Annotated in this window: 69 protein-coding genes and 4 pseudogenes; 47 read left to right on the top strand and 26 right to left on the bottom strand. The window is 69.6% G+C overall.

All coding sequences use genetic code 11. The features are described from left to right. Positions 1–94 precede the first annotated feature (94 nt). Positions 95–556: pseudogene (locus tag ACIRPX_RS36060) on the top strand (hypothetical protein); the annotation flags it as partial. 117 nt (positions 557–673) lie between these two features. Here the strand turns inward: ACIRPX_RS36060 and ACIRPX_RS36055 are convergent. Both ACIRPX_RS36055 and ACIRPX_RS36050 read right to left on the bottom strand, forming a co-directional pair. Beyond that, positions 674–1,312: a DUF6879 family protein gene (locus ACIRPX_RS36055; protein WP_404203233.1), complete on the bottom strand. Its 639-nt coding sequence runs from the start codon at positions 1,310–1,312 to the stop codon at positions 674–676. Next, positions 1,305–1,574: a hypothetical protein gene (locus tag ACIRPX_RS36050; protein WP_404203231.1), complete on the bottom strand. Its 270-nt coding sequence runs from the start codon at positions 1,572–1,574 to the stop codon at positions 1,305–1,307. The genes ACIRPX_RS36055 and ACIRPX_RS36050 overlap by 8 nt, the downstream gene beginning before the upstream one ends. A gap of 228 nt (positions 1,575–1,802) precedes the next feature. Here ACIRPX_RS36050 and ACIRPX_RS36045 point away from each other — a divergent pair, with 228 nt between their 5' ends. The 4 genes from ACIRPX_RS36045 to pglZ all read left to right on the top strand — a co-directional run bounded on the left by ACIRPX_RS36045 (position 1,803) and on the right by pglZ (position 11,513). Further along, positions 1,803–2,213, top strand: a complete 411-nt coding sequence (locus ACIRPX_RS36045) for a hypothetical protein (protein WP_404203229.1) — start codon at positions 1,803–1,805, stop codon at positions 2,211–2,213. After that, positions 2,210–4,345, top strand: a complete 2,136-nt coding sequence (locus ACIRPX_RS36040) for a tetratricopeptide repeat protein (protein ID WP_404203227.1) — start codon at positions 2,210–2,212, stop codon at positions 4,343–4,345. The genes ACIRPX_RS36045 and ACIRPX_RS36040 overlap by 4 nt, the downstream gene beginning before the upstream one ends. Before the next feature lie 377 nt (positions 4,346–4,722). Then, positions 4,723–8,610: a phage resistance protein gene (locus tag ACIRPX_RS36035; protein WP_404203225.1), complete on the top strand. Its 3,888-nt coding sequence runs from the start codon at positions 4,723–4,725 to the stop codon at positions 8,608–8,610. Further along, positions 8,607–11,513 carry a BREX-2 system phosphatase PglZ gene (gene pglZ / locus ACIRPX_RS36030; protein ID WP_404203223.1) on the top strand — a complete coding sequence of 969 codons (2,907 nt, stop codon included), beginning with the start codon at positions 8,607–8,609 and terminating at the stop codon, positions 11,511–11,513. Before ACIRPX_RS36035 ends, pglZ begins: the two co-directional genes overlap by 4 nt. Positions 11,514–11,545: 32 nt before the next feature. On the opposite strand, the gene ACIRPX_RS36025 is transcribed toward pglZ, so the two are convergent. After that, positions 11,546–12,592, bottom strand: a complete 1,047-nt coding sequence (locus tag ACIRPX_RS36025) for a CBS domain-containing protein (RefSeq protein WP_404203221.1) — start codon at positions 12,590–12,592, stop codon at positions 11,546–11,548. Continuing rightward, entirely contained in the window at positions 12,589–14,406 is a 1,818-nt protein-coding gene (locus ACIRPX_RS36020) for a DUF262 domain-containing protein (protein ID WP_404203219.1), read from the bottom strand. Before ACIRPX_RS36020 ends, ACIRPX_RS36025 begins: the two co-directional genes overlap by 4 nt. 172 nt (positions 14,407–14,578) lie before the next feature. Between ACIRPX_RS36020 and brxD the strand changes: the two genes are divergently transcribed. Both brxD and ACIRPX_RS36010 read left to right on the top strand, forming a co-directional pair. Next, positions 14,579–15,928: a BREX system ATP-binding protein BrxD gene (gene brxD / locus ACIRPX_RS36015; RefSeq protein ID WP_404203217.1), complete on the top strand. Its 1,350-nt coding sequence runs from the start codon at positions 14,579–14,581 to the stop codon at positions 15,926–15,928. Beyond that, on the top strand, positions 15,928–18,126 hold the full coding sequence (locus ACIRPX_RS36010) for a DEAD/DEAH box helicase (protein WP_404203215.1): 2,199 nt from the start codon (positions 15,928–15,930) through the stop codon (positions 18,124–18,126). Before brxD ends, ACIRPX_RS36010 begins: the two co-directional genes overlap by 1 nt. A 199-nt stretch (positions 18,127–18,325) precedes the next feature. Here the strand turns inward: ACIRPX_RS36010 and ACIRPX_RS36005 are convergent, their stop codons facing one another. After that, a complete protein-coding gene (locus ACIRPX_RS36005; RefSeq protein WP_404203213.1) occupies positions 18,326–18,577 on the bottom strand; it encodes a GntR family transcriptional regulator in 252 nt (83 codons plus the stop codon). A gap of 370 nt (positions 18,578–18,947) precedes the next feature. Between ACIRPX_RS36005 and ACIRPX_RS36000 the strand changes: the two genes are divergently transcribed. The 4 genes from ACIRPX_RS36000 (at position 18,948) to ACIRPX_RS35985 (ending at position 23,181) form a co-directional block, all read left to right on the top strand. Then, the gene (locus tag ACIRPX_RS36000) at positions 18,948–19,205 is read left to right on the top strand and encodes a hypothetical protein (RefSeq protein WP_404203211.1); all 258 of its coding nucleotides are present in this window, start codon (positions 18,948–18,950) and stop codon (positions 19,203–19,205) included. Positions 19,206–19,817: 612 nt separating this feature from the next. Then, on the top strand, positions 19,818–20,261 hold the full coding sequence (locus ACIRPX_RS35995) for an NUDIX domain-containing protein (protein ID WP_404203209.1): 444 nt from the start codon (positions 19,818–19,820) through the stop codon (positions 20,259–20,261). After that, positions 20,258–21,142, top strand: coding sequence for a phosphotransferase (locus ACIRPX_RS35990; protein WP_404203237.1), 885 nt, complete (start codon positions 20,258–20,260; stop codon positions 21,140–21,142). Before ACIRPX_RS35995 ends, ACIRPX_RS35990 begins: the two co-directional genes overlap by 4 nt. After that, positions 21,139–23,181 (top strand): ABC transporter ATP-binding protein, encoded by a 2,043-nt coding sequence (locus tag ACIRPX_RS35985; RefSeq protein ID WP_404203207.1) that lies wholly within the window; start codon positions 21,139–21,141, stop codon positions 23,179–23,181. The genes ACIRPX_RS35990 and ACIRPX_RS35985 overlap by 4 nt, the downstream gene beginning before the upstream one ends. Before the next feature lie 526 nt (positions 23,182–23,707). Here the strand turns inward: ACIRPX_RS35985 and ACIRPX_RS35980 are convergent. Together ACIRPX_RS35980 and ACIRPX_RS35975 are read right to left on the bottom strand one after the other, a co-directional pair. Then, positions 23,708–24,607 carry a replication-relaxation family protein gene (locus ACIRPX_RS35980; RefSeq protein ID WP_404203205.1) on the bottom strand — a complete coding sequence of 300 codons (900 nt, stop codon included), beginning with the start codon at positions 24,605–24,607 and terminating at the stop codon, positions 23,708–23,710. Positions 24,608–24,966: 359 nt separating this feature from the next. Beyond that, a complete protein-coding gene (locus ACIRPX_RS35975) occupies positions 24,967–25,089 on the bottom strand; it encodes a hypothetical protein (protein ID WP_404203203.1) in 123 nt (40 codons plus the stop codon). A gap of 571 nt (positions 25,090–25,660) precedes the next feature. On the opposite strand from ACIRPX_RS35975, the gene ACIRPX_RS35970 reads away from it, so the two are divergent. Beyond that, a complete protein-coding gene (locus ACIRPX_RS35970) occupies positions 25,661–26,332 on the top strand; it encodes an SMI1/KNR4 family protein (RefSeq protein ID WP_404203235.1) in 672 nt (223 codons plus the stop codon). 60 nt (positions 26,333–26,392) lie between these two features. On the opposite strand, the gene ACIRPX_RS35965 is transcribed toward ACIRPX_RS35970, so the two are convergent. From ACIRPX_RS35965 to ACIRPX_RS35895, 15 genes and pseudogenes are all read right to left on the bottom strand, one after another. Continuing rightward, positions 26,393–28,345, bottom strand: a complete 1,953-nt coding sequence (locus tag ACIRPX_RS35965) for a hypothetical protein (RefSeq protein WP_404203201.1) — start codon at positions 28,343–28,345, stop codon at positions 26,393–26,395. A 990-nt stretch (positions 28,346–29,335) separates the two neighbouring features. Next, on the bottom strand, positions 29,336–30,736 hold the full coding sequence (locus ACIRPX_RS35960) for a DUF6177 family protein (protein ID WP_404203199.1): 1,401 nt from the start codon (positions 30,734–30,736) through the stop codon (positions 29,336–29,338). Continuing rightward, positions 30,733–34,716, bottom strand: coding sequence for a type VII secretion protein EccCa (eccCa, locus tag ACIRPX_RS35955; RefSeq protein WP_404203197.1), 3,984 nt, complete (start codon positions 34,714–34,716; stop codon positions 30,733–30,735). Before eccCa ends, ACIRPX_RS35960 begins: the two co-directional genes overlap by 4 nt. Then, positions 34,713–35,849: a CpaE family protein gene (locus tag ACIRPX_RS35950; protein ID WP_404203195.1), complete on the bottom strand. Its 1,137-nt coding sequence runs from the start codon at positions 35,847–35,849 to the stop codon at positions 34,713–34,715. The genes eccCa and ACIRPX_RS35950 overlap by 4 nt, the downstream gene beginning before the upstream one ends. A gap of 31 nt (positions 35,850–35,880) precedes the next feature. After that, positions 35,881–37,245, bottom strand: coding sequence for a type VII secretion integral membrane protein EccD (eccD, locus tag ACIRPX_RS35945; RefSeq protein ID WP_404203193.1), 1,365 nt, complete (start codon positions 37,243–37,245; stop codon positions 35,881–35,883). A 31-nt stretch (positions 37,246–37,276) separates the two neighbouring features. Further along, positions 37,277–37,573: a hypothetical protein gene (locus tag ACIRPX_RS35940; protein WP_393869484.1), complete on the bottom strand. Its 297-nt coding sequence runs from the start codon at positions 37,571–37,573 to the stop codon at positions 37,277–37,279. Positions 37,574–37,828: 255 nt separating this feature from the next. Then, positions 37,829–38,845 carry a hypothetical protein gene (locus ACIRPX_RS35935; RefSeq protein ID WP_404203191.1) on the bottom strand — a complete coding sequence of 339 codons (1,017 nt, stop codon included), beginning with the start codon at positions 38,843–38,845 and terminating at the stop codon, positions 37,829–37,831. After that, positions 38,842–41,166: a hypothetical protein gene (locus tag ACIRPX_RS35930; protein ID WP_404203189.1), complete on the bottom strand. Its 2,325-nt coding sequence runs from the start codon at positions 41,164–41,166 to the stop codon at positions 38,842–38,844. The genes ACIRPX_RS35935 and ACIRPX_RS35930 overlap by 4 nt, the downstream gene beginning before the upstream one ends. Continuing rightward, positions 41,163–41,567, bottom strand: a complete 405-nt coding sequence (locus ACIRPX_RS35925) for a DUF6507 family protein (protein WP_404203187.1) — start codon at positions 41,565–41,567, stop codon at positions 41,163–41,165. The genes ACIRPX_RS35930 and ACIRPX_RS35925 overlap by 4 nt, the downstream gene beginning before the upstream one ends. A 58-nt stretch (positions 41,568–41,625) precedes the next feature. After that, positions 41,626–41,937: a pore-forming ESAT-6 family protein gene (locus tag ACIRPX_RS35920; RefSeq protein ID WP_384249008.1), complete on the bottom strand. Its 312-nt coding sequence runs from the start codon at positions 41,935–41,937 to the stop codon at positions 41,626–41,628. Positions 41,938–42,010: 73 nt separating this feature from the next. Further along, the gene (locus tag ACIRPX_RS35915; RefSeq protein WP_384249005.1) at positions 42,011–42,343 is read right to left on the bottom strand and encodes a hypothetical protein; all 333 of its coding nucleotides are present in this window, start codon (positions 42,341–42,343) and stop codon (positions 42,011–42,013) included. A 265-nt stretch (positions 42,344–42,608) separates the two neighbouring features. After that, complete coding sequence (locus ACIRPX_RS35910; protein WP_404203184.1) at positions 42,609–43,781, bottom strand: serine hydrolase domain-containing protein; 1,173 nt, start codon at positions 43,779–43,781, stop codon at positions 42,609–42,611. Between the two features lie 562 nt (positions 43,782–44,343). Next, positions 44,344–44,844 carry an NUDIX domain-containing protein gene (locus tag ACIRPX_RS35905; RefSeq protein WP_404203182.1) on the bottom strand — a complete coding sequence of 167 codons (501 nt, stop codon included), beginning with the start codon at positions 44,842–44,844 and terminating at the stop codon, positions 44,344–44,346. Between the two features lie 317 nt (positions 44,845–45,161). Further along, a pseudogene (locus ACIRPX_RS35900) lies at positions 45,162–45,410 on the bottom strand (hypothetical protein); the annotation flags it as partial. 113 nt (positions 45,411–45,523) lie between these two features. Next, positions 45,524–46,180 carry a TlpA family protein disulfide reductase gene (locus ACIRPX_RS35895; RefSeq protein ID WP_404203180.1) on the bottom strand — a complete coding sequence of 219 codons (657 nt, stop codon included), beginning with the start codon at positions 46,178–46,180 and terminating at the stop codon, positions 45,524–45,526. A gap of 111 nt (positions 46,181–46,291) precedes the next feature. Between ACIRPX_RS35895 and ACIRPX_RS35890 the strand changes: the two genes are divergently transcribed. Continuing rightward, positions 46,292–47,449 (top strand): hypothetical protein, encoded by a 1,158-nt coding sequence (locus ACIRPX_RS35890; protein ID WP_404203178.1) that lies wholly within the window; start codon positions 46,292–46,294, stop codon positions 47,447–47,449. A 111-nt stretch (positions 47,450–47,560) separates the two neighbouring features. After that, complete coding sequence (locus ACIRPX_RS35885) at positions 47,561–48,025, top strand: hypothetical protein (protein ID WP_404203176.1); 465 nt, start codon at positions 47,561–47,563, stop codon at positions 48,023–48,025. 82 nt (positions 48,026–48,107) lie between these two features. Here ACIRPX_RS35885 and ACIRPX_RS35880 read toward each other — a convergent pair whose 3' ends face one another. Next, positions 48,108–48,632, bottom strand: coding sequence for an RICIN domain-containing protein (locus ACIRPX_RS35880; RefSeq protein WP_404203174.1), 525 nt, complete (start codon positions 48,630–48,632; stop codon positions 48,108–48,110). 90 nt (positions 48,633–48,722) lie between these two features. On the opposite strand from ACIRPX_RS35880, the gene ACIRPX_RS35875 reads away from it, so the two are divergent. Continuing rightward, positions 48,723–49,205, top strand: coding sequence for a DUF3515 family protein (locus ACIRPX_RS35875; protein WP_404203172.1), 483 nt, complete (start codon positions 48,723–48,725; stop codon positions 49,203–49,205). Between the two features lies 1 nt (position 49,206). On the opposite strand, the gene ACIRPX_RS35870 is transcribed toward ACIRPX_RS35875, so the two are convergent. Further along, positions 49,207–49,632 (bottom strand): hypothetical protein, encoded by a 426-nt coding sequence (locus tag ACIRPX_RS35870; RefSeq protein ID WP_404203170.1) that lies wholly within the window; start codon positions 49,630–49,632, stop codon positions 49,207–49,209. Positions 49,633–49,822: 190 nt separating this feature from the next. Next, complete coding sequence (locus ACIRPX_RS35865) at positions 49,823–50,170, bottom strand: LuxR C-terminal-related transcriptional regulator (RefSeq protein ID WP_404203168.1); 348 nt, start codon at positions 50,168–50,170, stop codon at positions 49,823–49,825. 249 nt (positions 50,171–50,419) lie between these two features. Between ACIRPX_RS35865 and ACIRPX_RS35860 the strand changes: the two are divergent. The 29 genes and pseudogenes from ACIRPX_RS35860 to ACIRPX_RS35720 all read left to right on the top strand — a co-directional run. Then, a pseudogene (locus tag ACIRPX_RS35860) lies at positions 50,420–50,637 on the top strand (hypothetical protein); the annotation flags it as partial. 619 nt (positions 50,638–51,256) lie between these two features. Further along, a complete protein-coding gene (locus ACIRPX_RS35855; protein ID WP_404203166.1) occupies positions 51,257–52,576 on the top strand; it encodes a ParB N-terminal domain-containing protein in 1,320 nt (439 codons plus the stop codon). Positions 52,577–52,943: 367 nt separating this feature from the next. Continuing rightward, positions 52,944–54,215, top strand: coding sequence for a TrpB-like pyridoxal phosphate-dependent enzyme (locus ACIRPX_RS35850; protein ID WP_404203164.1), 1,272 nt, complete (start codon positions 52,944–52,946; stop codon positions 54,213–54,215). 59 nt (positions 54,216–54,274) lie between these two features. Next, a complete protein-coding gene (locus ACIRPX_RS35845; protein WP_404203162.1) occupies positions 54,275–55,324 on the top strand; it encodes a BtrH N-terminal domain-containing protein in 1,050 nt (349 codons plus the stop codon). Next, positions 55,321–57,393, top strand: a complete 2,073-nt coding sequence (locus tag ACIRPX_RS35840; RefSeq protein WP_404203160.1) for a molybdopterin-dependent oxidoreductase — start codon at positions 55,321–55,323, stop codon at positions 57,391–57,393. The genes ACIRPX_RS35845 and ACIRPX_RS35840 overlap by 4 nt, the downstream gene beginning before the upstream one ends. Next, positions 57,386–58,075: a class I SAM-dependent methyltransferase gene (locus tag ACIRPX_RS35835; protein WP_404203158.1), complete on the top strand. Its 690-nt coding sequence runs from the start codon at positions 57,386–57,388 to the stop codon at positions 58,073–58,075. Before ACIRPX_RS35840 ends, ACIRPX_RS35835 begins: the two co-directional genes overlap by 8 nt. Beyond that, positions 58,072–58,749 (top strand): hypothetical protein, encoded by a 678-nt coding sequence (locus ACIRPX_RS35830; protein ID WP_404203156.1) that lies wholly within the window; start codon positions 58,072–58,074, stop codon positions 58,747–58,749. Before ACIRPX_RS35835 ends, ACIRPX_RS35830 begins: the two co-directional genes overlap by 4 nt. Beyond that, positions 58,736–59,722, top strand: coding sequence for a BtrH N-terminal domain-containing protein (locus ACIRPX_RS35825; protein WP_404203154.1), 987 nt, complete (start codon positions 58,736–58,738; stop codon positions 59,720–59,722). The genes ACIRPX_RS35830 and ACIRPX_RS35825 overlap by 14 nt, the downstream gene beginning before the upstream one ends. Next, positions 59,719–61,089 carry a phenylacetate--CoA ligase family protein gene (locus ACIRPX_RS35820; RefSeq protein ID WP_404203152.1) on the top strand — a complete coding sequence of 457 codons (1,371 nt, stop codon included), beginning with the start codon at positions 59,719–59,721 and terminating at the stop codon, positions 61,087–61,089. Before ACIRPX_RS35825 ends, ACIRPX_RS35820 begins: the two co-directional genes overlap by 4 nt. Next, positions 61,086–61,334: a ferredoxin gene (locus ACIRPX_RS35815; protein ID WP_404203150.1), complete on the top strand. Its 249-nt coding sequence runs from the start codon at positions 61,086–61,088 to the stop codon at positions 61,332–61,334. Before ACIRPX_RS35820 ends, ACIRPX_RS35815 begins: the two co-directional genes overlap by 4 nt. Before the next feature lie 7 nt (positions 61,335–61,341). Further along, a complete protein-coding gene (locus ACIRPX_RS35810; RefSeq protein WP_404203148.1) occupies positions 61,342–62,808 on the top strand; it encodes a hypothetical protein in 1,467 nt (488 codons plus the stop codon). An 11-nt stretch (positions 62,809–62,819) separates the two neighbouring features. Continuing rightward, positions 62,820–64,319, top strand: a complete 1,500-nt coding sequence (locus ACIRPX_RS35805; protein ID WP_404203146.1) for a 4-hydroxyphenylacetate 3-hydroxylase family protein — start codon at positions 62,820–62,822, stop codon at positions 64,317–64,319. Further along, positions 64,316–67,399 (top strand): flavin reductase, encoded by a 3,084-nt coding sequence (locus tag ACIRPX_RS35800; RefSeq protein WP_404203144.1) that lies wholly within the window; start codon positions 64,316–64,318, stop codon positions 67,397–67,399. Before ACIRPX_RS35805 ends, ACIRPX_RS35800 begins: the two co-directional genes overlap by 4 nt. After that, positions 67,396–68,430, top strand: a complete 1,035-nt coding sequence (locus ACIRPX_RS35795) for an AMP-binding protein (RefSeq protein WP_404203142.1) — start codon at positions 67,396–67,398, stop codon at positions 68,428–68,430. The genes ACIRPX_RS35800 and ACIRPX_RS35795 overlap by 4 nt, the downstream gene beginning before the upstream one ends. A gap of 76 nt (positions 68,431–68,506) precedes the next feature. Beyond that, on the top strand, positions 68,507–69,445 hold the full coding sequence (locus ACIRPX_RS35790) for a carbon-nitrogen hydrolase family protein (protein WP_404203140.1): 939 nt from the start codon (positions 68,507–68,509) through the stop codon (positions 69,443–69,445). Continuing rightward, positions 69,442–70,242 (top strand): carbon-nitrogen hydrolase family protein, encoded by an 801-nt coding sequence (locus ACIRPX_RS35785; RefSeq protein WP_404203138.1) that lies wholly within the window; start codon positions 69,442–69,444, stop codon positions 70,240–70,242. The genes ACIRPX_RS35790 and ACIRPX_RS35785 overlap by 4 nt, the downstream gene beginning before the upstream one ends. A gap of 1 nt (position 70,243) precedes the next feature. Beyond that, entirely contained in the window at positions 70,244–71,425 is a 1,182-nt protein-coding gene (gene mfnA, locus ACIRPX_RS35780) for a tyrosine decarboxylase MfnA (RefSeq protein ID WP_404203136.1), read from the top strand. After that, a complete protein-coding gene (locus ACIRPX_RS35775) occupies positions 71,422–72,276 on the top strand; it encodes a carbon-nitrogen hydrolase family protein (RefSeq protein WP_404203134.1) in 855 nt (284 codons plus the stop codon). Before mfnA ends, ACIRPX_RS35775 begins: the two co-directional genes overlap by 4 nt. After that, complete coding sequence (locus ACIRPX_RS35770) at positions 72,273–73,052, top strand: ABC transporter permease (protein ID WP_404203133.1); 780 nt, start codon at positions 72,273–72,275, stop codon at positions 73,050–73,052. Before ACIRPX_RS35775 ends, ACIRPX_RS35770 begins: the two co-directional genes overlap by 4 nt. Next, positions 73,045–74,019 (top strand): ABC transporter ATP-binding protein, encoded by a 975-nt coding sequence (locus ACIRPX_RS35765; RefSeq protein WP_404203131.1) that lies wholly within the window; start codon positions 73,045–73,047, stop codon positions 74,017–74,019. The genes ACIRPX_RS35770 and ACIRPX_RS35765 overlap by 8 nt, the downstream gene beginning before the upstream one ends. Next, positions 74,016–75,395 (top strand): coproporphyrinogen-III oxidase family protein, encoded by a 1,380-nt coding sequence (locus ACIRPX_RS35760; RefSeq protein ID WP_404203129.1) that lies wholly within the window; start codon positions 74,016–74,018, stop codon positions 75,393–75,395. The genes ACIRPX_RS35765 and ACIRPX_RS35760 overlap by 4 nt, the downstream gene beginning before the upstream one ends. Further along, on the top strand, positions 75,385–76,089 hold the full coding sequence (locus tag ACIRPX_RS35755; protein WP_404203127.1) for a class I SAM-dependent methyltransferase: 705 nt from the start codon (positions 75,385–75,387) through the stop codon (positions 76,087–76,089). Before ACIRPX_RS35760 ends, ACIRPX_RS35755 begins: the two co-directional genes overlap by 11 nt. After that, positions 76,089–76,928 (top strand): carbon-nitrogen hydrolase family protein, encoded by an 840-nt coding sequence (locus ACIRPX_RS35750; protein WP_404203125.1) that lies wholly within the window; start codon positions 76,089–76,091, stop codon positions 76,926–76,928. Before ACIRPX_RS35755 ends, ACIRPX_RS35750 begins: the two co-directional genes overlap by 1 nt. Before the next feature lie 6 nt (positions 76,929–76,934). After that, entirely contained in the window at positions 76,935–78,431 is a 1,497-nt protein-coding gene (locus ACIRPX_RS35745; RefSeq protein ID WP_404203123.1) for a B12-binding domain-containing radical SAM protein, read from the top strand. Beyond that, entirely contained in the window at positions 78,428–79,189 is a 762-nt protein-coding gene (locus ACIRPX_RS35740) for a DNA alkylation repair protein (protein WP_404203121.1), read from the top strand. The genes ACIRPX_RS35745 and ACIRPX_RS35740 overlap by 4 nt, the downstream gene beginning before the upstream one ends. Next, entirely contained in the window at positions 79,186–80,226 is a 1,041-nt protein-coding gene (locus tag ACIRPX_RS35735) for a DUF4872 domain-containing protein (protein ID WP_404203119.1), read from the top strand. Before ACIRPX_RS35740 ends, ACIRPX_RS35735 begins: the two co-directional genes overlap by 4 nt. Before the next feature lie 14 nt (positions 80,227–80,240). Further along, on the top strand, positions 80,241–80,654 hold the full coding sequence (locus ACIRPX_RS35730) for a pentapeptide repeat-containing protein (RefSeq protein ID WP_404203117.1): 414 nt from the start codon (positions 80,241–80,243) through the stop codon (positions 80,652–80,654). Next, the gene (locus ACIRPX_RS35725) at positions 80,651–82,438 is read left to right on the top strand and encodes a carbamoyltransferase (protein WP_404203115.1); all 1,788 of its coding nucleotides are present in this window, start codon (positions 80,651–80,653) and stop codon (positions 82,436–82,438) included. Before ACIRPX_RS35730 ends, ACIRPX_RS35725 begins: the two co-directional genes overlap by 4 nt. Positions 82,439–82,518: 80 nt before the next feature. Next, positions 82,519–83,505 (top strand): BtrH N-terminal domain-containing protein, encoded by a 987-nt coding sequence (locus tag ACIRPX_RS35720; protein ID WP_404203113.1) that lies wholly within the window; start codon positions 82,519–82,521, stop codon positions 83,503–83,505. 55 nt (positions 83,506–83,560) lie between these two features. On the opposite strand, the gene ACIRPX_RS35715 is transcribed toward ACIRPX_RS35720, so the two are convergent. Further along, positions 83,561–83,695, bottom strand: a complete 135-nt coding sequence (locus tag ACIRPX_RS35715; protein WP_404203111.1) for a hypothetical protein — start codon at positions 83,693–83,695, stop codon at positions 83,561–83,563. A 118-nt stretch (positions 83,696–83,813) separates the two neighbouring features. On the opposite strand from ACIRPX_RS35715, the gene ACIRPX_RS35710 reads away from it, so the two are divergent. From ACIRPX_RS35710 to ACIRPX_RS35700, 3 genes and pseudogenes are all read left to right on the top strand, one after another. Next, positions 83,814–84,635, top strand: coding sequence for a hypothetical protein (locus ACIRPX_RS35710; protein WP_404203108.1), 822 nt, complete (start codon positions 83,814–83,816; stop codon positions 84,633–84,635). Positions 84,636–84,951: 316 nt separating this feature from the next. Beyond that, a complete protein-coding gene (locus ACIRPX_RS35705; protein ID WP_404203106.1) occupies positions 84,952–85,614 on the top strand; it encodes an SCO family protein in 663 nt (220 codons plus the stop codon). After that, positions 85,611–85,894: pseudogene (locus ACIRPX_RS35700) on the top strand (hypothetical protein); the annotation flags it as partial. The gene ACIRPX_RS35705 and the pseudogene ACIRPX_RS35700, both read left to right, overlap by 4 nt.

The raw sequence follows: 85,894 nt of genomic DNA, 5'->3' as shown, positions 1-85,894 counted from the left end.
AGGGCCGGTCCGACTCCGTCGGACCGGCCCTTCCCGTCGCTCACCAACACCAAAACGACTGACGCCGTCATCGTCACAACGAATGTCGCTCAACACCATGGGCGTGCTCACACTGTTCTTCGGCGTGATGTTCGGAACCCAGTCGGCGAACGCCGCCGTGGGGAAGGTCGCCGGGATGATGTCGAAGCAGGTCGCCAAGAAGTTGCCCCAGAAGGCACTCACCCAGGGTGTCATCTACCCGATGGTGAAAAAGGTCGCGGCTTACCTCGGCGTCCAGATGACGAAGCAGTCCTTCGCGAAGGCCGTCTCGAAGGCCATCCCTCTCGTCGGCGCCGTCGTCTCCGGCGGGCTCACCCTTGCGACCTACCTTCCGATGGCCAAGAGGCTCAAGAAGCACCTCTCCAGCCTGCCGCTGGCAGAGCCGTCGCACCGAGTGATGGAGGGGGAAGTCGTGGACGGCGAAGTCGTGGAAGACGACGAGCCTTTCGCCACAGCACACGCCGACCAGCACGGCGCAGACGACGCTGCCATCAAGCTGGAGGAACCCCAGCCTTGACAGCGCGAGCGCACTCCTCAGCCCTCGAAGGGGCGGCTGATGCCGCGAGCGTTCTCGTCATCTCCGGGCGCGATGATCTGTTGGCATGAGAGCTCGCTCGTCATCCCGCCCAACTGATCACCGCGAACCGCGCACACCCGTCGGAGCACCGGACACCCGGGGCGGGGCCAGGGTGACGATCTCCCGGTCGAAGAAATCGCGGAATTCCTCACCGCGCTCATAAAGAGCATCGAATCCGGCGTTCGTCTCCCGGATCAGTGAGCGGTCGGTGTAACGGTTGGCTCCGGCCGCATTTCCATCCTCGTCGTAAACGACCTCGTACATGACTACATCGCCGAGAATCACTACCTCTGGAACCGGGCGAGTCCGCTCGATGTGCGAAATATCGCGAGCGTCGAGGACCTTGATGTCGTCGCCCACATCCACGCGTACGCGCAGGACGAACAACTCCCATTGCACATACGGCGTGATCGGGAATTCCACGACGCGGAGGCGGCGTTGCCTGACGCCCAGTCGCGACGCCTGGCGGAGCTCCTGGGCGTACTCCTCGCGCCTCTCGTCGGCCAGGGACAGGGCCCTCTCCCAGTCGCCGTCGGCGAAGGCCTCCCAGCTCGGGAAGCCGCGCTCCTGGAAGTGCTGGCCTCGCTCGAGCTTGTTGAGGAAGCCGATCCCGCTGGAGTAGACCCGGCCTAAGTCCGCGTGGTAGGCGGGGCGGTCCAGGCGTTCGGAGGTGCCGGCGCGGAAGGAGTCAAACATTTGGGATGTCCGGCTTCGCCGCGATGAGCATGTTCCGGGGGATGACCACGAGGCGCTCGTCCGACCCGATCGAGACCCCGTCGGGGAGGTGCCTGCCAAGAGACTGGGTCAGGTCTCGGCCGATGACAGCGATGTCACCGTTGGTGAGTTCCCAGATGTCCGGGCAGTCAGGAGTGCCGGTTGTGTTTCCGAGCTCCTGGGGAGATTTTCCCAGGCGCTGTTTGAAACCTGTGTCCGGATCTGCTTCCCATGGCCTGGCCATTCCCATCGCCCCCTCGATCGATCGGGATGTCTCACTGTAGCGTGCAACTTACCCGTCTGACCATGTGTTAGAACCCGTCCGAAGGGGTAATGGCGAGGATTGATTCCTCCTTGTCTCGTGTCGCTCGGGGCTGGAATGATAATGATCGGAAAGAAAATCACGGCAATGCCTGACAGGTGACACTTCCCATCTGTGCTGTCGGACAATCGGGTGAACGGAGGGGCGGCTGTGGACCCAGAAGTGACCGTGCTCGCACAGAGCGCGGGGGCCACCTTGGTCACGTTGATGGCGACCGATGCCTGGCACCGCGTGCGTGACGGGATCACACAGCTCTGGCGCCGAACGCAACCCGAGCGTGCCGAGACCGTCGCCGCCGAGTTGGACGCCGGCCGTGAGGACGTGCTGGCTGCCCTGGCGGCGGACGACCAGGAGACCCTGGACGAACTGCGCCTGCAGTGGCAGGGGTTGGTGCGACGGCTGCTCGTCGCTCGGCCCGCCGCCGTCGAGGAACTGCGCGCACTGCTGGACCAACTCGACCCCGATGGCTCGGCCGCACGACAGATCACCCAGCACGCCACCGCGTCCGGTCAGGCCCGGGTCTACCAAGCGGGACGTGACCAGCACATCGCAGAGCGATGACGGGCGGGACGGACGGCCACGCCGAGGACCACGGACGTGTCTACCAGTCGCGGGGCGACCAGCACATCAGCGAACACCACCACTACGGCGGTGACGGGCCGGAGCACGGCGGACCGGACTCGGTGCGGCGCCCGGCGGTCGGCCGGCCCCCCGTCGCGCTCCGCGACCGCAGCGAGGTGATGGAACGCCTGCGGGCGAGCGTCGAGGCGGAGTGCGGCGGCCAGGTCTACGTGCTGTACGGCATGGGCGGCTCGGGCAAGACCGCGGTCGCCTGCGCCCTGTTCCAGGAGGTCACCGGAGCACAGGGCCGGGTGGGCCTGTGGGTCAACGCCTCCGACCGTGCGAGCCTGCGCGCCGGCATGCTCGCCGTCGCCGCCGACCGAGGAGCGGGCGACGGCGAACTGCTCGCCGCACGCAACGGCCTCAGACCCGCCGCCGATCTCGTCTGGACGTATCTCGACCGTTCCGCCGAACCCTGGTTACTGGTCCTGGACAACACCGACGAGCCCGAGATCCTGCGGGACGGCAACTGGCTGCGCACCAGCCCGCGCGGCACCGTCCTGGTGACCACACGGCGCGCGGCGGCCCGGTGGTGGCCGGGCGCCGAGCTGCAGTACATCGGCGTACTGCCCCGCGAGGACGCCGCGCTCGTGCTGCGCGATCTCGCCCCGCACAGCGGTACGACGGAGCAGGCGGCGCGGGTCGCGGACCGGCTCGGGCGGCTGCCCCTCGCCCTCACTCTGGCGGGCGGCTTCCTCTCCCACCAGGTCATCGACCCCTGGACGATGGACGCCTACAGGGGCCAGCTCGACGGAGACGAACGGGTCCGGCTGATCGACCGGGGAGCCGACGCACTGTCCGAAGCGGACCCCCGGCATCTGGTCGGCCTGACCTGGCAGCTGACCCTCGACGCGTTCGAGGCGCGCGGACTGCCCGAAGCGGCGGCCCTGCTCAGACTGCTCGCCCGGTTCGCCGCCGAGCCGCTGCCGCTGACTCTGCTCAACCACGCCGGCATCGGCGCTGTACTGCCTCGTGCCCGGACCGAGACAGCCCTCAGAGCCCTCCTCGACCAGTCCCTGTCCGAACTGGTCGACGCCGCCGGCACGCGCTGCGTACAGAGTCACGGGATCCTGCTCGACAGCGTCTCGGCAGCCACCCCCGCGGACCTGGTGCCCGCCCTCGACACGACAGCCGTCCGGCTGCTCGACGCGGCCGTGCCCGGCGTACCCGACGCGGGTCCGCACGATTCGCGGCTGCGCCTGCTGGTACCTCACGCGCTGGCCCTGCTGCGGCACATCGGCGGGCCGTCCGCCGTCGACGCCCTGGCCGTCGCGACGCGGCTGTCGGTCGCCCTGCACCGGACCGGTGACTACCTCTCCGCCTGGGAGACCGCCCGAAGCGCGGCGGACCTGGCAGAGCCACTCCTCGGCGCGGAGCACCGTACCGTCCTCGCCGCCCGTTCCAGGGCAGGGCGAGCACTGTTCCGGCTGGGCAGGTACGCCGAAGCCGAAGCGGCGCTTCGCGCGGTCCGGGACACCCAGGAGCGCCTGTTCGGCGCCGACGACCCCGACACCACGGACAGCGGCTACGGCCTCCAGCTCGTACTGGCGAACCTCGGCAGACGCGAGGAATCCGTCGCCCTGCTCCGGGAAAGCGTCGCCGGGCGGCGCTCGGCGCTGGGCCCCACGCATCCGCTGACCCTTCGGGCCCGCGCCAGCCTGCTGGAGACGCTTCCCGCCGCCGAAGTGGTCACCGAGGAAGGCGGCACGCTGCTCGCGCTGCCGTCGGAATGCGACCGGTCCCTCGGCCCCGACCACACCGTGACACTGGGCGCCCGACACAACCACGCGTGGGCGCTGTACCTCCTGGGCCGCTTCGACGAGGCCGACCGGGAGATCCGGCGGGTCGCCGAGACGTATGTGCGGCGCTTCGGGCCCGAGTACCCGATCGTGCTCGCCGCCCGGCAACTCCTCTCCCGGACCCGAGCCGCGCTCGGACAGGTGGACGAGGGGATCGCGCTGATGAGCGACGTCGTCGAACGGCGGGAACGCGGCCTGGGCCCCGAACACCCCTTCACGGTCGCGAGCCGGCGACTGCTGGACGCCTACCGGTCGGGGCGATGGCGGCCGTAGAGCTTACGGCGGGACGGGAGCGGTCCGCACGGACGGTGCGTGAGGGTATACGGCACGGGGTCGATGGGGGTACGGATGTAGGGTGCAATGCGCAGGCCGTATGGGTGACGTTCAGTACGAGGGGGACGAAAAGTGCAGACGCCGTCAACCCGTCTACCTTGACCCGGCCAACGCCGTGAGCGTCCTTCCCGTCCGGTCACCGCATCGCCGGTTCCGTCCTCGCCACCGGCCAGGACAGCCGGCCCGCCGCACCGGCCATCCGTACCCCTGAGCCCCGCCCCACCGCCCGAGCCGGCCTCGGGCCTCGGCGGCGGACCCCGCACGACACCGAGCACGAACAGCAGCACCGAACACCGTCAGGGAGAGCGAGACCCGCAATGGCGCAGCAGCCCCTCCTCCGCGATGTCATCGACATCAAGGAGTCCATCTCCACCTCGGACTTCGTGCTGTCCCTCGCCGAGGCGACGACACCCGAGGGCGCCGAGCACGCGCTCAAGGACTACGTGGTCACCGAGCGGCTGCTGGAGAACTTCGACGAGGCGCTGAAGCTCATCAAGTCCTCGCTCGACGGGCACCGCTCCAAGGCCGCCTACCTGCACGGCTCGTTCGGTTCCGGTAAGTCGCACTTCATGGCCGTGCTGTACGCGCTGCTCAGCGGCGACCCGGCCGCCCGCGCCCGTACCGAGTTCGACCCGGTGCTGACCAAGCACGAGTGGCTGACGACGGACGGCAAGAAGTTCCTGCTCGTGCCGTACCACATGCTCGGCGCGAAGGCCCTCGAACAGCGCGTGCTCGGCGGATACGTCACGCATGTCAAGAAGCTGCGCCCGGACGCCCCGACCCCGCAGGTGTACCGGACCGACTCCCTTTTCGCCGACATCCGCGCCATGCGCGCCAACATGGGCGACGAGGCCGTCATCCGCGGACTGGGAACCAGCGACGTGGACGACGGCGAAGAGGACGAGTGGGGCGAGGGCTTCGCCTGGACCCCGCAGCTCCTGGACACCGCGCTCGCCGCCGAGGAGAACCACGAGGCCGGCACGCCGCTCGACCTCCGCAACCCTTCCACCCCGGCCGAGCTGCGCGCCAAGCTCGTCAACGACGCCAGCACCAACCTCCTGCCCGGCTTCGCCAAGAACGCCGTCGAGGACGAGCACGGCTTCATCTCGCTCGACGCCGGTCTGTCCGTCATCGCCGAGCACGCCAAGTCGCTCGGTTACGACGGCCTGATCCTGTTCATGGACGAGCTGATCCTCTGGCTCGCCACCCTCATCCACGACCAGAAGTTCGTGGCCCGCGAGGCCAGCAAGATCACGAACTTCGTGGAGGGCGGCGACGCCCGCCGCGCTATTCCCGTCGTGTCGTTCATCGCCCGCCAGCGCGACCTGCGCGAACTCGTCGGTGAGGAAGTCTCCGGTGCCGCGGAGTCGTCCATCCAGGACACCCTGAACCTCGCCTCCGGCCGCTTCGACAAGATCACTCTGGAGGACCGCAACCTCCCGCAGATCGCCCACGCCCGCCTCCTCAAGCCCAAGGACGCCGAGGCGGAACGGCTCGTCGACGCGGCCTTCGAGCAGACCAAGCGGGTCGGCACCCAGGTCTGGGACACCCTCCTCGGCTCGGAGAAGGGCACGACCGGCGCGGACGCGGAGTCCTTCCGGCTGACGTACCCGTTCTCGCCGGCCTTCATGGACACCCTCGTCCACATCTCGTCCGCGCTGCAGCGCTCCCGTACCGGTCTGAAGCTGATGGGCCAGCTCCTCGCCGATCACCGCAACGAGATCCGACTCGGGCAGCTCATCCCGGTCGGTGACCTCTACCCGGTGATCGCCGAGGGCGGCGACAAGCCGTTCACCGACAGCCTGAAGGTCGTCTTCGAGGCCGCCGACAAGCTGTACAAGACCAAGCTGCGGCCGTACCTGCTCAGTTCGTACGACATCACCGAGGACGACGTCGAGCAGTACGTCAACCGGCCCGAGGCCATCACCGACCCGCAGCGCGCCAACCGCTGCCGCATGTTCGTCGGCGACAACCAGCTCGTGTGCACCCTGCTGCTGTCCGCCCTCGCACCCAGCGTGCCCGCCTTGGCCGAGCTGACCATCCGGCGGCTCGGCGCGCTCAACCACGGCTCGGTCCTCGCGCCCATTCCGGGCGCCGAGGTCGGCATCATCAAGAACAAGGTCGCGGAGTGGGCGGCCCGGTTCCCTGAGATCAAGGAGACCGGTACCGACGCCAACCCGGGCGTACGGCTCGAACTCTCCGGCGTCGACGTGGACTCCGTCATCGCCAACGCCCAGGTCAACGACAACCCCGGCAACCGGGCCGCGCTCGCCCGCCGCCTGCTGTCCGAGGAACTGGGCGTTGAACACGGCCAGTTGAGCGACCAGCTCAGCTTCACCTGGCGCGGCACCGCCCGCACCGCCGAGATCGTCTTCGGCAACGTAGCCGACGAGGACGAACTGCCCGACCACGACCTCATGCCGCAGGAAGACGGCCACTGGCGTATCGCCATAGACCTCCCCTTCGACGAGGGGGAGTGGGGTCCCGTCGAGGACGTCAACCGGATCCGGCGGCTGCGTGAGCGCCAGCAGGGCGAGCGGTCCCGTACCGTCGCCTGGCTGCCCGCCCACCTGTCCGCGCAGCGCTTCGCCGACTTCCGGCGCCTCGTCGTCATCGACAAGGCCCTGGCCGACGAGCACCGCTTCGACACCCAGTACGCCGGCCACCTCAACGCAGACAACCGCAGCCGCGCCAAGGGTCTCCTCGAAACCCAGCGCGAGGCCCTGCTCAAGCAGGTCAAGGGCGCCTTCAAGCAGGCCTACGGTCTCGCCCAGAAGCAGGCCGCCGACGTCGTACCCGATTTCGACGACCACCTCGTCGCGCTGCCCGACGTGGACAGCCTCACCCTGTCCTTCGGGCAGAGCCTGCACGACGGCATCCGCCATGTCGCGGGCAAGCTGCTCGCCCACCAGTACCCGGCGCACCCCGACCTCGACCCCGAGGCCACCGGTATCGCCGTCAAGCCGATCGACACGAAGAAGGTCTTCACTCATGTCCGGGCCGCTGCCGAAGCCCGGGACGGGCGGGTGGAGGTCCCGGCCGCCGACCGCAAACTCATGCAGCGGATCGCCGGGCCCCTGCGGCTTGGGCAGCAGAAGGAGGCGTACTTCGAGCTGTCCCGCTACTGGGCCGACCACTTCCGCCAGCTCGCCAGCGCCCAGGGCGTCACCGGGGACCTGTCCCTGATCACCCTGACCGACTGGACGGACAGGCCCGACCCGCGCGGCCTGCCCGACTTCCTCGCCCGGCTCGTCGTCGCCGCCTTCGCCGAGATGGACGACCGGGTGTGGGTGCGCGGCGGCACCGTACTCGACCCCGCGCCCGAACTGTCCGCGATCAGGGACCACGACGCGCTGCGCAGCCAGCCGCTGCCCGCCGAAACCGACTGGGACACGGCACGCCAACGCTTCGAGACGATCTTCGGGCAGAAGGCGCCCGCCCTGCGGCGCGGCCGGATGGTCAACCAGTTCGCCCGCCAGATCATCGAGGCCGCCCGCACCCACCGGGACCACGCGGCCGATCTCGTGCACCAGTTGGAGGCCCACGCCTCCTTCCTCGGCCTCGACCAGACCGCCGACACCGGACGACTCGCCCTCGCCCGCCGCTCCCTGCAACTGCTGGACGCCCTCACGGCGGAGGCCGGCAAGGGCGCGGCCGGCGCGAAGAAGACCGTGGAGGCCCTCGCCTCCTTCGACCTGGGCGAGACCAGCGCCGACCGGTACGGGACCTCCATCAAGCAGGCCCGCGGCGTCGCGGAGGCCGTCGCCTCCGCGCCCTGGAGCACCCTGGAACTCGCCGCCGGACTCGGCCCCGAGGGCGCGGCTCTACTCGACTCGCTGCGCAACGTCGCCCGCGACGACCAGCGCACCGCGGACCTGCGCGACGCTCTGACCCGTACCCAGCGCGAGGTCGTCGCCCTGATCAAGCGCACCCAGGCCGCCGCCACCCCGCCGCCCCCTCCCGCTGCGCCCCAGCCAACGGCCGACGACCTGTCCCTCAACACGCCGACCAGCGACCCGCGCATCCCCTACACCTCCCAGGGGACACCCGCACCGGCTCCCGCAGGCAGCGGCACCGCGCGGACGTCCGGCGGCCGCCGGACGACCGTGGCGCGGGCTGCCTCCGACCTCCAGGCGGAACTGTCCGAGCTGGCCGCCCGCCACCCGGACGCGACCATCGAGATCACCTGGAAGGTCGTCGAATGACGGACACCGTCGCTGCCGCCCCCGGCGCCGTCCGGCTGAACACCGCGACCGTCACCCAGCACCTGTCCTCGCAGTCCTCCCTCGCCGCCTTCCTGACCGGAGACGGCGGGGGCCGGCGCCGGGTTGTGCTCCTTCGGTCCGCGCCCCAGTGGGACGGTCCCGCCGAACCCACCTGGGGTGAGGGCCGGACGGCAGGCGTCGCAGTGGCGCCCTCGCCGCTCGCCGTCCATGAACTCGTCCTCGACCACCTGGCGGGCCGCCGCCCCGGCCCCGCCGTCCTGGTCGTCCTCACGGACCGCGAGCAGAACGAACTCGACCCGGCGATCATCGCCCGCGTCCACAAACAGCGCATCGACACGGTCGACAGCTGGGACGTCGTGCGGGAGGCGTTCGGCGCGCGGCAGATCGACCCGCGTCTCAAGGACGTCAACTGGGCCGCCGAAGCCCTGCTCGACGCCACCCCGCCCGGTGGCTGGCAGCCGGTGCCCGGTGGCTGGCTGTCCCGGCAGTACGCCCTCACCGCGCTCGCCCAGCGCCGCCTGCGCCTCGGCCGCTACGACACCGAGGGCGGCGCACGGCGTCCTGGCGACGACCGGCTCGACGCGCAGACTCTGCTGCACTGGTCGACCCGGCCCGGCGCCCCCGAGCGCCTGCTGGGTCTGCGCGGCCCCGAGCGCGCCGGACTGGCCGACTTCCTCGGAGAGGAAGACCAGGCGGGCCTCGCCGGACGTGCCCTGCTCGCTCTCGTCGGCGCCGAGCGCGGCGCGGACGCCGCCGCCTTCGGCCTCGTGTGCGCGGCGCTGTGGCAGCACGCCGAGCCCGCCCCCGAGACGTACCAGGCCCGAGGCCGTGCCGAGCGCTACTTCGGCGATCAGCCCCCGGCGGTGGGCGAACAGCTCGACTCCCTGATCACCGTCTTCGGCCGGTCCGCCGAGGAATACCTGGTCACGCTGCTGTCATCCGGACACCGCAACGGCGGGAGCGACGCCGAGCAGGCCCGTGAGGCACGCCGCACCACCGGAACCGTGCTCGAGCGGGCGCCTGTGCTGGCCCGTCAGTTCGGCGCGGAGGCGGCCGTCGCGGCGAGCCCCGTCCTGCGCGGTGGACTCGACGCCCGGTTCACCTCTGTCGGGCAGGCCCTCGCGACGGGCGACACGGCAGCGGTGGCGAAGGCCGTACTGCGCCTGGCAGACCACCGGCTCGCCGGGGATCCGGAGGAGTTCGCCCGTGTCGAGCGTGCGCGAATGGGGCAGCGTCTAGCCCGCTGGCTGGCCACCGATCCGGTCACCGACACCCGCACCGTCGCCGATGCCATACAGCGGCACATCGCCGAGACCGGCTGGGCCGACCTCGCCCTGGAGCACATCGAGGCCGGCGGCGACCCCGACCCTGTGCTCAAGGCCGCCTATGACACCTTGGGCAGTCGCGTCAGGGCCCGGCGGCGGCAGATCGACGCGTCGTTCGCGCGCTCGCTTGGCGGCTGGACCGAGGACGGTACCCGGCCCGGCAGCATGCTCACCGTCGAGACCTTCCTCGACCGGGTGGTCGGACCTGTCGTCCGGCGAGGGGAGGAGCGGCGGGTGCTGCTGCTCGTTCTCGACGGCGTGAGCGCGGCCATAGCGAACGAACTGGGCGAGGAACTACGCCGTTCCTGGGCGGAGTTCGACCCGCTGGCCGGGGACACCCCGCGTAGGCGGGCGATGGCCGCCGCCCTGCCCACCGTGACGGCCGTGTCCCGGACCTCGCTCTTCGCGGGCACCCTGATGAAAGGCACCCAGGCCGACGAGAAGCGGCTCTTTCCCGCGCTGAAGCTGTGGAGCGGGGCCCCGGCCGCCGTCTTCCACAAGGACGACCTGCGCGCCGAGACCGCGGGCGACACCTTCGGCCCGGCGCTCACGGAAGCGCTGACCGACGGCAGGACGCACGTCGCCGTCGTCCTCAACGCCATCGACGACCGCCTCGCCAAGGAACAGAAGCTAGGCGACGGAGCCTGGCGGGTCGACGACGTACCCGGACTGCGCGAACTGCTCCGGGTGGCGGCGGCCCAGGGCATGGCCGTCATTGTCACCAGCGACCACGGCCATGTCATCGACCGGCACGGCAGAAAGGCCGACGCTGCCACCGAGCCTTCGTCCGCGCGCCACCGCCTCCCCGGCCGCGGTCCGCTCGGCGAACGGGAGATCGCCCTCTCCGGGCCTCGCGTGGTGTGGCCCGAGCCTGGCGCGTCCATCGTGGCCCTCTGGGACGCCGACTCCCGCTACACCGCACTGAAGGCCGGCTACCACGGCGGGGCCTCACTCGCCGAGTTCACCATTCCGGTGCTCGCTTTCCTCCCGTTCGGGGCGGAACCGCCCAAGGACTGGCGGGAGTTGGGAGACCAGCGGCCGAGCTGGTGGGCTTCAGAGGAGGCTGGGAGGCCGGTCCGGGACGAGGGCGCGGCTCAGGTGGCCGGCACGGCAGCGAAGAGGGCCACCGCGAAGCCCCGGAAGAAGCAACCCGTCCCCGTGACGCTACCGGACGCGCTCTTCGACGTGGCGCTGACGGAGGGCGGAGACGAGTCCCTTCTCACCCCGACCGTCGTCTCGCGGACCGAGGCACTCGTCACGGCTCTGCTCGAGTCGGAGACGTACCAGGCACAGCTCGATGGTCTGGCCCGCAAGCCGCAGCAGGAACAGATCAAGAAGGCTCTCACCGCCTTGCTGGAAGCAGGCGGCACCCTGCCGGTGACCGCGCTCGCCCAGCGCGCGGGCATGCCCACCACCCGAGCCGACGGATTCGCCGCAATCGTGCGGCAGCTCCTCAACTACGACGGCGTACAGGTGTTGGAGACGCTGCCTGACGGGCGCACGCTACGGCTCCATGAGGCCTTGCTGCGAGAGCAGTTCGGCCTCCGGGCGGCCTGACGGCGTTCGGTTGACTCTGCCGCCACACCGCCTCAGGTCACGAATGCCCGTAGCAGCTTCGCGAACGTCGTCAATTCGTCGAGCATGTCGTGTGGAAGCGGCTTCTCGTCGAAGTGGGCGATTCGGTTGCGGATGTCCTTCACTCGCTTCAGCCGGCCGATGAACTGTTCCCTGGGCATATTGGGCCACTTCAGGGCTTCCCAGTTGGCGTCGGCGGCCTCGGCCAACGACGTCTTAGTCTGGTCCCCGTCCAGGAGCCTCAGGTAGTCGCCGAACATGAGGTCGGAGACCTGGCCGGTCCGGTGCTCGGGCTTCTTGTTCGTCTGGACGGCCTTGATGGTCTCCTTATCCAGGGCCGCGCCCAGGCAGCGGCGCAGCAGGGACTCGATCTCCCCGACGATGAAAAAGGGCCGTGCCGCGCCCTCGAAGCGGTCCGTGACGTCCGAGGCACTGACGATGCCAGAGAGGCAGCCGTCGTCGCCCCGGACCAGGAGGTAGCCGTGTTCGCGGATGACGGGCAGGGCGGAGAAGAACTCCTGGCGGGTGTCGGCGACCGGAAGGGAGTCCTTCTCCATCGCGTTGTCCAGCGTGGGCTGCTTGCCCGCCTCGTACATCTTGGCGACGGACCCCCAGGTGACCACCCCATGGATCTGCGCCATGCCGGTGGTCACCGGGACCTGCGCGACGTTCTTCGTACGCATCAGGAACGTGGTCTGCGCCAGTGGTGTGCCGGGACCCACGGACACCAGGCCACGCCTCGCCGACGGAATGTCCCCGAGTAGAAGACGCTGCGGAAGGGCGGCCGAGGGCAGCGCCTCCTCCGTCTCGTCCTCCTCCGCGTCGGCGGGGGCGGCCTGTGCGGGAACGGACGCGAGCGGCACCACGTCGACGTTGCTACGCAGACCGCAGACGGCGAAGTCGGGCAGAGTGGTCAGCCCGGCGTCCGTGAGGGCCTGCGAGATGCGGTGCACCGTCCGGTGATCGCGGACCCTGACCCGGAACAGGTCGAGGATGTCCTGTACGGGCACGGTCTTGCCCTTGAGCCTGGCGAGATCCGACCCGCTCGGTGCGGTCGTCATCGAGCGTCGCCCTCCGTAAGGTCCCGGAGCATCGTCCTCTTGCCCATGGCAGCGTGCACGAGATCCTGCAACTGCTTGGAACGGTCGTTGTAGAACCGCTCGTAGTCGTTGTCGCGGAGAGCGTCCGGGTCGATGAGGTGAGTGGCGAGTACATCGTCGAACCACTCGGGGCGCATGTCGGAAGCGGCGACCATCGTGGACACGTAGGACGCCGGCGCCCCGGTCATGTCCATCGCCGCACGGTAGGACAGCGGGGTCTTGTTCACGATGGAGTTCGTGGGCAGACCCTGGCTGTTGCCCCGACGGAACCAGGTCTTGGGGAAGATCTGCCGGACGTCCACGCTGTACTCGTCGAGTCTGCCGGGGCTGAGCGGGCTGCCCGTGTAGTGCCAGTCCACCGCGCCCTGCTTGATCAGCAGGGCGTAGATGCCCTTGTACGCGGCGCTGTTGCGCGTGGTGAGGCTGTCGAGGCGATCGGCGAAGAAGAACGCGTCCGTGACGGTGTCGGGCGCCCGGTCGTCCTGCGCGATCCAGGGCACGAGCTGCTCGACGTCACGGGTGAAGCGGGTCTCTGTGGAGCCGCCGTACATCTCGCCGAGGACGCCGCACCAGTACCACTGCTCGGTCTTCTCCTCCGCGCCCAGGCTGTCCAACGCCGTGTCCAGGATGGCGCGGACGGCTGCGAGCGGGACGAGTTGGGTCTTGTACGGCAGGTCGCTCGGGCGGACGATGCACTGCCGCTCCAGGAAGTCGCCCACCCAGGCGAAGGCGTCGGCGAGTTTCGGCGCCAGCCGGACGAAGTCCGCCAACGGGAGGTCCAGCAGGTCCCGGCGCTTGCACGAGACCGTCGCCCCGGTGCCCGCCCGCTTCCGTTCCCAGGTACGCACCAGGGCGATGGCCTGGAGGAAGTCGATACTGCTCAGTCCGTTCTCGATGCCGCTGTCCAGACGGCCGAAGACCGGGTACTTGCTCGCCAACCCATGCTTGATCTCCCGCCACACTTCAGGGAGTTGGTAGTAGTCGCCGGTCTCTTCCACGTGCTCACGGTCCCCGGCGTAGGTCGCGGTCAGCAGTTCGAAGACGTTCAGGGGCACACCGCCCGTGTTGACCCGCTCGAACACCGCGCACACGGCGTCCATGGAGGTGGAGGCAGCCAACCGGATCATCGGCACTTGAAAGGCACGGACCTGCTGGAGAACCGACTCGTCGAACTGGCCCCAGAGGTCCCAGTTACGGTCTTCGTCCGCCTTGATGTAGGACTTCTTCCACTGGTTCACACGCTGTGCGTCGAAGATGAGATGCAGAGGGAAGAGACCGGCCGCGCATTCGTCCTCCGCGGTGCTCAGGTCCAGCACCACCGTGCGGTTGAAGTCGGCGCGGAGCACCTTGTCCGCCGGGACGGACAGGATGGCCTCGTCACGGTCCGCTGATGGGCCAACGGCCTTTGCGATGTCGACGTAGTACCAACGCTCGATGGGCTTGCCGCGGGCATCCGCCGTCTCCACCGGGGCATCCAGCCACAGGGCCTGAAAGAGGGAGGTGAGACGCTGCTGTCCGTCCAGCAGGAGGAGGTCCGCGGCCGGGTCTCCGTCCGGGCGTGCTCCGGTAAGCCTTCGGGAGCGGAATCGGGTGGCGCCACCGGTCTGCAGTGTCATCACCACGCCGAGCGGATAGTCCAGCGTGACCGTCGCGATGATCGCACGGATCCGGTCGTCGTCCCACTTCCAGTTCCGCTGGAAGTCGGGCAACTGTAAGGAGCCCGACGCCACGTCCGCGAGTACGTCCTTCAGCTTCACATTGTCCAGTGCCGCCACTTTCGTCCCACTCCCCACCCTGGCATATGTACGGAGAGTGATTTCATCAGCGTCTTCAGGTGACCGTCAACCGATTCAACCAAGCAGGCGGCTCTCGGCTGTGCGGCGGGTTGGCCAGCGGCCGCCTCGGTCCCCGTACGGCGGTACCCGTAGAAATGGAAGACTGGTTCCTGTGAGCACCGCCGGATCCCATCGCCCTGCACAGGTGAGCGCCGCCCGCCGCCGTACCGTCATCGACGCGCTGCGGCGCGGTGCCGTGCCCGACAGCGGACTTGACCTGCTGGCCACCGGACTCGACACGTTCGAAGCGGCCCTGGACGCGGAACTGGACGCCGTGGCGTCGGGCGGCTCGGTGTTCAAGGCCGTCCGGGGCGAGTACGGGTCCGGCAAGACCTTCTTCACCCGCTGGCTGGGGGAGCGGGCCAAGCGCCGCAACTTCGCCGTCGCCGAGATCCAGATCTCCGAGAACGAGACTCCACTGCACCGGCTGGAAACGGTCTACCGGCGACTCACCGAACGGCTCGCCACCTCCAGCTTTCCGCCCAGCGCCCTGCGGCCGGTGGTCGACGCCTGGTTCTACGCCTTGGAGGAGGACGCCCTCGCGGCCGGTGCGAGCGAGTACGAGCTTCGGGGCGAGGTGGAAAGACTGCTCGTCGCGCGGCTTGCCGAGGTCTCCCGGCACGCCCCGGCCTTCGCCACAGCTCTGCGCGGCTACCGTGCTGCCCTTGCGGACGGCGACGAGGCGACAGCCGCGGCTGTCCTCGCGTGGCTAGGTGGTCAGCCCCACGTCGCGGCCTCCGCTCGCCGAAGCGTGGGGGTACGCGGTGACCTCGACCATTTCGGTGCTCTGGGATTCCTGCAAGGGCTCCTCACTGTGCTGCGCGACTCCGGGCACACCGGGCTGTTCGTCGTCCTCGACGAGGTCGAGACCCTGCAGCGGGTGCGCTCGGACGCCCGCGACAAGGCACTCAACGCGCTACGGCAACTCATCGACGAAGTGCACTCCGGCCGATTCCCCGGTCTCTACCTGGTCATCACAGGTACTCCGGCCTTCTACGACGGTCAGCAAGGCGTACAGCGCCTGGCCCCGCTGGCTCAGCGCCTGGCCACCGACTTCACCACCGAGCCGCGCTTCGACAACCCCCGAGCGGTGCAGATCAGGCTGCCCGGTTTCGACCAGGAGTCGCTGGCCGGACTCGGCGTCACCATCCGCGACTTGTACGCCGATGCCGCAGAGACGTCAGAGCGTGTGCGGAAGGTCGTCGACGACGCGTATGTCGCGGACCTCGCGCTGGCCGTCGGTGGAGCGCTGGGCGGCAAGGTGGGGGTAGCTCCCCGGCTCTTCCTGAAGAAGCTCGTCGGGGATGTGCTCGACCGCGTCGACCAGTTCGACGACTTCGACCCCCGGCGGCACTACCGGCTCACCGTCGTCGGCAGCGAACTCACCGACGTCGAACGCAACTTGGCCGCAACCGTCTCCGGACACTCTGCGTCGGCCGACGACATCGACCTGGAGCTGTGATGGCGGGCGCGCACCTGCCGGCGGGCAAAGACCCGAGTGACGAGGGCGCCGACGTACTCGACCTGCTCGACCCGGTCGTCCTGCACCACATCGTGAACACCCTCGGGTGGCCCGATCTGCGACCGCTGCAGAGAGCGTCGATCACCCCGCTCATGCTGGGACAGGACGCCGTACTGCTGGCTCCGACAGCAGGGGGCAAGACTGAGGCAGCCTGCTTCCCCCTGCTGTCAGCGATGACCGAGCAGAACTGGACCGGCACGTCCGTGCTGTACCTGTGCCCGCTCAAGGCGCTCCTCAACAACCTGGTCGGCCGCGTCGATGCGTACGCCCAGTGGCTGGGGCGGCGGGCCGCGCTCTGGCACGGCGACACCAAAGAATCGCAACGGCAGCGCATCCGGAGCGAGGCACCGGACATCCTGCTGACCACGCCCGAATCCCTCGAAGCGATGCTGATCGGGGTCAAGACCGACCATGCCCGCCTGTTGGGAAGAGTACGGGCTGTCGTCGTTGACGAAGTGCACGCCTTCGCAGGAGACGACCGGGGATGGCACCTGCTCGCCGTGCTCGAACGGCTGGAGCGAGTCACCGGACGGCGCATCCAGCGCGTCGGACTCTCGGCGACCGTCGGCAATCCCACCGAGTTGCTGCACTGGCTGCAAGGCGCAGGTGCCGACAGCCGTACTGGTCATGTAGTCGCCCCGGGAGTGCACCTGCCAGCCACCGATCACGGAGAACGGGACATCCAGGCAGTTGCCGAACCGTCTCGCAGGCCGGCAGGCGAATTGGAGCTCGACTACGTCGGCTCCCTGGACAACGCGGCCAAACTCATCGCCGCGCTGCACAGGGGAGAGAAGCGGCTCGTCTTCTGCGATTCGCGCCGCCAGGTCGAGGAGTTGGGTGCCGCGCTACGTGCGCGGGAGGTGACCGTCTTTCTCTCCCACGCCTCGCTCTCCGTCGACGAGCGCACCCGTTCTGAGCAGGCATTCGCCGAGGCACGCGACTGCGTCATCGTCTCCACGTCCACCCTCGAACTCGGCATCGACGTCGGTGACCTCGACCGCGTCATCCAGATCGACTCGCCGGCCACCGTCGCCTCATTCCTACAACGTATCGGCCGCACCGGGCGCCGGTCCGGCACGGTGCGCAACTGCCTGTTCCTGACCACCCGCAAAGAGACGCTGCTCCAAGCCGCAGGATTGCTACTGATGTGGTCACGCGGCTGGGTGGAACCCGTCGTTCCCCCGCCCGAACCACGCCACCTGGTGGCCCAGCAACTGCTCGCCGTCACTCTCCAACAGCACAAACTCGGCGACCAACTGTGGGACCGGCAATGGAACGGCCTTGCCCCCTTCGACAAGTCGGCAGCCCCCATTCTGCGCTTCCTCACGGAGGAGGGTTTCCTCGACAGCGACGGCGGCATGCTGTTCGTCGGCCCCGAGGCAGAACACCGCTTCGGCAAGCGGCACTTCATCGAACTGACTGCATCCTTCACCGCACCACCGCAGTTCACCGTCCTGTCCGGACGCGCAGAGATCGGCCGTACCGACCCGAGCGTGCTTACGGAGGAACGCCCCGGCCCCAGGCGGCTACTGCTCGGTGGACGCAGTTGGCAGGTCACGTACATCGACTGGTTGCGCAAACGCGTCTTTGTCGAGCCCGCCGATGGCGGCGGCATCGCCAAGTGGATGAATGGTGGCGTTGTCGGACTGTCGTACGCCCTGACGCGTGCCATGCGTGAAGTACTGCTGGGCGCGGATCCACCGGTCGCCCTCACCCGGCGTGCGGAAACGTGCTTGGCGGAACAACGCGAGATGGACGCACCCGACACTGTGCACCCAGGCGGCACAATTGTGACGCGCGTTGGCAAGGACGTGCGCTGGTGGACGTGGGCTGGTTATCGCGCCAATGCCACGCTGGCGGCCACCCTGCAGTCGGCCACCGATCCGCTGCAGCGACCTACCGACAGTTGGCTGCGCCTGCGTGAAGACCTCTTGCTGTCCGGCTGGCGCGCGGCCCGTGAGAACATCGGCGAGAACCTGGTCCTGCCCGATGTAGACCAACGCGCCGTGCGAGGCTTGAAGTTCTCCGCCGCACTCCCGGAACGTCTCGCCGTCGCGACGGTAGCGGCACGCCTGGCCGACCTCGAGGGCGCCCGCGCGGTGCTGGGTGAAGCCGTGCGCTTTCAGTCTGTCAGCTGAATCGAATCGAAGGGTTGACGCGCCGGTCGCGCAACCGCGTCAGGGGTCTGGTGGGTACGGCATGTCCTGGATGGGGCGCGGCATTACGCCGTCGCTCTGCGCTGCGGTTGTTTCGCTGACACGGAGCATGCCTCGCCTGCCGTCATGAGCCGACCTGAGCCCGTGACGGGGATGTGAGAGCGGCTTCGGCTGGTTGAGGTTAGGGGGTGTCAGGGGCGGTGGGCGGGGGGTCGGCTACGAAGGTCCCCAGTCCGACCTCGCCCCGCGTCCAGCCCTCTTCCCGTACGTGCCGCATGGCTTTAGCCGCAGTCGCGTTCACCACGCCGAACTCCTGGGCGATCTCCAGAGTGGAGGGCACGCGGGTGCCCGGCGGATACGTGCCGGCCTGGATGCGCCGGATGATCTCCGCTGCGATCTGCCGCCATAGCGGACGCGTGCGATCAAGCTCCATGACTGCAGCGTGGGTGACCACGGCAATCTGTGCATCCGTGGTTATCTACGGTTATCCACGGTATCTTGAGCTACAGACGTGGAACGGCCCCGACGGGAAGCGGGCTACTTCCTCACCGAGGCCTGAGACGACTGAGTAGGAGTGGACTCATGCGCAACCTGTTAGCCGCAATCCCGAGCTTCTTCCCGCCCCCTCGCCGAATGGGCCGCGTCGCCGAGACGGCACCGTTCCGCGCTGTCGCTCCACCCATCCCGGTTCCTGGAGGCACCCCTGCTCATCGGACACGGCCCTACCGGACGGGCGCCTTTGTTGTCGACGATCTGCCACTCGTTTGGGCACACGTTGCCGTGTGCCTTTTGGAGGTCGCCGCATGAGCATGAGTCGTCTGCGCAGCGTGGGCGTCGATCCCCTCACCGGCAAGGTGGCGTTCGTCGTCGCTCAGCCCGGGGGATTCTTCGAGGGACTGGCTGACGCCCGTACCCTCGAGGCCGCCACCGCCCTGGTGGCGGTCGTCGGCGCCGTGCTGGAGGGCGGCAAGTCCTCGGACGCCGAACTCGCCGCCCTCGTACCGACGTTGCACGCGGCGCTGGAGGAGTGCGTTGACATCATGGCGGCGGATCGGGAGTGACTGCGTCACGGCAATTCGCACGTAGTGCAGCGTTGCCAGAGGGCGCTGGCGGCGCTTGGGTCGGCCAGCTCGCCCCACATTGCTTGCGTGATCCAGCGCCTACACGCTCGGCGAACGCTGGCGTTCGTCAGTCATCAGCGCGACGCACCTTGCATCTGTCCGTCGGTGACACCGCTGTGGCTCTGGCCCACCTTGCCGTCAGCCACTTGCGGCGAGACCCCCTGCTTCCTGCTGCAGCTACGAACTGGGCTACTCCATCAAGTGCTCGCCACTTCCGTGGCTGCGCAACGGTGACCGCCTGCGCGGATCGCCTCGACCCCGCTCCGCACGCGAACGTAGTCCGTCCGGAGAGCCGCATGGAAGCACGCCCGCGGTTGGTAAGGGTCACGTGTCCCGCACCTGTGATGGCCTCCCGAACGCCTGGCAATCACCAGATCGGGTGCCGAATTCCACCCGGGTGATTCGAACTACGCATCACGGCAGCCAAAGCCAGTCCTGACAGGCCACGCCTCGAAAGGTCGAACTTTCGATCGACGCTTCGTCCGTGACGTGCCGCTGATCAGCAACGTTGTACAGGCGCCTGTCCCAGTCGTCGTCAGCGGAGGAGCCCTTATGCGCCCAGTTCTCAACGTCATCGGCGTTCACCTGTTGTTCGAGCGGGCGGGCAAGGTACTTCTGGGCCTGCGATCGTCCACCTCGGCCTACGCCGCGGACACCTGGCACCTGCCGGCGGGGCATCTTGAGGACGAGTCGGCCACCGCGTGTGCCGTGCGCGAGGCCCGGGAGGAGCTCGGTGTGACCGTGCACGAACAGGACTTGCGCCTCGTGCATGTCGTGCACCTTCGCGACGCCGAGGACCACAGGGCTCGTATTCAGATGTTGTTCCGCGTACTGGACTACGAAGGGACTCCCGTGATCTGCGAAGCCGACCGGTGCGCCGATCTGCGGTGGTGGCCCTATGGTGCGCTGCCTGCGCCGCTGGTGGACTACACGGCCGTCGCGCTGACCGGGATCGCGGCCGGGCGCACGTACACGGAGATGGGGTGGCCGGCATGACGGGCAGCAAGGCCCTGCCGGAGACACTGCGGACGTGGGCGGCATCCGTGGTGGGGCCGGTCACGGCAGTCAGGGATGCGGCATGGCCGCGAGTTGCCTCGCGGGTGTGGGAGCTTACCTGCGACGGCGGTGACCGGTTCTTCCTGAAGGTCGCGTCGACGCCGAAATTCTTCACCTACGAGAGCCGGGCCTACCGGTCGGCCGTCTCCTCTCTTGGTGCGGGGCATGCTCCGCGCTTGCTGGGCACGTTGCCGGAGCAGCTCGCATTGCTGCTGACCGCAGCGCCGGGCACCTCGGTGCCCGCACTGGAACTCTCCGACGGGGAGCGGCGGTTGGTGCACCACCACGCCGGTGCTCTGCTGCGACGGCTGCACGGGGGTGGTCATTTGGATGCCGAGGCGCGAGCCGAGGTCGTCTCCCAGGTCATCCGGCTGACCGAGCAGGCGGACAAGCACCTGGACCGCGCCGGGGATCTCCTCACCGGCCGGGACCGCGCCATCGTCGAGCACGCCGTCCAACAGCTCCCGGACATGCGGCTGCTGCCGGCCGCCTACGCGCACGGCGACTTCCAGGAACGCAACTGGCTCTGGTCTCACGGAAGCCTCGCACTGGTCGACTTCGAACGGGCGCGGCATACCTGGGCGGTGTGGGACATGGTGCGGTTGGCCTGCGGACCGTGGGGGGACCGCCCGGATTTTCAGGAGGCGTTCCTCGACGGCTACGGCCGCGACCTCACCGACATCGAGCGATACGCGCTCGGCTGCCTGGCCGCGTTCGACGCGGTCAGCGCCGTCACGTGGGGGACGGACAACGACCCGCCCGTCGCCGAGCGCGGCCGGCACACACTCGATCGACTGGCCAAGGGGGAAGGACTCGTATGAGGATCCGCGCACAACGCACTCGGGCGAACGGAACTTCCGCGAAAGAGACCGCGGGCGCCCAGGAGGTCTCGGAGTCGGAGCGGCTGCTGTTCGGCGGGCCGCTCCGCTACGACATGGGGTGGAACCAACACCACGGCTCCTTCCTGGAGTTGGACCTACGCGCCATGGTCGCGCGGATGCCCCGGCTGATCGGCGCGACGATCCGGATGGCCCACCGCGCCGACCCCGGCGCGCTACGTCAGGTCGCCGCGGCGGAGATCGGCGGCGGCATCGCCCGCGCGGTGAGCCTGGTCGCGGTCAACCGGGTGCTCGTGCAGCTGCTGGCCCACGGCGAGACCGTCGAACGCCTGACGGCCGCGGCCCCCGCCCTGATCGCCGTGGCCGTCACCGCCGTCCTCGGCGCCGTGCTGAAGTCCATCTCCACCGCCGGCACCGGCCGGTTGGAGCCGAAGGTGTTCCGCGTGGCGAGTGAGGAGTACCTGGAGCGAGTTGCGCGGGTGGAGTTGGCCGCGGTGGAGGACGAGGAGTTCCACAAGCTGCTCGACTCCGCGCAGTGGGGTGCGGAATCCGCCCGACGCATGATCAAGTTCTGTGCGTCCGTGATCACCGCGGCCATTGCACTGATCGCCGCGGCCGGCGTGCTCACCGTCCTGCACCCGGCTCTGCTGCCGCTGCTCGCGGTGATGACGCTGCCCAGCGCGTGGAGCGCGCTGACCATCGCACGCCGCCGCTACATCTCCTTCCACACCTGGGTCCAACACGCCCGCGCCGGCCAGCTGCTGGGCCGGCTGCTCATCGACACCCAGGCCGCGCCCGAGGTACGCGTCCACAACATCGGACCGTTCCTGCTCCGGCACTTCCACACCATGGCGGAGACGGCGGAGCAGGAGCAGACCCGCCTCGCCTCCCTGGCTGCCCGCACCGGCCTGATCGCCTCCGCCTGGACGGGGCTCGCGATCGTGGCCACCTACGGCGTACTCGGCCTGCTGCTGTGGACCGGCACCATGGACCTGGCCGTCGCCGGTACCGCCGTCATCGCCATCCGCACCGGCTCCGCCAACCTCGAAGCCCTCGTCGTCCAGCTCAACTACCTCTACGAGGAAAGCCTGTTCGTCGCCGACCTCGACCGCCTGTGCCAGGAGGCCGACCGCCGCCTCATCCCCGACACCGGCCGCCCACTGCCCGAGCAGGTCGGCGCCATCCGCTTCGAAAACGTCACCTTCACCTACCCCGGCACCACCGACACCCGCCCCGTCCTCGACGGCGTCACCGTCACCATCCCCACCGGGAAGATCATCGCCCTCGTCGGCAACAACGGCAGCGGCAAGAGCACCCTGGCCAAACTCCTCTGCGGGCTCTACGCCCCAGACACCGGCCGCATCCTCTGGGACGACGTCGACGCCACCGACGCCGAGCGCGCCGACCTCTTCGACCGCGTCGCCGTCGTCGCCCAGGACTTCTACCGCTGGCCCTTCACCGCCCGCATCAACGTCGCCATCGGCCGCGCCGACGCCCCACACGACGACCAACTCCTGCACACCGCCGCCGAATACGCCGGCGCCGACGAAACCATCGCCAGCCTGCCCCGCGGCTGGGACACCCTGCTGGCCCGCGGCTACCGAGGCGGCCACCAGATCTCCGGCGGACAATGGCAGCGCCTCGGCATCGCCCGCGCCCGCCACCGCGAAGGACAGATCTTCGTCGTCGACGAACCCACCAGCGCCCTGGACGCCGAAGCCGAACAACGCGTCTTCGACCAGATCCGCAACCTCGCCGCCGAAGGCCAGACGATCATTCTGATCACCCACCGCCTCCACAGCGTCCGCCACGCCGACGACATCTACGTCCTCGACCACGGCCGCATCGCCGAACACGGAACCTTCGACCACCTCATGCGCACCGACAGCGACGGCCCCGGCCTCTTCCGCCGCATGTATCTGGTGCAGTCCGAGCAGTACCGCCTCGACGACCACAACCTCCCCCGGCAGAACGGAGCTCCCACGAAAAACCACGCAACCGAACCGACCGGGGAACGCTGAACCCGACTCTGCGCAATGCCACGGCGGGCCTCAGCAGTTCCCTTGCGCAGGCCCGCCCAATGCTGCGCAGGCAACGTATGGGCGTCCGATTGCGCAGAGCCCTGGCCGGCCGCGTAGTCATTGCGCATCGCCCGCCCAAGAATGAGCAATGACCACCCACGTGCTCACGGTCCAGATGGGCACCGACGGCGCGGGCCCCTTGGTGGGGGTGGGCGACCACGAACCCGACCACGCCTGATAGGCGGGCTGCAGCGCAGCCCCACCCGAACGCCGCGTACCTCCCGCCCGCCCGGTGCACAGCTCCTTGCGCAGCGCCGTGGTCGGGACTTTGGTCGGGCTCATGGTCGGGGCCGTGGCCGGAACTTCGCCGATTGCGCAGGTGTCCTACGAAGCTGCGGGGCGGTGCGCAGCGTCGTGGTCGGGGCTGCGGTTGGGCTCATGGTCGGGGTTGTGGTCGGCCGCCACTGGCTGCGCAGTTGTCCTCTGAAGTCGTGGGCGATGCGCAGCGGCCGTTCGGGCGGCCCGTCTACCTAGCCAGGAGCTGGTTCCAGACGACTCTGCTGTCGGGGTTGTGGATGGGACGCCACACGGCTGCCGATGGGCCATGGCTGCGCAGCTCAGCAAGGGGCGCGGCCACCACGAGGACGTCGCGCAGGAAGACGGTCAGCGCCAGGTCGGCCGTGATCCCGTGTAGAGCGCGCATCCGGGTGTTCACACCGGCGGGCCCGGTTCCGTCCAGGACGAACAGCAGGCGGGGGAAGCGCGGGTAGTGCTTGCGCCATTCCTCCCGCACAGGTTGTTGCCCGATGGTCGGCCTGCGGTGCCCCGGTGGGGTGGGGACGTAGTGGTAGAGGCGGGCGTAGGAGAGGAGCTTGGTGGCCAGGCGTTCGGGGCCCATGGTGGCCCGGTCGACCTCGACGAAGGCCCGCGTCATCGCCCCGTCCCCGTCTGCGGGCCCATGCCGGTAGTACAGCAGCGCGTCAGGGATGACGGACTCACCACCGCCGACGGGGTGGTAAACCTCGGGCAGCCAGTCCAGTGGTCGGCACAACTCGCCCCGGCGGCGCGCGTCCTCCAGGAACAGCAGCCCGGTCTCCGTCACGGTCAGCTGGTGTCCGACCCGCAGCCGCGCGGCCGTGGGGTCGGACACCGTCTTCGGCGGCCGCCGACCACGCAACTCCGGCCACTCGGAAGCGACTTGCACGCCGTAGGAGGTGGGAAACCACACGCGCAGTCGTCCGGCCCGGGGCAGGGTGATGCGGTCGATCAACCCCTCCACGCGCAGTTTGGCCAGCCGCCGCCGGGTCTGCTCGCTGCGCACTCCGGGGGCGATCACCCGGTGCATCTGCTCGGTGGTGGCCATCCGGTACTGCGTCAGCACCGCGAGCGCCAACCGGTCACCACCGCCAGTATCCACATCGGTCATCGTCGGGGCCGCCTCTCGTGAACGGCGGCGTCGGCCCATCCGGCGCCGCGCAGTGCGTCCACCGCAGCAGCCGGCCCCGACCAGACCATCGACCACGACAACCCGACCACGGTCACGATGCGACAACACCGCCCCGGACCACGCCCACAACTCCGCCCACAGCGGCTCGAGCACCGACGCTCCGACCGTGGTATAGCCGCAGGTCACCACAAGTGCTCCGGCGTGGTCGCCGACCCGACACCTCCCTCTGCACACCCCCACGCTCCCCCCAAGACAAGAAGAAGGGCAGGGGGCGGCGGGGAGATCCACGGCGCCGCTTGCGCGTTCGGTCATGACGCCGAGGGCCGTCAGTTCCTTGATCAGGCCGAAGTAGTCGCCGCGTCGGCAGGGCCGCTGCCGTCCGCACTGTCCTCCAGCAGCTTGCGCAGTTCGGCGGCCAGGGACTCCGTGGACCAGGTGCGGATGACCACGGACGGCTCCATGGGGACCTGTGTGCTGCGCAGTTCTCCACGGCCGCGGCGGCCCGGCGGATGTCCTCCTTGATCTCCGCCACGTGGATCTGGGATGCGTCCTGGACGGCCTGCCGTATCGCGGCGTGGTGGAGTAGGTGGCCTTGAGGTGCCCATGGAGGTCGGCGGCCGATATCGACGTGCCGTTGCAGTAGCGCCCGGCCACGTGCCAACTCTGGAACGGATTCCGCTGAAGCATCTGCTGGAACACGGGGCCGACCCGCAGACCGCTGCTCAGCTTGGCGACCTCGGCGAGCTGCGACCACAGCTCGGGCAGGTGGCCGTGTTCGTACTCCTTCGAAGGCTGCGGTTTCTCCTTCGCCCCTGGAGCCGGTTGCTGCGGCGGCCGCTTGAGCGCCGGGTTGAACGGTTCGGTCTTCGCGCTGAGTTGGGAGTGGAACGGGAGTGGTCTGCCAGGTTTCCACCCGCCTCCAGAGGGCGCCGCCGTTCGGGGGAGGCACTGATCGAGGTCGCCCACCGGCATCCGAATCGCTCGTGGTGCACGCCACAGTTGTGTGTGCGGGAGACCCGTAGGGTCGTGGGCATGACCGACGATCAGCAGCACGAGCAGGCCGTGGCGGGCGCCTGGGCGAGGATCGAGGCGTGGCTGAGGCAACACGCTCCACGCTCCTACCGGATGCTCCCTCCACCCGTCCCTGAGGCCGACATCCGTGAGATCGAGCAGGAACTCGACCTCACCATGCCACCGGGCCTCAAGGCCTTCTACCGCCTTCGCAACGGCACCGGTCACCCTGCGGACTTCGGCTGGACACCCGAACCCGAGACCGGGCTTCCCCCGCAAGGACAGGAAACAGCCTGGCTGTTGCCGAGGAAGTATGGGATTCCTCCGGTGCAGCAATTGCCGTACTGGGATGAAGGCCCTCAGACGATCGGCCGGCCGGACGACCCCATGGTGCGTTATCTGGCCTTCGCCGCGACCGACCGCAGCGGTCTCTACGGGCTGTTCACGGACTGCACTCCAGGGCCCGGTTACGGACGGATCGGAACCTTCGAAGAGGCCGGCATCCCCAAGCTGGGCGTGTGGCCGTCGTTCACCGACTACCTCATCGAAGTCGCCGATGCCCTGTACGAGAACCGCGGGGTGGAGTACGCGGACGGACACCAGGACAAGAAGGTGCCCGGTCTCGTCGATCAGGCCCTGGTGTGGGACGGTCCGGCACATCCGAGGGACCCGGAATGGACACGCCTCGCATAGACCTGTGGCCGGAACACCGCACCGTGTTCCGGCCACAGGCTTGGTCAGTCACGGGTCAGGTCAGCCGATCTTCTTCCACGCGCAGACGGTGTCGGCGTTCTTGCAGTGCTCGAAGCCGGGATCGCTGATGAAGAACCCGTCCTTGTCGAGCAGCCGCATCTGGGGAACGAACTTGATGCCGAGGTCACGGAAGGCGCCGGTGTTCTGATCCGTGGGAACCGAGGCGCGACCACACTTTTCGTTCCACTTCGGGCCGGTGTAGCCGTCGCGGTTGTCTGCGAGCAGTCCCCACGTGCCGCCGGTCATGGGTTTGGTGTAGAGCTGTGCGCACTCCTTCCCGGAGGCGACCTGGTTCGGACCCTTCGGCATGCCGCCGCTCTGGTACGTACTCGCGGGCGCGTACTCGTCGCACGATCCGTCGGGCGTGGCAGGGTTGGGTTTGTAACCGCTGGTCCCCGTGGGGCAGACGATGCCGCGGCTGTCGTCGTTGGTCCAGTCCCCGCCGTCCGGATCGGCGTCGTTGCCGGGGCCGAGGTAGGTGACGAGGGAGTCCCATTTCCGGCTGCCGGGGTGGGAGGGGAGCTTTTCCTGCGTCAGCCAGTAGTAGGCGCCGGCCGCCGGGTACAGGTTGGTGTCGACCGTCCAGGTGGGCTTGAAGTACGGGAAGACGCAGCCGGTCTTGATGTTGCCCCCGGCGATGTCGTCACAGCGCGGCGCGAGCTCCCGGACGCGGACGTCGCCACTGGTGCCGAGGCTCGTCTCGGCGTGGGCGTCGCCGGCGTCGACGGAACCGAGGAGGCTCCAGCCGAGGTCGAACTGTTCCTTTCCGGTGCCGTTCCAGATCGTCTGCGTCTTCGCGGTCATGGCGTACTGGGTGCCGACCTGGCCGACTGCCCAGTGCGGCGTGGTGTTGAGGCCGTCATCGCCGGCCCACTGAACCTGCGAGCTCGTGCAGTCCTTGCAGTTGTCACCCGCCTGCCAGGTGAGGTGAACGCCCTCGGTCGCAGCGTCGATCTGCGTCGGAACCACGGTGAGCTGCTGGTCGAACTCGGCCCGGTCGGTGCCGGTATCCGACTTCTTGTTGTACAGCTTGAGCTGCTGGGACAGCGCGAACGTAGCGGTGCCGAACCTCGGCAGGTCATCGGCGTCGACGAAGATCAGGGTCGCGTAGCCGACGTTCTTCAGACACGCCTCGCCCCGGTTCATGTAGTCCTTGCCGTCCGGTTTCGCGGCGCACCACGAGACGAGATCGGCACCCCGAAGAGCTTGCCTCATCGCTCCCTTGGCGACCGCCGCGTCTTGGGGAGTCGGCGCGTCACGACTGATCTCGATGCACACCTTCCGTCCCTTGGCGTCCGGGGCGGAACACTTGCGGCCGGTGCCATCGCCGCGCAGGCCGGTGACCGGGCCGGGATCGGTACGCGTGAATTCGATCGGAGTCTGCGCAAGCGAGTCGATGCCGGACGTGGCCTGCGGTGCCGGGAAGGTGACGTAGGGCTTCTCGGCCGGTGCGTTGATCTTGAAGGTGGAGTACGGGGACCAGTCGCTCTCGTACACCTTGCTGGTGGAGTCGTACCCGGAGGAGCGGATCGCGTAGGTGACGCCGTTCTTGAGCTTGCCGGCCGGAACCGTGACGGAGGCCGGTTTGCCCGCGGTCACTTCGCCGGAGACGAGGACGCCCCACTGGTTCTCGTCGGTGAGCTTGACGACCGTGGCGGTGGCCTTGCCGCTGGAATCGGTGGTGTGGACTTCGAAGGTGGCGGTGGTCTTGTGGCCACTGGGAGCAGTGACCGTGTTGCGTAACGTCGGAGTGGTGGTGTTGGTCTGCCACACGTTGTTGGTCTTCGTGAACGGCGGGCCGACTTCAGGTCCGTTGGGAGTGTCCGGCTCGGCGGCCGCGACCGCGCGTGCGCCCGGGCCGTGGACGTGTGGTGGGCTGTCGGAGTCGGCCGCGTAGCCGGTGCCGGTGGCGCCGGATCCGATGACGATCGCGAGGATCGCGCCGAGGGTCAAGCGCCGTCTTCTCTTGGTGGGGGGTATCAATCTGTGACCTCTCTATGAGAACAACAGTGCGACCCCACCAGGTACTTGCAGCGCGAGCCATGGCCGACATCACGGTTTGAGCGAGGAAGGAAAGAGATGAGCCACCGGGACATCCCGCCCGCCCCGAGCCGAAGGCCGCCGTCGTGGACAGAAAGCCCGTCCCCTTCGACGGCCGCCGACCGCGCAACTCCGGCCGCTCGGCGGCGATCTGCACACCGTAGGAGGTGGGAAGCCGCACGCGCAGTCGGTCGGCCCGGGGCAGGGTGATGCGGTGGATCAGCCCTTCCGTGCGCAGTTCGACCAGCCACCGCCGGGTCTGCTCGCTGTGCACGCCCGGGGCGATCACCCGGTGCATCTGCTCGGTCGTGGTCGTCCGGTACTGCGTCATCACCGTCAGCGCCAACCGGTCACCACCGCCGGTATCCACGTCGGTCATCGTCCGAGCCGCCTCTCGTGAACGGCGGCGCCGGCCTGTCCGGCGCCGCGCAGTGCGTCCACCCCAGCAGCCGGCCCCGACCAGACCATCGACCACGACAACCCCACCACGGTCACGATGCGACAACACCGCCGCCGACCATGCCCATATCCCCGCCCACAGCGGCTCGCGCACCGACGCACCGACTGCGGTATATCCGCAGGTCATCACAGGCGCTCCGGCGTGGTCTGCAGCCCGACATCCCCCTCTGCACACCCCTACGCTCGCCCCCAAGACAAGAAGAAGGGCAGGGGACGGCGGGCGAACGGGCGGGCGCGTGCAGCCGGGGGATCGGGCGGCCGTTGCTCATGCTGCGCGTCGGCGGCCGCCTCCGCGCCCGTGCCGGTGCTGGCCGGCCCGGTGTCCATCGCCAGCGGCAGGTCTGCGGCCTTACCGGCAATGCCCCGTGGGACGGCCGGTTCCGCAGTTGGCCACCCGATCGGGGACCGAACTGTTGCCGTCTCGAGCACCGCTCAGCCGGATGATCACGCTTGCTTCCGATGGCGGGTGAGCTGATGGAGCGTGGTCCAGGCTTGGGGATTGGTTCCGTCTCCGAAGGTGTAATGGACGGCGTGTTCGGCCGGGTGGCCGAGTTTGGTGGGGGTGAGACCGAGGGGTGGGTGTTCGGCTCGGGTGCGGCCGATGCTCTCGATCTCGTCGTGGCCGACGGTGAGCGCGACGGGGATGGGTGGGGCTTCGACGTGTGGCGGCACGGTGAGGTCGCGGCGGGCGGCGCGGAGTGAGGTGAGCAGGGTGGTGAGGCCGTGCTCGGCGGCGAGGACCGCGGCGAGGGGTTCGATCGAGTCCAGGGGTGGGGTCTCGTCCTCGGCGTAGCCGAGGGCGAGCGTGATGTCCTCCTCGACGCCGGCCGGGGTGCGCAGGATGCGGAGGGTGGCGAGGGCGGGGCGGTCGGGGTGGCCGATGGCGATGAGCAAGGTGGGCTGTGGTGCGCGGGAGCGGGCGAGGTCGGTCAACTGGCGGGTGGACCAGGGGAGGTTGACCGGTTCGGCGGTGCTCCAGCCGGTGGGTGGGCCGTCGGTGAGGTGGTGGTAGGCGGTTTCCAGGGCGCGGCCGAGGACGAGGTCGGCGTCGGCGGGGTGGCGGGTGCGCAGGGCGAGCAGGAGTTGGCGTTCCCCTGTGTCCGTGACGGTTTTGAACGCCTCGGCTGCCCGGGCGGTGCCGTTCTCGCCGCGTACGGGGGTGAAGGTGCCGTCTTTCCAGTGGAGTACGGCGCCGGACAGGCCGTCGTAGTAGCCGTGTTCGGGGTGTTGGACGACCCAGCGGTTGGGCAGGCCGCGCAGGGCGGTCCGGGTGGGCAGGGTCAGGCGGGTGGCGGGGGGCGTGACGATCTGCAGGGCGCGGTCGGCGGCGGTCGCGGTGCGTAGGGCGTCGGAGAGCCAGTTGGTCAGGGGGACCAGGGGGCGGTCCTGGATGACCACGGCCGTGGTCGTGGTCAGGACGTCGACGGCGGGTGTGGCGGTGGCGGGGACCGGTACGGCGGAGATGTCGGTGGTGAGGGGGACGACGTCGGTGGTGGCGGCCTCGGGGGGCCAGACCGTGCCGCCCAGGACGGTGGCCAGTCGTCCGGCGAAGGAGCCCGCGAGGCGTCCGGCCTCGGCGACGGCGGTGGAGGCGCGGGCCTCGGTCCACCACACGGGCCCGTCGGCCACGGCACAGTCCAGCAGGCGGGCGGTCTCGCCGGGGACCTGGACGAGGATCGGTGCCTCTACGGAGACCAGGGGGCGGCCGTCGGGGGAGCAGAGTTGTACGACGGCGCCGTCGGCCGTCGTGTTCACCGACAGGTCGGGGCCGCCGGCGTAGAGGCCTGCCAGCAGGGTGTTCAGGTCCGGCATCTCGGGGGTGAGGGCGATGACGTCCTTGGTCACTCTCGGTGGGCCTCTTCTGCGCTCAGGGCGGTCTGGATGAGCTGGTGGGGGCGTCCGCGGCGGACCAATGTGCCGCGGCCGGGGGGTTGTTGGGAGGCATACAGGCCGGGGAAGAGCTGTCCCTCGGTGCGGTCGCCGGTCATGACCAGGGCCGTCGTGCCGGTCTCACGCAGGGTGGTCAGCAGGGGTTCGTACAGGGCGCGGGAGGCGCCGGCGGTGCGACGGGCGAGGACGAAGTGCAGGCCGATGTCCTGGGCCGAGGAGAGGTAGGGCAGGAAGGGCGCCAGCGGTTGCTGGCCGGCGGTGGTGAGGATGTCGTAGTCGTCGATGAGGATGACGATCCGCGGTCCGCCGAAGGCGGGTTCGGTGGTGATCGGGGTGTCCGGGTCGGCGGTCTCCGGCAGGCGTTTCTCCAGTTCGGCGGCGATGCCGGTGGCGAGTGCGTTCGCCAGCTTGGCGTTGTGCGCGTAGCCGCCGCGATACGGCTCGGGAACCACTCCGCGCAGGCCGCGGCGCGGGTCGAAGACGCCGAAGACGAGCTCCTTGTCCGAGTGACGCTCGACGAGCTGCGTGGTGATCAGCTTGAGCAGGTTGGTCTTGCCGCACTCGTTGTCGCCGAGGACCAGCAGGTGCTGGTCGGTGCCGAACAGGTCGAGAAGGACCGGGGCGAGGGCGTCCTGGTCGACGCCGAGGGGGATTCGTTCGGGTTCGGCGGCGGGGGAGGGCAGCTTCGCGGCTGAGAGGCGGGTGGGCAGGACCCGTACGGGCGGGGCGAGTTCGCCGTGCCAGGAGGCACGGATCGTGCGGGCGGTGCGCTCCAGGGCCGTGCCCAGGTCGCCGGCGTCCGGGTGGCTGTCGATGCGGGGCAGCGCGACCTGCGCGAACAGGTTGCCGTCGGTCAACACCCGGCCGGGGGTGTCGGGAGAGAGGGTCTCCGACAGCTTGCGGTCGATGGAGGAGTCGGCCGGGTCGTTGAGCCGCAGTTCGACGCGGGTGCCGAACATCGACTGGGTGGCGATGCGGACGTCGTTCCAGCGCAGCATGCCCGCCACGACATGGATGCCGTAGCCGCCACCGCGCTTCAGCAGGTCGGCGACGGCGTCGTCGAGGTCGGCGAACTCGTCGCGCAGGGCGCCGAATCCGTCGATGAGCAGCACGACGTCGGTGGCACCCAGATGCGGCAGCCGCCCGCCTGCTCGGAGGTGGCGCAGCTGGTCGACGGAGTCGATGCCCAGCTCGCGGAAGAGTTCCTCGCGCTCGGACAGCATGGTGCGCACCTCGGCGATGGTGCGGGCGGCCCGTTCGTGGTCGGCGCGTCCCGCGATGCCGCCGACGTGCGGCAGCCCGGCGAGGGCGGACAGGCCGCCGCCGGCCAGGTCGAGGCCGTAGACGGCGACGTCGTCCGGGGTCTGCGTGAGGGCCAGCGCGAGGGTGAGCGTGCGCAGCAGGGTGGTCTTGCCGGACTGGGGTCCGCCGATCACCGCGACGTGTCCGCCGGCGACCGTCAGGTCCAGCAGCCACGGCTGCTGCCACTGCCGGGCCGGGTCGTCCAGCACACCGAGCGGGACCCGCAGCACGCCGCCGCTGTGGGTGAGGCGCAGGCCGTCCGTCCCGGCCTGCAGCGGCCCGGCGGCCGTGTCCAGGGTGACGGCGTCCGGCAGCGGAGGCAGCCAGATGCGTCGTACCGGCGGGGCTGCCGTGGCGAGTTGGTCGACCATGACGGACAGCACGGTGGGTCCGGTCTCGCGTCGGGTGGCGGCGGGTTCTTCCGCAGCCTCCGACTCCTCCTGCTCCGTGTTGTACGTCGGGTCGGGCCAGGCCAACCGGGTGTCTGCCGCCTGCTCGAGCACGGCCGGGCCACGGTAGGCGCCGGAGACGTAACCGGCCTTGAAGCGCTCGTACGTGGAGGTGTCGACCTTCAGGTAGCCGAAGCCGGGCAGCGGCGGCAGGTGGAAGGCGTCGGTCGTGTCGAGGACCGTGCGGGACTCGTCGGCGGAGAAGGTGCGCAGACCCAGCCGGTACGACAGGTAGGTGTCCAGGCCCTTGAGCTTGCCGCCCTCGATGCGCTGGCTGGAGAGCAGCAGGTGGACGCCGATGGAGCGGCCGATCCGGCCGATGGACAGGAACAGGTCGATGAAGTCCGGCTTGGCGGCGATGAGTTCGCCGAACTCGTCGATGACGACGAACAGGTGGGGGAGAGGCTCCAGGTCGGGGCGGTCGGTGGCGCGCAGGGCGGCGTAGTGGCCGATGTCCGCGACGTTCCCGGCGTCCTTGAGGACCTGCTGACGCCGCTTGACCTCGCCGGCCAGGCTGGTGTGGACGCGTTCGACGAGCCCGGCCTGGTTCTCCAGGTTGGTGATCACACCTGCCACGTGCGGGAGTTCGGCGAACGGGGCGAAGGTGGCGCCGCCCTTGTAGTCGACCAGGACCAGCGCGAGGTCCTCGGGCGAGTGGGTGGCGGTCAGGGCGAGGACCAGGGTGCGCAGCAGCTCGCTCTTGCCGGAGCCGGTGGCGCCCACGCACAGTCCGTGCGGGCCCATGCCCAGCTGCGAGGACTCCTTCAGGTCCAGCAGCACCGGCTCATGACGGTCCGTCAGGCCGATCGCCACGCGAAGGAAGTCCCGCTCGCTCCGCGGTGCCCACAGCCGGGTGAGGTCGAGGGCGGCCGGGTCGTCGATGCCGAGCAGGGCGGGGAAGTCGACCGGTCCGGCGACGGGGGTGCCCTCGGTGGCCGACTCCGCGGACAGCCGCAGCGGGGCCAGCATGCGGGCGATGCCCTCGGCGCCGGGGCCGGTCACGGCGTCACAGGTGCCGTGCGCGACGGTGGCGCCGGGTGTGCGCAGGTCGTCCACGGCGATCCGGTGACCGTCGACGGTGATGCGCACGCTGACCTCGTCCGGCTCGTGCACCTGCTGCTCCAGCAGATGCAGCACCGTCACGCCCATGTCCGTCAGCCCGACGGCCGAGTCCGGACGCGGGAGGTCGGTCGCGGTGTCCCCGTATGTGTCGTTGACGACCACCAGCCGAGGCGCCAGGCGCAGTGCGTCCCGGCCTGCCAGCCCGCGCCGCACCTCGGCGGCGTACGCGGCGCGCCGTCGCAGGTCGGGCGTGCACAGCCGGGCCAGCTCAGCCAGGTCGGGCGCGATCCGGCGGGCGGGAACCCGTCCGTCGTAGGACTGCGGGTCGAGGACATGGGGCAGCCACTTGGCCCACTCCCACGCGGTCTCGTCGGGGGTGGCGAGGGCGAGGGCCACGTCGTCCGGCGCATGCGTCACGGCCGTCTGCAGCAACAGCGCCCGGGCGACGCGCAGGACGCCCTCCCGGTCACCGACCACGCTGACGTTCCCCGCACGGTCCAGGGGCACGGTGAGCGGGAAGTCCGATGCGGCGGTGAAGCGGCCCTGCAGGGCGCGGGCCTCGTTGAGCATGAAGGGGTCCGGCGGGGTCAGCACCCCGCCGGTGCTGTTCTGGCCGATGGCCAGCTCCTGTACGGGGATGTCGCCGGCGCCGGCCCGCACCTGCAGGAAGTCGGCGTCCGGGCGGCGGCGCTCCCACAGCCGGGCCGGGTCCCGCACGAGGTCGTACAGAGCCTGCGGCGGCGGGTTCAGCAGCCGCGCCAGCCGCCGCCGGTCCCGTTCGGCGCTGCTCAACTCCTCGCGCAGTTCCTCCAGATACTCCAGATAGCGCTCGCGCTGGACGCGCCGGGTGCGCTGGGCCTTGCCGCGCTGGGACAGGAACAGCGCCACCGCCCCCAGAAGGGCCACGACCAGCACGAGCGCGCCGAGCGCGGCGAACTGGCTGTTGCGGATGATCGTCATCATCACGACCGAGCTGATGACACCCGCCATCGGCAGCAGGGCGGTGGCCGCGTTGCCTATCTTGCCCTCGGGCAGGTTCGGGGGCGCCTCCACGGTGCGGGCAGGGGCGGGGTCGAGCGGGCGGGTGCTGCGGGCCGGACGGTGGATCTGCTGCTGGGTCATCGCATCCTCACGGCACGCCGCATCGCCTCGGCGGCCAGCCGGACGGCCGCGGTTCGGGTGTCCTGGCCCAGCATGGCGGTGTGGATGGGGCCTCCTTGGGCGAGATGGCGGTCATAGGGAAGCAGCACCACCGGTACGCCGGGCTCCCGCAGGTGCGCGGCGGCGGCCTTCGCGTCGAGCGTGGTGTCGGGCGACGCGGCGCTGAGCGCGACCACGGTCGTGGCCAGGGCGGAGTGCGGCAGCTGGGCCAGCCAGTCGAGGACCTGGCGGGTGCCGTTGACGCCCTCGGCGGTCATCGGCGCGACCACGACGCGGGCGTGGGCGGTGTCCATCGCCGTACGGGCCACCTCGCCGGGCAGGCTCTCGCAGTCCACCACCGTCACCGCGAAGTACCGGCGCAGCGCCAGCGTCACCGTCCGGTACGTGCGCACGTCCAGTGGTGCACCCACGCGGCCCTGGCCCGCGGGCAGCAGCCAGCCGCCGTCGGCCACCGGCACCAAGTAGCCGGTGACGTCGGTGAGTTGCATGGCGGGCGTGAGGATCCGGGCCAGGTCGCTGCACGACCAGCGCACCGCCTCGGCGCCCATCCGCACCGGCAGGGTGCCCAGCGCCGTGTCCGCCTCCAGGGCGAGCACCGGATCGTGCCGGTAGTGGTTGAAGGTGCGTCCCAGCAGCGCGGAGACCGTGGACTTGCCCACACCGCCGCGGATCGACGTCACCGCGATGACACGGCCGGTGGTGACCGGCTGCTGCACCTCCTGCGCGAGGCGCGTCTGCTCGGCGACATCCCCTCCGGCCGATGCGGTGAGTTTGCGCAGCGACCGGCTGGTTCGTCGTGCTACCGAGTCGCCGTGCTGCGGGCGCCCCAACGCGATGGCGAGCCGCGGGTCGACGGTGGGCACGGACTCGGGGGCCGCAGCGACCACGCGCGGATCGTGGGATGGCCGGGGGACCGGAGGCGCTGCGGGAGACGATTCGGCGCCAGGTTCCGCATCCGCGGCCGCTCCTGATCGCAGGGGTGTACCGGGAATCGCCTCGGACGCATCCGGGCGCGAGGGCGGCGGCGCACTGTCCGGGGAGCCGTTGGCCAGTTCGCGCAGCAGGTCCTGCTGCCAGTCCCCTCCCTGAACCATGTCGATCCCTACGTCCTCGGTCCCCGCGCGCTCACGCGAAGGTGCCCAGCAGCCGCCCGTACACCCCGAACACGCCGATGACCAGCGGGAACAGAGCGATCACGGCCACGGACTCCAGGACGTCACCGACACGCCGCAGCCGCACCCGCACATGCTCGGCCGGCTCCACGCCCAGCACCACGAGAGGGACGACCGCCAACAGCGCGAGCACAGCGACAGGACCCGCCGCCGGGGCCTGCCCGAGCCACACCACCACCAGCCGCACCGCGACGACCCCTGCGGCCAGCAGCAGCACCACGACCTCGGCGGTGAGCGGAAACGCGCGCGCCCGCAGTGCCAGCACCACGGCGACGGCGATGCCCAACAGCACCGTCCACACGGACACCGCATGCAGTACGAGCACACCCGCCCCGGCCGCGGAGGCGGCGAGTACGACGCTCGCGAGCGCCAGCCCCCGGTGCGTGGCCGCGAGCGCGGTGCCCACGTCGTACCGGCTCACCGACACTCCGCCCGTGCGCCGGTCGTCCAGCCCGGTCATCCCCGACGCCATCAGCGCCAGCCGCGGCAACACGCCCAGCAGGACCAGGCAGACGACGGCGACCAGTGCACCGGCCCGAGCCTGCTCCGTGGCGGTTTCCGCACCACCCTGCAGCGCGATCACCGCCTCCCACAGCACCAGACACCCGCCGAGCGCCCCGGCGCCGATCAACGCGCCGCGCCCCAGCGGAGTGCACCACCCGGCCAGCATCAACGCGACGGCCCCGGCCCCCGCGACACCCGCCAAGCGGGCCGCGCCGGACCATTCGTAGGCATCCGCGGCCGTCCAGGCCCCGAGCGCGCCCAGCACGCCCGCGGTGGCGATCAGAGTGGTGGCCATCCCACGCTTGTGCATCCGTCCGCACAGCACCCCGGCGACCGCGCAGACGCCCGCGACGGCCACCAGCCCCCCGGCGACAGCCGACAAGGCGAACCCGCCCCGGGCCAGTACGCCGGCCGCCAGCGCCCAGATCACGGTGCTCAGTCCGGCCACCATGCGTCGTGCCGCAGGCCGCCACCGCCACGCCCGTACGTCGAGGTCGTCGGTGACCTCATCGCTGATGTCGTGCACCACGGGAGCCGACGGCGCGTCCTCGACCCGCACCAGCCGCAGCACGGCCCCGTCGGGAACCCCGGCCGACTCCATCGTGGAGTCGGCGGCCAGCGCCGAGCCGTCCGCGGTCACCAGATGCCGCAACTCCGGTCGCGCCCCCACCCGGTCGTCCAGCAACCGCATGATCTCCGGCAGCAGCACCCCGACCGGTTCGCGCGAGGGCAGTACGAGGTCGATCCGACGCCGTTCGCCGACCAAGGTGATGCGGGTGAGCGCCGTACGACTACCGGTCGCGGAACGACTCAAGGACCCCGTGGCTATCACGCGTTCGAACCTATCACCGGGCAGAAGGGACATCGGAAGGCGAGGACGACGGCGTCAGGGCCGGTGGGGACGACGGCGATACGGAAGTGCCGTACGGGCTCTTTCCGATGACCCGATGCGACACGAACGACCACCCCACGCACCCGGCACACACCACAGCGGCGATCACCACCCCGGCGAACACCTTCCCGACCCGCTCGTCCAACGACCGCCGCTGCCGCTGCGCGCCGAAGAGCAGGGCGTCGCGAAGACGACGGCGGCGTACGGAGACCGACTCCAAGAGCTGATTGTCGTAATCCTGCGCTGCCACGGTTGTTCGCCATCCGTCCTTCGTTTCGCGGCTGTCATGTGCCCCAGCCCGTAGAGCCGCAGGTACTCGGTCGGTTCCCAGCGCAGATTCCGGGTGAATGCCTCGTCATGCGCTACGCCGTTGGCCACGATCTTCCACGGCCCAGGTCAGGCTCTCGCTGATTACGGCCAGGGCCTCCGCCACGTCGTCGGCGGGGACGGCATAGCGTGAGCGGACACGTTCTGTTTTCTGAAGCGGACGACGACACCACGAGGATCAGTACCTGCCCGATAGATCTTCGAGGAAGTCCAGCGACGGCGCTTCTTGAGGGGCTTTCTCGACGATCAAATCGCTCTCCGGGCGCGGTGGGTTCTGCGCTGTCCAGGTCAGTGCTGCGAGAGCGTTGAGCCCATGGCTGTGGGCGGTCCGCAGGCGCAGCAGCCATTCCGAGCCTGCCTCGAATGCCCTGTCCCCGGCGGCGGTTCGAGGTTCGTAGCCCGCCGCTTCGTCGCCGGCCGAGGCCCAGAGGAAACCTACAGTCTGTCCGTCACGTTGGACCGTGAAGTAACGTACCGGCTGGTCGGTGATCTCCTGGTACTCGTCCTCAGAGGCTGGAATTCCGGACCGGAGCAGACCTGATCGGGTCGGGACCTCGAAGGTGCCCCAGGAATCGTCGTAGGCAGGGCCTTCGATTCTGGGATCCTCGAAACCCGTCTCGGTGGGAGTCGCGTGGCGGTTCGGGTCGCCCGGCGTCGGAGCAATGCCGAGCAGGCTTGAGATGCCCTCGAGAGCCGCGGCGAGCCGAGGCGCGTTCTCCGTGTAGAGCTCCGACTGCTCCCGGTCGCGCGTGTCCATCGTCAACCACGCGTCGGTGTACGTTTCCAACGTCACCACGAGCAGGCTGTCCTTCCAGACCTCCGCTTGGATGACGAACAGTTTCTCCGCCCGGTGTTTGACTCCCCGTTCCAGCCAGTAGCCGGGGCATTCGATACGAACATCGAAGACGAAGTCGCCTTCGAGTGAATCGGCCTCGGCCACCGCACGCGAAAGGGCTGTTTCAGCGGACAGCGGATCCGGTTCCAGACTCAGACCATCGGCCCGGACACGAACGTCTCGACTGTCACTCACAGACCGGACCGAAACGCTGGTCCTGCCCACGGGAATCGCCAGCTCGTTCCCGGCCAGTACATTCCAGACCGCCACGGCGGTCTCCGCGGCGCGTGCGGGCCGGATTCCGTCAGCGTTCGGCGTGACTTCCCAAGTCCAGTCGCCGATGGCTTCAGAGGTGATCACAGCATGTCCTTGGGGTCGAGCTTGCTTCCGGGCGGGATGACGAGGTTTCCGTCCTCAAGACGTACGACAAACGTGATGCCTTCGCCCTTCGGTCCGCGCCCGCCGCGGTGGATGTCCATGAGGGCATCGTAGGAGCCGTTGGCCATCCAGTCCGCGCGCGTCCCCCGGCCCCCGTCCACGAGCAGTACGTGGTGGTCGGCTTCGGCTTTCGCCAACTGAAGCAGATACTTTCCCCTCGTCATCTCGCCCACAGGGTTCTGAGGGTCGTTGAGATGTTTCATCTGGTACGCGTAGACATCACCAGAATCGTCGGCGATGCGAATGTCCATGTCGGCGCCGGGCGGGTATTTCTGCTCGAAGTCGATGGTGTGCGCGGGGACGCCGCTCTTGGCCAGATCTTCCGCGAAGATGAGTTGGTCGGCGCTGGGTTGGAACATCTGCGCTCGGTTCGCCCCGAGGGAAGAGACAACCTGGCCGTATTCGTCGCTCTGATTGAACTTCCCCGAGCCGATGATCTCGGCGACTCGTTGACCGTCGGGCTCCGTGGCGAGCCTGTCCAACACCCTGTCAAGGACGTTCGGCTTCGGCCGTTTCTTCCCCGGAATACCCTTGACCGCGTCGAGGATCTGCTGCTCTGTTTCCCCTCCGCGGACCATGGGCCGGCCCTCACCATCGGGCGAGGGGCCGTGGGGTGGAGCGGGCGGATTGCCGTCAGCCCCGCCGTGGTCGCCGCCGGAGCCATGCCCGTGGCTGGCACCGTCAGGTCCGTCGTCACCGGGGTGGCCATCCTGACCGCCGGCGTTCTCGTTTCCAGTGGCGTGTCCACCCCCGGATTCACCGGAATGCCCGTGTCCCCCCGCACTCCCACCGCTTGTGCCGTCGGCGCTGTGACCGAACTGCGGGGACGAACTGTCACCAACGTGGCCCCCGGCCTCGCCGCTCCGTGCGCCGGCACCGACCAATTCGCGGTCGCTAGAGGGAGAGCCAACCTCTCGCTCGACTGCGCCAGGCACGTGCACATCCCGGTGAGCGCTGCGTGTGCTGGAGGGATGGGGACCGCTGACATCGCCGTGCTTGTCGTAGACGACGAACTCACCGTTCTCGATGACGACCTTGGAACCGTCCTCCAGCTCAATGACGCTATGGACACCGTACGCGTCCGCCGCCCCGGCCCTCGCCGCGGGAAGAAGTCGGGAGGTGAGGTCGGAGAGTTTCGGCAGCGCGCCGACGGTCTTGCCGGTCGCCCTGACGCCCAGTGAGATCGGGTCCATGAACTCTCCGACCTTGGCGGCCACGCCCGCGCCCTTGGCGACCGCGCCGACCTCGCTCGTCTTGGACACGACGGACAGCGGGCCGACGCCAAGGGTGAGGACGTTGAAGACAGCGGTCCCCGCGGCGCGGGCCGGGTTCTCCTGCCACTGGTCCCAGGCCACGAGGGATTTACCGAACTCCCTCGCCGCCTTCTTCGCCCGGATCTCGTCTGCGCTCTCCTTGTCCGGGCCGAAGGCCCAGTCCATGGCCGCGTCGTACGGGGTGGCGGTGTACAGGCCGATGCCGGTGACGACGTCCTTCAGACCGCCCCAGGCATCGCCCGCCGCATCCGAGCCGTTCCCGCCGACCAGCGTCCACAGCCCGCTGACGCCGGCTTCGATGCCGTCGTGGTAAATCCCGTCCCAGACAAAGCTCTTGGCGCCGTGCCCGAACCAGCCGAGGCTCCACGCCTCGTAGCTCTGCTCGTCCACGCTGCCCCAGGGCACCTCTTCGGCGCCATCCAGGAGATCGCGGTCGTAGCCGTACTTCACCGTGTTGAGGTCGTAGAAGCCGCTGCCGTGGTCCGCTACGAACTTGGGCCCGCCGACGATCGTCGAGATCTTGCTGGCCGCCCTGCGTTCCGCCTCCTGGAAGGCGAACTGTGTGGCCGTGACGTCGTCGACGAGTTCCTTGTTCCGGTGGACCTTGTCCTCGTCCTCGGTCCAGTCGTCGTCGCCGTCGACGCTCCCCACGAACGCGAGCGCATCCGTCTTGAGCTGCTCCAGCCGCTTGGCCAGCGGGCGCGCCTCGACGGAGAAGGTGTCCAGCGCGTCGGCCACCGTCTCCAGGTCGGTGGCGAACGTGTCGGCCTTGTCCATGACCGGCTGAGTGGTGGCGAACAGGTCGTCGGCCTCGGGCGCAGTGTAGTAGGCCCCCAGCATCTGGAAGCGGGAGTGGACGTCCATGCCGCCGTTGCGGATGCCGATCGCGTCGCTGCGCAGCCCGGAGACGTCCTTGTCCAACTGCTCGAAGTCGCCGGTGAACTGCGGGATACCGGACGGGTTGATCACTTCTTCCCGTCCCCCTTGCCCTGCCCCGAGCCGCCGCCCTGACCAGGCAGGTCGATCTTCGGCGCGGCCAGGGCCTGGTGCTGCGTCGTGGCGGCCATGTCGAGATCCCCGACGACGTAGTACGCGGTGGCCTCCCGCGCACCGTTCACCGACTTCGCCGCCAGGGCACCGAGGAAGAGAACGTCACCCGCGGTCTTGTCCACGAACAGCGTCAGCGCGGCTTCGATGGGACCGGTCGGGACGGCCCCGCAATGCACTCCGACGATGGTGCCGGCCGAACCGGCCGCGCTCTGCACGTCCTTGCCGTACGCCTTCACGTCCTTGGCCACGTCGTCCATCGCGTCCTCGACCAGCGAGGTCACGAACTCGACGCCGGACGAGGAGATGTCCCACCGCGTCACGCCAAACCCCCGTTGAAACCCTTGTATCTGCCCGGCAGTTGTGCCGATACGGCACCCGTCAGCCGATGTTGTCGACGGCTGCCCGCGCCTTGGCCAACGTCGATTGCGCGGTCCCGTCGTTCTGCTCCAGCGTCGTGCGCACCAGCCGGATGATCTCGCGGACCTCGCTCGCGGCGCTGTGCCAGCGGACCTCCTTGCCGTGGTAGTCGTCGGCGACACCGTCCGCGGTGAAGTCGGCCATCGCGGCCTTCACGGCGCGGTCCCGGTCGGTCAGCACGCGCTCCAGCTGGCCGATCACGCCCGCCAGGCTGACCTGTACTTCACTGGAGGCACCGGTGTCGTACGAACGGCGGTCCTGGTTCTGAGCCACGGTCAGGCTCCCCCTTGCATGCTCGAAAGCTTGAAAACGGCGATAGCGAACGCAACTTGGACGGCGAAGGCCGTCAACGCGCGCCGAAACGGGCGGCATCGAAGTTGGCGGCACCCATGTTGTGGTGTGCGTTGTCCCCCAGCTCCACGTCACCGGAGCCGAACGCGGTGTCCATGCCGGACTGACCGCCCAGGATCGCGCCCAGCGAGCCGTTCAGATCGTTCGTGATCTCGTCGGCATGCACCTTGAACCGGTCGAACGCAGCCTTTCCGGCCCCGTTGAACTTCCCCTCCAGCGGCTCCGCCGCCTGGATCAACCACTTGATGAGCGTGCCCAGGTCCTCGCTCGAACCCACGGTGCTCTTGCCGAGCTCCGACAGGGTCGTCGATCCCATGTCGAACTTCATTCACCCACCCCCGTAAGTGTGTTGTGCGCTACGGCTGTTCGATCGCCATGGCGTGATCCTGCGTCACTCACGGCTCACAGCTCCTCGAACATCCTCTCGCACCTCCCGTTGCAGGCGCAACGCGAATGTGATCAAAGTGGCGTGATCTAGCGCACGAGGGTTCGTCAAGAGCAGTAACCCCGCGTAACTCGCGTCAGCTCACCCGTGAGTCGACGAGATGGGTTTCCGGGGAAGGGGCAGGGCTGACTGCGCAGCCGCTCCGCAGCTACGTCAGCGACCTGCGCACCGCGTCGACCAGCGTGCCCGCTCGCAGATCCTCGGCCCCCTCGACGATGTTGTTCATGGCGTAGGCGAAGGCAATGCCGTGCTCAGGATCGGCGAAGGCGAGTGAGCCGCCTCGGCCCATGTGGCCGAAGGCGTTCGGGCCGGTCATCGGGAGGTCCTCGGTGGGCAACATGTACCCGGAGCCGAAGCGGCTCGGGAGTTGCAGTACCTGGTCCTTTCCGTTGGCCTGTTCCTTGGTCGCCGACTCCAGGGTCTCCGGGGTGAACAGGTGCACGCCTTCCACCTCGCCGATCAGCGCGGCGTACATGTGCGCCAGTGCGTGAGCGGTGCCGATGCCGTTGGAGGCAGGGAGTTCCGCGGCCTGCAGCTCTGGCGAGTTGAAGTCGATCTCGGCGGGATCGGTGACCGCGAACGCCCTGTTGAAGAAGGAGTTCGGGTCGCCCATGGCGGCGACCAGTTCGCGGAACGCCTCGGGAATCGCCTCGATGGGCACGGCGGTCAGGTCGACCTCCGACTGCTGGTACACCATGCGACTGACCCGGGCGCGTTCAGCGGCCGGCAACCCGATGAAGAAGTCCAGCCCGAGGGGGCCTGCGATCTCGTCGGCGAAGAAGCGGCCCGGCGTGCGGCCGGACACTCGGCGGATCACCTCGCCGACCAGCCAGCCCCAGGTGCGACCGTGGTACCCGTGTGCGGTGCCCGGCTCCCAAAGGGGACGCTGCGCGGCCAGTGCGGCCACCATGGGATCCCAGGCCAACGCCTCGTGCAGCGGGACCGGTTGATCCAACGCGATCAAGCCCGCCTGGTGCGACAGCAGCCAGCGCACCGGGATGTCCGCCTTGCCGTTCGCGGCGAACTCCGGCCAGTACGTGGCCACCGGAGCGTCCAGGTCCAACTCGCCGCGTTGAACGAGTAGATGAGCCGCGGTCGCGGTCGCGCCCTTGGTGGCCGAGTAGACCAGTTGCAGCGTGTCCCGTGTCCACGCACGACCCGTCTCCGGGTCGGCGATGCCACCCCACAGATCCACTACCGGTCGGCCGTGCAGGTACACGCACACCGATGCGCCAATGTCTCCGCGCTCGGAGAAGCTCGCCTCGAACGCCTCACGTACCGGTTCGAACCCCGCCTCGATCTCACCGTCGATCATCGTCATGTCGTCCATCTTGGCACCGGTGGAGGCGGGCTGGCTCTCGGATTTCGAGACGGTGGCCCGTCGGGCCACCGTCTCGGCGACGCCTGAACCTGTGCGTAAAACTCCGGTGCGGCGGGGCCGACTTGTACGGGTCGAGACGCACTGGGCGTTCCTCGAAGCGGCTCAGAGTTCGTACGGAGCTGACACTCTTCTTGGGGAGCCTGGGGCCGCAGTCGTCCGGTACCGCGTCATCAACGCCAACGCCAACGCCAACGGTCACGACAACGCTCACATCAACTGTGCCGGCATCCCTCTCGACATGTACCACCTGCGTCACCGCCTCGCCGCTTCCGTAGCCGCAGGTCACCATGGCTGATTCGGCGTGGTCTCCGGCCCGACATCCCTTTCTGCATACTCCTGTGCGCGCCCTGGAGACAAAAGAAGAAGCGCGGGGGACAGCGGGCGAACGGGCGAGTGCAGTCAGGGATCGGGGCGCGGTCGACCCTGTTGCGCGTCGGCGGTCGCCTCCGTGCCTGCGCGCTGGGCGGCGCGGTGCATACGTGGTCCGCGTCGGCAGGTCTGCCTACGTCCACCCACGCAGGGTGATCTGCGGCCCATGCGTGAGATACGCCTGCAGGGCACCGGCCATGGACTTCACGAATTCGTCGGGCAGGGCGTCAGCGTCGACCCAGCAGACCCGGGCATGCTTGTGCGGTTCGCGGTTTTCGGGTTCGCCGGTCCATTCATGGGCGCTGAAGACGACGGTGAGAAAGCCGTTGGGGGCTTCGGCACCCCAGGCGCCGTGGATGATGTGGGCGACCTTCAGAGCTTCCGGTTTGACGGTCAGGCCAGTCTCCTCGTAGAGCTCGCGTGCGGCGGTATCGGTGATGGGCTCGCCCGGTTCGCTCTTGCCGACGGGCAGGTCCCACATGCCCTGGCCGAACTTGGCGTGCCGGCCGCGTTGGAGGAGGACGATGCGGTTGGTGGCCGGGTCGTGGACGATGACGGCGGCGACCAGCACGGTCATGGAATCGAGCGCGGGCTGCAGGGGCTTGCGCTGATTGTCGGGTGTCCGCTGAGCCACGGCTGGTGTCCCTTCGTCGGCCGGATGGTGGGCGGCCCAGGCCAGCGTCAGGGTATTTCATTCGCGTCAAGTCGGCGGCTGAGCGCGGGCTACTCGAACTGCATGTTCGTGATCTACCTGTGCGGCATCCTTCCCTGAACATTAAGGGCAACCACGGCCGGCGCAACGCCATCCGCCACTTCATCTGGGAAGCCAGCCTGACGTATTTCTTCGGCGCCACGGCGGCCAAACGCATCGGCAACGCTCAACGAGTGGGGGAGCAGTGCCCACGGCGCGGTCGCTGCGACACCAAGGTCGACCAACACAACAGTGGCGCCGATGTCTGTGGCAGGGGTGACCTGGTGTTCGCGGCGGGTGCTGTCGCGCAGGACGATCTCGTAGCCCCCTTCGTCGAGGACTGCCACGGTGGCGAACCAGGTGGGATCGTCCTCGTCGGGCTCGATGACAAGGAACGTGTTGTCGGTGGCGTTCAGTTCACCGATCAGGTCGAACAGAGCGTCCTCGGACGGGTCGTCGGCGTGGAAGCCGTTCTCGCTGGGGGTGCGGCAGTAAGGCGTCTCTGTCATCCGTTCCCCCTGAGTCGACGCGCTGCCGTCACCATGGCATGGGGCACGGACAACGCGCGGGCCAGGACCGTCATGCCCGCCTGCGGTAGCCACCAGTGAGAAGAAGCGCCGGCCTATCGATCCGCAAGAAGCGGCGTAACGATCTTCCTGATTTGCTGTTCCGTGACGCCGCCGGACGCGGATGCCGCGATACGGCCCTTGCGGTCCAGGAACACCGTGTACGGGAGGCCGACTTGGCTGACTGTTCCGCGGGGGATGCGCAGGGCCTGCTTGCCGTGTGCGTCGATGAGGGTCGGGTAGTTCAGGTGGTGTCCGCGGATGAAGGAGAGCGCGGTGGACGCCGGGTCTCCGCCGTTCAAGCCGACGATCTGGAGCCCTTGCTTGCCCAGAGCCTTCTGTGTGCGGGCGAGGCCAGGGGATTCGACGCGGCAGGGTCCGCACCAGGAAGCCCACGCGTTCAGCACCACGACCTTCCCCTTGAACGCGTCCAGCCGGACCGGGCGACCGTCGGCTCCGTCGCCCTGGAGCGCGGGCATGGCCTGGCGGTGGGATACGGGCCAGCTGCGGACGCCGTCCCTCAACGTGCCGTCGTCGGTGGAGCCGTGGGGGCTGGTGCAGCCGGAGATGAGGGCCGCCGCGCACACGGCCGCCCAGGCGGCCCGTTTGATCATCATAGGTCGTGAGTATGGCAAGTCGAGCGAAGTGTGCGGACGGCCACCCCGGGTGTGGATGAGGAAGAACGCTTCACGGGACGGCCGTCCGTTCTTCACCCGACACATGGTTCAACTCCCTTTCGTATCTGCCCGATTGGCCAATATCGCGATGCAACTCCCTGACGTTACGGTCAAGATCACACCCATCGTGAGCAGGGAGAACCCACCATGGCTACGCGCTCATCCATGCCGCGCGCCCTTGTCGGCGCGGCCCTTCCTTTGACGCTTGTGGGCACCTACAGCGCTTCCAGCGCTCACGCCGAATCGGCTTCGGCACCGGCGCCGAAGCCCGCTTACGTCCTGGACGTGAACAGCGGCCACTTCGCCGGTCAGCACACCAGCGCGGTGCACGCACTGACCGGCCCGGCCGGTGTCGACGGCCGGCAGATCCTCCGAACACCCGGGCAGCCCGCGGCTGTTGGGTCCTTGGCCCAGGCCGTCGGCCCGATGCCAGAACGTGCCGCATGGGCCGCGTCCACCAGCTTCACCGATCTGTCGTGGGCCAGCGGCAAGGGCGACGCGTGGACGGTCTACAAGAACGACCGGGTCATCGGCACCGCCACCACGGGCAGCTTCCGTGACACCCACGTCACCGCGGGCACCGAAGCCGTTTACCGGATCACCGGCGGCAACCGGAACGCCGACAAGGGATCCACCTGGACCCTGATCACCTCCACACCCAAGAGCGAGAGCCCCGCCGACCTCCAACTCGCGGCGCAGGCGAGGAAGAAGTACAAGACCACCCTGGTGTGGCGGTCCTTCATCCGGCAGAAGTGGGCATACGTGCCCTCCGGCTGGAAGCAGGCGGCGTCCGGCTGCAAGTACGCCGGTGGATACAAGTACGCCGGTGACAACCGCGGTTTCAGCAGCAAGCGGACCGGCCCGTCGTTCCGTGCCGGGGTGACCGGTGTCATCTACTGGAACAAGTCGTCGTACGACCTGTACCCGCAGACCGGCACCACGCATGTGTACAAGGTGAGCACGGGCAGGCTCGTCGCGAAGAAGAAGGCCTCCACCAGGAAGATCGATTTCCGGGCCAAGACGCGCTTCGACGGCAAGACCCGGCAGGTCCACGCGGAGATCGAGGCCACTGATCCGTTCTGCAAGCGCGGCGGCATCGGTGTCTTCTACGACGCCCGCCTGTACTCGGACGGCGGGATCTACGTCACCGGCAAGTACAAGAACGCGCCCGACCACGAGATGTACGCCTACGTCTACAGCGACTCCAAGCACTACAAGACGCTGGGCATCCACCGATCGAGGATGCAGTCGCTGAGCTGCCTGTTCAAGAACCCGCTCTGCGAGGTCAAGTCGATCGCCTACTGAGGGTGACACCCCTCACCCTGACCATCTGAACCGAGCGTGACGGCCGGTGGGATACTGATCGCGAAGGCGACCGGCAGACCACCGGCCGCACACCGTACCGGGGGTACACGCATGTTCCTGTCCTCTGTCGGCCGCGCCCTGACCCATGCCGCTGCCGTCACCGTCGCCGCCCTTGCCGTGCAGCTGATCACCGGGCTCGCGATGCTGTGGGCCTCCGGCCAGGGGATGGCCGACCTCGCCGACTTCATCGACGCCAGTTCGCTGCTGTTCCCGCTCTGCGCCGTCCTCGTCGTGGCCGCTGCCCGGCTGATGTGGCCCGTCCAGAAGCGGCTGGCCGCAGCTGCCACGGACGCGGGCGTGTACACGGCCGTCCTGTGGGCGGTCGTGACCGTGACCTCCCTTCAGGACGAGAACGTGGCCGGGTCGGTGGAGAACGGGTTCTTCGTGATCGGGTTCGCCCTGATCGGGTTGCAGATCCCGGCGGCCTTCGCCGCCTCCGCTCTCCTCGTGCCGCGTACCGTGCAGCCGCTGGCCTGGTCGCAGGCACCGCTCGAGCCGGCCGTGACGCGGCACTGACCCCCGGCCTTGTGCGAACGAGGAGGGCCCCCGCACGCCGTGCGGGGGCCCTCCTCGCTGCGCTCGGCGAACGCCTGCGGGACTACTTCTTCAGTCCCCATTCCTGCTTGATGCGGGCCGAGTTGGACTCGCCGGACTTCGTGATCGTCAGCTGCTGACCGGACCTCGAGGTGTTCGCGGAGATCACCATGCTGTATCCGGCGTAGACGCTGTGGACCTTGCTGCCGCCGAGCGCCCACTTCTGCTGCTTGGAGCCGTTGCACTTGTACTGGCGCACGACCGTGCCGGACCTCTTCGCGGTCACCCCGAGGCACTTGCCGGTCTTGGTGTTCTTGATCGTGGTGACGCCACCGGCGTACTGGTGCTTCAGCGTCCACATCTGGTACTTCGAGTGCATGTTGCAGCCCGCGATGACGGCTGCGGCCTTCTCCCGTGAGCCGACGCTGATGCACACGTCGTGGCCGGGCCTGGTGCCCCACACCTTCACCAGGTGCGTGTTCGTGTACGGGTCGGACCTTTGGGCGGCGGCCATGGACGGGGCGACGGCCGACCCCACGAGCGCGGCCGAAGCGCCCACCAGCGCCAGTGCCTTCCCTGCCTTGTGCATGTAGTTGATCCCTTTCGGCGAGTGGGGCGCGCCAGTCGGCGGTATGCCCCGGTGAGTTGACGGTCCGTCGGTTGCCTTACGGTTCATCACGTGGTGAACCGATCTGTGCGTAACCGGGTCCTGTCGGCCGGCGCCGTGACGCTGGCCGTGCTGGGTGTGTGCTTGGCCGTGACGGGCGGCGAGAGCGGCCCCGAAGCGGCCCCGCACGCCCGTGATGCGGCCTGCCGGGCCGCGGCCGGGAAGCTGCCCGACAAGATCGCCGGGCTGGAACGCGGTCGTACGGATGCGGCCGGAGTGGCGGTGTGGGGCGACGGCGAGATCGTCGCACGGTGCGGGATTCCGATGCCCGCCAAGACGCCGGACCCGTGTGCGACCGTGAACGGCGTCGACTGGGTGTGGCACTACGGACAGGGTGGCGACGGCCGCGACCTGCTCGTCACCTACGGACGCTCTCCCGGCCTGGAGGTGACGGTTCAGCGCGGTGCACCGTCGGATGCGGCGCTGATCGAACTGACGAAGGCTGCTTCGGTGCTGCCGCGGCACCGTAAGTGCCTGGACTCCCAGGGGACGTGAGTCAGCCGGCCTGGACGCCGCCGAAGGCCTTCTTCCCCTTCACGCTGTAGGAGAAGACGATGTAGTAGGTGCCCTTGGCGTACCTCTTCGGGTTCGCCATCCAGGATCCCCCGCGGTCGTCGGCCGCCCTTGGCGTCGTCTGCACCAGGACGTCGTTGTGGTGCTTGGTGTAGTCGGGCCTGCCGACGGCCCGGTACACCTTGGCCGTGACCTTGTGCCTGCCGTTGCCCCGCACGCCGAAGTGCAGGAAGTAGGTGCCCGCCTTCATGTTGTGGGCGCCGGTGGCCTGGGTCTTTCCGGTCGTCTCGTACTCTCCCTGCCAGGATCCCCCGTAGCCGGCCGCCGAGGACTGACCGGCCGTGCCGAAGCCGATCAGCGCCGCGAGGACCAGGGAACCTGCTGCTTTCACCGCACGCGTTGTGCTCATTGCTCGTCCCTCCCGCAGATGCGTGACCCCGTTGATCACCAGGGCCGCGGTTGCGAACTTACTGGCGAATCGCGGGAGTTCGCGACGTCCAACGGGGAGGTGATCTGAAGGGAACTGCCCTTTGGGGAGGCGTCCTTCGGGGAGGGGCGCCCCCGGCGGCCTGTGCCGGTCGCCGGGGGCGCCCCAGTTGTCAGGCGGCCATGGGCACGTGGAAACCAGGGGGCTGCGTGGACCTGCTGCACTCGCAGTCCGGATCAGCGCACAGCTTCTCGTGGGCCAGTACGGCGAGCACGGCGACCTGTAACCGCGTCTGCTGCTCCAGCTTCTCCACGATCCGCGCGATGTGCGCCTTCACCGTCCGCTCGGCGATCCCCAACTGCTTGGAAAGTTCCCGGTTCCCCACCCCGGTGCCCACCAGCAGGAAGACCTCCCTTTCCCGTTCCGTGAGCCTGTTCAGCTTCCACAGACCCCGGACGGGATGGGCTCCCGTACTTGTGTAGGCACATGTGATTCCGCCTGCATCGGACCGTTTGGTCATGGCGGTCCTTCCTGGCCGTCGCTGTTCCCAGCAGAGCCCCGTGCCCCAGGTGCTGCGACGACCGTGATCAACTTAGCTGCTGGCTCTGACGTGTGCACGTGAGAACAGAGGGGCCTCCGAGAGACCTCCAGCACACCGAACAGGCGCGACCCCAAAGGGCGGCGCCTTCAGCCGGCGCCTGCGAGCGCAGCGCCTGAAGAGGCCGTTCCGGCCAACGGGACGGCTGCATAGCTCGGGCATGGTGGGAGCGGGGTCCTGGCCGGCGTGGCCGACGCCAACATCGGCTCCCTTCACGGCATCGGCGTCCCCGCCCGGACCGGCGGCGTCCGGCAGTACATCAACCAGTACGACGGCGGCCTCCCCGGCTTCATCACCAGGGCACGCGAACTCGCCGCCACCTGTGGCGAACGGTTCCTGCCGCCTGAGTCGCCGTGGAGCGGGCGGAGCGCGGCGAGATCTCCGGGTAGGAACGCGCCGGGCGCGGGGCTGGGGAACCACTCAGGGCGCGTGCGCGTTCTCAGGGGTGACGGCTGTGTGTTGCCGACGGAACGCCGGGGAGCATCGGCCACCGGCTCCCCATGGCCAGTTGGCCAGTTGTCCAGCGCCACGACGGAGGGAACGCGGCGGGGAGCCCATGTTGCCGGTTCCCGAGCGGGCGCCCTGGTGGGGTGAAGGGGGCCGAGGTGCCGGGTCGCCGGATGCCCGCACCAGGCTGCTCGAAATCCCGTCGATAATCGCCGCCCCGGTAGGCCATTTCCTGTTCGTTTGTGGGGAGCAGATCATTCCGCCTCTCAAGGGATAGCGCTCCCATTGTTTCCAATTCAACGATCACGATGTGGTCGGTCTGCGTTCCCCACAGGACTGCATGACAAAAACCTTGCATCGACTCGATCCTCCTGACAGTGTGCGATGGTCGGTTCTCGACATTGCGTCACGGGGGAGACTCGATGTTCTGCATCTTTCCGATTGCCCATGACCGCTTTCCCTTTCCGCGATCCGTGGTGCGCTGCGCTGCCTGACCCGCACGCAGGATGCTTCGTACGACCGCTGGTAGGTCCGCCGTGAGGTCGCCAGGGAGGAAGAGCGTTGGACCACACCACTGCACCCGCTCAGAAGCCGATACAACACTACTTACGCCGTCCGGATTCGTACCTCGGCGGACGCCTGTCCGAGATCATCCAGGTGCCGATTAGCCGCATCATGGTCGCGGGCCCACTCCGTACGGGCGGGGAGGATGCGCAGCACATCAATGCGCTCGCCGAAGTGTGCTCGGAACTCCCGCCGATCGTGATCCACCACAAGACGATGACCGTCATCGACGGTGTGCACCGGCTCAGGGCGGTGGAGAGCAGCGGCGCCACGCACATCAGCGCCGTGCTCTTCAACGGCGACGAGCGCGAAGCCTTCGTCCTCGCGGTCAAACTGAACAGCAACCACGGCCTGCCGCTGTCCCTGGCCGACCGAAAGGCCGCGGCCCTGCACATGCTCGCCGACTTCCCGGAGTGGTCCAACCGGCGGCTTGCCGGGGTCGTCGGCCTGTCGGACAAGACCATCGGGGCGCTCAGGCACCGGTCGGGTGCGGAACTTCCGCACCCGACCACCGTGCGCGTCGGGCGCGACGGGGTGGCCTACCCCCTCACGGCGGCCGAAGGCCGCAACCGCGCGCAGAGGTACCTCGCAGCCCATCCCGACGCGTCCGCGCGGCAGGTGGCGCGCGCCGCGGGGATCTCGCTCACCACGGCCAAGGACGCCCGGAAGCGCGCACGCACGCTCCCGGCCGATTCCGCGACGACGGCGCGGCCCGACGACGGGTCCGTCCAGGGGGGCGAAGTCGGCCATCCCGCCATCGGGGCGAACAGCGGACCGGTCCAGGACGGCGGAGCCGGCCGTTCTGCGATCGAGCCGGACGGCGTGCCGGTCCAGGGGGACGAGGCCGGGCACCCCGCGGTCGAGCCGGACCGCGGGGCGACGAAGGGGGGCGGAGCCGGCCACTCCGCCATCGGGGCGAACAGCCGGCCGGTCCAGGACGGCGGAGCCGGCCACCCCGCGGCGGAGCCGGACGGTGAGGCGGTGCTGCCGGACGGCGCCTCGGGCCGGGACGGCACGGCCGGCCGGCCCGGGATCGTCAGGCGTTCCAGGGCGCACCCGGCGTGCGCGGACCCGTCGCTGGCGGTCCGGCGGCTGCGGGCCGATCCCTCGCTGCGGTTCACCGAGGTGGGGCGGAAGCTGCTGCGGACCCTGGACCCCTCGGCCACGCAGCCGCACGACTGGGCGGCGATGGCGAACAGCATCCCGATGCACTGCGCGCCGTTGATCGCCGAGCTGGCGCGGCACCATGCCGAGAGCTGGCAACTGCTGGCGGAATCGCTGACGGAACGGATCAATGCCCGCGAGAGTGGCGCATAGATTTTCGGCCGGTTCAGCAGTACCGTTTCGGCATCTTCGGTTCGGCATCTTCGGTTCGGCGCTTGCCGGCGATTACCGCGGAGATCGTGCTCTTACGTCTTCCGGACTCCCGCGTCAAACTCCGGCGCAATAGATCAGGCGGCAATCGTCGCCATGTCGAGGCTTGTTCGGCGGCAACTCCGAATGACCTTACTGCTTGAATTGCGGCCCACCTTCCAGCGGTTGCCCGGCGCTCTATCGCTTTCGTACGATGGCCTTCACGAATTCGAAGCGGGGGAACGTGACTTCGTATAGCCCAAGCCATGCCGGGCACGAGCAATCGCCCGTGCCCCGATCCACCACGCGCAGCAGTCCTTCATTACCGGGGATGCCGACACACTGGTACAACTTCCTGGGAGACCTGCCCGCTCCCATGCCCGAGGTCAGGGACTTCGGAAGCCCCACCGCCGCGGAGATATCCGCGAAAGTCCGGCCACGAGTCCTCGCGGAGCAGAACAGTCCGAGCGCGCAATGGATCGCGATACCCGAACCGGTCGCCGAGCGGCTGCGGCAATGCGGCCGGCCGACACCGCTGCACCGGGCGCACCGGCTGGAGCAGCATCTCGGTACGGGCGCGAGGATCTACCTCAAGCGTGAAGACGTCCTTCCCACCGGCAGTTTCAAGCTCAACACCGCGATGGCGCAGGCGTACTACGCGGCCGAGGAGGGGCGGACCACCCTCGTCACCGAGACCGGCGCCGGGCAGTGGGGCATGAGTGTCGCGCTGGCGGCGAAGATGTTCGGCCTCAAGGCCGAGATCTTCATGGTGCGGTGCTCGCTGGAGCAGAAGCCCTACCGGCGTCACTACATGGAGCTTCTGGGGGCCACGGTGCGGCCCTCGCCGTCCGCCCACACGGCGATCGGACGACAGATCCTCGGGGAGGTGCCCGACCACCCCGGCAGCCTCGGCACCGCGATCAGCGACGCCATCGAGCATGCCCTGGGCGATCGCAGCGCCGCGTATCTCGCCGGCAGCGGGATGCCGCACGTCTACCTCCATCAGACGCTGCTCGGGCTCGAGGTCGCCCAGCAGCTGAGGGACATCCACGGCGAGGAGCTCGGCGTCGAAGGGCGCGGCGACCACCTCATCGCGTGCTCGGGCGGCGGCAGCAATCTCTGCGGTCTCATCGGCCCGCATCTGCGGGCCAGGGCCGACGGGGCGGACCTGCGCTTCCTCGCCGCCGAGTCCACCGCCGCGCCCCGGCTCACCCAGGGCGTCTACGCGTACGGCCGCACCGATCTGGGCGGATTCACGCCCGAGGTGCTGGGCTACACGATGGGGGAGGGCTTCGTCCCACCGCCCAACCACGTCGGCGGCCTGCGCAACCACCACAGCTCCGCCCTGGTCAGCCTGCTGCGGCACGAGGGCGTCCTGGACGCGGTCGCCTTCGAGCAGCGGACGGCGCTCGACGCCGGCCGGCTGCTGCTGCAGACCGAGGGCCTGCTGCTCGCCCCCGAAGCAAGTCACGCGGTCGCCGCGGCACTTGAGGTCGTCGCCAAGGCGGATGCCGAAAACCTCGAACCGGTGATCGTGGTCCTGGCCAGCGGCTCCGGCTTCCTCGATCTGCAGGGCTACGACGAAGTCCTGCTCAACGCATAGACGCGCAGCCGCACAGACGCGTCGCCGCACCACCCCTCACGGCATCTTCGCACCCTGCGATGGGAAGCCCTATGCGCTTGGCGACATTTCAGCCCCAGCTCGGCGTGCATTGCGAGACGACCACCCTGCGCAACATGCTCCACCATGCCGGTGCCGACATCTCCGAACCCATGCTGTTCGGCCTCGGCCAGGGAATCGACTTCCAGTACTGGGACGCTCCGGATCCCGGGCGCAGCACGCCCATGCTCACCGGACGGATCGGGCCCGCGCTGCTGTCGCGCAACGCCTGCGCGGCGCTGGGCGTCGCCTTGCGTGAGTCGCGGGCGCCCGACGCGGAATCGGCGCGCGCCGCGGCGGCGAAGCTGCTCGACGCGGGACATGTCGTGGGAATGTCCGTCGACATCTTCCACCTCGACTACTTCTCCTCCCGCAGCCACTTCGCCTCGCACTACATCGCGCTGTACGGGCTCGACGGCTCCCTCGCGCACGTCGTCGACACAGATCAGCAGGGCGGGGCGCAGACGCTGCCGGAGGAGTCGCTGCGCCGCGCCCGCGCCTCCGACGAGGGGTTCATGCCGACGCCGAATCTGCAGATGTACGTGGAGCCGCTGCCCGCGCGGCTGACCGTCGACACCGACGCGGTCCTGCGCGAGCAGATCTGGCCGGCCATCCTGCTGACCGCGCGGCGCATGGCCGGCGCGAGCGGACCGCGGTTCGGCCTCGACGCGCTGCGACGGGCCGCCTCCGAGATCGCCGCATGGAGCGACACCCTCGCCTGCGCGGACGAGACGGTGCAGGGCGTCGGCCGCTTCTGGCGCTTCGCGGGAACGGGCGGAGCCAACTTCCGCACGCTCTACCACGCGTTCCTGCTCGAAGCGCGCCACCGCAGCGGTGACAGTGAACTCGACCCGTTCGTCGCGGACTTCGACGCCGTGCGACAGCGGTGGGACCAGGCGATCGAGATGCTGACGGCCTACCGCGGCGGTGACGCCGGGCGACGGCAGCTGCAGGCCGTCGCGGCCCAGCTGCACGCGATCGCCGACGCCGAGCAGTCCCTCTTCGAGCGGCTGCTCGTACCGGCCGCCAAGCGGGCGGGTGAGCCGACGTGACGACCACCCAGGTGAAGTCCGTCTGCCGGATGTGCCACGGCGGATGCGGCGCCGTCGTCGACCTCGTCGACGGCGTCCCCACCGACATCCACGGCGACCCGGACAACCCCACCAGCGAGGGCTACTTCTGCATCAAGGGCAAGGCGTCACTGGACCTGCTGCGCAGCCCGGAGCGGCTGACGACGCCGCTCGTACGGACCGGCCCGCGTGGCTCGGGGACCTTCGAGCCGGTCGGCTGGGACGCCGCCCTCGACCGGATCGGCGACGAGCTCGCCGCGACCGTCGAACGGCACGGGCCCGAGTCCGTCGTCCTCGCCCAGGGCACCGACCGCAACTACCAGGAGTGGGTGTTCCGGCTCGCGAACGCCCTCGGCACGCCGAACGTGGTCGGCCCGGCACACGTGTGCTTCTACCCCCGCGTCATGGCCTCGATCATGACGTACGGCGGATTCACCTTCTGCGACTACGACGGCGATCCCGAGGTGGTCCTGCTCTGGGGCAGCAACAAGCCCAACACCCACTCCGACGGCGTGATCGGCGTCAAGCTGCTGCGCGCCGTGGAACGGGGCAGCCGCCTCATCACCGTCGACCCGCGCCGCACACGGACCGCGGCCCGCTCCGGCCTGCACCTCGCCGTCCGCCCCGGAACCGACTGCGCACTGGCCCTCGGCATGATCAAGATCGTCATCGACGAGGGCTGGTACGACCGCGACTTCGTCACCGCGCACACCTCCGGCTTCGACGAACTCGCCGTACACGTAGGGGCGTACGACCTCGATCGGGTCGCGCGGATCACCGGCCTCGCACCCGGGCTCATCCACGAGGCCACCCGCTCCTACGCCCTCGCCTCCCGCGCGTGCATCGAGGCCGGAACCGGCCTGTCCCAGAACGAGAACTCCTTCGACACCCACCGCGCGATCGCCCTCCTCGCCGCGATCTGCGGCAACATCGACGCCCCCGGCGGCGACGTGATCTGGGACCCGATGCCGATCGAGGGCCGACGCGCCTTCCCCCGCTCGGACCTGCTCCCCGAGGAGCAGGCGAAGAAGCGGATCGGCGGCGACCGGCACAAGATCCTGGCGATGTCCGGCTGGGTCGCGCCGGGAGACCTGCACGAGGCCATCGTGACCGGGTCGCCGTACCCGATCACCTCGATGGTCGTCTTCGGCAGCAACATCCTGGCCTCGCACGAGAACACCGCCCTGGTCCGCGAGGCGCTCGCCAAGCTGGACCTGGTCGTCGTCTGCGACCTGTTCATGACGCCGACCGCCCGGCACGCCGACGTGATCCTGCCGACCTCGAGCTGGCTCGAACGGGACCAGATCGTCGAGTTCAACTCCTACATCGCCGCACGGCGGAAGATCGCCACCGTCGACGGCTGCCGCTCGGACGAGGAGATCGTCCTCGCACTCGCCGAACGGCTCGGCCTGAGCCGGCACTTCTTCCCCTCCCTGACGGCCGCGCTCGACGCCAAGCTGGCCGGCCTCGACCTCACCTGGGAACAGTTCACGAAGATCGGCTACATCCGCAACGAGAAGCGCTACCACAAATACCGCGACCGCGGATTCGCCACCCGGTCCGGACGCGTGAATCTGCTGAACAACGGGCTGCGCGCCATGGGCTACGAGCCGTTTCCGTCCTTCCGTACTCCACCGGAGCCGGACGGCGACCTGCCGTACCTCATGACCAGCGCCCATCCACGCCAGTTCTACAACACCGAGTTCCACCAGCTGCCGACCACCTCGCGCGGCCGGGCGACGGCGCAGGTGACCATCCATCCCCGCACTGCGCAGCGGGAGGGGCTGGCGGACGGCGACGAAGTGGACCTCTTCACGCGGGCCGGGGCTCGCGCGGTGCGCATGACGGTCAGGATCTCCGACTCCGTCGCACCGGACGTGGTGATGGCGGACGCCGGCTGGTGGTATCCGGGCGAATCCTCGATCGACGACGCGCTCAGATCCTCGGTCAATCTCCTGACCGGCAACGACCGTTCCGACGTGCATATGGGGAGCGCGACGATGAGAGGCATAGCAGTGGGAATCCGGCGGGCGGAGACCGGCCGTGGCTAGCGCGCGCGGCACCGTCGCCGCCCGCGTGCCCGAAACCGACGAGGGCCTGCAGGGCGACGAACTGGCCCTCAAATACGACGAGATGCAGCGCCACATCCGGGACAACGGCTGGCTCCAGGAGAAGGTCGACGACATCCTGACGGCGCGGATCGACTCCGGCGAGGTCCTGGAACTCGGCTGCGGACCGGGCTACCTGGGCCTGGAATGGCTCAAGCAGGCCCAGCGGTCCGCCCGGCTCGTCGGCCTCGACATCTCGCCGGCGATGCTCCGGCGGGCGAGCGCCAACGCGCGGGAATACGGCGTCACCGGGCGCTGCGCCTACGAATGCGGCACCGTGCTGGCGCTGCCGTTCGAGGACGACCGCTTCGACCACGCCATCAGCGCCGCCTCACTGCACGAATGGGCGGACCCGGTCGCCGCCTTGTCGGAAATGCACCGCGTGCTCAAGCCGGGCGGACGGTACGTCCTGTCCGACCTGCGCCGGGACGTCGACCGGACGACGTTCCAGTTCATGAAGGCGAACATCGCGGCCGACATGCGGCCCGGTTTCCGGACCTCGATCCGCTCCTCGTACCTCAAGAGCGAAGTAGAGGAGATCCTCCAAGGCACCGTACTGGCGACGGCCGTCGTGACCGAGGTCCAGATGGGAATCGTCGTCACCGGCAGGAAGGAAGCGCCGTGAACTCACTCGCGGGAAGGACGCCGGCCATCACCGCCACGCGGGACGGGCGCTTCCCCGGCCGTCCCGGCTTCGACCGCTCGTGGGAGGAGATCCTCCGGACGTCTCAGGCGTGGCGGGACCTCGACTGCGGGCAGTACCTGTCCGCCTGGTGCGGCCACGCGCCGGACGACGTCGTCGAGAAGTTCGCCGGGGTCAACCACGTCGGCATCTACATGGGCGACTACGGCAACGACGACGAGGTGTTCGCGTGGAACACCCACCTCCACGACCTCCGGGCCGCCGGGCGGATCACCACCGTCGAGATGGGGCCGTCCTACATCTCACCCCGGCAGTACGGCACACCGGGATGGTGGAACTCGATCGTCCTCGCCGACGGACGCGCCATCGAGATGTTCGCCTGCCGCCGCTACGGCCCCTGGGCGGAGCGTTCCGCCGAGGAACGCGGACGGCTCATGTCGCACGTCGCCATCGACGTGCACACCGACGCCGACGTCCGCCACGTCCTGGAGTCCCTCGACCGGGACGTCGAGCACCTGGAGAACATCGCGTTCACCGAGGCCGACGAACTCGGCCACACCTACGGGCATCTGCGCAACAACGACAGCGGCACCGTCCTCGAGATCGTGTACGAGGCGGCGCACGGCGGGACGGGGCCCGGCGATGGCGGTCATTGACATCTCGCCGTACTCCGGGGAGCACTGCGAATCCACCGCACTGCTCAACATGCTCCGCAACCACGACATCGAGATCAGCGAGCCACTCCTGTTCGGCCTGGGGCAGGGCCTGTCGTTCCTGTACTGGCACTCCAAGCAGATGCCCGGCCCCTTCCTGGCCGGCCGGGTCAAGCCGGACCACCTCATGCGCAACGTGGCCGACGCCCTCACCCTTCAGCTGCGGGCGCAGGAGACGGCATCCCCGGCGAAGGCCGAGGCCACCTTGCTCAAGGCGCTCGACGAGGGCGACGTGGTCGGACTCAAACTCGACCGCTACCACCTGGACTACGCACACGAGAACCACCACTTCGCCGCGCACTACGTCGCCTGCATCGGCTACGAGGACGACCGGTTCGTCCTCGTCGAGACCCGCTCCCTCGGTGTCCAGTCGGCCTCGCGGGACAGCCTGACGCGGGCCCGCTCCGCCAGGGGGCCGATGTGCTCGCGCAGCCTGTCGGTCCGGGTGGACCCGGGCGGATACGACGAGTCCGTCCTCGCCAAGGCCTGCCAGGCCTCGATCCTCGCCACCGCCCAGGAGTTCCTGAACCCGCCCATCACCAACATGGGCTTCAAGGGCATCGCGAAGACCGCCTCGCTCATGCCGGCCTGGCACGACCGGCTGGAGCGTCCCGCCGAGGCGATGCGCATCGTCGGCACCAGCATGGAGGAGGGCGGCACCGGCGGCGGACTCTTCCGCACGCTGTGGGCGCAGTTCCTCGAAGAGGCGCACGAACTGACCGGCATCGACGCCTACGACGAGACCGCCGTCGCCTACCGCCGCATCTCCACACGCTGGACCGAGGTGGCCAACCTGCTGCGGGACGCCGACGACACCGGCGCCCGCCAGGCACTCGACGAGGCCGCGTCCATCGTCAACTCCCTGGCGGACGACGAGCGTTCGGCGATGAGCCGGCTGCAGGAGGCGTCCCGATGACCACCATCGCCCGGCCCACCGGCCACGACCCGCGCACCACCCTGCGGCACACCCTCCGCGACCGCATCGACATCGCGCACAAGGTCGCCGCGGTGACCTCCCTGGACCGGCAGGCGCTCGACGCCTGGGCGGCACAGGCGCTCGCCGCGACCGTGGAACACGCCTGCCGCAACTCACCGTTCTACGCCGACTTCGTACCGGCCGCCGCCGCCCGCGCGGTCGCACAGGGCCGTCCGCACGCCTTCGAGGGCCTCCCCTTCACCACTCGCGAACATCTCAGCGCCGCCTACCCGCTGGGCATGCTCGCCGTGCCGCGCCGTGAGGTCATCCGGTTCGACGAGAGTTCCGGCACCGGCAACGGACGGCCCATCGCGGCGTTCTTCACGATGGCCGACTGGCTGGAGAACAACCTGACCGTCGCCGGCCTGCTCGCCGCCGTGCTGGACGAGCGGGACGTCGCGGCCGTCGCCGTCCCCTACGAACTCGCCGGCGTGGGCCAGGACCTCGACCGCGCCATCGAGATCCTCGGCTGCACCATCGTGCCGCTCGGCGCGGCCTCACCGTCCTGCACCCCGGACCGGATGGTCGACGCCCTGCGGCGCTCGGGCGCCACCACGCTGGTGTGCTCCGGAACACGCGCCCTGTACCTCGGCGAGATCGCCCGCCGCCGCGGCCTCGACCCGCGCCGCGACCTCGCCGTCTCGAAGATCCTCATGGCGGGGGAGGGCGCGTCGCCCGCCAAGAAGCGGCGGCTGGCCGACCAGTGGGACGCCACCGCGTACTCGATGTTCGGCATGACCGAGACCAACACCCTGGCCATGTTCTGCCCGCAGCGCCGGCTGCACCTGGTCGAGACCCGCTCGTTCTTCGAGGTGGTGGACCCGGCCTCCGGCGAGCGGCTGCCGGACGGCTCGGTCGGCGAGCTGGCGGTGACGACGCTGGCGAGCCGCGCCATGCCGCTGCTGCGCTACCGCACCGGCGACGTCTGCCGGATCGAGGCGGCGCCGTGCGACTGCGGCTCACCGCTGCGCCGGCTGCAGCACCGCGGCCGGATCGGTGACCGCATCCCGCTCGGGAACCGCTGGACCTCCCAGCTGGAGATCGAGGACATCGTCCTGGGCGCCCTGACCACCGCGCCCTACTACTTCGCCTTCGACACCGACGGCGACGCCCTGGAGATCGCCCTGCCGCCGTCGGGCGACGACGAGGCGACCCGCGCCTCGATCGCGGCCGAAGTCCACGCACGTCTCGGCGCGGCCACACGATTCGGCCGGCTGGACACCGACCGGTTCGAGACGGCGCTGCGCACCTCGGCCAAGCCGGTGATGCGCACCTTCAGCGCCTACGAGGCAGGGGGCGCACGGTGAGGGTCGAACTGCCGCTTCCCAGCCGCCTTCCGCTCGAAGGGCGCTTCGAGATCGACGACACGTGCATCGACTGCAAGCTCTGCAACGACCTGGCGCCCGAGAACTTCGACGCAGATCTCGACAACGACGTCCACTACGTGTGCAAACAGCCGGAGACGCCCGACGAGCTGGATCGGGTCCTCGACGCATTCGAATCCTGCCCCACCGAATCGATCCGGTACGCAGCGGGGCCCAGTGAGGAGTGATGGCGCAATGTCAAGCCCGGACGATCCGACATCGGCCCACCCATGCGCCGGCCGGCGGCAGATGACCGAACTGGGGCCGGTGGCCGAGAGCTACGACCAACTGCACCGCATCGACCTGCTCGGCGAGGCGCGGGCCGCGCGAGCGGTGCCGGAGGGCACGTACGACTCCACGGTGTGCGCGGTCTTCCAGGCGTCGGAGGTGGGGCTGCTCAACCTGGCCCGGCTGGCGGGCAGGACCCAGGCCGGCGTGCTCGCCGGTGACATCCCGGCCGCCTCCCGCTACGTCCAATGGGCGGTCGGCTTCCACCGGTTGCTGCGCCGTCTCGGCACGGTCATGTTCGCCACCCGCAGCGTCTTCGGCACCGACGTCCGCGCCACCGCGGCCCTGAGCGTCTCCGAGTCCGCCGGCTATGCCGCCTACGTGGACGCGCTGCGCGGACTGGAGGACGCGGCCAAGGGCTCGCTGCTGGCCGCCGCACCCGAGACGGTGCGCTCCACCATCGCCACCAGGAGCATCGACGACCCCCTGTACCGCCTGCTGCACGGCATCCGGACCGCCTGCCACGACGCCACCAAGTGGGAAAGCGACCTCACGGCCGTACCCGTCGGCGTCTGCCGCTCCACCGACGAGCTGATCTCCGCCGAGACCCTGGCGCGGGCGGTCGCCGCCACCGAACTCGACGCGGGCACCCTGCACGGCGAGTTCGTCGCCCTGCACCAGATCCCGGAGATTCTCTGCGCCGAGGCCAACGACCACCTGGAGGTCGCCATCCGGGCGATGCGCGGCGCGGAGCTGAGCCGGGTCGCACAGCACCTGGCGGTCTGCCGGTGGCTGCTCGATCCGGTGGTCGAGGCGCAGCGGGTGATGGCCGAGCACCTGGCGACCGGCGAGTACCACGGGTTCCGGACCAATCTGGGACCCGCGAGCGGCACCCACTCGCTGGCGATCAAACAGCACATGTTCCGGGACCTGTTCAAGCACATGTGGAACGGCCTGGAGGCCTGGCTGTCCTCCCTCGGCGGGCGCTGCCTGGAGGAGACCGTCCAGGACATCGACGCGCACCGCCACGACGACCCGGAGGCCTGGCTGCGCCACACCGTGGTCGACCAGGCGTTCCAGCTGCACTCCGCCCACCAGCAGTGGCGGCACGAGCATCTGCACATGCCCCGCAACTGCCTGGGCAGCGGCGGCACGAAGTCGATGATCGGTGTTCCGGACGGGCCCCAGGCGGTCTACAAGATGCGCGACGCGGCCAACGCCCAGCACTCCCTGGCCGCCGTCCACACGGCGCGCCGCACGAGCCTGGCGAACGCCGTGCCGGACTCCCCCCTCGCCAAGCTCATCACCGATCCCAGCTCGCTGGACTCCGAGTTGATGCGGGTCGTGGGTGAGGCGACGCGCGAGTACTTCCCCCAGGTGCAGGAGCAGAGCTATCAGCCGTTCCGGTCCGGTGCGGCCGAGCGGAACCCGTAGGAGCGCGGACGGTGACCATCCGAGAACCTGACGCCTCCCACAGCGTCACACCCACGTGCGGCACGGCCCTGCCCGGCCCCGCCGGCGGCGCCTGGCGCGGCCCCGACTACGTGGCCAGCCTCAAGGACGAGCGGGAAGTCTGGTGCGACGGACGCCGCGTCGACGTGACCGGCGACCCGGCCTTCCGGCCCATGCTGTCCACGCTGGCCGGCCTCTACGACGCCCAGCACGAGCCCGCGCGGGCGCCGACCATGCTCCACCGCTCCGAGACCTCCGGCAACCAGGTCAGCCTGTCGTACCTGGCACCGACCGACCGCGAGGAGCTGAGCCGCAAGTGGGCCAACTCCCACCGGTGGGCGGAGGCCTCCTACGGCCAGCTCTCCCGGGTGCCCGACTTCATGTCGAACGTCGTGGTCGGCCTCTACGACTTCCGGCACGAACTGGCCAAAGTGGAGCCGGAGTTCGGGCGCAACGCGGAGAACTACTACCACTACTGCCGGGAGAACGACCTCGCGCTGACCCACGGCCTGGGCGACCCGCAGATCGACCGTTCCGCGACCCCCGCCGACCGGCCGGAACTGGGGCTGAGGGTGGTGCGGCGCGACGCCGACGGCATCGTGGTGCGCGGCGCCAAGCAGATCGCCACCCTGGCGCCGTACGCCCACGAGGTGCTCATCTACCTCTCGCCCGCCAACTACCTGCGTGAGGACCCCAGTTACGTCTGCTGGTTCGCCGCTCCGCTGGCCACGCCGGGGCTGCGCGTACTGTGCCGCAAGTCCTACACCGACGGCTCCGACGGCCTGTCCGCGCGCTACGACGAGCAGGACGCCATGCTGGTGTTCGACGACGTGTTCATCCCGATGAACCGCGTCTTCCTGCTGGAGGACTCCCACACCGCCGTCCGCGGCTTCGGCGAGCTGAACAAGTGGTCGCTCTACACCGGCCAACTGCGCTACTACCATCGGCTGCGCACCATGCTCGGCGTCGCCTCGCTGCTGGCCCAGGCGATCGGCGTCGACAAGTTCCGGCAGGTCACGGACCTGCTCGGCGAACTCATTTCCTACGTCGAGATCGTGCGGCTCGGCCTGGCCGCCGTCGACGCCGAGTGCCGGACCACTCCCTCGGGCCTGCTCGCCCCCGGCCCGACGGCCGCGCTCGACGCCGTCGCCGGCGGCTTCTCCACCCGTGCCTCGGCGATCATCCGGCAGATCGGCGCCTCCGGTCTGATCATGCAGCCCTCGGAAGCCGATCTGACGACGCCCGAACTGCGCACGGTGCTGGACACCTACCTGTGCGGGCGCGAGATGCGGGTGGAGGACAAGGCCCGGCTGTTCCGGCTCGCCGCCGACCTCGTCGTCGACCGCTTCGGGATGCGCCAGGAGCTCTACGAGACGTGGAACCGCGGTGACCCCGCCCGGGTCCGCTCGATGCTCTACGCCCGCTATCCCGACCTGGAGCACTGCGAGACCCAGGCCCGAAACCTGGTGGAAGGGCGGAGCGACCACACATGAGCCTCGACCGAATCCGACTCGAAGGCGTCACGACCCACAACCTGCGCTCGGTCGACGTCTCCTTCCCCAAGGGACAGCTGGTCGTCGCCGCGGGCGTCTCCGGATCGGGCAAGTCGTCCCTGGTCATCGACACCCTCTTCGAACACTCCAAGACGCTGTACCTGGGTGCGCTGTCCAGCAAGTCCCTCGACATGGGCGACGGCGACTACCAGTTCGACCGGATCGCGGGAACGCAGCCGCCGGTGGCCCTGCGCCAACGCGACGGCGGCTCCGCCGGCAACCCCCGCTCCACGGTCGGCACCCTCACCGGCCTGGACGGGCTGTACCGGCTGCTGTTCGGGGCCGGCTCGCGGCCGGTCTGCCCGGCCTGCCTCGGCCCGACCGGAGCGGACCTGTTCTGCGACGACTGCGGCTGCTTCGCCGAACCGCACACCGCGAAGCACTTCAGCCCCAACCGCAAGGAAGGCAAGTGCCTTGCGTGCGACGGCATCGGTGAACTCGTCGGCTTCTCCCTGGACCGGATCGTCCCGGACCGTTCCAGGACGCTCACCGAGATCTGGGACGGCGCCGACCCCGGAACGTTCGCCGTGCCCAACATGCGCAAGGCCTTCGAGGCGATGGCCGCGGACACCGGCCTCGACCTCGACCTGCCCTTCGAGAAGCTGAACCCGGAACAGACCGAGCGGGTGCTGCACGGCTCGGACACCGTCTACACCCTCAAGATCCGCAAGGTCACCAACGACGTCCGCTTCGAGGGCATCCTGGGCTTCCTGGAACGCGCCTACAAGAACGCCTCGACGGCCGCCCGCAAGAACGCCTTCGCCCGTTACCTGGCACGGGAGACCTGCTCCGCGTGCGACGGCGGGCGGCTGCGTCCCGAATCGCTCAGGGCCACGGTGGCCGGGCACACCTTCCACGCCTTCCAGAGCGACGAACTCGCCCACTCCGTCACCCGGTTGCGTGACGCGCTCACCTCCGGCGAACTGCCGCCGCAGGTACGCGAACTCGCCTCCGCCATCGTCAGGCAGAGCACCGACATCGACGACGTCGGCCTGGGCCACCTGCAGCTGCGGCGGCCGGTCACCACCCTCTCCGGCGGCGAACTGCAGCGGCTGCTGCTCGCCCAGCACCTGGCCAGCGACCTGACCGGGGTCATGTACGTCCTGGACGAACCGACCGCCGGCCTGCACGAGGCCGACACCGGGAAGGTCCTCACCTCGCTGCGGCGGCTGCGCGACCTCGGCAACACCGTCATCGCCATCGAGCACGACGAATCGGTGATCCGGGCCGCCGACTGGATCGTCGAGCTGGGACCCGGCGCGGGTTCCCGCGGCGGCGAGATCGTCTTCGAGGGCCGGTTCCACGACCTGCTGAACTGCGCCGGCTCCCCGACCGCGACCGCGATGCTGTCGACCGGGCCGGTACGGGCGAGGACCGACCTCACCGGCGCCGACTGGCTCCACGTACGCGGCATCACCCGCAACAACGTCGTGGACGTCACCGCGGACCTCCCGCTCGGCGGACTGACCTGCGTCTCCGGCGTGTCCGGCGCGGGCAAGAGCTCCCTGGTCGCCGGCATCCACGACGCCGTCTCCCGGGCCGTCGCCCGGCGGGCGGCAGGCGCGGCGCCCGACAGCGACCGCGTCGACGGAGCCGACGGCCTGGACGACGTCATCCACGTCGAGCAGCGTCCGATCGGCCGCTCCAGCCGGAGCACCCTCGCCACCTACATCGGCATCAGCGACCACGTCCGCGACGCCTTCGCCGCAAGCGCCGACGCGGTCGAACGCGGCCTGGGACGGGCCGAGTTCAGCCCGAACGTGGCGGGCGGGCGATGCGAGTCCTGCAAGGGACTCGGGCTCGCCGAGATCGAGATGACCCTGTTCAAGAGCGAGTTCGTCGTCTGTCCCGAGTGCGACGGCCGCCGCTTCCAGGACCACGTCCTGCAGGTGCGCCTGGACGGCAGGAACATCTACGACGTGCTGTCCATGACCGTCGAGGACGCACGGGACTGGTTCGACGCCACCGCCCATCCCAAGGTCGCCCAGGCGCTCGGCGTGCTCGACGAGTTCGGCCTGGGATACCTGCAGCTCGGCTGCTCGACCACCACCCTCTCCGGCGGCGAGGCGCAGCGCCTCAACCTGGCCGGCGAACTGCTCAAACAGCGGCGCAGCCGCACCCTGTTCATCTTCGACGAGCCGACGCGCGGCCTGCACGCCGCCGACATCCGTCATCTGCTGGCCCTGTTCGAGCGGCTGATCTCCACCGGCAACACCATTGTGGTCATCGAGCACAACGTGAAGGTGATCGCTCTCGCCGACTGGGTGATCGACCTCGGCCCCGGCGCGGGCCGCGACGGCGGCCGGCTGATACACAGCGGCACCCCCGAGGACCTCGCCGCCAACCCGGCCAGCGTCACCGGCCAGTTCGTCCGCCGACTGCACGACGGAAACGGCGGGACCACACCGGCGCCCGCACCTGCCGAGGCCGCGCCCGCCGAGGCCGCGCCCGCCGAGGCCGCGCCTGCCGAGGCCGCACCGCCGGCTGCGCCACCGGACCTCGGCGTCATCGGCGACCTCCTGCCGCGCGCCGTCACGGTGGTCGCCGGCACGGCCCGGCCGTCCGGGCAGAGCGGGCCGACCCCGTACGGCCTGGTGATCGGCTCGCTCACCGTCGTCTCCGACGAACTCGCCCTGATCGGCTTCCTGGTGCGCTCGCGCAGCACCAGCTGGATCGCCATCGCCGACACCGGCCGGTTCTGCGTCAACATCCTCGGCGAGGACCAGAGGGACCTGTCCGACGCGTTCTCGCAGGGCAGGCCGGACGGCCGCTTCGACACCCTGGCGTGGACGCCGTCCGCCAACGGCTGCCCCCGCCTGTCCGGCGCCGTCGGCACCATCGACTGCACCGTGAAGTCGAGCTACCAGATCGGCGACCACCAGTTCGTCCTGGCCACGGTCGTCGACGCCGACATCGACGCCGGCACCGAGCACCGGCCACTGCTGCGCACCGCACGGGACGACCGCACGCTCGACGAGCACGGGTGGCGCCGCTTCGCCCGGGAAACGGAGGCCAGGTGACGACGACCACGCCCATCGCCACCCACTACGAGCAGTTCCTGCACCTGCTCACCCGCGAGACCAGCGACGCGCCGCCCGGCCGTGACGCGCCCCGCGCACGCTACGGCGAACGCGTCGACACCGCGGGCGTCCCGCACGCCATCGTCATGAACCGCGACGCGTGGATCCTCAACCAGATCGACCTCACCCTGGCACTGGGCCGGCTGCTGGGCGAGGACGACGTCGTCGTCTCGGCCGTACCGTACGAACTGTCGTTCGTGGGCGCCGAGATGGACCGCGTCATCGAGCTGGTCGGCGCCTCGGTGATCAGCGTCGGGACCAGCAGGACCATCTGCCCGATGCCGCGCCTGCTCGGGCTGATCGAGCAGTACCAGGTGACGGCCCTGGTGTGCGCGCCGGGCTTCGCCGCGGAGCTGGCGAGCCTCGCCCGCACCCGCGGGCAGCGGCCGCAGGACTCGACGGTCCGGACGGTCGTCTGCGTGGGGGAGCCCTGCTCCACCGAGCGCCTCGACCGCGTCGGCGCCGTCTGGGCGGCGACGACGGCCACCCTCTACGGGACGCCGACGACACCGACGGCGGCCGTCCCCTGCGAGCGCGGCGCACTGCACCTGTGCGAGCAGCGGCTGCGGGCCGAGGTCGACGGCCACCCGCGCGGCGAGCTCTTCCTGGACGGCTCACCGACCGGCGAACTCGTCGAGCTGCGGTCGGCCGGGCGCGGCTGCGACTGCGGCGCCGCGAGCCGGGTCCTGGTCCCGCTCGGCAGCATGTCCGCCGCCCTGCCCGGACCCGACGCCCCCGTCTCCGCGGTGGACGTGGAGCGGATCGTCTTCCGCCACGCCGGGCTCACGCCGCACTTCGCCTGCACCGTCCAGGACGGAGCCTTCCACGTCGTCTGCGCCGTGGCGGAGGCGGAATCGCCGGCCGGTGGCGCGCTGCGGCGGGTGATCCGCGGCGAGATCGGCGACGCGCTCGGCGTCGCGGCCGAGGTCACCGTCGTCGACGCGAAGGACTGGAGCACCGCCACGTCATGACCTGCACCCGGCCGCGGCGAGCAGTCGCGGCGGCCGACCCACCGGTGGCATCGCACATCGCGAGGAGACAAGACGTATGAGGGTAGCGGTAGTACAGACCCAATGGGTCGACGACCACGAGGACGGTCTGCGCAACGCCCATCAGGCGATCGAGGACGTCTGCGACGGCGGCGACATCGACCTGGTGTGCTTTCCCGAGTTCCTGCTCGGCCCGCCGTGGTACATGCCGGGGCAGGACGGCCTGAAGGGGCGCACCGACACACCGATTCCCGGGCCGATCGTCGACGGCTTCCAGTCCCTGGCCCGCACGCTCGGCACGCACATCCTGCTGGGCTCGATCGTCGAGGACACGCAGGACGGCATGTACCGCAACACGTCCCTGCTGATCGGCCGGCAGGGCGACATCACCGGACACGCCGTCAAGGCGCACGCCTTCGGCAACGAGATGGTGGTGTGCCGCCAGGCGGACTCCCTCGGCGTCATGTCCACCGAGTTCGGGAAGATCGGCATCGCCGTCTGCTCGGACTTCTGGATCCCGGAGGTCATCCGGATGCTGGCGCTGGCCGGCGCGCGGACCGTCTTCGTGCCGGGCGGGACGCTGGGCCAGAACCAGCCGCTGATGGTGAACGCGCTGCGCACGGCGGCGTACCTGAACGACGTCAACATCGTCTACGCCAGTTCGGTCGGCGTCGTCCGCGGCAAGCGCGGGGACCGGCTCGTGGAGATCCACTTCGCCGGCACCAGCCTGGTCACCCTCCCCGAGGGCGTGATCGCACAGGCCGGCAGCGACAAGCCGGAGGTGCTCGTCGTCGACATCGACGAACCGGCGCCCGGCGACGGCCACCGCTGGCAGCGGCTGCGCAGGCCGGAGGCCTACCAGCGGCTGCTCACTCCCTATGCCGGAGCCGACCGGGACCTCGCCGAGGAACTGCGGGCGAGCCTGACCGGGGGCGGCGGCCCGGACCGGGGCCCGACCGCCGCCGCGACCAGCGCCAGTGAGGGGACCCGCCCGTGACCGTCTTCGTAGCGCAGCACGCCCGCCGGGCGACCCCCGAGGCGACGGCCGCCGCCGTGCTCGACGACCTGGAGAACCGGGTGAGCGACGACGCCTCCTTCGTCGTCCTGCCCGAGAACGCCTTCACCACCGCCCCAACCACCGGCGACGGCGTCCCGGCACTGCCCGAGCCGCTGCGCGCGCGGTGCCTGGAGCGCCTGACGGCCCTGGCCCGGACCCGGGGCGCCTACGTGCTCACCGGCTCCTGGCCGGAGGAACGGCCCGACGGCGCGCCGATGCAGGTGGCCCGGCTGCTGGACCCGAGCGGATCGGTGTGCGCCCAGGTGGAGCGGCCGATCCTGCCCGACGGGACGACCGGCACCGGCGACGACTTCCCCGTCGTGGAGACGCCCTACGGCCGCGTCGGAGTGCTCCTCGGCCCCGACTTCTGGCTGGTCGAACCGCCGCGCATCCAATGCCTGGCCGGCGCCGAACTGCTCCTGGTGGCCGGATCCCTCGACGGCACCCGGCAGGCCGCGCAGCGCGCCGCGGTGTGGGGCATCGCGACCATCAACACCGTCGCGGTCGCCTTCGCCGGTTCGCTGAGCGAGCGCTGCGGCGGGGGCAGCGCCGTCGCGCTGCCCGAGGGATTCACCGCCGAGGCCGGCACCGACGAGGTCGTCCTCCAGGCCCCCTGGGACGTCGAGAAGATCCGGCACCTGCGCGAACCCGACCTGCGCTTCCAGCAGACGCTCTGGTTCGGGCTGTGGGCACGCCGGACCGAGCTCTACACCGACCTCACGGTGCAGGGGAGCTGAGATGCGCAACGCCGGACTTCCCGCCTCCGACGTGCGAGGACGGATCGCGACCGAGCTCGCGGACGACGTGCCGTGGAACCGGGTGCTGAACTCCATCTGCACCCAACCCCACCCCCTGGGGGCCGAGATGGCGTCCGCCGCCGCGCACACCAACCTCGGCGACGTGCGCATCTTCCGCGGCACCAAGCGGATCGAGCGCAAGGTCGTCCGGCTGCTGCTCGATCTGCTGGGCAACCCCGGCGGCTCGGGGAACCTGGTGTCCGGCGGCACCGAGGCCAACCTCGTCGCCATGCTGGTGGCCCGCGAATCGGCGCGCGCCCGGGGGCGGTTGACCGGCCGGCCCGAAGTCGTCGTCAGCAGCACCGTGCACTTCTCCTTCACGAAGATCTTCGGCCTGCTGGGGCTCACCCCGGTCGTCGTCCCCGTCGACGACGGCCTGCGGCTGCCGGCCGCCGAGGTCGCCCGGCGCATCGGCGAGCACACCGTCGCCGTCGTCGCGACCGCGGGCAGCAGCGAGTTCGGGGTGGTCGACGCGGTCGACGAGATCGGCCCGGCGATCTCCGGCCGGGACGTGCACCTGCACGTGGACGCGGCCACCGGCGGCTTCATCATCCCCTTCGCCCGCGAACTGGGCCACGACCTGCCCCAGTTCGACTTCACCGTCGACGGCGTCGACTCGATCACCATCGACCCGCACAAGTACGGACTGGCCAACGTCCCGGCGGGGGCCGTCCTGTTCAAGGGCGCCCAGGACGCCGGACGCTTCGCGTTCGACTCGTTCTTCGTGGATACGCCGGTGCACAACACCCTGCTCGGCACCCGCCCGGGCTCCGCCGCGGTCTCGACCTACGCGGTGCTGGAGCACCTGGGGCGCGAGGGCTTCACCGCCATCACCCGCACCAACTTCGAGGTGACCGAGCACCTGGTGGCCGGACTGCGCGCGGCCGGACACGAGTTGGCCGTCGAACCGCAGCTGAACATCGTGGTGGTCAAGATGGAGCACGCGGTCCGGATCTCGCAGCTGCTGGAGTCCTGGGGGTGGATCGTCTCCACCTCCAAACGCTTCGGTGAAACCCTGCGGCTGGTCGTCACCCGGCACGTGACGGCGACGATGGTCGACGAATTCCTGCCGGTGCTGGAACGGGCCCGCGCACACGTCGCTTCCGAGGCGGCCCTGCGATGAGCCTCTTCCGTGGCCCCGGTACCCGGCTGGCCGCCCTGCAGATGCGGATCGAGCCCGGGCAGCGGGAGGAGAACCTGGCGCGGGCCGCCAAGCTGCTGTCCACCGCGCGGGAACGCGAGACCGACCTGGCGTGTCTGCCGGCGACGTTCGCCACCGGCCTGAACTTCCCCACGCTGCGCACCGACGCCACCGCCGAGGACGGCCCGGTCGTGGAGTTCCTCGCCGAGCAGGCGCGCACCCTGGGCCTGCACATCGCCGCGGGTGTGCTGCTGTCGGCCGGACGCGACGTCTTCGACGCCGCCGTGCTCGTCGGCCCCTCCGGCGAACCGCTCGGCTGGTATCGCCGCGCCTGTGTGTGGGCCGGCGAGTCCGCGTACATCTCCACCGGGTCGCCGGGCGAGGTGATCGACACACCGGTCGGGCGGATCGGCCTGCAGGTCAGCTACGACCTGCGGTTCCCCGAGGCGAGCCGGCCCTACCTCGCCCAGGACGCCGACCTCGTCGTCTGCGTGGCCAACCTCTTCGGCCCGTTCTCGCATCCGTTGCGCTCGATCTGCCGGGCGCGGGCCGCCGACAACGAGTGCGCGCTGGTCTTCGCCGGCGGCGTCGGGGAGAACCGCTTCGCGAACATGACCTACCTCGGCCACAGCATGATCGTCGACGGCCTGGTGCAGGACGCCCGCCACGACCCCGAGGCGGACATCCTCGCCGAGGCCGGCCCGGGGTCGCACGAGACGGTGATCGACGCGGAAGTGCACTGGCGGCAGCGGCGCAGGACGCGCGCCGGCCTGCCCTTCCACGACGACCTGCGGTCGACCTGGACCACGACCCACGGGAGCCGCGCCCGATGAGGACCATGCGTGTGCAGCCGGAGTCCGGCTGGCTCGGCGACGTCCTCGGACTCGTCGCCATCGACATGCGGCAGTTCTTCGACAACCGCCTCTTCGCGATCTCGACGCTGCTGACGTCGGTGTCGATGGTGCTGGCGTTCGGGGCGGCCACCGACCAGATGGTGAGCCCCACGCCGGCGGCGGCCAGCTACTTCGGCTTCGTCTTTCCCGGCATCGTCGGGGCCGGGATCATGTTCAGCTGCACCTACACCGTCGGCTACACGGTCATCATCGACCGCAACCGCCGCACCATCGAGGACCTGATCCTCTCGCCCCTCTCGTACTCGGGGTTCCTGCTCGCCCGCCTCGTCGGCGTCGTGCTCAAGTGCCTGTTCCAGTTCGCCCTGGTGGTCCTGCTGGGCGTCGGCGTCTTCGACGCCCGCATCGAGTCGGTGCCGCTGTTCCTGCTCGGCTTCCTCACCGCCTGCACGGCCTTCGCCGGCCTCGGCATCCTCGTCGCCACCTACACCAACGAGATCTCCTTCCCGGCGGTCGTGAACATCATCGTCATCCCGCTCATGTACTTCGCCGGGATCTTCTTCCCGCTCGCCAACCTCGGAACGCTCGGCGACGTCTTCGCCAGGCTCCCGCTCGCCGTGCACGTCGAGATCTTCCGCGCCGCCACCTCGCCGGACGTCCCGGCCGCAGCCTCCACGACCGCCCTCGCGGTGGCGTACTCGTTCCTGGCCGTCGGCATCGCCGCCTGGTCGTTCCGCAGGAGGATCGGCCATGGCTGACCCCACGAGCGCCGGCGCACCGGTGCTGTCGGTGTCCCGGCTCGCCCACCGGGTGAGCGCCGGCTTCGCGCTGCGCGGAGTCGACTTCTCGGTGGCCGCCGGCGAGGGCGTGGCCGTCATCGGCACCAACGGCGCCGGGAAGACCACCCTGATCCGCCTCGTCGCCGGCCTGCTGCGCCCGGCCGCCGGCGAGGTGCGCATCTGCGGCACCCCGCCCCGCCGCTGGGGGCAGGTCAGCCGCCACATCGGCTACGTCCAGCAGGCCAAGGACCTGCCCGACGGCGTCACCGTCGAGACGTACGTCAAGCACCAGCTCAAACTCCGCCGGGCCGGCCCCGGCCGGTACGAGGAGCTGATCGCGCTGGCGGACCTGGAGCGGTACCGCCACCAGTACGTCCGCTCCCTGTCCGGCGGCAGCCAGCGCAAGCTGCATGTCATCTGCGCCGTCGCGCACCGGCCCGACCTGCTGATCCTCGACGAGCCGACCACGGGCCTGGACCCCACGGCCCGCGAGACGCTGCTGGAGCTGCTGCGGAGCCTGAAGAAGGACGGCGTCGGCGTGCTCTTCGCCAGCCACCACCGCGACGAACTCCTCGCGCTGGCCGACACGGTGGTGGTGCTGCACCAGGGCCGCCAGATCGAGGACGCCTCGCTCGAGGCCGTCACCCGGTGGGGCGAGCGCTCCAGCCTGATCCTGGAGGCCTTCGGCGAGGCCCACCTCGCGCCGCTGCGCGCCTGGGCCGAGCGGCAGGCCACGCCCCGCGGCCTGATCCGTGCCGTCCACCCCGTCGAGCACGGCGTGAAGCTCGACCTGCCCGACGGTGACCACCACAACACGCTGGCCGCGACGGTCGCGCGGGCCCACGCCGCCGGCCTTCCCCTGCGCTGCGCGTCCTACTTCCAGCCCACCCTGGCGGACGTCGTCCGTTCCATCGTCGATCAAGTCGAACTGGGGGACCTCGCATGAGCATCACCACCACGACCACGAGCATGCCGTTCTGGAAGGAATATCCCGAACGCGACAGCGAGTGGGTGCGGCAGTACCCGACCAAGCACGTGCCGGTGAACGAGGAGGAGGTGTTCGCCCGCAAGCCGATGGGCGTGTACGTCCACATCCCGTTCTGCAACCGGCTCTGCTTCAGCTGCCCGTACATCAAGCACCAGACCGACCGCGACCTGACCCGCACCTACCTGGAGGCGCTGAAGGCGGAGATCACCAACTACGCGGGCCGGCCCTACGTCCAGGACCACGTCATCACCCTCGGCTACATCGGCGGCGGCACCCCGACCGCGCTGACCGCACCCCAGCTCGACGAACTGCTGGGCCACCTGTTCGGCAGCCTGAACGTCGCCGAGGACGCCGACTTCTCGATCGAGACCACCCCGGTCGACATCAGCGAGCGCAAGGCCAACGTCCTTCTGGAACGGGGCATTCGGCGCATCAGCCTCGGCGTGCAGACCTTCGTGCCGGAGGAACTGAAGAACATCGGCCGCCCCAACGACCCGGAGATGCTCAAGGAGAGCATCAGGCTGCTGCGCCGGTGCGGATTCGAGAACATCAACATCGACCTGATGCACGGCATCAACGGGCAGACGATGGAGAGCTGGGAGCACAGCCTGGACGTCGCCATCGAGCTCGGGGTCACCTGCATCTCGTTCTACACGTACATGGAGTTCGCGCAGGTCTCCACCAAGCGCAGGAAGCTGCCGCCGGTCCCGGAGAAGGCCGTCGTCGACGAGATGTTCCTCTTCGCCGCGGAGAAGCTCTCCAGGAGCGGCTTCCTCGGCTACTACGGCGACTGCTTCGCCAAGCCCGGCTACCAGCCGAAGTACGGCGAGACCTCGTGGAGCGAGGACGTGCCCATCATCCCGCTCGGCCCCACCGCCACCGGGCACCTGCGCGACCACTGGTACTTCAACGAGCCCGACATCGGCCGCTACATCCAGACGGTGATGGAGGGCCGGCTGCCGATCTCCATGGGCAAGCACATCACCAAGCCGGAGGCGATCCGCCGCTCGATGGTCCTCGGCGTCAAGGCCGGGCGGGTCAACCGCGAACGGTTCCGCCGCATCCACGGCGTCGACTTCATGGAGATGTTCCGCACCGAGATCGACGACCTGGTCGACAAGGAACTGATCACCGCCGACGATGACGGCATCGTGGTGACCGGCCCCAAGGGCTGGTACTACCTGGACAACATCTCCAAGGCGTTCTACTCGCCGGAATACCGCCGCTACCCCCAGCATCTGGGCGCGGACATCTCCCACTTCATCTCCTCGCAGCCGATCCCGCTGCAGATCACCCCCCGGCCCACGGCCGAGGAGGTCGGCCATGACCACTGAGACCCGACTGCTCGACCTCGGCGACCGCGTGCCGCAGCCGGCACCGCACGACGACATCGACAAGGTGCGCTTCTACGACCTCGGCATGCGCCGATCCGCGCTGATGGCGTACCAGCGGCCCAGCGACCGCATCCTGGCCCACGTCCGCGAGGGCATGACCGACCTGGTCGAGGTCGGCTTCAACACCGGCCTGCTGTCGCTGCACGTGGCCGGCAAACTGCCGGACCTGGCCGTGTCCGGGGTGGAGGAGAACCAGAACCTCGTCGACGTGGCCGAGGACAACCTGACCCTGGCCGTGTGGGCCAACACCGCGGGCGACGTCGAGTTCGAGATGGCCAAGCTGAGCCGGCTGCCGTTCCCGGACGACTCCGCGGACATCGTCTTCTCGTTCTCCTCCCTGCACCGCTGGCGCCGGCCGGTGGAGACGCTGAAGGAATGCGCCCGGATCTGCAAACCCGACGGCGTCGTGATCATCGAGGACATGAACCGGCACGCCGAGGAGGGGCACATCACCTTCATCCTGCAGTTCGTGAAGGAGGGCGGCGAGGAGTTCATGCGCTCGCTGCAGGCCGCGTACACCCGCGAGGAGGCGGCCGACCTGCTGCAGGAGGCCGGCCTGACGGACTGGCAGGTGGTCGAGGAGGACCTCGGTCTGGTGATCTCCTCGCGTCCCCTCGGGCCGGTGAGCCCGTGATGCCGGGGACCTCGATCGCCGTCGTCCAGATGGAGTCCAAGCTCGGCAAGCCGGCCCAGAACCTGCGCCGGGCCGAGCACTACATAGGCGAGGCCGTCGAGCAGGGGGCGGACCTGATCTGCCTGCCCGAGGCGTTCTCCACCTCCGGCAACATCCTGGAGGTCGCGGACGTGTCGGTGCCCGTCCCGGGGCCGGAGACCGCGTTCCTGTGCGAGCAGGCGGAGCGGGCGGGCGCGCACGTCGTGGCCGGTCTGCTGGAGCGCGGCGAGGACGGCAGGTACTACAGCACCTCGGTGCTGGCCGGCCCCGAGGGGACCCTGCTCGGCACCTACCGGCGCGTGCACTGCCACGAACTGGAGGCCCGCTACCTCTCCGGCGGAACCCAATACCCGGTCTTCGACGTGGAGTTCGGGCGCATCGGCCTGATGCAGGGCTACGACATCAACTTCCCCGAGGTCGCGCGGGAGTACTGCCGCCGCGGAGCCGACATCATCGTGTGCTCCGCGCTGGTGCCCGAGATGTTCGCCTACGTGGCCAACATGCGCCTGCCGGTGCGGGCGGTGGACGCCGAATGCGTCATCGCGTTCGCGTCCGGCATCGGCACCAACCTGTACGCGGGCTTCGGCTACATGGGGTGCAGCCAGATCCTGGCGGATCCGCTGTTCCTGGAGGCCGAACGCTTCGACTTCGTCGACGGCGACGAACGGATGGTGGACCTCGGCAAGGAGCCGGGCGTCGGCGTCGTCGACATCGACCTTGACCGCATGCGCCGCTACCGCGCCAAGGCCACCCTGCGCGGCGATCTGAAACCGGCGACGTACTGGCAGCTCGGAGAGTGACGTCCCATGCGAGTGCTGCTCATCTCCACCAACAAGATCCGGGTGCCACGCCCGGCCCTGCCGATCGGCATGGCCTACATCAGCGCCGCGCTCAAGCACGCCGGACACGACGTCGACGTCCTGGACCTGCTGTGGGAGTCCCGGGAGCTCAAGGCCGTCCGCGAGAGGCTCACCGGCAACACCTACGACGTCGTCGGCATCGCCGTACGCAATCTGGACAACCTGACCTTCATCGACCCGGTCTTCTTCGGCCCGATGACCGAGAAGATCGTCCAGTGCGTGCGCAAGTACACCAGCGCCACGGTCGTCCTCGGCGGATCCGGCTTCTCGGTCGAGCCGCTGTCGTTCTTCGAGTACGCCCAGCCGGACTACGGCATCGCCGGTGAGGGCGAGGCCGGCATCGTGCAGCTGCTGGACCACCTCGAGGGCGGCGGACGCCGGGAGTCGATCTCGGGACTGTGCTACCTCGACGACGACGGCAAGTTCTGCCAGAACCCGTCCAACTCCGCCTTCGACCTGGGGGCGTTGCAGCCCGACCGGTCCGTCTACGACCCCCGCTACTTCGAGGAGGGCGTCTCGGCGGCCTCCGATCTCACCCGGGACCACCAGCCGGCCATCGAGACCCTGCAGACCAAGCGGGGCTGCAAGCTGTTCTGCTCGTACTGCATCATCCGCAAGACCGAGGGCAAGGGCGACCGGTTCAAGGACCCGGCCGAGGTCGTCGGCGAGATCCAGCGGGCCATGGCGGAGAACCCGGCCGTGCGGGAGTTCGAGATCGTCGACGCCACCTTCAACTACCCCATGGAGTACGCCGCCGAAGTGTGCGAGGAGATGATCCGCGCCAAGCTCGACGTGCCCTGGTACTGCCAGCTGACGCCGAACGCGGTCACGCCGGAGTTCGTCGACCTGCTGCACGCGGCCGGCTGCATCCGGGTGGACCTCGGCACCGACGCCCTCACCGACGAAGCCCTGTCGGACCTGATGAAGGGCTTCGACATGGCGCGGGTCCTGGAGATCGACCGCCTCTTCACGGCCAGCCCGATCGAGCACACCCACTGCATCTTCCTCGGCGGGCCGGGGGAGACCCCGCAGGCCCTGAGGGAGTCGATCCGGTTCACCGAGCGGTTCCTGAACCCGGCCCAGATCTACGCCAACCTCGGCATCCGCATCCTCAGCGGCACCAAGCTCCAGCGCCAGGCCGTCAAGGCCGGCATCCTGCGGGAAGGCCAGGGCACCTTCGTCCCCGCCTTCTACGTGGAGCCGGCGATCCTCGAGGACCGCGAGACGCTCGACTTCGTCCGCGACGCCTACCTCAGCCACAAGAACTGGTACCTGTGGTGGGGCCTGGGCGGGCAGAACCTGGCCGACCGCTCCACGGACACCATCCGGGCCGTGGTCGAGATGCAGCAGGAGTACGACTACGTCATGCAGGGCAAGCCGCGCCTGGAACGTGCGCCGCGGCCGACCACCCAGCCCCTCAAACTCACGATCGGCACCTCATGACGGATGTCGCGGCGGCCGCCGACGGGCTGCTCAAGACGCTGGCCTCCCAGGCGGATCCGGACTTCGCGGCGGGCATGCAGCGGTACTTCCCCCACGACGTCCGGGCGCTCGGCGTCGGCAACGCCGCCGTCGCCGAGATCGCCACCGACTACGTCCGGGAGCGGCGCGATGTCCCCGCGCCGACGTGGCTGGCCCTGGCGGAGGCGGTGCTGGCGCGCGCCGAACACCACGAGGAGGTGCTGCTGGGCTTCGCGGTCCTGCACAAGGTCGCCAGGACCGGATGCGGCGGCGAGCTGCTGGAGCGCTGCGAACACTGGCTCGGTACGTACGTGTCCAACTGGGCGCAGTGCGACGACCTGTGCCTGAAGCTGCTGTACCCGTTCTTCCTCGGCCACCTGGACCTGATCCCGCACACCCGGCGCTGGGTCGAGTCCGCCTCCCCGTGGGCCAGACGCGCCGCGAACGTGGCGGTCGTGAAGTTCGTCCGGCGTCCGGTGGGGCGGACGCTCTTCGAGCTGCCGACGTCGCACGTCTTCGGCAACTGCGTCCGGCTGATGCACGACGACCACGTCTACGTGCAGAAGGGCTGCGGCTGGCTGCTCAAGGTCACCGCCGAGACCCGTCCCGACGAGGTGGCCGCGTTCCTGCGCACCTGGCACGCGGACATGCCCCGCGACACCTTCCGGTACGCGGTGCGGAAGATGGACCCGCCGCTGCGCCGGTCCTTGATGGCACTGGGACAGGGGGTGACGCGATGACCGCGACCGGCCGCTACGTCCACCGGCGGGGCATCCACTGCGAGACGGCCTGCCAGTGCGCCCTCCTCGCGGCCGCCGGACACACCGTGGACGAGGAGGTCGTGTTCGGGCTGGACGCGGGATTCGGCTTCTCGTTCTTCCCGGCCGACGGCAACGCCCCGGACATCGCCGTCGGCAAGCAGGCCGTCATGCCGCTGCGAGCGGCGCGGCTGATGGGCGTCGAGGTCACCCTGCACACCCCGAAGTCCGCCGCGGGCCTGGCCCGACTGCTCGAGTCGGCGCCGGCGGTCATGGCCCGGGTGGACCTCGGTCTGCTCCCGTACTGGGGCCTGGACGGGCGCTCCTCCTTCGGCGGGTACTTCGTCAACGTCGTCCGTGCCCTGGGCGCCGACGCCTTCGAGGTGTCGGACCCGGCGTTCGACGCCCCGGTCTCCGTCACCGCGGCCGAGCTGCAGGAGGCCCGCACCAGCCGCGACTCCCCGCCGCTGAACCCGGAGGGGAAGGTGTACGTCTTCGGCGCGCCGCGCAGAACGCCGCGGCTCGGCCTCGTCGGCCCGGTGGCGGTGCGCACCCTGTGCCGCGAGGTCCTCAGGCCCGGCAGCCGGAACCTGGGCATCCCCGGGATGAAGCTGCTGGCCACGACGGCAGCGTCCTGGCCGCGGTCCAAGCACGGCGAGGCCGAGGACGTGGACCTGGCGGGCAAGGCGGTGCGCATCGACGCCCTGGCACGCCAACTCCTGCACCTGGGACGGCAGATCGAGTCGTTCGGCACCGGCGGCGGACTGTTCCGCCCGATGCTCGGCCGCTACCTGGCACAGCTGGCCGACAGCACCGGCGACGCACGCTACGCCGACGCCGCCGGACAGTTCCACGAGAGCGGCCGGCTGTGGTCGGCCCTGGGCCGCGCACTGCTGGCGGCCGGGGCCACCGCCACCGCACGCGACGACCTCACCACCCTCGTGGACGCCGTGGCCGACACGGCACGGTCCGCGATGCCCATCGAGAAGCGGGCGCTCACCGCGCTCACCACCCTGTAGCCGCGAGGTGAGACATGCCCACCGAGGACGAGTCGGTACTGCTCCAGGGCCCCGAACGCTGGAACGCGCATGCCCGAAGGCGCCGGGCACAGGGCCCGTTCCGGCCCGACCTGCGCAAGGCGGCGCTGCACGGCGCCGACCTGCGGGGCGCCGAACTCGCCGGCGCGGACCTCACGGACGCCGTGCTGAGCGAGTCGTACCTGATGTCCGCCGATCTCAGGGGCGCGAATCTGGAAGGCGCCAACCTGTGCGAGGCGTACCTCATCCTCACGGAGCTGAACGACTGCCGGCTCGTCGGCGCGAACCTGGACGGCGCGGACCTCAGCGGCGCCGATCTGACCGGCGCCGAACTGGACACGGACTTCCGGCGGTCGGCCGTGATTTCGGACTACCTCACGATCTGGCCCGGCGAAAGGAGCCCCTCATGATCATTCTGGGCTACAACGGATTCGGCAAGTCCGCGGACATCTTCGGGCGCCTCTTTCGCGCCACCGGAATCGACCGCCACCTGCTCTACGGCCACGACTCCTCCGCCGCCCTCCTCATTGACGGGAAGCTGGTCGCCGCCGTCGAGGAGGAACGGCTCAACCGGGAGAAGAAGACCTCGAAATTCCCGGTCAACGCGATGCGCTGGTGCCTGGATTCGGCCGGGATCACCTTCGACGACGTCGACACCTTCGCCTTCTCCTGGAATTTCTCCCAGGACGTGGTGAACAAGATGATCGCCGAGATCACCGAGGACGGTACGGCGACCGTGGAGTCGAAGTTCGCCCGCCTGCAGCGTTTGGCAGAGACCCATACGGCGCTGTTCAGCGAGGAGGCGACCCGGGCCGACCTCCTCGAATACACCGGCCACCGCGTGAACCCGGAGAAACTCCTCCGGGTCCCGCACCACATCGCGCATCTGATGACCGGATATCACCTCTCGGGCGGCGGGGACGCGGCATTCCTGGTCAGCGACGGCCGCGCCGAATGGCTTTCGTCGATCATGGGCGAGGTGCGCGACGGCGAGACGAAGATCTTCGACGACGTCACCATCGACTCACGGCACTCGCTGGCGATGCTCTTCTCCGTCGTGACGCGCTACCTCGGATTCGTCCCGAACAACGACGAGTACAAGGTGATGGGGCTGGCCGGCTACGGCCCGCCCCCCGAGCCGAACCCGTTCCTCACCGACGTGGTCGAGGTCTGCCCCGACGGCACCTACAGGATTCCCTATCCGGCGAACGCCGTACCCGCCTACTACGAACTCTTCGACCGGGTCTTCGGCGGAGACCCGCAATGCCGGGAGGAGTTCGACTACCGGGTCCGCGTGGCCAGTGCGGCACAGCACATGCTCGAGACGGTGACCGCCGGGCAGATCCGCACCCTCGAGGCCCGCAGCGACCTGTCCCGCGTGATCTTCGAGGGCGGACTCGCCCTGAACTGCGTCAACAACAGCAAGCTGCTGGAGCGTTCACGCTTCACCGAGATGGACGTCAGCTTCGGCGCCAGCGACGTCGGCGTGGCCATCGGCGCGGCCCTGTACGCCGGCCGGCAGGCCGGCACACCGCCCCGGGCCGGCAGGTCACCGTACCTGGGCCCCAGCTACGGCGGCCGGGAGATCCAGACGGCCCTCCAGCACTACGCCGACCAGGTCACCTGGCGGGAACTGGACCCCGAGGACGTGCCCCGGGAAGCCGCGACCCTGATGCGGGAGCGCTGCGTCGTCGGCTGGTTCCAGGGGCGCCTCGAGTACGGGCCGCGCGCCCTGGGCAACCGCAGCATCCTGGCCAATCCGAGGTTCCCCGACATCAAGGACATCATCAACGAACGCATCAAGCACCGCGAGCAGTTCCGGCCCTTCGCCCCCGTGGTCCTCGAACACCTCGCGCCGGACGTCTTCGAACTCGGCAAGAAGACGTCCTCGCCGTACATGACCTTCGTCGTCCCGGTGCGGCCCGAGTACCGGGAGAAGATCCAGGGCGCCTGCCACGTCGACGGCACCTCGCGGATCCAGACGGTCACCGAGGACAGCAACCCGCTCCTCGCCGAACTGCTGCGTCGGTTCACCGAGTTCACCGGGATTCCCTGTCTGATCAACACCTCGTTCAATGTCGCCGGCGAACCCATCGTCTGTTCCCCCGCCGACGCTCTGGCCTGCTTCCTCAAGACGGAGATGGACCACCTGTTCCTCGGCAACTTCCTGGTCTCGCGGACTTCTGGCGAATGAACGCCTTTTCGGCCGCGGACGCCGACCGCCGATGAGGGGGCTGCGCTACGATCCACGCGGAGAAGGGGAGAGGTGAACAAGTGTCGCTTTTACAGGCGGACCCGTTCGTCGGCAAACACTGCGAGTCGACCACCCTCGTGAATCTGCTGCGGCAGCAGGAGATCGACCTGTCGGAATCCATGGTCTTCGGTATCGCCGGCGGCCTGTCGTTCATCTACTGGCGGACGAAGCAGATGCCGACGCCGTTCGTCGGCGGCCGTATCAAGCCCGACACGCTGTCCGCCCATCTCGCCGACGCGCTGAACCTCCGGCTGTCCGTGCACGAGACCTCCTCGGTGAAACGGGCGAAGGAACAACTGCTGGCAGACCTTGAATCCGGAACCGTCGTCGGCCTCAAGCTCGACCGCTACTTCCTCGACTACTCCACCGACGACTTCCGTTTCGCGGCACACTACGTCGCCTGCGTCGGGCACGACGACGACCGTTTCGCGCTGGTGGAAACGCAGCCGCTCGGCCTGCGATGGGCCACCGGCGAATCCCTCACGACCGCACGCGACGCGCGCGGCCCGATGAGTTCACGCAACCGCGCATTCACGCTCACCCGCCGGAAGGGCGGCCTTCCCGATCTCGGGGAAGCCGCCCGCAACGGCATCAGAATGGCGGCGGAGAACATGCTGAATCCGCCGATCTCCAACTTCGGGTACAAGGGCATGCACAAGGTCGCCGATCTCATGCCGCAGTGGCTCGACGACCTCGACTCGCCCGCGGACAGCCTCCCCGAGATCAGCACGATCATGGAGGACGCGGGAACGGGCGGGGGCCTGTTCCGCGCGATGTGGGCGGACTTCCTGGCGGAGACCGCACAGCTCACGGGCATCACCGGCTTCCAGGAGACCTCGGACGCCTACCGCGAGGTGTCGAGGAAGTGGACCGGAGTGGCCGGCCTCCTGCAGGAGGCCGGGACCGACGCGTCGCGGGAAGCCCTCCACAGCGCGTCGAAGCTGGTGCACGAGGCCGCCGAGGAGGAACAGCACCTGATGGGCCGTCTCCTGGAGCTGTCGAGCTGATCCCCGGCCCCGCGGGGAACGCGGCCGGGCTGAAGGCAACGCCCCGGCGGATGCGCTACCGGTCCGCGAGAAGCGGCGTAACGATCTTCCTGATCTGTCCTTCCGCGACGCCGCGGGAGGCGGGCGCGGCGATACGGCCCTTGCGGTCGAGGAACATCAGGATGGCCGACTGATCCGCCGGCTCTGACATGTGCACGAGAGAACCCGGTGGACGGCTTTCCCCGCCGGCCGCCGCGTGACGTCGTGGACCGAACGCCCGGACCCCGGTGGCCGCTGCCCGGTGGGTGACTGGAATGATGGCGACCGCCATGAGCGTCCCGATACGTGCCGCCGCCGACCTGAGGCTGCTGAGAGCCACGGTGTTCTCCGCGGTCTGTGTGGCGCTGTCGGCCGGCGGGCACGTCCTCGCCTCGGGCACCTGGATCCCGCTGTGGTCGCTGGCCGCCGGCTGGGCCGGAGTGCTGTGCGTCGTGGGGCCGCTGGCCGGACGGGAACGTTCGCTGTCCGCCATCGCTCCCGCCCTGCTCGCCGGAGAGGTCGGCCTGCACCTGCTCTACTGCCTGGGGCAGCGCTCCGCCATGTCCGGCGGCGGGGACGGCCGGGCGAGCCGGGTGGTGGCGCTGGCCGAACGGCTGTTGTGCGGCGGGCAGCCGGCGCACCTGACGGCACCGCAGGCGGCCCGCATCCTTCGGCAGGCGCACATCGACCCGGCCCGGGCCGCGGACGGTGCGCACACGATGTCCGGGATGGCGGGGATGGCCGGAATGACCGGGCATGGCGCGCACGCGATGTCGACGGCCTCGATGTTCACCCTGCCCATGTTCGCCGCCCATCTGGCCGCGGCCGTGGTCACGGGCTGGCTGCTGCGCCGTTGCGAGGCCGCGCTGTGGGGGGTCGTCCGGCTGCCCGCGCTGTGGGCCGGTCAGACGGCCCGGCTCGTCCTGCTGGGATGCCTGGGCGGCCTGCTGGCCGTCGTCCGCAGGCCGGCGGTGGCGGCCCTGCTGGAGCGGCTGGCGGCCGGACTCGGCCGGCACCGGGCGGAGCACGACCGGGCGCGGGGGCCGGCGTCCGCCGTGCTGTGGACCTGTGTCGCCCGGCGGGGCCCGCCCGTGGTGGGCGTGGCGGCCTGAGCGTATCCGCTCCCGCGGGTGCCCCGAGGCTGCCCAGGTGCCACCGGCGAGACCCTCGCTCCCGGGGCCGGGCTTCCCGAACTGCCCGCGCCGCGGCGGACCTTCCTCCGCCGCGCCGCAACGGCACCGCACCCGCACGGTGCGCCGGACCGCTCGCGTCCCGCCCGCCGCGCGTGCAGTGATCCGCTCCCCGCGGAAGCGCGCGAGGTACCGCAAGGTACGGGCCGCTCGCCGTTCTCGTACGCCGGTCGTGTGCGCTGTCCCCCTCCGGGGAGCGGGCGCCGCGCGACCCACCGCCTCCCTCTGGAGTTCTGCCATGCCTCCTGCTCCCACGCGACGGCTGAGCGCCGTCGCGGTCCTGGCCGTCGCGGCCGGGCTGGGCCTGACCGCCTGCGGCACCTCCGGCAGCCGGCCGGCCGCCGTCGTCTCCACCCCTTCCTCCTCGGCGGCGCCCGGCACGGTCACGCTGGACACACCGGACGCCAAGCCCGCCCTGACCCTCACCGACCAGACCGGCCACCCCTACGACCTCGTCAAGCGGACGGCGGGGCACCCGACCCTGCTGTACTTCGGCTACACCCACTGCCCCGACGTCTGTCCCACCACGATGGCCGACATCGCGCTGGCCGCGCGGAAGCTGCCCACGGTGGACCGGCGTGAGCTGCGCGTGGTCTTCGTCAGCACCGACCCCACCCGTGACACGCCTGGGCGCCTGAAGACGTGGCTCGGCGCGATCGACCCCTCGTTCACCGGTCTGACCGGGAACTTCGCCACCGTGCAGAAGGCGGCCCGGAGCCTGGGCGTCGGCGTCTCCGCGCCGGTGAAACACAAGGACGGCACGGTCACCGTCAGCCACGGGGCCGAGGTGTTCGCCTTCTCACCCAAGGACGACAAGGCCCACCTCCTCTACACCTCGGGAACCTCCGAGCAGCGGTACGCCGCCGACCTGCCCAAGCTCGTCAAGGGAGAGATGCCGTGACATCCCGCAACGCCTCCGCACGCCCCCGCCCCCTCACCCCTGGCGTCCCCTCCCGCACGAGTGCGGCCGTTGCCGTGCTGCTGCTCGGCTGTACCGCTCTCGCGGGCTGCTCGTCGGCGTCGTCCGCGTCCTCGGCCTCCTCCGCGTCCACGCCCGCCGCGTCCTCGTCCACGGGCGCCGCGGCGTACGACGAGCCGGTGCTGAAGGTGAGCGGCGCCTACGTGCGCCAGCCGGTGACGGCCGACATGGCCGCCGGGTATCTCACCGTCACCAACACCGG

Origin of the sequence: Streptomyces sp. NPDC101225 (assembly GCF_044767585.1) — a bacterium.
Lineage (GTDB): Bacteria > Actinomycetota > Actinomycetes > Streptomycetales > Streptomycetaceae > Streptomyces.
Note: the sequence above shows the minus strand (reverse complement) of the source record. Positions and strands in the feature narration are given on the sequence as shown.

Bases quoted from the DNA above. Each gene is read 5' to 3' on its own strand.
- ACIRPX_RS36055 (WP_404203233.1), bottom strand. From the start codon at position 1,312: ATGTTTGACTCCTTCCGCGCCGGCACCTCCGAACGCCTGGACCGCCCC.
- ACIRPX_RS36050 (WP_404203231.1), bottom strand. From the start codon at position 1,574: ATGGCCAGGCCATGGGAAGCAGATCCGGACACAGGTTTCAAACAGCGC.
- ACIRPX_RS36040 (WP_404203227.1), top strand. From the start codon at position 2,210: ATGACGGGCGGGACGGACGGCCACGCCGAGGACCACGGACGTGTCTAC.
- ACIRPX_RS36035 (WP_404203225.1), top strand. From the start codon at position 4,723: ATGGCGCAGCAGCCCCTCCTCCGCGATGTCATCGACATCAAGGAGTCC.
- pglZ (WP_404203223.1), top strand. From the start codon at position 8,607: ATGACGGACACCGTCGCTGCCGCCCCCGGCGCCGTCCGGCTGAACACC.
- ACIRPX_RS36025 (WP_404203221.1), bottom strand. From the start codon at position 12,592: ATGACGACCGCACCGAGCGGGTCGGATCTCGCCAGGCTCAAGGGCAAG.
- ACIRPX_RS36010 (WP_404203215.1), top strand. From the start codon at position 15,928: ATGGCGGGCGCGCACCTGCCGGCGGGCAAAGACCCGAGTGACGAGGGC.
- ACIRPX_RS36005 (WP_404203213.1), bottom strand. From the start codon at position 18,577: ATGGAGCTTGATCGCACGCGTCCGCTATGGCGGCAGATCGCAGCGGAG.
- ACIRPX_RS36000 (WP_404203211.1), top strand. From the start codon at position 18,948: ATGAGCATGAGTCGTCTGCGCAGCGTGGGCGTCGATCCCCTCACCGGC.
- ACIRPX_RS35995 (WP_404203209.1), top strand. From the start codon at position 19,818: ATGCGCCCAGTTCTCAACGTCATCGGCGTTCACCTGTTGTTCGAGCGG.
- ACIRPX_RS35990 (WP_404203237.1), top strand. From the start codon at position 20,258: ATGACGGGCAGCAAGGCCCTGCCGGAGACACTGCGGACGTGGGCGGCA.
- ACIRPX_RS35985 (WP_404203207.1), top strand. From the start codon at position 21,139: ATGAGGATCCGCGCACAACGCACTCGGGCGAACGGAACTTCCGCGAAA.
- ACIRPX_RS35980 (WP_404203205.1), bottom strand. From the start codon at position 24,607: ATGACCGATGTGGATACTGGCGGTGGTGACCGGTTGGCGCTCGCGGTG.
- ACIRPX_RS35975 (WP_404203203.1), bottom strand. From the start codon at position 25,089: ATGGAGCCGTCCGTGGTCATCCGCACCTGGTCCACGGAGTCCCTGGCC.
- ACIRPX_RS35970 (WP_404203235.1), top strand. From the start codon at position 25,661: ATGACCGACGATCAGCAGCACGAGCAGGCCGTGGCGGGCGCCTGGGCG.
- eccCa (WP_404203197.1), bottom strand. From the start codon at position 34,716: ATGACCCAGCAGCAGATCCACCGTCCGGCCCGCAGCACCCGCCCGCTC.
- ACIRPX_RS35950 (WP_404203195.1), bottom strand. From the start codon at position 35,849: ATGGTTCAGGGAGGGGACTGGCAGCAGGACCTGCTGCGCGAACTGGCC.
- ACIRPX_RS35915 (WP_384249005.1), bottom strand. From the start codon at position 42,343: ATGAAGTTCGACATGGGATCGACGACCCTGTCGGAGCTCGGCAAGAGC.
- ACIRPX_RS35910 (WP_404203184.1), bottom strand. From the start codon at position 43,781: ATGACGATGATCGACGGTGAGATCGAGGCGGGGTTCGAACCGGTACGT.
- ACIRPX_RS35890 (WP_404203178.1), top strand. From the start codon at position 46,292: ATGGCTACGCGCTCATCCATGCCGCGCGCCCTTGTCGGCGCGGCCCTT.
- ACIRPX_RS35885 (WP_404203176.1), top strand. From the start codon at position 47,561: ATGTTCCTGTCCTCTGTCGGCCGCGCCCTGACCCATGCCGCTGCCGTC.
- ACIRPX_RS35880 (WP_404203174.1), bottom strand. From the start codon at position 48,632: ATGCACAAGGCAGGGAAGGCACTGGCGCTGGTGGGCGCTTCGGCCGCG.
- ACIRPX_RS35870 (WP_404203170.1), bottom strand. From the start codon at position 49,632: ATGAGCACAACGCGTGCGGTGAAAGCAGCAGGTTCCCTGGTCCTCGCG.
- ACIRPX_RS35865 (WP_404203168.1), bottom strand. From the start codon at position 50,170: ATGACCAAACGGTCCGATGCAGGCGGAATCACATGTGCCTACACAAGT.
- ACIRPX_RS35850 (WP_404203164.1), top strand. From the start codon at position 52,944: ATGCCGACACACTGGTACAACTTCCTGGGAGACCTGCCCGCTCCCATG.
- ACIRPX_RS35845 (WP_404203162.1), top strand. From the start codon at position 54,275: ATGGGAAGCCCTATGCGCTTGGCGACATTTCAGCCCCAGCTCGGCGTG.
- ACIRPX_RS35825 (WP_404203154.1), top strand. From the start codon at position 58,736: ATGGCGGTCATTGACATCTCGCCGTACTCCGGGGAGCACTGCGAATCC.
- ACIRPX_RS35820 (WP_404203152.1), top strand. From the start codon at position 59,719: ATGACCACCATCGCCCGGCCCACCGGCCACGACCCGCGCACCACCCTG.
- ACIRPX_RS35810 (WP_404203148.1), top strand. From the start codon at position 61,342: ATGTCAAGCCCGGACGATCCGACATCGGCCCACCCATGCGCCGGCCGG.
- ACIRPX_RS35800 (WP_404203144.1), top strand. From the start codon at position 64,316: ATGAGCCTCGACCGAATCCGACTCGAAGGCGTCACGACCCACAACCTG.
- ACIRPX_RS35790 (WP_404203140.1), top strand. From the start codon at position 68,507: ATGAGGGTAGCGGTAGTACAGACCCAATGGGTCGACGACCACGAGGAC.
- mfnA (WP_404203136.1), top strand. From the start codon at position 70,244: ATGCGCAACGCCGGACTTCCCGCCTCCGACGTGCGAGGACGGATCGCG.
- ACIRPX_RS35775 (WP_404203134.1), top strand. From the start codon at position 71,422: ATGAGCCTCTTCCGTGGCCCCGGTACCCGGCTGGCCGCCCTGCAGATG.
- ACIRPX_RS35770 (WP_404203133.1), top strand. From the start codon at position 72,273: ATGAGGACCATGCGTGTGCAGCCGGAGTCCGGCTGGCTCGGCGACGTC.
- ACIRPX_RS35765 (WP_404203131.1), top strand. From the start codon at position 73,045: ATGGCTGACCCCACGAGCGCCGGCGCACCGGTGCTGTCGGTGTCCCGG.
- ACIRPX_RS35760 (WP_404203129.1), top strand. From the start codon at position 74,016: ATGAGCATCACCACCACGACCACGAGCATGCCGTTCTGGAAGGAATAT.
- ACIRPX_RS35755 (WP_404203127.1), top strand. From the start codon at position 75,385: ATGACCACTGAGACCCGACTGCTCGACCTCGGCGACCGCGTGCCGCAG.
- ACIRPX_RS35750 (WP_404203125.1), top strand. From the start codon at position 76,089: ATGCCGGGGACCTCGATCGCCGTCGTCCAGATGGAGTCCAAGCTCGGC.
- ACIRPX_RS35745 (WP_404203123.1), top strand. From the start codon at position 76,935: ATGCGAGTGCTGCTCATCTCCACCAACAAGATCCGGGTGCCACGCCCG.
- ACIRPX_RS35740 (WP_404203121.1), top strand. From the start codon at position 78,428: ATGACGGATGTCGCGGCGGCCGCCGACGGGCTGCTCAAGACGCTGGCC.
- ACIRPX_RS35735 (WP_404203119.1), top strand. From the start codon at position 79,186: ATGACCGCGACCGGCCGCTACGTCCACCGGCGGGGCATCCACTGCGAG.
- ACIRPX_RS35730 (WP_404203117.1), top strand. From the start codon at position 80,241: ATGCCCACCGAGGACGAGTCGGTACTGCTCCAGGGCCCCGAACGCTGG.
- ACIRPX_RS35725 (WP_404203115.1), top strand. From the start codon at position 80,651: ATGATCATTCTGGGCTACAACGGATTCGGCAAGTCCGCGGACATCTTC.
- ACIRPX_RS35715 (WP_404203111.1), bottom strand. From the start codon at position 83,695: ATGTCAGAGCCGGCGGATCAGTCGGCCATCCTGATGTTCCTCGACCGC.
- ACIRPX_RS35710 (WP_404203108.1), top strand. From the start codon at position 83,814: ATGAGCGTCCCGATACGTGCCGCCGCCGACCTGAGGCTGCTGAGAGCC.
- ACIRPX_RS35705 (WP_404203106.1), top strand. From the start codon at position 84,952: ATGCCTCCTGCTCCCACGCGACGGCTGAGCGCCGTCGCGGTCCTGGCC.